Source organism: Arthrobacter sp. TJ-58 (genome assembly GCF_058269295.1).
The window spans coordinates 1-115,343 of record NZ_JBZCNM010000003.1; the positions used below are offsets into that span (position 1 = coordinate 1).

At 64.4% G+C, this 115,343-nt stretch carries 102 protein-coding genes and 1 rRNA gene (1 of these 103 running past the window's edge); 64 read left to right on the plus strand and 39 right to left on the minus strand.

Annotated elements, in window-relative coordinates; all coding sequences use genetic code 11:
• Window positions 1-115: ribosomal RNA gene (gene rrf / locus AC4D2W_RS10415) — 5S ribosomal RNA — on the plus strand; the annotation flags it as partial.
• Between the two features lie 45 nt (window positions 116-160).
• Here rrf and AC4D2W_RS10420 read toward each other — a convergent pair.
• Together AC4D2W_RS10420 and AC4D2W_RS10425 are read right to left on the minus strand one after the other, a co-directional pair.
• Complete coding sequence (locus AC4D2W_RS10420) at window positions 161-1,231, minus strand: acetylxylan esterase (protein WP_490926834.1); 1,071 nt, start codon at window positions 1,229-1,231, stop codon at window positions 161-163.
• The gene (locus AC4D2W_RS10425) at window positions 1,218-2,291 is read right to left on the minus strand and encodes a LacI family DNA-binding transcriptional regulator (protein WP_490926835.1); all 1,074 of its coding nucleotides are present in this window, start codon (window positions 2,289-2,291) and stop codon (window positions 1,218-1,220) included. Before AC4D2W_RS10425 ends, AC4D2W_RS10420 begins: the two co-directional genes overlap by 14 nt.
• 297 nt (window positions 2,292-2,588) lie before the next feature.
• Between AC4D2W_RS10425 and AC4D2W_RS10430 the strand changes: the two genes are divergently transcribed.
• From AC4D2W_RS10430 to AC4D2W_RS10455, 6 genes are all read left to right on the plus strand, one after another.
• Window positions 2,589-4,949 (plus strand): beta-glucosidase, encoded by a 2,361-nt coding sequence (locus AC4D2W_RS10430; RefSeq protein ID WP_490926836.1) that lies wholly within the window; start codon window positions 2,589-2,591, stop codon window positions 4,947-4,949.
• Window positions 4,946-5,980 (plus strand): ABC transporter permease, encoded by a 1,035-nt coding sequence (locus tag AC4D2W_RS10435; protein WP_490926837.1) that lies wholly within the window; start codon window positions 4,946-4,948, stop codon window positions 5,978-5,980. Before AC4D2W_RS10430 ends, AC4D2W_RS10435 begins: the two co-directional genes overlap by 4 nt.
• Before the next feature lie 23 nt (window positions 5,981-6,003).
• Window positions 6,004-6,900 (plus strand): carbohydrate ABC transporter permease, encoded by an 897-nt coding sequence (locus AC4D2W_RS10440; protein WP_490926838.1) that lies wholly within the window; start codon window positions 6,004-6,006, stop codon window positions 6,898-6,900.
• A 66-nt stretch (window positions 6,901-6,966) separates the two neighbouring features.
• On the plus strand, window positions 6,967-8,592 hold the full coding sequence (locus tag AC4D2W_RS10445; protein WP_490926839.1) for an ABC transporter substrate-binding protein: 1,626 nt from the start codon (window positions 6,967-6,969) through the stop codon (window positions 8,590-8,592).
• An 82-nt stretch (window positions 8,593-8,674) separates the two neighbouring features.
• Entirely contained in the window at window positions 8,675-9,364 is a 690-nt protein-coding gene (locus tag AC4D2W_RS10450; protein ID WP_490926840.1) for a YesL family protein, read from the plus strand.
• Window positions 9,361-11,406 (plus strand): beta-galactosidase, encoded by a 2,046-nt coding sequence (locus AC4D2W_RS10455; protein WP_490926841.1) that lies wholly within the window; start codon window positions 9,361-9,363, stop codon window positions 11,404-11,406. The genes AC4D2W_RS10450 and AC4D2W_RS10455 overlap by 4 nt, the downstream gene beginning before the upstream one ends.
• Here AC4D2W_RS10455 and AC4D2W_RS10460 read toward each other — a convergent pair.
• Genes AC4D2W_RS10460 through AC4D2W_RS10470 form a run of 3 tightly spaced genes read right to left on the minus strand, consistent with a single transcriptional unit; the run spans window position 11,403 to window position 14,097 of the window.
• Entirely contained in the window at window positions 11,403-12,638 is a 1,236-nt protein-coding gene (locus AC4D2W_RS10460) for an N-acetylglucosamine-6-phosphate deacetylase (protein WP_490926842.1), read from the minus strand. The two genes, AC4D2W_RS10455 and AC4D2W_RS10460, sit on opposite strands and share 4 nt — an antisense overlap.
• Window positions 12,635-13,354 (minus strand): glucosamine-6-phosphate deaminase, encoded by a 720-nt coding sequence (locus tag AC4D2W_RS10465; RefSeq protein ID WP_490926843.1) that lies wholly within the window; start codon window positions 13,352-13,354, stop codon window positions 12,635-12,637. The genes AC4D2W_RS10460 and AC4D2W_RS10465 overlap by 4 nt, the downstream gene beginning before the upstream one ends.
• A 20-nt stretch (window positions 13,355-13,374) precedes the next feature.
• A complete protein-coding gene (locus tag AC4D2W_RS10470; protein ID WP_490927423.1) occupies window positions 13,375-14,097 on the minus strand; it encodes a FadR/GntR family transcriptional regulator in 723 nt (240 codons plus the stop codon).
• 238 nt (window positions 14,098-14,335) lie between these two features.
• Between AC4D2W_RS10470 and AC4D2W_RS10475 the strand changes: the two genes are divergently transcribed.
• The 8 genes from AC4D2W_RS10475 (at window position 14,336) to tatA (ending at window position 22,940) form a co-directional block, all read left to right on the plus strand.
• On the plus strand, window positions 14,336-15,940 hold the full coding sequence (locus AC4D2W_RS10475) for an ABC transporter substrate-binding protein (RefSeq protein WP_490926844.1): 1,605 nt from the start codon (window positions 14,336-14,338) through the stop codon (window positions 15,938-15,940).
• 84 nt (window positions 15,941-16,024) lie between these two features.
• Window positions 16,025-16,984: an ABC transporter permease gene (locus AC4D2W_RS10480; protein ID WP_400927640.1), complete on the plus strand. Its 960-nt coding sequence runs from the start codon at window positions 16,025-16,027 to the stop codon at window positions 16,982-16,984.
• Between the two features lie 3 nt (window positions 16,985-16,987).
• Complete coding sequence (locus AC4D2W_RS10485) at window positions 16,988-19,117, plus strand: dipeptide/oligopeptide/nickel ABC transporter permease/ATP-binding protein (RefSeq protein ID WP_490926845.1); 2,130 nt, start codon at window positions 16,988-16,990, stop codon at window positions 19,115-19,117.
• The gene (locus AC4D2W_RS10490; protein WP_400927634.1) at window positions 19,114-19,929 is read left to right on the plus strand and encodes an ATP-binding cassette domain-containing protein; all 816 of its coding nucleotides are present in this window, start codon (window positions 19,114-19,116) and stop codon (window positions 19,927-19,929) included. The genes AC4D2W_RS10485 and AC4D2W_RS10490 overlap by 4 nt, the downstream gene beginning before the upstream one ends.
• Before the next feature lie 68 nt (window positions 19,930-19,997).
• Window positions 19,998-20,930, plus strand: a complete 933-nt coding sequence (locus AC4D2W_RS10495; protein WP_490926846.1) for a dihydrodipicolinate synthase family protein — start codon at window positions 19,998-20,000, stop codon at window positions 20,928-20,930.
• A gap of 2 nt (window positions 20,931-20,932) precedes the next feature.
• Window positions 20,933-21,907, plus strand: a complete 975-nt coding sequence (locus AC4D2W_RS10500; protein WP_490926847.1) for an ROK family protein — start codon at window positions 20,933-20,935, stop codon at window positions 21,905-21,907.
• 19 nt (window positions 21,908-21,926) lie between these two features.
• On the plus strand, window positions 21,927-22,604 hold the full coding sequence (locus tag AC4D2W_RS10505; RefSeq protein ID WP_490926848.1) for an N-acetylmannosamine-6-phosphate 2-epimerase: 678 nt from the start codon (window positions 21,927-21,929) through the stop codon (window positions 22,602-22,604).
• Between the two features lie 51 nt (window positions 22,605-22,655).
• Entirely contained in the window at window positions 22,656-22,940 is a 285-nt protein-coding gene (tatA, locus tag AC4D2W_RS10510) for a Sec-independent protein translocase subunit TatA (protein WP_490926849.1), read from the plus strand.
• Here tatA and AC4D2W_RS10515 read toward each other — a convergent pair.
• The 6 genes from AC4D2W_RS10515 to AC4D2W_RS10540 all read right to left on the minus strand — a co-directional run bounded on the left by AC4D2W_RS10515 (window position 22,913) and on the right by AC4D2W_RS10540 (window position 26,378).
• Window positions 22,913-24,517: an SLC13 family permease gene (locus AC4D2W_RS10515; RefSeq protein ID WP_490926850.1), complete on the minus strand. Its 1,605-nt coding sequence runs from the start codon at window positions 24,515-24,517 to the stop codon at window positions 22,913-22,915. The genes tatA and AC4D2W_RS10515 overlap by 28 nt on opposite strands.
• Window positions 24,518-24,586: 69 nt before the next feature.
• Window positions 24,587-25,006 (minus strand): VOC family protein, encoded by a 420-nt coding sequence (locus AC4D2W_RS10520; RefSeq protein WP_490926851.1) that lies wholly within the window; start codon window positions 25,004-25,006, stop codon window positions 24,587-24,589.
• A gap of 14 nt (window positions 25,007-25,020) precedes the next feature.
• Window positions 25,021-25,236 carry an SRPBCC family protein gene (locus tag AC4D2W_RS10525; RefSeq protein ID WP_490926852.1) on the minus strand — a complete coding sequence of 72 codons (216 nt, stop codon included), beginning with the start codon at window positions 25,234-25,236 and terminating at the stop codon, window positions 25,021-25,023.
• Window positions 25,237-25,246: 10 nt separating this feature from the next.
• A complete protein-coding gene (locus AC4D2W_RS10530) occupies window positions 25,247-25,510 on the minus strand; it encodes an SRPBCC domain-containing protein (protein ID WP_490926853.1) in 264 nt (87 codons plus the stop codon).
• Entirely contained in the window at window positions 25,510-26,016 is a 507-nt protein-coding gene (locus AC4D2W_RS10535) for an SRPBCC family protein (protein WP_490926854.1), read from the minus strand. Before AC4D2W_RS10535 ends, AC4D2W_RS10530 begins: the two co-directional genes overlap by 1 nt.
• Complete coding sequence (locus AC4D2W_RS10540; RefSeq protein ID WP_490926855.1) at window positions 26,013-26,378, minus strand: ArsR/SmtB family transcription factor; 366 nt, start codon at window positions 26,376-26,378, stop codon at window positions 26,013-26,015. The genes AC4D2W_RS10535 and AC4D2W_RS10540 overlap by 4 nt, the downstream gene beginning before the upstream one ends.
• A gap of 327 nt (window positions 26,379-26,705) precedes the next feature.
• Between AC4D2W_RS10540 and AC4D2W_RS10545 the strand changes: the two genes are divergently transcribed.
• A complete protein-coding gene (locus AC4D2W_RS10545; protein ID WP_400927610.1) occupies window positions 26,706-26,999 on the plus strand; it encodes a hypothetical protein in 294 nt (97 codons plus the stop codon).
• Here AC4D2W_RS10545 and gluQRS read toward each other — a convergent pair.
• Together gluQRS and AC4D2W_RS10555 are read right to left on the minus strand one after the other, a co-directional pair.
• Complete coding sequence (gluQRS, locus tag AC4D2W_RS10550) at window positions 26,996-27,919, minus strand: tRNA glutamyl-Q(34) synthetase GluQRS (protein ID WP_490926856.1); 924 nt, start codon at window positions 27,917-27,919, stop codon at window positions 26,996-26,998. The genes AC4D2W_RS10545 and gluQRS overlap by 4 nt on opposite strands.
• Window positions 27,920-27,928: 9 nt before the next feature.
• Complete coding sequence (locus AC4D2W_RS10555) at window positions 27,929-28,522, minus strand: GNAT family N-acetyltransferase (protein WP_490926857.1); 594 nt, start codon at window positions 28,520-28,522, stop codon at window positions 27,929-27,931.
• A 108-nt stretch (window positions 28,523-28,630) separates the two neighbouring features.
• Between AC4D2W_RS10555 and AC4D2W_RS10560 the strand changes: the two genes are divergently transcribed.
• The 3 genes from AC4D2W_RS10560 (at window position 28,631) to AC4D2W_RS10570 (ending at window position 32,094) form a co-directional block, all read left to right on the plus strand.
• Window positions 28,631-30,217 carry an exonuclease domain-containing protein gene (locus AC4D2W_RS10560; RefSeq protein ID WP_490926858.1) on the plus strand — a complete coding sequence of 529 codons (1,587 nt, stop codon included), beginning with the start codon at window positions 28,631-28,633 and terminating at the stop codon, window positions 30,215-30,217.
• Window positions 30,218-30,287: 70 nt separating this feature from the next.
• The gene (locus AC4D2W_RS10565; protein ID WP_490926859.1) at window positions 30,288-31,133 is read left to right on the plus strand and encodes an MBL fold metallo-hydrolase; all 846 of its coding nucleotides are present in this window, start codon (window positions 30,288-30,290) and stop codon (window positions 31,131-31,133) included.
• A 34-nt stretch (window positions 31,134-31,167) separates the two neighbouring features.
• Window positions 31,168-32,094 (plus strand): putative hydro-lyase, encoded by a 927-nt coding sequence (locus AC4D2W_RS10570; RefSeq protein ID WP_490926860.1) that lies wholly within the window; start codon window positions 31,168-31,170, stop codon window positions 32,092-32,094.
• Between the two features lie 85 nt (window positions 32,095-32,179).
• Here AC4D2W_RS10570 and AC4D2W_RS10575 read toward each other — a convergent pair whose 3' ends face one another.
• From AC4D2W_RS10575 to AC4D2W_RS10600, 6 genes are all read right to left on the minus strand, one after another.
• The gene (locus tag AC4D2W_RS10575) at window positions 32,180-33,712 is read right to left on the minus strand and encodes an HNH endonuclease signature motif containing protein (protein WP_490926861.1); all 1,533 of its coding nucleotides are present in this window, start codon (window positions 33,710-33,712) and stop codon (window positions 32,180-32,182) included.
• Window positions 33,713-33,814: 102 nt separating this feature from the next.
• Window positions 33,815-34,486, minus strand: a complete 672-nt coding sequence (locus AC4D2W_RS10580; RefSeq protein WP_490926862.1) for a GntR family transcriptional regulator — start codon at window positions 34,484-34,486, stop codon at window positions 33,815-33,817.
• 83 nt (window positions 34,487-34,569) lie between these two features.
• The gene (locus AC4D2W_RS10585; protein ID WP_490926863.1) at window positions 34,570-36,330 is read right to left on the minus strand and encodes an acetyl/propionyl/methylcrotonyl-CoA carboxylase subunit alpha; all 1,761 of its coding nucleotides are present in this window, start codon (window positions 36,328-36,330) and stop codon (window positions 34,570-34,572) included.
• A complete protein-coding gene (locus AC4D2W_RS10590; protein WP_490926864.1) occupies window positions 36,327-38,111 on the minus strand; it encodes a 5-oxoprolinase subunit B/C family protein in 1,785 nt (594 codons plus the stop codon). The genes AC4D2W_RS10585 and AC4D2W_RS10590 overlap by 4 nt, the downstream gene beginning before the upstream one ends.
• Complete coding sequence (locus AC4D2W_RS10595; protein ID WP_490926865.1) at window positions 38,108-38,866, minus strand: LamB/YcsF family protein; 759 nt, start codon at window positions 38,864-38,866, stop codon at window positions 38,108-38,110. The genes AC4D2W_RS10590 and AC4D2W_RS10595 overlap by 4 nt, the downstream gene beginning before the upstream one ends.
• A gap of 7 nt (window positions 38,867-38,873) precedes the next feature.
• Window positions 38,874-39,314: a nitroreductase family deazaflavin-dependent oxidoreductase gene (locus tag AC4D2W_RS10600; RefSeq protein WP_490926866.1), complete on the minus strand. Its 441-nt coding sequence runs from the start codon at window positions 39,312-39,314 to the stop codon at window positions 38,874-38,876.
• 129 nt (window positions 39,315-39,443) lie between these two features.
• Here AC4D2W_RS10600 and AC4D2W_RS10605 point away from each other — a divergent pair, with 129 nt between their 5' ends.
• A complete protein-coding gene (locus AC4D2W_RS10605; RefSeq protein WP_490926867.1) occupies window positions 39,444-39,833 on the plus strand; it encodes a VOC family protein in 390 nt (129 codons plus the stop codon).
• Between the two features lie 44 nt (window positions 39,834-39,877).
• On the opposite strand, the gene AC4D2W_RS10610 is transcribed toward AC4D2W_RS10605, so the two are convergent.
• Complete coding sequence (locus tag AC4D2W_RS10610; protein WP_490926868.1) at window positions 39,878-41,035, minus strand: Gfo/Idh/MocA family protein; 1,158 nt, start codon at window positions 41,033-41,035, stop codon at window positions 39,878-39,880.
• 122 nt (window positions 41,036-41,157) lie between these two features.
• On the opposite strand from AC4D2W_RS10610, the gene AC4D2W_RS10615 reads away from it, so the two are divergent.
• Window positions 41,158-42,348 (plus strand): ROK family transcriptional regulator, encoded by a 1,191-nt coding sequence (locus AC4D2W_RS10615; RefSeq protein ID WP_490926869.1) that lies wholly within the window; start codon window positions 41,158-41,160, stop codon window positions 42,346-42,348.
• A 53-nt stretch (window positions 42,349-42,401) separates the two neighbouring features.
• Here the strand turns inward: AC4D2W_RS10615 and AC4D2W_RS10620 are convergent, their stop codons facing one another.
• Window positions 42,402-43,547: a thermonuclease family protein gene (locus AC4D2W_RS10620; protein WP_490926870.1), complete on the minus strand. Its 1,146-nt coding sequence runs from the start codon at window positions 43,545-43,547 to the stop codon at window positions 42,402-42,404.
• 368 nt (window positions 43,548-43,915) lie between these two features.
• On the opposite strand from AC4D2W_RS10620, the gene AC4D2W_RS10625 reads away from it, so the two are divergent.
• Complete coding sequence (locus AC4D2W_RS10625) at window positions 43,916-44,308, plus strand: hypothetical protein (RefSeq protein ID WP_490926871.1); 393 nt, start codon at window positions 43,916-43,918, stop codon at window positions 44,306-44,308.
• A gap of 167 nt (window positions 44,309-44,475) precedes the next feature.
• On the opposite strand, the gene AC4D2W_RS10630 is transcribed toward AC4D2W_RS10625, so the two are convergent.
• On the minus strand, window positions 44,476-45,372 hold the full coding sequence (locus tag AC4D2W_RS10630) for a DUF308 domain-containing protein (protein ID WP_490926873.1): 897 nt from the start codon (window positions 45,370-45,372) through the stop codon (window positions 44,476-44,478).
• Between the two features lie 372 nt (window positions 45,373-45,744).
• On the opposite strand from AC4D2W_RS10630, the gene chvE reads away from it, so the two are divergent.
• The 4 genes from chvE to AC4D2W_RS10650 all read left to right on the plus strand — a co-directional run bounded on the left by chvE (window position 45,745) and on the right by AC4D2W_RS10650 (window position 50,282).
• Window positions 45,745-46,869, plus strand: a complete 1,125-nt coding sequence (gene chvE, locus AC4D2W_RS10635) for a multiple monosaccharide ABC transporter substrate-binding protein (RefSeq protein WP_490926874.1) — start codon at window positions 45,745-45,747, stop codon at window positions 46,867-46,869.
• 87 nt (window positions 46,870-46,956) lie between these two features.
• Entirely contained in the window at window positions 46,957-48,504 is a 1,548-nt protein-coding gene (gene mmsA / locus AC4D2W_RS10640) for a multiple monosaccharide ABC transporter ATP-binding protein (RefSeq protein ID WP_490926875.1), read from the plus strand.
• Window positions 48,501-49,697, plus strand: coding sequence for a multiple monosaccharide ABC transporter permease (gene mmsB, locus AC4D2W_RS10645; RefSeq protein ID WP_490926876.1), 1,197 nt, complete (start codon window positions 48,501-48,503; stop codon window positions 49,695-49,697). Before mmsA ends, mmsB begins: the two co-directional genes overlap by 4 nt.
• A gap of 168 nt (window positions 49,698-49,865) precedes the next feature.
• A complete protein-coding gene (locus tag AC4D2W_RS10650) occupies window positions 49,866-50,282 on the plus strand; it encodes a VOC family protein (protein ID WP_490926877.1) in 417 nt (138 codons plus the stop codon).
• Between the two features lie 12 nt (window positions 50,283-50,294).
• On the opposite strand, the gene AC4D2W_RS10655 is transcribed toward AC4D2W_RS10650, so the two are convergent.
• Window positions 50,295-50,882 carry a VOC family protein gene (locus tag AC4D2W_RS10655; RefSeq protein WP_490926878.1) on the minus strand — a complete coding sequence of 196 codons (588 nt, stop codon included), beginning with the start codon at window positions 50,880-50,882 and terminating at the stop codon, window positions 50,295-50,297.
• An 88-nt stretch (window positions 50,883-50,970) separates the two neighbouring features.
• On the opposite strand from AC4D2W_RS10655, the gene AC4D2W_RS10660 reads away from it, so the two are divergent.
• Window positions 50,971-51,795: a helix-turn-helix domain-containing protein gene (locus tag AC4D2W_RS10660; protein ID WP_490926879.1), complete on the plus strand. Its 825-nt coding sequence runs from the start codon at window positions 50,971-50,973 to the stop codon at window positions 51,793-51,795.
• Between the two features lie 116 nt (window positions 51,796-51,911).
• Complete coding sequence (locus tag AC4D2W_RS10665) at window positions 51,912-53,081, plus strand: GDSL-type esterase/lipase family protein (RefSeq protein ID WP_490926881.1); 1,170 nt, start codon at window positions 51,912-51,914, stop codon at window positions 53,079-53,081.
• 70 nt (window positions 53,082-53,151) lie between these two features.
• On the opposite strand, the gene AC4D2W_RS10670 is transcribed toward AC4D2W_RS10665, so the two are convergent.
• The 3 genes from AC4D2W_RS10670 to AC4D2W_RS10680 all read right to left on the minus strand — a co-directional run bounded on the left by AC4D2W_RS10670 (window position 53,152) and on the right by AC4D2W_RS10680 (window position 57,952).
• Window positions 53,152-53,892, minus strand: a complete 741-nt coding sequence (locus AC4D2W_RS10670) for a hypothetical protein (protein WP_490926882.1) — start codon at window positions 53,890-53,892, stop codon at window positions 53,152-53,154.
• Between the two features lie 196 nt (window positions 53,893-54,088).
• A complete protein-coding gene (locus tag AC4D2W_RS10675; protein ID WP_490926883.1) occupies window positions 54,089-56,752 on the minus strand; it encodes a M14 family metallopeptidase in 2,664 nt (887 codons plus the stop codon).
• Window positions 56,753-57,334: 582 nt separating this feature from the next.
• Window positions 57,335-57,952, minus strand: a complete 618-nt coding sequence (locus tag AC4D2W_RS10680) for an HNH endonuclease (protein WP_490926884.1) — start codon at window positions 57,950-57,952, stop codon at window positions 57,335-57,337.
• Window positions 57,953-58,540: 588 nt separating this feature from the next.
• On the opposite strand from AC4D2W_RS10680, the gene AC4D2W_RS10685 reads away from it, so the two are divergent.
• Both AC4D2W_RS10685 and AC4D2W_RS10690 read left to right on the plus strand, forming a co-directional pair.
• Window positions 58,541-58,954 carry a LacI family DNA-binding transcriptional regulator gene (locus tag AC4D2W_RS10685; RefSeq protein ID WP_490926885.1) on the plus strand — a complete coding sequence of 138 codons (414 nt, stop codon included), beginning with the start codon at window positions 58,541-58,543 and terminating at the stop codon, window positions 58,952-58,954.
• Window positions 58,955-59,083: 129 nt separating this feature from the next.
• The gene (locus AC4D2W_RS10690; protein WP_490926886.1) at window positions 59,084-59,593 is read left to right on the plus strand and encodes a substrate-binding domain-containing protein; all 510 of its coding nucleotides are present in this window, start codon (window positions 59,084-59,086) and stop codon (window positions 59,591-59,593) included.
• 548 nt (window positions 59,594-60,141) lie between these two features.
• Here the strand turns inward: AC4D2W_RS10690 and AC4D2W_RS10695 are convergent.
• Together AC4D2W_RS10695 and AC4D2W_RS10700 are read right to left on the minus strand one after the other, a co-directional pair.
• Window positions 60,142-61,215, minus strand: coding sequence for a restriction endonuclease, SacI family (locus tag AC4D2W_RS10695; RefSeq protein ID WP_490926887.1), 1,074 nt, complete (start codon window positions 61,213-61,215; stop codon window positions 60,142-60,144).
• Between the two features lie 220 nt (window positions 61,216-61,435).
• A complete protein-coding gene (locus AC4D2W_RS10700; RefSeq protein WP_490926888.1) occupies window positions 61,436-62,614 on the minus strand; it encodes a DNA cytosine methyltransferase in 1,179 nt (392 codons plus the stop codon).
• 283 nt (window positions 62,615-62,897) lie between these two features.
• Here AC4D2W_RS10700 and AC4D2W_RS10705 point away from each other — a divergent pair, with 283 nt between their 5' ends.
• Window positions 62,898-64,163, plus strand: coding sequence for an arginine deiminase (locus tag AC4D2W_RS10705; RefSeq protein ID WP_490926889.1), 1,266 nt, complete (start codon window positions 62,898-62,900; stop codon window positions 64,161-64,163).
• A gap of 263 nt (window positions 64,164-64,426) precedes the next feature.
• Here AC4D2W_RS10705 and AC4D2W_RS10710 read toward each other — a convergent pair whose 3' ends face one another.
• On the minus strand, window positions 64,427-66,220 hold the full coding sequence (locus AC4D2W_RS10710; RefSeq protein ID WP_490926890.1) for a DUF262 domain-containing protein: 1,794 nt from the start codon (window positions 66,218-66,220) through the stop codon (window positions 64,427-64,429).
• A gap of 408 nt (window positions 66,221-66,628) precedes the next feature.
• Window positions 66,629-67,741 carry an alpha/beta fold hydrolase gene (locus tag AC4D2W_RS10715; protein WP_490926891.1) on the minus strand — a complete coding sequence of 371 codons (1,113 nt, stop codon included), beginning with the start codon at window positions 67,739-67,741 and terminating at the stop codon, window positions 66,629-66,631.
• A gap of 236 nt (window positions 67,742-67,977) precedes the next feature.
• Between AC4D2W_RS10715 and AC4D2W_RS10720 the strand changes: the two genes are divergently transcribed.
• Window positions 67,978-69,426, plus strand: a complete 1,449-nt coding sequence (locus AC4D2W_RS10720) for a basic amino acid/polyamine antiporter (RefSeq protein ID WP_490926892.1) — start codon at window positions 67,978-67,980, stop codon at window positions 69,424-69,426.
• Between the two features lie 900 nt (window positions 69,427-70,326).
• Here AC4D2W_RS10720 and AC4D2W_RS10725 read toward each other — a convergent pair.
• Window positions 70,327-70,539, minus strand: coding sequence for a hypothetical protein (locus AC4D2W_RS10725; RefSeq protein ID WP_490926893.1), 213 nt, complete (start codon window positions 70,537-70,539; stop codon window positions 70,327-70,329).
• A gap of 549 nt (window positions 70,540-71,088) precedes the next feature.
• On the opposite strand from AC4D2W_RS10725, the gene AC4D2W_RS10730 reads away from it, so the two are divergent.
• The 13 genes from AC4D2W_RS10730 to AC4D2W_RS10790 all read left to right on the plus strand — a co-directional run bounded on the left by AC4D2W_RS10730 (window position 71,089) and on the right by AC4D2W_RS10790 (window position 86,321).
• Complete coding sequence (locus AC4D2W_RS10730) at window positions 71,089-72,138, plus strand: alpha-hydroxy acid oxidase (protein ID WP_490926894.1); 1,050 nt, start codon at window positions 71,089-71,091, stop codon at window positions 72,136-72,138.
• 383 nt (window positions 72,139-72,521) lie between these two features.
• Complete coding sequence (locus AC4D2W_RS10735) at window positions 72,522-75,791, plus strand: glycoside hydrolase family 3 C-terminal domain-containing protein (protein ID WP_490926895.1); 3,270 nt, start codon at window positions 72,522-72,524, stop codon at window positions 75,789-75,791.
• A 282-nt stretch (window positions 75,792-76,073) separates the two neighbouring features.
• Entirely contained in the window at window positions 76,074-77,093 is a 1,020-nt protein-coding gene (locus AC4D2W_RS10740) for an iron-siderophore ABC transporter substrate-binding protein (protein ID WP_490926896.1), read from the plus strand.
• On the plus strand, window positions 77,090-78,133 hold the full coding sequence (locus AC4D2W_RS10745; RefSeq protein ID WP_490926897.1) for a FecCD family ABC transporter permease: 1,044 nt from the start codon (window positions 77,090-77,092) through the stop codon (window positions 78,131-78,133). Before AC4D2W_RS10740 ends, AC4D2W_RS10745 begins: the two co-directional genes overlap by 4 nt.
• The gene (locus tag AC4D2W_RS10750) at window positions 78,130-79,194 is read left to right on the plus strand and encodes a FecCD family ABC transporter permease (RefSeq protein ID WP_490926898.1); all 1,065 of its coding nucleotides are present in this window, start codon (window positions 78,130-78,132) and stop codon (window positions 79,192-79,194) included. Before AC4D2W_RS10745 ends, AC4D2W_RS10750 begins: the two co-directional genes overlap by 4 nt.
• Window positions 79,191-80,027 (plus strand): ABC transporter ATP-binding protein, encoded by an 837-nt coding sequence (locus tag AC4D2W_RS10755; protein WP_490926899.1) that lies wholly within the window; start codon window positions 79,191-79,193, stop codon window positions 80,025-80,027. Before AC4D2W_RS10750 ends, AC4D2W_RS10755 begins: the two co-directional genes overlap by 4 nt.
• A gap of 503 nt (window positions 80,028-80,530) precedes the next feature.
• Window positions 80,531-80,929, plus strand: coding sequence for a hypothetical protein (locus AC4D2W_RS10760; protein WP_490926900.1), 399 nt, complete (start codon window positions 80,531-80,533; stop codon window positions 80,927-80,929).
• Entirely contained in the window at window positions 80,922-81,830 is a 909-nt protein-coding gene (locus AC4D2W_RS10765) for a hypothetical protein (RefSeq protein ID WP_490926901.1), read from the plus strand. Before AC4D2W_RS10760 ends, AC4D2W_RS10765 begins: the two co-directional genes overlap by 8 nt.
• Window positions 81,831-81,833: 3 nt before the next feature.
• Window positions 81,834-83,108: a peptidoglycan-binding protein gene (locus AC4D2W_RS10770; RefSeq protein WP_490926902.1), complete on the plus strand. Its 1,275-nt coding sequence runs from the start codon at window positions 81,834-81,836 to the stop codon at window positions 83,106-83,108.
• Window positions 83,080-83,784, plus strand: a complete 705-nt coding sequence (locus tag AC4D2W_RS10775) for an ABC transporter ATP-binding protein (RefSeq protein ID WP_490926903.1) — start codon at window positions 83,080-83,082, stop codon at window positions 83,782-83,784. Before AC4D2W_RS10770 ends, AC4D2W_RS10775 begins: the two co-directional genes overlap by 29 nt.
• Window positions 83,781-84,980, plus strand: coding sequence for an ABC transporter permease (locus AC4D2W_RS10780; RefSeq protein ID WP_490926904.1), 1,200 nt, complete (start codon window positions 83,781-83,783; stop codon window positions 84,978-84,980). Before AC4D2W_RS10775 ends, AC4D2W_RS10780 begins: the two co-directional genes overlap by 4 nt.
• 203 nt (window positions 84,981-85,183) lie before the next feature.
• Window positions 85,184-86,149 (plus strand): alpha-hydroxy acid oxidase, encoded by a 966-nt coding sequence (locus AC4D2W_RS10785; protein ID WP_490926905.1) that lies wholly within the window; start codon window positions 85,184-85,186, stop codon window positions 86,147-86,149.
• Window positions 86,150-86,177: 28 nt separating this feature from the next.
• Window positions 86,178-86,321 carry a hypothetical protein gene (locus AC4D2W_RS10790; protein ID WP_490926906.1) on the plus strand — a complete coding sequence of 48 codons (144 nt, stop codon included), beginning with the start codon at window positions 86,178-86,180 and terminating at the stop codon, window positions 86,319-86,321.
• An 88-nt stretch (window positions 86,322-86,409) separates the two neighbouring features.
• On the opposite strand, the gene AC4D2W_RS10795 is transcribed toward AC4D2W_RS10790, so the two are convergent.
• Together AC4D2W_RS10795 and AC4D2W_RS10800 are read right to left on the minus strand one after the other, a co-directional pair.
• A complete protein-coding gene (locus tag AC4D2W_RS10795) occupies window positions 86,410-87,870 on the minus strand; it encodes a GH1 family beta-glucosidase (protein ID WP_490926907.1) in 1,461 nt (486 codons plus the stop codon).
• Window positions 87,867-90,338, minus strand: coding sequence for a glycosyl hydrolase family 95 catalytic domain-containing protein (locus AC4D2W_RS10800; protein WP_490926908.1), 2,472 nt, complete (start codon window positions 90,336-90,338; stop codon window positions 87,867-87,869). Before AC4D2W_RS10800 ends, AC4D2W_RS10795 begins: the two co-directional genes overlap by 4 nt.
• Window positions 90,339-90,466: 128 nt before the next feature.
• Here AC4D2W_RS10800 and AC4D2W_RS10805 point away from each other — a divergent pair, with 128 nt between their 5' ends.
• From AC4D2W_RS10805 to AC4D2W_RS10835, 7 genes are all read left to right on the plus strand, one after another.
• Window positions 90,467-91,066 carry a phosphatase PAP2 family protein gene (locus AC4D2W_RS10805; RefSeq protein WP_490926909.1) on the plus strand — a complete coding sequence of 200 codons (600 nt, stop codon included), beginning with the start codon at window positions 90,467-90,469 and terminating at the stop codon, window positions 91,064-91,066.
• Between the two features lie 104 nt (window positions 91,067-91,170).
• Complete coding sequence (locus AC4D2W_RS10810; RefSeq protein ID WP_490926910.1) at window positions 91,171-91,668, plus strand: hypothetical protein; 498 nt, start codon at window positions 91,171-91,173, stop codon at window positions 91,666-91,668.
• Complete coding sequence (locus AC4D2W_RS10815) at window positions 91,665-92,660, plus strand: hypothetical protein (protein WP_490926911.1); 996 nt, start codon at window positions 91,665-91,667, stop codon at window positions 92,658-92,660. Before AC4D2W_RS10810 ends, AC4D2W_RS10815 begins: the two co-directional genes overlap by 4 nt.
• Window positions 92,611-93,192, plus strand: coding sequence for a hypothetical protein (locus tag AC4D2W_RS10820; RefSeq protein WP_490926912.1), 582 nt, complete (start codon window positions 92,611-92,613; stop codon window positions 93,190-93,192). The genes AC4D2W_RS10815 and AC4D2W_RS10820 overlap by 50 nt, the downstream gene beginning before the upstream one ends.
• A gap of 5 nt (window positions 93,193-93,197) precedes the next feature.
• On the plus strand, window positions 93,198-93,626 hold the full coding sequence (locus tag AC4D2W_RS10825) for a hypothetical protein (protein WP_490926913.1): 429 nt from the start codon (window positions 93,198-93,200) through the stop codon (window positions 93,624-93,626).
• A 400-nt stretch (window positions 93,627-94,026) separates the two neighbouring features.
• Complete coding sequence (locus AC4D2W_RS10830) at window positions 94,027-96,144, plus strand: FAD-dependent oxidoreductase (RefSeq protein ID WP_490926914.1); 2,118 nt, start codon at window positions 94,027-94,029, stop codon at window positions 96,142-96,144.
• 232 nt (window positions 96,145-96,376) lie between these two features.
• Window positions 96,377-97,300: a DUF4352 domain-containing protein gene (locus tag AC4D2W_RS10835; protein WP_490926915.1), complete on the plus strand. Its 924-nt coding sequence runs from the start codon at window positions 96,377-96,379 to the stop codon at window positions 97,298-97,300.
• A gap of 43 nt (window positions 97,301-97,343) precedes the next feature.
• Here AC4D2W_RS10835 and AC4D2W_RS10840 read toward each other — a convergent pair whose 3' ends face one another.
• A complete protein-coding gene (locus tag AC4D2W_RS10840; protein ID WP_490926916.1) occupies window positions 97,344-97,838 on the minus strand; it encodes a hypothetical protein in 495 nt (164 codons plus the stop codon).
• Window positions 97,839-98,280: 442 nt separating this feature from the next.
• A complete protein-coding gene (locus AC4D2W_RS10845) occupies window positions 98,281-98,934 on the minus strand; it encodes a hypothetical protein (protein ID WP_490926917.1) in 654 nt (217 codons plus the stop codon).
• A gap of 217 nt (window positions 98,935-99,151) precedes the next feature.
• Here AC4D2W_RS10845 and AC4D2W_RS10850 point away from each other — a divergent pair, with 217 nt between their 5' ends.
• The 5 genes from AC4D2W_RS10850 (at window position 99,152) to AC4D2W_RS10870 (ending at window position 104,933) form a co-directional block, all read left to right on the plus strand.
• Complete coding sequence (locus tag AC4D2W_RS10850) at window positions 99,152-100,117, plus strand: D-2-hydroxyacid dehydrogenase (RefSeq protein WP_490926918.1); 966 nt, start codon at window positions 99,152-99,154, stop codon at window positions 100,115-100,117.
• Between the two features lie 349 nt (window positions 100,118-100,466).
• On the plus strand, window positions 100,467-101,504 hold the full coding sequence (locus AC4D2W_RS10855) for an NAD(P)-dependent alcohol dehydrogenase (protein WP_490926919.1): 1,038 nt from the start codon (window positions 100,467-100,469) through the stop codon (window positions 101,502-101,504).
• Window positions 101,501-102,148, plus strand: a complete 648-nt coding sequence (locus AC4D2W_RS10860; RefSeq protein ID WP_490926920.1) for a hypothetical protein — start codon at window positions 101,501-101,503, stop codon at window positions 102,146-102,148. Before AC4D2W_RS10855 ends, AC4D2W_RS10860 begins: the two co-directional genes overlap by 4 nt.
• Window positions 102,145-103,770 (plus strand): GMC family oxidoreductase, encoded by a 1,626-nt coding sequence (locus tag AC4D2W_RS10865; RefSeq protein WP_490926921.1) that lies wholly within the window; start codon window positions 102,145-102,147, stop codon window positions 103,768-103,770. Before AC4D2W_RS10860 ends, AC4D2W_RS10865 begins: the two co-directional genes overlap by 4 nt.
• A gap of 8 nt (window positions 103,771-103,778) precedes the next feature.
• Window positions 103,779-104,933 carry an NAD(P)/FAD-dependent oxidoreductase gene (locus AC4D2W_RS10870; RefSeq protein WP_490926922.1) on the plus strand — a complete coding sequence of 385 codons (1,155 nt, stop codon included), beginning with the start codon at window positions 103,779-103,781 and terminating at the stop codon, window positions 104,931-104,933.
• Here the strand turns inward: AC4D2W_RS10870 and AC4D2W_RS10875 are convergent.
• From AC4D2W_RS10875 to AC4D2W_RS10885, 3 genes are all read right to left on the minus strand, one after another.
• Window positions 104,930-105,499, minus strand: a complete 570-nt coding sequence (locus tag AC4D2W_RS10875) for a Clp protease N-terminal domain-containing protein (RefSeq protein WP_490926923.1) — start codon at window positions 105,497-105,499, stop codon at window positions 104,930-104,932. The genes AC4D2W_RS10870 and AC4D2W_RS10875 overlap by 4 nt on opposite strands.
• 4 nt (window positions 105,500-105,503) lie before the next feature.
• Window positions 105,504-105,719: a helix-turn-helix domain-containing protein gene (locus AC4D2W_RS10880; RefSeq protein WP_400927323.1), complete on the minus strand. Its 216-nt coding sequence runs from the start codon at window positions 105,717-105,719 to the stop codon at window positions 105,504-105,506.
• 160 nt (window positions 105,720-105,879) lie between these two features.
• Complete coding sequence (locus AC4D2W_RS10885; protein WP_490926925.1) at window positions 105,880-106,227, minus strand: ArsR/SmtB family transcription factor; 348 nt, start codon at window positions 106,225-106,227, stop codon at window positions 105,880-105,882.
• Window positions 106,228-106,337: 110 nt separating this feature from the next.
• On the opposite strand from AC4D2W_RS10885, the gene arsB reads away from it, so the two are divergent.
• The 5 genes from arsB to AC4D2W_RS10910 all read left to right on the plus strand — a co-directional run bounded on the left by arsB (window position 106,338) and on the right by AC4D2W_RS10910 (window position 111,084).
• On the plus strand, window positions 106,338-107,453 hold the full coding sequence (arsB, locus tag AC4D2W_RS10890) for an ACR3 family arsenite efflux transporter (RefSeq protein WP_490926926.1): 1,116 nt from the start codon (window positions 106,338-106,340) through the stop codon (window positions 107,451-107,453).
• A complete protein-coding gene (locus AC4D2W_RS10895; RefSeq protein WP_490926927.1) occupies window positions 107,450-107,902 on the plus strand; it encodes an arsenate reductase ArsC in 453 nt (150 codons plus the stop codon). The genes arsB and AC4D2W_RS10895 overlap by 4 nt, the downstream gene beginning before the upstream one ends.
• Window positions 107,903-107,912: 10 nt before the next feature.
• Window positions 107,913-109,370, plus strand: a complete 1,458-nt coding sequence (locus AC4D2W_RS10900; RefSeq protein ID WP_490926928.1) for an FAD-dependent oxidoreductase — start codon at window positions 107,913-107,915, stop codon at window positions 109,368-109,370.
• Entirely contained in the window at window positions 109,371-110,483 is a 1,113-nt protein-coding gene (locus tag AC4D2W_RS10905) for an ArsO family NAD(P)H-dependent flavin-containing monooxygenase (protein ID WP_490926929.1), read from the plus strand. It begins immediately after the preceding gene.
• Between the two features lie 70 nt (window positions 110,484-110,553).
• Window positions 110,554-111,084 (plus strand): hypothetical protein, encoded by a 531-nt coding sequence (locus AC4D2W_RS10910; protein WP_490926930.1) that lies wholly within the window; start codon window positions 110,554-110,556, stop codon window positions 111,082-111,084.
• Window positions 111,085-111,263: 179 nt separating this feature from the next.
• Here AC4D2W_RS10910 and AC4D2W_RS10915 read toward each other — a convergent pair whose 3' ends face one another.
• Window positions 111,264-112,460 (minus strand): ROK family transcriptional regulator, encoded by a 1,197-nt coding sequence (locus AC4D2W_RS10915; RefSeq protein WP_490926931.1) that lies wholly within the window; start codon window positions 112,458-112,460, stop codon window positions 111,264-111,266.
• Between the two features lie 238 nt (window positions 112,461-112,698).
• Between AC4D2W_RS10915 and xylA the strand changes: the two genes are divergently transcribed.
• Together xylA and AC4D2W_RS10925 are read left to right on the plus strand one after the other, a co-directional pair.
• Window positions 112,699-113,886: a xylose isomerase gene (xylA, locus tag AC4D2W_RS10920; protein ID WP_490926932.1), complete on the plus strand. Its 1,188-nt coding sequence runs from the start codon at window positions 112,699-112,701 to the stop codon at window positions 113,884-113,886.
• A gap of 92 nt (window positions 113,887-113,978) precedes the next feature.
• Window positions 113,979-115,343 carry the 5' portion of a xylulokinase gene (locus AC4D2W_RS10925; protein WP_490927424.1) on the plus strand. Its footprint extends 42 nt past the window's final position, so the window shows 1,365 of its 1,407 coding nt (coding positions 1-1,365); the start codon lies at window positions 113,979-113,981; the stop codon falls past the right edge of the window.

Here is a 115,343-nt window from a genome sequence, read left to right on the forward strand (position 1 = left end):
CGGCGGTCATAGCGTGGGGGAAACGCCCGGTCCCATTCCGAACCCGGAAGCTAAGACCCACAGCGCCGATGGTACTGCATCCGGGAGGGTGTGGGAGAGTAGGTCACCGCCGGACAATATTTGAGAGTAGGGCCCCGCATTGATGCGGGGCCCTGCTTGTTTAACCGGTTACTGTCCCGGCACCGACGCCCGACTCCTCGCCGTGGATGACCTGCGCAGCGGAAAGCCCAAGGGTCTTAAGCCACTCCAGCTGCCGGCGGGTATTCACGGCGTCGCCGCCCTCATGATGGTTGAACGGATAGACCTCCATCCGGCGCTCGGCAGTTATATCCCTGGCGGGACCAATATCACTGGCAGAGCCGTACGCGTTATAGGCAGCAAACACGGTGGACGGGGGACATACGGTATCGCGGAGACCGGTGGCAAAGTGCACCGGAGCCAGCGCACGGCGTGAAAACGCCACACCGTCCACGTAGGAAAGGGTGCGCATCACCGCGGCTTCGGCCTCCCGGTACACGGACAGATACTGCACAAGCTCGTCCCACGGCGCGGCCTCGGTGATGCGCAGGGCGCGTTCGGGGTGGCAGAGGAACGGAGCGCTCGTCAGGCAGGCTGCGACATCGGGTACAAGTCCGGCTGCGGCGAGCGAGAGCAGTCCGCCCTGGCTGTTGCCGGCCACAATGACAGCGCCAGCATGGGTTCCGGGCAGTGCGCGTGCCGCGTCCACCGCCCGTGCGGCATCTGTAATGAGGCGACGGTAGTAGTGCTGGTCGTGATCAAGGATGCCCCGGGTCACTACTCCGGGAGCCGACGGCGGCACCGGCCAGGGGTCAGGGGTGTCACCGCCGGATCCGTACTGGCCGCCCTGTCCTCGGCTGTCCACGAGGAGGTGCGCATACCCGGCCGACACCCACAGCAGCCGCTCGTGGGGAAGGCCTCTTCCGCGCCCGTAACCGAGGTACTCCACGACCACCGGCAGCCGGGTTTCTGCCGCCACGCCCGCCGGCCGCGAGAACCAGGCGGCCACCGGATCCCCGTGGAAACCGGCAAACCTCACATCCCGGCAGTCCACCCCGGCGAGCCCGTTGTCATAGTCCTGAACTGAGACGAGCACCGGGTGCCGGCGGGAGGCAGCCAGCGTTGCGTCCCACCGCTCGTCGAAATCCTCGGGTTCTCCCTCATCGGAGCGGTAGTGGCGGAGTTGCTCAAGGGGTAGGTCAAAGTGCGCCATGTGGTTCTCCTGGATAGCTGTCCGGGACCTGACTCGTGCTCCCGCGGACAACGAGTTCGGTTGCGAGCTCAATGCTCCGGGGTTTCGGATCAGTGCCGCGGGCGATGCCCAGGACCATGCTGGCGGCGGCATCGGCCATGGCCAGCAGGGGCTGGTTCACCGTGGTGAGGGGCGGATCCACCCACGCGGCAAGCGGCAGATCGTCGTAACCCACCACGGACAGTTGCCCGGGCACATCGATGCCCTGTTCCCGGGCTGCCCGCAGCACACCCAGTGCCTGCATATCCGAGCCGGCGAAAATGGCGGTGGGGCGGTCCGGACGGGCGAGGAGCTCTCGCCCGTGTTCATAGCCGCCGACGACGGTGAAGTTGCCCCAGCGGACCGGGTCCTCCATGGGAACAACGCCTGCTTCGGAGTGGGCTGCGCGGTAGCCGTCCACCCGGGCGCGCGAGCAGAGGACGTCTTCGGGTCCGGATACCACGGCGATCCTGCGGTGGCCCAGTGAGAGCAGGTGCCTGGTGGCGGAGAGACCGCCGTACCAGTTGTTCGAGCCGACGGCGGGTGCCCCAAGTTTGGTTTCGCCGTCGGTGTCCAGCACCACATACGGGATGGACCGTGTTTCCAGCTGCCGCTTTTGATCAGCCGTAAGAGTGGAAAGCACCAGGATGATGCCCTGCGGGCGGCGGGCAATAACCTCACGCACCCACCGCTGGTCCGGAGTATGCCGCCCGCCAAGGTCCGACAGAACCACCCCAAGCCCGTACCTCCGTGCTGCCTGCTCCACGCCGCGGATGATCTCAATTGACCAGGCGGAATCAAGCTCATGGAAGACCAGCTCGATGAGCCGGGCCGAACCGCTGCCCGCCTGCCGGGGGCTGCGTTGATAGTTGTGCTCCTGGAGAGCCTTTTCAATTTTGAGCCGGGTGGCCGGCGCCACGTCTGACCTGCCGTTGAGCACCTTTGAGACTGACGGAACGGAGACTCCGATTGAGGCAGCGATCGCTGAGATGGTCATGCTGCGGGATCCGGTGCTGCTCACGGCCGGGGGGTCGATGGACATGAAATTCCTTGTTGGTATTTCGAAACTCGTTGGATCACCGTAGCACCTGATTTAACGCGCAGAGCATCGTTTTTTGGCTGGAATTACCCGTCCCTTAGAGCCAATACAGGAACGTCTCAGAGAATCTCTTGACACCCGGTTGGAAACAGCTAGTGTTCAGGCAAGCTTTTCGTAAGAGTTTTCGAAACATTTGTAGGTTTTACCGTTCTTGAACGTACTACGCCGATGTGGTGCACGAGCGATCTCCGTCGTCTTCGGGCCAACAACTGGCAACCGATTGATCGACAAAGGAGTTCCATGCCGCGCACCGCCGATCCGGGGACAGCCGAGTTGTGGCGTGATGAATCCGCCTCGCCGGCAGCCCGTGCCGCTGATCTTGTCTCCCGGATGACGCTTGAAGAAAAGGCAGCCCAGCTGGTGGGTGTGTGGGTGGGCGCCGATGCTTCCGGCGGCGGCGTTGCCCCGCTGCAGGAGGACATGGCCGCTAATCCCATCGACTGGGAAGCGGTCACCGCCAACGGGCTCGGCCAGCTCACCCGGCCTTTCGGCACGGCTCCGGTGGAGCCTGCCGCTGCTGCCCGGTCTCTCGCAGTCTCGCAGGAGCACATTGTGGCCCGGAGCCGGTTCGGCATCCCGGCCCTGGTCCATGAAGAGTGCCTCGCCGGCTTTGCCGCGTGGCGCGCCACCGCCTATCCGGTTCCCCTGGCATGGGGCGCCACCTTCGACCCTGCACTCATCGAACGCATGGCCAACACCATCGGCCGGTCGATGCGGGCCGCCGGAATCCACCAGGGCCTGGCTCCGGTCCTTGATGTGGCGCGCGACTACCGCTGGGGCCGCACGGAAGAAACCATTTCCGAGGATCCCCACCTCGTCTCCGCCGTCGGCGCTGCCTACGTTCGGGGGCTGGAAGGTTCGGGCATCATCTCGACCCTGAAACACTTTGCCGGCTACTCGGCCAGCCGCGCCGGGCGCAACCTCGCGCCGGTTTCGATGGGCTCCAGGGAGCTTGCCGACGTTATCCTTCCTCCGTTCGAGGCCGCACTCCGGCTGGGCGGCGCCCGTTCGGTGATGCACTCTTACACAGAGATCGACGGCGTACCCTCCGCTGCTGACAGGCACCTTCTGACCGGGGTCCTCCGCGAGCGTCTTGGCTTCGAGGGCACCGTGGTGGCGGACTACTTTGGCATCCGATTCCTTGAGCGGCTGCACCGCGTGGCCGGGGACGGGACCGCTGCGGCCGGGCTGGCACTGAGCGCGGGAGTCGACGTCGAACTTCCCACCGTTGACACCTTCGGTGCCCCGCTGCTGGAGGGCGTAGCGGACGGCCGCATCGACGAGGCCCTGGTCGACCGGGCAGTCCTGCGGGTCCTCACACAGAAAATCTCGATCGGCCTGCTCAACGAGGACTGGTCCGCGCTGCCGGCCGACGTCGATTCGCTGGCACTGGACAGCGGGGATGGACAGGACCTGGCGGAGCAGATAGCGCGGGAATCGCTCGTCCTGCTCGCCAACCCCGACCGGACGCTGCCGCTGAGGTCCGGAACGAAGGTTGCCCTGGTTGGCCCGCTGGCCCATGATCCGATGGCGATGCTGGGCTGCTATTCCTTCCCCGTGCACGTGGGCGGCAAGCATCCGGAGGTTGCCCTCGGCATCGACCTTCCCACGGTGTTTGAAGAGATGAGCATCAGCTTCCCGGACATCACCCATGTGCAGGGCTGCACTGTTGACGGTCCCGACGGCGCCGGCATCCCCGGTGCGGTGGCAGCAGCCCAAGAGGCCGAGGTGTGCGTGGTGGTCCTCGGTGACCGGGCGGGTCTCTTTGGCCGCGGTACCTCCGGCGAAGGCTGCGACGCGAGTGACCTGAAACTGCCCGGGCTGCAGGCGGAACTGCTCACGGCACTCCTGGATACGGGAACGCCCGTCGTCGTGGTGCTCCTGGCCGGACGCCCCTATGCGCTGGGTGACTCCGCTTCCCGGGCCGCCGCCGTCGTCCAGGGTTTCTTCCCCGGCCAGCGCGGCGCCCGCGCCGTCACCGACCTGCTGGCCGGTGCGTTCTCGCCGTCCGGACGCCTGCCGGTCAGCATTCCCCGGGAACCGGGTTCACAGCCGGGCACCTACCTGACAGCGCCCCTGGGAGCAAAGTCCGGAGTCTCCGACCTTGACCCCTCGCCGGCCTTCGCCTTTGGCCACGGAATCGGCTATTCCAGTTTCGAATGGACCGGTGCCCGCGAGCTTTACGGCCGCACCAGCTGGGAGACCAACGGCGACATCACCGTTGAGCTGACCGTCACGAACACGGGGGCCATGCGTGCGGCGGACGTAGTCCAGCTGTACCTGCATGATCCCGTTGCCCAGGTTACCCGCCCGGTCCAGCGGCTCCTCGGGTTCGCCCGCGTTGAGCTGGATCCGGGCGAATCGGCCCGCGTAGCGATTACAGCGTCCGCCGACCTCACCGCGTTTACGGGCATCGCGGGCTCCCTGATCGTCGAACCGGGGGCGGTTGAGCTGCGGATGGCCCGCTCAAGCACTGACATCTCCGCTGTGATCGGGCTCCAGCTCGTGGGTGCTCTTCGCGAGGTGGGTGCAGACAGGGAGCTGACCAGCATCAGCACCGTCACTGCCGTATCCCGGCCGGAACTCGAAGGAGCGCTATGAGCCTAAACCAAACCGGGGTCTCGACCACGGGCGCCGGTGCAACGGGGCCGGAAGCTGCGGCCGCCGTCGGACTCGCAACGGAGATTTCGCCGCCGCCCAAACGCAGGCTGTTTCAGCCCAAGCCCGGCCAGATGTCCTGGCGCAAGACCCTGCGCCGCGACTGGCAGCTCTATGTGCTCGTGATCGTGCCGCTGCTGTTCTTCGCCGTCTTCCGGTACATCCCGATGCTCGGCAACGTGATTGCGTTCCGCCGGTTCCGGCCGGGCGGCAATATTTTCGGTGAAGACTGGGTCGGTCTGCGCTACGTCGAGATGTTCCTGAACGACCCGACGTTCTGGGCGGTGTTCGCCAACACCTTCGCCATCGGCGGGCTCACCCTGCTCTTCTGCTTTCCGCTGCCCATCATCCTCGCGCTGCTGCTCAATGAGGTGCGGTCACGGTATTTCAAGCGGTTCGTACAGACGATCTCCTACCTCCCGCACTTCCTGTCGATCGTCATCATCGCCGGAATGCTCATGCAGCTGCTCTCGCTGGAGGGCACGGTCAACCAGATTGTCCGTGCCGTCGGCGGGGACGCCGTTCCCTTCCTGCAGGCGCCCGAATGGTTCCGCACCATCTATGTCTCCTCGGAGGTGTGGCAGACGGTTGGCTGGGGCACCATCCTGTACCTCGCCGCCCTGACCGGCGTCGACACCGAGCTCTACGAAGCCGCGCGCATCGACGGAGCCAACCGCTGGCAGCAGACCTGGCACGTGACCCTGCCGGGTATCCGGCCCACGATGGTCACCCTGCTGGTCCTGAACATCGGCACGTTCCTCTCGGTCGGGTTCGAGAAGATCCTGCTCCTGTACAACCCGCTTACTTATCCGACCGCAGACGTGATCTCCACCTACCTCTACCGGGTGGGGCTCGAGGCCAACAACTTCAGCTATGCCGCGGCCATTGGCATGTTTGAGGCGATCATCGGTCTCACCCTCATCCTTTCCGCCAACGCCATTTCCCGCCGCACAGTAGGGACGAGCCTGTGGTAACCACCGCCCAAGCACCCACCAGATTGAAAAAGCAGGAGCCGGCGCCCCGCCGGATCCGCACCAGCCGCGGCGAGAAGACCTTCCAGGTCATCAACACGATCGTGCTGCTCGGCGTTGTCGCCGTGACGCTGTACCCGTTCGTGAATATCCTGGCGCAGTCCTTCAGCGGCGAGTCTGAAATCCGGTCCGGCCAGGTGAACCTGTTCCCCAAGGGCTTCAACACCACGACCTACCACCTGGTGATGAATGACTCGATGTTTTGGACGAACTACAAGAACACCGTGGTCTACACCCTCGTTGCCACGGCCATCGCCATGGTGCTGACCACCTGCTACGCCTATGTGTTGTCCAAGAAACGGCTGCGCGGACGCAAGTTCTTCATTGGCATCGCCGTTTTCACCATGTTCTTCAACGGCGGACTCATTCCCAACTACGTGCTGATTTCCAGTCTGGGCATGACGAATTCCATCTGGGCCATTGTGCTGCCCAATGCCATCTCGGTTTTCAACCTGCTGGTGATGAAATCGTTCTTCGAGAACCTGCCGGAGGAACTCGAGGAAGCCGCCCAAATTGACGGCCTGTCCACCTTCGGCATTTTGTTCCGCATTGTCCTGCCGCTGTCCAAAGCGGTTATGGCCACCATGGTGCTGTTCTACGCCGTCGCTTTCTGGAACTCCTGGTTCCAGGCCTTCCTGTACATGGACCGTGCGGAACTGTTTCCCGTCACCGTCTACCTTCGAAACCTCATCGCCGGAGCGTCCACTGCGGCATCTTCGGCGGGAGGCGCGGACCTGGCCCAGGTCGCGTCCAACATCCAGTCGGTCACCATGGTGCTCACCGTGCTGCCCATCCTCTGCGTCTACCCCTTTGTCCAGCGCTATTTCGTCTCGGGAGTCATGCTCGGTTCCGTCAAAGGCTGACGGGCCGGTCCGGGGTTCCTGTTCTCCATCACTCCACGCCGGATAGTCGGCACAGAAAGGAAAAGCATGTTGTCTCTACCCAAGAAGGTCCTGGCCGCCGGGGCGCTCGTCGCCCTCGTGGCCGGTCTGACGTCCTGTTCTTCGGACAGTGAGTCCGAAGCCGCTGAACTGTCCGGCAAAGATGTCGGAGCGATGGCGGATTTCAAGGCCGGCGACCAGTTCAAGGCCACTGAAGCACTGGACTTCTCCATCCTGTTCAGCGACCACCCCAACTATCCGCTCAAGGACGACTGGCTGTTCTGGTCGGAGCTGACCAACCGCACCAACGTCACCCTGGAGCCCACGGTGGTGCCGATGAGCGATTATGCCCAGAAACGCAGCCTGATCGTGGGCGCCGGTGACGCACCCCTGATCATTCCCAAGACGTATCCGGGCCAGGAGGAGGCTTTCGTCTCCTCCGGGGCGATCCTTCCCGTCTCCAAATACCTCGACCTGATGCCGAACCTCTCGGAAAAGATCGAAAAGTGGGAGCTCGAACCGGACTTCGAGGGCCTGCGCCAAGCTGACGGCGAGTTCTACGTGCTGCCCGGAGTCCATGAAGACGTCTGGCAGGACTACACCGTGGCGTTCCGCACGGACGTCCTGGAAGACCTCGGGCTTGAAGCCCCGAAGGACTGGGACGAGTTCCGCGATGTCCTGGTTGCCATCAAAGCCGAATACCCGGACTCCTACCCGCTGTCAGACCGGTTCCAGGGCGACAACCTCCTTGGCCTCATCGCGATGACCTACGGTGTTTCGGCCGGCTGGGGCTGGGACGCAGCAACCTGGAACGAAGACGAGGAGAAATTCGAGTTCACCGGAGCTACCGACGAATACCGCGACTTTGTCGAGTTTGTCGCCGGCCTCGTCAAAGACGGGCTGCTCGACCCCGAGAGCTTTACCCAGGACGATGACTCCGCCATCCAGAAGTTTGTGAGCGGCAAGTCCTTTGCCATCAGCACCAACGCGCAAAGCATCGTCAACGACTACCGGCAGCCGCTCGCCGACACCGTACCGGGCGCCACGGTTGCCAAGATCCCGCTGCCGGCCGGCCCTGAAGGCAACGTGATCTCGGGAGGCAGCCGCATCGAGAACGGCATCATGATCAACGCAGATGCGGCTGAAAGCGAGAACTTCACCGCCATGATGCAGTTCATCGACTGGCTCTGGTATTCGGACGAAGGGGCCGAGTTCGCCAAATGGGGTGTTGAAGGCACCACTTTCAACAAGGACGCAGACGGTAAGCGCACCCTTGCCGCCGACGTCGACTACGTCGCGCTGAACCCGGGTGCACCCAAGCACCTGCAAAAGGACTTCGGGTTCGGCGGCGGCGTCTTTGCCTACGGCGGCGCAACCGAACTGCTCGAGTCGACCTTCTCGGAGGAGGAACTCACTTTCCAGGACGCCATGAAGCAGAAGGACGTGCTGCCGCTGGCTCCGCCGTATCCGCTGGAAGAAGCTGAGCGCGAGCAGGCCACGCTGATGGTGACGCCGCTTTCCGATACGGCAAAGCAGTCAACACTCCAGTTCATCCTCGGCAACCGCGACCTTTCCGAATGGGACGCGTACGTCAAGGAACTCGAAGGCAAGGGCATGGGCACGTACATGGACCTGGTCAACGAGGCCTACCAGCGCTACGCCGACAGCAAGTAACAGCCAGTAACAGCCAGTAACAGCCAGCACCGGGGCCCGGATCGGGCCCCGGTGCTCCGGCATTTTCGTACGAGGAGCAGGAATGACCGCATCGACAGACACCATGACGTCCGGCACGCTCGGACGGATGACTGCCGCGGTCTATCGGGTCCTCGTCCTGGAAATCCTCTTTGTCGCGGCGTCCTCACCCGGGATTATCCTCCTCCTGACGCTGTCCCCGGATCCCTCCAACGCACCCCTGATTGCGTTGAGCCTCCTGCCGGTTGGGCCCGCGTTCTCCGCCATGATCTTCGCGTGGCGGGTCAGCCCCGCCGAAGAACATCTTGCACCCGCGCAGTCCTTCCGGCGCGGCTACCGGCTCAACGCTCTGGGCACGCTCCGGTGGTGGTGGCTGCTGCTGGTCATCGTCGGCATCCTGGGTATAAATGTCGCGTTCCTTGACGCCGTGGTCCTGCCCGGGCTTCCGCTGATTCTTGCCGGCGCAGCCCAGGCAGCCGTCTTCCTGCTCACCGCCGTCACCGCGCTGCACGCACTGGTGATCGGCTCGCTGTACAACTTCCGGACCCGTGACATCCTTCGGCTGGCACTTCGGCTGATCCGTTCCTCGCCGCGGGCCACTGTTGGTGCCGCCGCCATCGTGATCACCGGTGCCGGCGTCGTCGCCGTCGGCTCCGAAATTGCCCTGTTTGCACTCGGCTCCATCATGGCCGCGCTGGTGCTGCAAAACGCCCACACCCTGACCATCGACATCGAGGAGAAGTACATCGCGTGACGGCTCCCCGCCCCGCCCGGCCCCATCAGAACAAAGTGCTTTACGGCGGTGACTACAACCCGGAGCAGTGGCCGCGCGAGGTGTGGGAGCTGGACCATGCGGCCTTCGACCTGGCCGGAATCGACACGGTGACCCTTGGCGTCTTCGACTGGGCGCTGATTTCGAAAAGCGAAGACGACTACGACTTCGAGCTGCTGGATGACGTCGTCGCGCGGGTCGCCGAGTCGGGCCGTACATTCGTCATGGCCACCGCAACGGGAGCACTCCCGCCCTGGTTGGCGCATGCGTATCCCGAGGTCAACCGTACGGACTTCGAGGGGCGCCGGCACGTCTACGGCCAGCGGCACAACGCCTGCCCCAACTCCCCGGTGTTCCGCAGGCTCTCTGCCCGTCTGGCCGGAAAGATCGCCGAACGCTACGCCGGGCATCCGGGTTTGGTGGCCTGGCACATCGGCAACGAATACGGCGGTGCCTGCTACTGCGAGAACTGCGCCGCGGCCTTCCGGGTGTGGCTCCGGGAACGGTACCGGACCCTGGAGCGGCTCAACCAGGCGTGGAACGTAGTCTTTTGGTCGCACACCTTCACGGACTGGGCCGAGATTGTGCCGCCCAACGCCCTCAGCGAGCACTGGCGCGGGCCCAACCACACGGCGTTTCAGGGGATCACCCTCGATTACCTGCGGTTCACCTCGGATGCCATGCTGCAGAACTTCGTGGATGAGAAGGCTGCGATCCGCGAGCACGATGCGTCCACCCCGGCAACCACCAATTTCATGGGCATGTACCGCCCCATCGACTACCACCGCTGGGCCCGGCACCTCGACTTCGCGTCGTGGGACAACTATCCGCCCACTGACCGGTCTGAAGCTCGAATGGCGCTGACCCACGACCTGATGCGCGGGCTCAAGGACGGGGATCCGTTCTGGGTCATGGAGCAGACGCCCACCATCACGGCCAGCCGCGACATTAACCCGGTCAAACGCCCGGGCGTCCTGCGGCTATGGTCCTGGCAGTCCGTGGCGCACGGCGCGGATGCCGTCCTGTACTTCCAGATGCGCCAGTCGCGCGGGGCCTGCGAAAAGTATCACGGAGCGGTCCTGGACCATTCCGGCCGCACGGATACCCGGGCCTTCCGGGAAGTTGCGGAGCTCGGCGCGGACTTCGCACGTGTAGGAAAAGCTGTCCTGGGGGCGCGCACCCCCGCCCGAGTGGCGCTGCTGTTTGATTGGGACAGCTGGTGGGCTGCGGAAATTACGGACGGCCTGAACCGTACGGTGACCTACCTCCAGGTTGTGCAGGGCTACCACCGCGCGCTCTGGGAAGCCGGCGTCCAGCTCGACGTCGTGCCCGTGGACGCAGCACTGAACGATTACGACGTCGTCGTTGCGCCCCTCCTGCACCTGGTCAAGGGGAATCTGGCGGAGCGCCTGGATGCCGTGGTGCACAGAGGCGGATCGATTGTCTCAACCTTCCTCTCCGGCAGGGTGGATGAAGACACCAACGCATTTCCCGGCGACGTGCCGGGGCCGTTCGCCTCCCTGTTCGGCGTGCGGGTGGAGGAAACCGATTCACTGCCTGCCGACGCCGTGAACCGGATTGCGCTGACCGGTGCCGGTTTGAGCGGATCGGCGGATTCCCGCAGCGTATTCGAGATCCTTGTTCCGGAAGGTGCGGAGGTGGCGGGCACCTACGGCGATGACTTCTACGCCGGAAGGCCGGCCGTGACCCGGCGGTCCGCCACCTCCGGTGGTTCAGCCTGGTACGTGGGCACGCTGTTGGACCAGGACGGCATTTCCGTGATCCTCCGCGCCGTCATTGCCGAGCACGGTCTCCTGGGACCGTACGCCGATGAACCGGAACTGGAATTCGCAGTGCGCACGGGGGAGGCAGGCCGCATCTCGTTCCTGCTGAATCATGCGGATACCCCGGTGACCGTTGCAGCGCACGCCGCGGGCACCGATCTGCTCACCGGCGCCGTGTTCACTGCCGGGGCCCCGCTGACTCTCGCGCCGAAGGACGTGGTGGTGCTTCGGGAGGACTAGGGGAGCTGTTGCGCAGCCGTCATCCAGGCGCCGCGGCGCAGGACCCCGTTCAGGGTTAGGTCCCGATCCAGGACCAGGACATCCGCCTGGGCTCCGGCGGACAAAGTTCCCACCTGTCCGGACATTCCCAGCACCCGGGCCGGAACTTCGGTGGCGGAATGCAGGGCATCCTCCACCGGAACGCCTGCTGCAACAGCATTGCGTACCAGGTCCAGCATGCTGGCCGTACCGCCGGCAATTGCTCCGGACTCCAGCCGGGCCACCCCGTTGCGGACCTCAACATTGGCCGGTCCCAGCCGGTACTGCCCGTCCGAGAGACCCGCAGCAGCCATGGCGTCTGTGACCAGGGCGATGTTGTCCGCGCCGAGCAGCTCGAACATGGACGCCACCAGATAGGGATCCAGGTGCGTGTTGTCCGCGATGAGTTCGACGACGGCGGCACCGGCCCGGGCTGCCCGCAGTGCTGCGGTGACGGCCCCGGGGGAGCGGTGGTGGATGGGGTCCATGCCGTTAAACAGGTGCGTAACCGTTGGAACCCGGCCCGCCAGACCGGCGGCGGCCCGCGCGAGGGAAGCGGCGGCGTCGTCCGCGGCAGCGGCCGTGTGCCCCATGGACGGGACCACGGAATGCGCGGCCAGCAGGTCCACGAGGTCATCGGCGCCGGGCAGCTCCGGCGCGTAGGTCATGGTGCGCAGGTGTCCGCGGCCGGCCGTGATGAGCGCTGCAGCGAAGCCGGGATCCGGTGCCAGCAGCCAGCGCGGATCCTGGGCGCCGCAGCGGGAAGCGGACAGGAAGGGCCCCTCCAGATGGATGCCGGCAATGTCACCGGTTGCAGCCAGCCCGGCGAACACCTCCATCCCCGCGAGCAGATCGGCAGGAGCAGCAGTGACCAGGCTGGCCAGCAGCGTGGTGGTGCCGGCAGCATGCATCCGGTGCACAGCTTTCCGGGCGGAGGCAGCATCAGCGGAGGGAAAATCCGTTCCGTATCCACCGTGGGTGTGCACGTCCACCAGGCCGGGGACGGCGATCTGTCCGGGGGCAAGATCCAGTAAAGCTACGCCGTCGACGTCGATTCCCCGGTCCGCGAGCACCCGGGCCAGCCCGGCCTGCGGCCCTGCGTAGATAATCTCGCTTCCGGCAACCGCGACGGCGCTGTCCGCAGCCAGCCGCGAGTCCAGCAGTGCCGTGCCCCTCAGAACCGTCACCGGCTGGGGGAGACTGCCCGGCATCATTGCTTGAGCCCGGCGGCGGCAGCCTCGTCCAGGACTACGGTGACACGGCCGTGCAGCTGCAGCGCCGAGGCCGGGCAGTCCGGGGTGACGGGACCCTGCAGGGCGCGGGCGACGATGTCAGCCTTGCCGGCGCCGTGCGCAATGAGGAGCAGATGGCGCGCCTCAAGAATTGTTCCGATGCCCTGGGTCAGGCAGAGCGTGGGTACCTCGTCCGGGGAATCGAAGAACCGGGCATTGGCGCTGCGGGTGCGCTCCGTCAGGGTTTCCACCCGCGTCCGCGAATCGAAGGGGGCGCCGGGTTCGTTGAAGGCCAGATGGCCGTTGTGGCCGATGCCCAGAATCTGCAGGTCGACACCGCCGGCAGACTGGATGGCCTGTTCGTAGTCTTTGGCCGAGGCGTCGAGGTCCGGCCCCGACACCTCGGGGACGTGGACGGCGTCGGGCCGCAGCCCGAGCCGACGGGTGACCTCATCGTCAATGACTGCCGCGTAGCTGCGCGGATCCCCGGGCGGAAGACCCACGTACTCGTCCAGTGCGAAGCCGCTGACGCGGGAGAAATCCGCGTCGGAGTCTGCCAGCGCATCATAAAGCGGCAGCGGCGAAGAACCGGTGGCAAAACCCAGGACAGCGTCCGGCCGGGCGCGCACGCATTCGCGCACGGCGTCGGCGGCAGCTGCTCCGGCTTCTTCCGGGCTTTTGAGGATGAGGAGTTCCATGGGTCCTTTCCCGTGGTTGTTCATCGCTTGACCAGCGTCGCAATGGCTTCGCGGATGCCGTCAAAATGGCTGTTGAGGCGGTCGGAAGCCAGCGCTTTGTCTCCGCTGCGGACGGCTTCGTAGATCTCCCGGTGCCGCAGGGCGGTGGAGTGAAGATTGGCGGCTTTCATGCCGGCGGCAGCATGTATCTGGCTGTACACGTCCCAGAACACGGACATGAGGTGGGTCAGCAGCTCATTGTCCAGTGGTGCAAAAAGCTGACGGTGGAATTCCGAGTCCACTCCTGCCAGCGGGAGGCCCGCATCCGCCAGGGCCTCCATCTCCCGCACAGTGTCTGAAATGCGGGCCAAATGTTCCTCGGTCATCAGGCTCATGGCCTGGCCGATCAGGCCGGACTCGAGGGTTTGCCGGACATCCACCAGCTCCAGCGCTTCCTTGCCCTGCTGCCGCAGGGAAAGCCGGCCCCGGAAGGTCAGCCCCGTGGTCAGCGCATCCAAGTTGGTTGGTGCCACAAACATGCCGTAGCCGTGCCGGATCTCCACCACGCCCAGGGCCTGCAGGACCTTCAGCGATTCCCGCAGGGTATTTCGTCCGACACCCAGCGTGCTGCAGAGCTCAGCTTCGGTGGGCAGCGGGCTTCCGGCTTCAAGGTTGCTTTCCAAAATCAGGTCCATGATGTCCTTCTGCAGGGCAGCAAGGCGTGCCTGGGCGCTGAACCGCGGCGCGCGGCCGGAAGCAGCCACTGCGGGGGAGTCGCGGGACAGCGGGGCGGGGTCGTTCGCCAAAATCGAAACTCCTTCGGAAACGGGTGGTGCCGGGGATTCGGTGCGCAGGCAGGCAGCCCGCCGTCCTGCGCCGTGGAACCGAGGAGTCACAGTGTGACGTGCTTGACCCGGTTGTGTGATTCAGCTTACAGTCTACTCAACCCGCATGGGATGTCCTACGTCCGATGTCCGCTCCCACCCCGATTGGTGAGACACCATGAGCAAAACCACTGAAAGCACCGGATTCCTCCGGAACGCCAGCCGCCGCGACTTCCTCCGTATTGCCGGGGTCCTGGGCACTGCGTCCGCCTTTGCCGGCTCGCTGGCCGCCTGCAGCCCCGGAGGCTCCACAGCAGCCACCGGCGGCGGCAAAGCAGCAGCCGACTCCATCGAGGCGGGGATCTCCTACTCCCTGTCCACGGGATTCGATCCGATGACCGCTACCGGTGCAACCCCGGTGGCCGCCAACCTCCACATCTTCGAAGGCCTGACCGAGCTGCACCCGGCCACCCGCGAGCCGTACCTGGCGCTGGCGGCCGCAGAGCCCGAGAAAGTCGACGAGACCACCTACCGCGTGACGCTCCGCGAAGGAGCCACGTTCCACAACGGCGAACCCGTCACTGCCGACGACGTCGTCTACTCCTTTGAGCGGGTCCTCGACCCGGCCAACAAGTCCCTCTTTGCCGGCTTTGTTCCCTTCATCGCCTCCGTCACCGCCGACGGCGACGCAGTGGAGTTCAAGCTGAAGTACCCCTTCGCCGAATTCGGCCCCCGCATCTCCGTGGTCAAGATTGTTCCCAAGGCACTGGCCTCGAACCAGGCCGCGTTTGACCTGGCGCCGGTGGGCAGCGGCCCGTATAAGTTTGTGTCCGCGGTCAAGGAAGACCGGATTGTCTTCAAGAAGTTCGAGGAATACAACGGCTCCTACCCGGCCAAGGTCACGGACATGACCTGGCTGCTGCTGGCAGACCCCGCAGCACGCGTGGCCGCGGTCCCGTCCCGCGTTCAGGCGATCGAAGACATTCCCTACCTGGATGTTGACCAGCTGAAGGCCAAGCTCGACGTCGACTCCGTGCAGTCCTTCGGCCTGCTGTTCCTGATGTTCAACTGCGCGTCGGAGAAGTTCGCCGACAAGCGGGTGCGGCAGGCACTGCACTACGCCACGAACACCGAGGACATCATCTCCAAGGCGCTGCTGGGCAACGCGGCGGCGGCCACCTCCTACTTCCAGAAGGGCCACCCGTCCTATACGGAAGCCTCCACGGTTTACGGCTATGACCCGGAGAAGGCCAAGGCGCTGCTGAAGGAAGCCGGGATGGAGAACATGACCATCACGCTGACCTCCACCGACGCCGGCTGGGTCACCCGCGTGACTCCGCTGATCAAGGAGAACTGGGACGCCATCGGCATCACCACCACCTTGGAGCCCCTGCAGTCCGCCGCCGTCTATGCACCGGAAAAGGTGGGCGGCCAGAACTTCGACGTCCTGGTGGCCCCGGGCGATCCCTCCGTTTTCGGCAACGACGGCGACCTGCTCCTGAGCTGGTTCTACCGCGGCGACACCTGGGCGAAGAACCGCATGGCCTGGTCCGGAACCCCGGAATTCGCCGATGTCCAGGCAAAGCTGGACAAGGCAGTGCAGCTGGACCCGGCCGAAGCGAAGAAGGTGCACGCCGCCGTCGTCGACATTGTTGCCGAAGAAGCGCCGCTGTACCCGCTGTTCCACCGCCAGCTGCCCACCGCCTGGGACAGCGCCACCCTCGACGGCTTTGCGCCGCTGCCAACAACCGGCCTCTCCTTCGTAGGGGTCGGCCGGAAGTAACACCCCGCACTGCCGGCACGGGGACATCCCCCCAACGAATCCCGCGCCGGTGGTGCGGCCCGCACCACTTGGAGAAACAAAAACATGGCTACACTATTGCGACTGCTTGGCCGCAGGCTGGCAGCCCTGCCGTTCATGCTGCTGGGCGTGACCATCATGGTCTTCATCGTCCTGTCCGTGATCCCGGCAGACCGCGCCACCGCCGTCCTGGGTGAAAACGCCAGCGAAGAGGCCAAAGACGCCTTCCGTGAAGCCCGCGGCCTGAACGATTCACTGCTCATCCAGTTCCTGCGCTACCTCGGCGGCGTTATCCGGCTGGACTTCGGCTACACCAACCCGCCCGAAGAATCGGTGGCTTCCAAAATTGCCACCGCCTTTCCGGTGACCCTGCAACTGACCCTGCTGGGCATCCTGCTCGCCGTTGTCCTGTCACTGGTCCTGGGCGTGACGAGCGCCCTGTACCGGGACCGCTGGCCGGACCAGCTCATCCGCGTCTTCTCCATCGCGGCCATTGCCACCCCGTCCTTCTGGCTGGCCATCCTGCTTATCCAGTGGCTGGCCCTGCCCGCCGGCTCCATTTTCCCCACCGGCGGAATGGCCTGGGCCGAACAGTACGGCTTTGTGGGCTGGATGTACTCCATGGCCCTGCCCGCCCTGGCCCTGGGCATCCCGGTGTCCGCGTCGCTGATCCGCGTGGTGCGCACCTCCATGGTCGAAGAACTGGACCGTGACTACGTGCGCACGGCCATCGGCAACGGCGTTCCCTACCGCACCGTCGTGGCCAAGAACGTGCTGCGCAACGCCTTGGTCACTCCGGTGACCGTGCTGGGCCTGCGGGTGGGCTACCTGCTGGGCGGCGCCGTCGTGATTGAAAAGATCTTCAGCCTCAACGGCATGGGGGACCTGATCATCGTGGGCCTGAACACCTCGGACACCAACCTGGTCCAGGGCGCCGTGCTGACCATCGCCGTCGCCTTCGTGGTCGTCAACATCCTGGTGGATGTCCTCTACGTACTCATCAATCCCCGGATCCGGACGGTATAAAGCATGCGCAACGGACTCGCTGAACGGCTCGCCAACTCAGGCGCCCGCTTCAAATCCCTGAACTTCAGCTCCAAACTGGCCCTGGCCTTCCTGATCATCGTGGCCTTCATTGCCATTGCCGGCCCGTCGCTGGCGCCCTTCGGGGAAAATGAATCCAGCGCCCCGGTGCTGGCTCCGGGCGGCGACCACCTGATGGGAACCGACGGCTCCAGCTACGACGTCTTCTCCCGCCTGCTCTACGGCGCCCGCGTCTCGGCCGCCATCGGCCTGGGGTCGGTGGCCGTGGCCGTGATCCTGGGATCCATCCTCGGCGCACTGGCTGCGACCTCACGCAAGTGGGTCAATGAAGGCATCATGCGCGTCCTGGACATCATGATGGCCTTCCCCGGCATCGCCCTGGCCGCTGCCCTGCTCTTTGCCCTCAAGGAATACTCGCTCACCCTCTTCGGCTCCACCGTGCCGGTGATCATCTTTGCCATCGCCATTGTCTACACCCCGCAGCTAGCCCGCGTGGTCCGCGCCAATGTGCTCGCCCAGTACGGCGAAGACTACGTCCGCGCTGAACGGGTGATCGGCGCCGGCCGGCTGTTCATCCTGACCAAGCACGTCATCCGCAACACCGCAGCTCCCGTGCTGGTGTTCGCCACGGTCATGGTCGCCGACGCGATCATCCTTGAAGCATCCCTGTCCTTCCTCGGCGCCGGCGTCCAGCCGCCGTCGGCCTCCTGGGGCAACGTGATGGCGGACGGGCGCAACGTGGTCTTCAGCGGTGCCTGGTGGCCGACGACGTTTGGCGGCATCAGCATCCTGCTCACCGTCCTGGCGCTGAACATCCTGGCCGAAGGGCTCACCGACGCAATGGTGAATCCGCGGATGCGCCGTGCCGCTCCCGTCAAGGAAGCCACGGTCAAGCTGGCAGCCGCCACCGCCGTGCCGTCGGCTCCGCCGGCCGCGGACGCCGTCGTCGATCCGGAGACAGTGCCCGCCGATCCCCAACGCCCCGCCGACCCCGCAGCCGCCCGGATCAACCTGCCCGGCTCCCTGGCCGCACTGGCCGAGGAACTGCAGCTGCTGGCGGCAGTGGAAGCGCAGCGCACCGACCGGCTGCCCGCTGTGTCCGCCGACGCACCGGTGATCCTTGAGGTTCGGGACCTGTCCATCCGGTTCCCCGGCCGTTACGGAGACACCGCCATTGTGGACCGGGTCAGCTTCACCGTCCGCGAAGGCGAAACCATGGGCCTGGTGGGAGAGTCCGGCTGCGGAAAATCGATCACCTCGCTGGCCATCATGGGCCTGCTGCCGCCCACCGCGGTGCTCAGCGGTTCCATCACCTTCCAGGGCAAGGAACTGCTCACCAACGATCCGCGGGAACGGGACCGCCTTTACCGCGGCCTGCGCGGCGAGCAGATCGCCATGGTCTATCAGGACGCACTGAGCTCGCTCAACCCGTCCATGCTGATCAAGGACCAGCTCCTGCAGCTGACCCGCCGCAACGGCCGCAAAACACCGCGCGAACTGCTGGAAATGGTGAAGCTGGATCCGGACCGGACGCTCAAGAGCTACCCGCACGAGCTCTCCGGCGGACAGCGCCAGCGCGTCCTGGTGGCCATGGCGCTCTCCCGCTCGCCGAAGATCATTGTGGCGGACGAACCCACCACCGCCCTGGACGTCACCGTTCAGAAACAGGTGGTGGACCTGCTCAACGAACTGCGCGAGGAGCTGGGCTTTGCCATGGTGTTCGTCAGCCATGACCTCGCCCTGGTTGCCTCGCTGGCACACCGGATCACTGTCATGTACGCCGGACAGGTGGTGGAATCCGCCGGAGCCTCCGAACTCATGCGGAACCCGCAGCATGAGTACACCCGGGGCCTGCTCGGCGCCGTACTCTCCATCGAATCCGACGCCGACCGGCTCCACCAGATCCAGGGCACCGTTCCGTCGCCGCGCGAATTTGCCGCCGGCGACCGGTTTGCCGAACGGTCGCTGCGCCCGGACGCCGATCCGGACCAGATCCTGTCCTTTGTCCGCGTGGGCGAGGGCGACCATTTCTGGGCCAGCCACCTGGCCGACAGCCACAACGACGACGGCGCCGCCCTGGCCGCCGCCGGCACCAGCGCCGAAGGACAGTCATGAGCACCGAAACGACTATGGGGAACGTGCCGGTCCTGGAGCTGAAGGGCCTTAAGGTCCATCACCGCAGCCGCACCGGTTCCATCTTCCGGCCCAACATCGTCAAGGCCGTGGACGGCGTGGACTTCACGGTCCGCCGCGGCGAAACCGTGGGGGTGGTGGGGGAGTCCGGCTGCGGCAAGTCCACCCTGGCATCAGTGCTGGTGGGGCTGCAGGAACCCACCGCGGGGCAGGTGCTGTTCCACGGCAAGCCGGTCAGCATCCGCCGCGCCGCGGACCGCAAGCACTTTGGCCAGGACGTCGCCGTCGTCTTCCAGGACCCATCCACCGCGCTGAACCCGCGGATGACCATCCAGGACATCCTCACCGATCCGCTGCAGGTCCACGGCATCGGCGATGCTCGCTCCCGGGCGGCCAAGGTCAAGGATCTGCTGGCGCTGGTGGGACTGCCGTATTCCGCCGCGGAAGTCACGCCGCACCAGGTCTCCGGCGGACAGCGCCAGCGCGTGGCCATTGCCCGGGCGCTGGCCCTGGATCCGGCGGTCATCGTGGCCGACGAACCCACCTCCGCCCTGGACGTGTCCGTCCGGGCGCAGGTGCTGAACCTGCTCGCCGACCTGAAGCGCGAGCTGAACCTGGGCATGGTCTTCATCTCGCATGACATCCAGACCGTCCGCTACGTTTCCGACCGGATCTGCGTCATGTACTACGGGCGGATCGTCGAGGAAGGGCCGGCAGAACAGGTCTTCACCCATCCCGAAGACGAGTACACCCGCAAGCTCCTGGGCGCCGCGCCCAGCCTGCTGCATCCCTGATTTTCATCCTGTTCCACCGCACTGATCTGTTGTACCGCACCAACCATTACCAGCACTTGGAGATATCTGTGGCCTCTCAGCCCAACCACCAGTTCCACGGCGTCATCCCGCCCGTCGTCACTCCCCGCAGCGCGGACGGCAGCATTGACACCCACTCCCTGACCCGGGTCACCAAGCACCTGCTGGAAGGCGGCGTCCACGGACTGTTCGTCCTGGGCTCCTCCGGCGAGGTCCCGTACCTGACCAACAGCGAGCGCGACCTGGTGCTCACCACCATCGCGGGGGTCAACGCCGGGCAGGTTCCCCTGATCGTGGGCGCCAGCGAGCAGAGCACCAGCCGCGTCATCGAAGAAGGCCGGAGGATGATCGGTCTTGGAGCCGACGCTCTGGTGGTCACCTCCCAGTTCTACGCACTGTCCGATGCACTGGAAACCGACACCCACTTCCGCGGCATCCACGCCGCCCTTGACGTGCCGATCTTCGCCTACGACGTTCCGGTCCGCACCAACTACAAGCTGCCCCTGAACCTGCTGATCCAGCTGGGCCTGGACCAGGTCATTGCCGGCGTCAAGGACTCCTCCGGCGATGACGTCTCCTTCCGCCAGCTCTGCCTGGCCGCCCGCAGCATTGACAACTTCTCGGTCTTCACGGGCCACGAGGTCGTGGTGGACGGAGCCCTGCTGGGCGGCGCCGACGGCGTGGTGCCCGGGCTTGGCAACGTGGATCCGGCCGGTTACCGCCGCATGTACGACGCCGCTTCCAGCGGGGACTTTGCCACCGCCGCGAGCGAACAGGACCGCCTCGCTGACGTCTTCAACATCGTTTACGCACCCACACCGGGCCGCGTCTCCGGCGGTGCGGCCGGCCTCGGCGCCTTCAAGACTGCACTGATGCTGATGGGCGTCATTGACACCAACATCATGTCCGCGCCCATGGTGTCCCTGAACGAGCCCGAAACGGCCGCCATCGCCACCATCCTTGAGCGCAACGGCCTGATCTAGGGATGCAGCCGGTTCAACACTGCGTCATCGGGGTGGACATCGGCGGCACCAAAACCGCCGCCGGAATTGTGGATGCCGCCGGCATGCTGCACGCATCCGGGTCCCGGCCCACCCCGGCAACCGCCGGCCCGGCAGCGATCCTGGCCACCGCCGTCGGGCTGGTGGAATCCCTGCTGGCGCAGGCCCGGACCGCCGGACTGCTGCCGGTGGCCGTGGGCATCGGCTCCGCCGGGGTGATTGACGCGCGGAACGGATCGGTGGTGTCAGCCACCGATTCCCTCACCGGCTGGGCCGGCACCCCGCTGGCCGCACACCTGAGCCGGGAGGCCGGGCTGCCCGCCTATGCCGTCAACGACGTGCACGCCCACAACCTGGGCGAGCACTGGCAGGGTGCTTCCGCCGGCGCGCCGTCCACTCTGCTGGTGGCCGTGGGCACCGGCGTCGGAGGTTCCCTGATCCTGGACGGCGCCGCGCACACGGGGGAGCGCGCAGTGGCCGGGCACGTGGGGCATCTCGCCTCTCCCTACGCCTACGACGACGCCGGCCGCGCGCTGCCGTGCAGCTGCGGGCGCGCCGGGCATCTGGAAGCCATCGCCTCCGGCCCGTCCATCAGCAATCTGTATCGGCGGCTGGGCGGGGACGGTGCTGCCGCAACGGCCCGGGAAATTTCGATGCGTGCCGCCGCCGGAGAGCCGGTGGCCCTGCGCGCCCTGACCCTTGGGGCTGAAGCTGCCGGACAGGCAGTGGGCGGACTGGCCAACGTGCTGGATCCGGCCATCGTGGTGATCGGCGGCGGCGTGTCCGCAGCCGGGAAACAGTGGTGGAACCCGTTCCTCACCGCGCTGCGTGCCGAGCTGATGGATCCGCTGGCCGGCCTGCCCGTGGTGCCGGCTGTCCTGGGCGCCGACGCCGCAGTGGTGGGCGCCGCCAAACTTGCCTTTGACCGCGTAAATGTTCCGGAGGAAACCCGTGTCTGAACCCCAAGCAACACGTCACATGAGCGTTGATCTCTCAGCCCTGGAATCGAAGCTGGTTGTCTCCTGCCAGGCCTATCCGGGCGAACCCCTGCGGGACCCCCGGACCATGGCCCAGATGGCGCAGGCTGCGGTGATCGGCGGTGCTGCCGCAGTGCGGATCCAGGGCATCTCGGATCTGGAACAGACCCGTGCCGCGGTGGACGTTCCGATGATCGGCCTGTGGAAGGACGGGGCGGACGGCGTCTTCATCACCCCCACCCTGAAGCATGCCCTGGCCTGTGTTGCTGCTGGCTCGGACATCGTGGCGATTGACGGCACCCGCCGGCCGCGCCCGGACGGGCTTACGCTCGCCGACACCATCTCTGCTCTACATGAGCAGACCGGGGCGCTGGTAATGGCTGACTGCGGCTCCGCCCTGGACGCCAAGGCCGCAGCCGATGCGGGAGCGGACCTGATCGGCACCACCCTGGCCGGCTACACGGGGGAGCGGCCGAAAACCGACGGACCGGACCTGGAACTGATCGCCGAGATCTCCGCACTGGACCTGGGCCGGCCGCTGATCGCCGAGGGCCGGATCCATACCCCGACGCAGGCCCGGGCATGCCTGGACGCCGGCGCGTTCGCCGTCGTCGTGGGTACCGCGATCACCCACCCGACCACCATCACCGGGTGGTTCGCGGGCGCACTCGACCATTGATCTGTTCCTCATTCACCCGAAGTTCAAAGCTGCGGCCGATAGGATGTGCCCATGAAAATTGAAGGTTGGCATTTTGTCATTGTGATCGCCCTCGCGCTGCTGCTTTTCGGCGCACCGCGGCTTCCCGGTCTGGCCCGCAGCGCCGGCCAGTCGCTGCGTATTTTCCGGTCGGAGGTACGGCAGATGAAGGACGAAAACCCGGCGCCTGCGCCTGAGGCTCCCGCCCCGGCGGCCTATGCCGCTCCGCCCGCACCGGCGGCCTATGCCGCTCCGCCTGCCCCGGCGGCCCCTGCCGCTCCGGATTCGGTTCAGAAGGGCCAAATCAGCGGCACGTAAAGCACCCCGGCCGCAAGGAAGATGAGGGCCAGGGGCAGGCCGAGGCGCCAGTAGTCGCCAAATCGGTATCCGCCCGGCTGCATCACCATGAGGTTCGCCGGTGTGGCAATAGGGGTGAGAAAAGCTGCGGCGCCCACTACGGTCAGCGCCATCATGAACGGCTGCACGCTGACGTCCAGTGACTGGGCAAAGGAAACTGCCACGGGCGCCATCACCAGCACCGTTGCCACGTTCGAGATGACCTGGCTGAGGATGAGGGTGAGCACGCAGATCACCAGGAGGGCGAAGCGGGGGGACCCTCCGCCGGTGAGCCGGTCAACAAATGAAGCAATCTGGTCAGCGGCCCCCGAGGAGACGAAAGCGTTGGAGAGCGGGATGAGTCCTGCGATCAGGACCACGGTGTCCCATGAGATTGCGCGGAAACCCTGGGGGACGCTGACCACCCGCAGGACCACCAGGGCACCAGCCGCGAGCAGTCCCACGATGGCCGGAGGAACAACGCCGCTTGCCAGTAGGACGATAGCGACGATGAGCACGGCAAGGCAGCGGCGCCAGCCCCGTCCGAGCGGTATGCTCCGCTGGAGGTTCCGGGTCGGCTCGACGGCGATCACGTCGGACGAGTCGGTGTAGCGGTGCAGGGCATCCCACGGACCGTGGATCAGCACGCCGTCGCCTGTGTGGAGGGTCAGCTCACCAGTTGGTGCGGGCACCCCGGGGCCGGTTGACGGGGTGCCGCCGCGGCGAAGTGCCACCACCACGAGGTCCCCGTCCCCGATGACCTCTCCGGGGAAAACGGTGCGCCCGATCAGCCTCGAGTGCGGTGCGACGATAACCTCGGACACCCCCTCACCGCCGGTGAACAGCCGCCCGGCGTCAAGGTCGGCCGCGTATCGTTCCTGCCAGGACCGCACCCGTTCGCGCGGGTCGGCCGTGTTTCCCGGAACCCGCTCGGGGATACGCTCAGGCAGGAGACGTCCGCCGAAGGCCACCACGAGGAGCGCGGTGAGGATGAAGAGCGGCAGTCCCACCAGCGCAAACTCAAAGTACCCGAACTCCCGCCCGCCTGATTCAGCAGCGACTTCGGAGACGATGATGTTCACCGGCGTTCCCGTCAGGGTCAGCAGGGAACCCGCGCCGGCCGCGAAGGCCAGCGGAATCAGCATGCGTGAGGGAACGACGCCGGACCGTCCCGCTGCAACGATGCCCACGGGCAGCAGCGCCGCCACGGCACCGTTGATGCTGATCACGGCAGAGAGCGCTGCCGCGGCAGCCATGATCGCCAGGAGAAGCCCGGCTCCGCGCAGTGTGGAGCGCCTCTCGAGCTGCTGTCCGATCCAGGCCGTAATGCCGGTGGCGTCCAGTGCGTCGCTGAGGACGAAAAGCGAGGCAATAAACAGGACAACGGGATCGCTGAAGCCCTGCAGAGCTTCGTCCAGGGGAAGCACCCCCGTGGCCCATAACGCCAGGGGGACGAACAGTGCGACGATGACGAGCGGAACCCGGTTTGTCATGAAGCCCAGCACGGCCAGCGCCAGCACCGCGTATGTTGCCCACATCGGATCCAGAGCCGCCTGCATGAAACCCAGTCAAGTGGGTTAAAGCCGGCATGTCGATGGATCAGCGTCCCCGGCGGCCTGACATGGGGGTCACAGCGTCCGGCTGCTGTGCGGAATCAGGGGGTGCTCGGCCCGCACCTTCATTTCCTGGACCGTCCAAGTGTTGCCGTCCGGGTCCGAGAACCAGAAGAAGGTGCCGCCGTCGCGCTCGTCGAAGACCGTAATTTCACCCGCCTCCACTCCGCGGCCGAGCAGTTCTTCGCGCGCAGCCCGGGCATCTGAGACCACGAGCTGCATCCCGTTCATCGATCCGGGTTCCATTGGCTGCGGAGACGGCAGGTTTCCGATCACGATGGAACACCCCGATCCCGGCGGCGTCAGCTGAGCAAAGTCCATGTCCCCGTTGACGGTGCGGTGATCCAGGGCGAATCCCGCCTGGTCCCGGTAGAACGCGATGGAGCGGTCCAGGCCGCTGACCGGGACCACCACCACTTCCAATGTCCAATCCATGATGCACCTGCTTTCTATGGTGTGGATCCGGCCCGGACGAGCAGCTCGTCCAGCTGGTTGTAGCCGTCGGACATGCCGGCTTCCATGCCGTTGGACAGGAATTCGTCGCGGGATTCCACCGAGGGGTACAGGGAGCGGCCGGTCAGCAGGCTCCGGCCGCCGGGCAGCGGCGTGAACGCCGTGTATTCAAGGGTCACCACTTCCGGAGTGCCCTCAAATTCGAAGGTCATCAGCACGAACTCATCCTGGCGCACCGTGTGGAATACCCCCCCGGAAGGCATACTCCTCGCCGTCGCCCCTGGAATGCACGAATCGATAGGCGCCGCCGGTGCGTGCCTCGAACTGATCGATGCGCGTTGCCACATCGAGCGGTCCGATCCACTGGGCAAAAATCTCCGGATCCATGTGGGCGCGGAAAACGTCATGGACCGGGAAATCGAACTCCCGCGAATACTCCATCAGGGGCTCACCCTCGGGGGTAGTCAGTGTCAGGGGATTGCTCATCACGCACCCCGTCCCTGCACTGCTCCCGGCTGAAGCTGGGCCAGCAGCTCGTCCATCCGGTCGAAGCCTTCGGCGACGCCGGCTTCCATGCCCGAGGCAGCCATGCCGTCCCGGGCCTCCATGGAGGGATAGACGGCATGCGCGCTGATCCGCGTGCGGTCGCCGTCGAGCGCTTCGAGCGTCATGAACTCCAGACTGGCCACATCCGGATACCCGGAGAACTCGAAGGTTTGAATGGCGGACTCGTTCTCGCGCACCGTGTGGAAGATGCCGCGGAATTCGTACGGCACTCCGTCCGGACCGGTGTGGATGTAGCTGTAGGAACCGCCGGTGCGGAAGTCGTAGTGGTTGATCTCCATTTTCATGCCGCGCGGGCCAAGCCACTGCAGGATCAGGTCCGGTTCGGCGTAGGCGCGGAAGACGGAGGCCACGGGATAGTCGACCTCGCGGGAGAAGTTGATGAACGGAAGTCCGTCCGGGACGTTGAGCTCCAGTGCATTGGTCATGATGGATCCTTTGACTGCCGGCCGCCTTTCGCAGCGGCCTGTGCATTGAGCACGGCATCAAGGCTGCGGAACTGCTCCTCGCGGATCAACCGGTACTGGTCAATCCAGGCGGTGAGTGCCTCCAACCGTGCGGGGTTCAGGTGGACGGGCCGGCGCTGGGCGTCACGGCTGCGCGTGACGAGCTGTGCCTGTTCGAGGACCTGAATGTGCTTCGAGACGGCCTGCTTGGAGATCTCGAAGGGTTCCGCCAGTTCGTTGACCGTTGCCGGGCCCCGGGACAGCCGGGCGATGATGCGGCGCCGTGCAGGATCAGCCAGGGCCAGGAAGGCCCGGTCCAGATCCGCATCCTCCGCAGTGTTCATGGCGTGGGTCAGCTTCTGTGTCTCTCTTCAGCGGTGTCACTGTTCAACGGTGTCTTTGTCCAACAGTGTCTTTGTATAGCGGTAATCAAGGTGCTGATTGTTCAACCTCTCGGTTGATTACGAAGCTACGCCTGCCGGGAAACACCGTCAACGGTTCGGGCAAAGTCCATGTTCGGACCAAGGAATGCTTCGGCCTCCGCGCGGGGTGCTGCCGGCGGTATTCACACGCACGGACTGCCGCCGGACAATGGAAAGGGCAACCTGCGGACTGTGTATCGCCGCATATATCCGCCGCGTTTCGGCCGGCGGCTCAAGGATGGGAAGACCATGACTAGCTCGGTTTCACGATCTCATGCCCCCGGTGAGCCGGCCTTTCACTGGGGGAGTTTCATCTTCGGACTGGTCATGCTGCTTCTGGTCATCGCCCAGGGTGTTGCCTCCGGAGCAGCCGGATATGTGGGCATGGCGGGGCTGATACTTTTGCTGACCGGTCTCTACGCCTTCTTTAGCGGGCGACCCTCCTGGCTGTGGCTGCACCACCGGCGGGACGCAGCCGTCGTGGGAATCATCGGACTCGTGGCCTTCGTGGTCGCCATAGGGATTCGCCTGGGCGGCAACTAGGACGCCGCCCGAAAAATCCAGGGCCCGCGCGGAAGCGACGCCGGTGCGAACATCTCCAGCGCTTCGTCCAGCGTTCCCGGCGGGAGGTTCAGGGAGGCCAGAATGAGGTCCCTCACTGCGGGGGCATCCAGGCCGTTGCGGGCCATTGCCGCCAAGGTGATGGCGCCGTCGCGCTTCGCCAGCCGCCTCCCCGCCGGGTTCACCACCAGCGGCACATGCGCATACTGCACTTCCGGCAGGCCCAGGAGCGAGGCGAGATACGCCTGCCGGGGAGCGGAAGTGAGCAAATCTCCGCCGCGGACCACCTGATCAATTCCGGAGGCGGCGTCGTCGATCACCACCGCCAGATTGTAAGGCGGCACCCCGTCGTTGCGCAGCAGCACCAGATCATCCACCGGTCCGGTGTAGGCGCCGTGCAGCAGATCGTTCACGGTGTAGTGATCCACCTCGGCGCGCAGGCGCAGGGCCGCGGGACGTTCCTGCCGCCGTCGGGCGCGTTCAGCCTCGCTGAGGTTGCGGCAGGTTCCCGGGTAGGCGCCCGGAGGGGCGTGCGGTGCCCGGGGTGCGTCGGCGATTTCGCTGCGGGTGCAGAAGCACTCGTACACCCTGCCCGCCTCGGCCAGCCGGGTGACGGCGGCCAGATACAGTGCGGTGCGTTCGGACTGGCGGACCGGGGCGGCATCCCAGGTGAGCCCGACGGCGGCCAGATCCCGCAGCTGCCCCGTTTCAGTCCGGGACCGCTCCGGGTCAAGGTCCTCCACCCGCAGCAGGAAAGCGCGTCCGGTGGACCGCGCAAAAAGCCACGCCAGAACCGCGGTGCGCAGGTTTCCCACGTGCAGATCCCCGGTGGGGCTGGGAGCGAAGCGGCCGGCTCCCGCAGCTGTCGAGGTCCTGGCGGCGGAGGAGGAAGGCGCGGTCACCGTCCCACCTTACAAGTCCTGCCTTTTCTTGGAGGGGCGGTCTTCTGCACTGGTAACTTCTGCCGCGTGCTGCAGGTCCAGCACCATCAGCACCTCGTCACAGTCTCCGGCCGGCAGGCGGAGGGCTCCGGGCCAGCGTCCGATTTCCCGCCAGCCGCAGGAACGGTAAAAGCCCTCCAGGCCCAGGCCGGAGCGCAGTTCCAGATGCAGCTGCTCAAGGGCAAAGTCTTCGGCCGCTGCCCGGGCAGCTTCGGTCATGAGCGCGCGTCCGACGCCGAGTCCGCGGGAAGCTAAAGCCGTTTGCACCCGGAGGACCCGCGCCCAGTGGGCGGTGAGCTTGCCGGAGTTGCCCGCCAGCAACAACCACCCGGCCAGCCGACCGTTGCTGCCGGCCGTCAGGATGCGGTTCTCCGGCAGATCCAGCGAGCCGATCATGTCCGCCACGGCGGAGGCGACGTCCGAGTCGGAGACCGGTGGAAAGGGGAACCCCACGGCGCCTCCGCTGTTGGCTACTTCCTGCCAGCAGCCGGCAAGCTGCTGCCGAAGCACCGGTGTTACCTCGCCGGGGGAGGTCCGCCAGGCCAGGTCCAGGGGATCTGTCATCGGTCGAGTCTGCCAGAGAGTCTTTGCAGGTAAGGTGGAGGGCCGCCATTTGCGGTTATCGCTGCCGGGCTGAGTTCGGTCAGAAATTCCAAGGAACCTGCACACAACATGACACTGAACTTCACCGCGATCGACTTTGAAACAGCCAACGGATCGCGGGCCTCGGCCTGCGCCCTGGGCATGGTGAAGGTCCGGAACGGCCGGATTGTCGACCGGGGACAGTGGCTCCTGCGGCCCACCGACGGCGGAGGCTTCCAACCGCGCAACATCGCCATTCACGGCATCACCGAAGCCATGGTGGCTACGGCTCCCACCTGGGCCGCGGTGCATGCGGAGATTGCCGCGTTCATTGCCGACGACGCCGTGATCGCCCACAACGCCGCCTTCGACCTGGACGTTTTCCGCAAAACCAGCTCAGCTGCCGGAATTGCCTCCAAGGCCTTCCGGTACGGCTGCTCGGTGAAAATGGCGCAGATGCTGCTGCCGCTGGAAAACCACAAACTGCCCACCGTCCACGCAGCCCTGGGTTTCGGCGGCTTCCAGCATCACGATGGACTCGCCGACGCTGAGGCCTGCGCCAACATCACCATCAGCCTGGCACTGCGGGAAGGGCTGGCGGACATTGACGCCGTACTGCAACTCTGCGGATCCACGTCTCCGGCAGGTCTTGCCGGAACTCCGATCGCAGCGGTTCCGGCAGCTACCCGGGGGCAGCGCTACGCTCCTCGCCCTGCCCTGGACCGCACCAAGCCGGTGGCAGCGATCTCGGCCAAACTGGGCGGGCACACGGTCTCCTTCACCGGAGACTTTTCCGTGGAACGCCCGGCCCTGCAGCAGCTGGTCCTGCAACACGGCGGAGCGCTGAACAACCATGCCCCGACGCGTGCCACCACGCTGCTGGTGGTGGGGAACTGGGACGCGGAGATGCTGCGGACCGGCGCCGTCGTCAGCCGCTCCGTCCAGAAGGCCCAGGACCTGCGGGCCAAGGGACAGAGCCTGCACATCATGGGAGAAGCGGCGTTCCGGCAGCTTCTGGACGCTGAGCCCGCCGCCGCTGTGGAGATCGGCGCTGCTGTGCAGGCAGCCGCGGGTGCGGCACTGCTGCCCTCCGCCGTCGAGCCGCTGTCCCTGGCGGAGACCCTGCCAGCCCTGCCCAAGCGCCGCGACGTCAAAGGCATGGGCGGCGTCCTGGACATGATGTGCCCCGCCGATCTTGCCGCTGCAACCTTTAAGAGCGACCACTACGGGGTGTTCCGGGTGGCCGGAACCACCTTCAAATCCCCGGTGCTCGGGGTGCGGATGCTCGGCCACCGCAGCATAGAAAACAACGGCAAGCCCGAGCGGGACATCCACTCCCTGGCACTGTTGCAGGACGAGGATGCGGCTTTTGTGACCGCCCTGACCGCACACACCCCGGACAACGAATTCATGGATGTCCTGCTTGGCAGCGTTCAGCACGGAGATCTGGTGACGGCGGTGTTTGATGCTCTGGGCGGCCCGTTCGTGGTCCAGGGCGTTGCGGTCCGCGCCCCTGTTGCAGACATGTTTATGCTCGGCTCCATGGTCCTGGCCCACCGCGGCCGTCCCGGATCCAAGCTCAGCTGGCTGCAGTCGGTCATCCCCGCCGGTGAGCATGCGCTGGCGGTTCCCGAGCAGGTCACCGCTTGGAACTTCTACGAATCCTCAGCCGAGTAGCGAGCACCGTAGCAAACGCCGTTGCGGCTCGCCCGAAGCCGGGATATACCTCTTTAGAGGAGGTGGCGGAATGCGCAGTGGACATGGGCGCCGGGGGTATTTGCTGACGGAACCGGCTCAGGATGTGGGGTTCGCGGAGGGTCCGGCGTCCAACTGGATCATCCTGCGCCAAGGGAAAGCCTTCACGCTCATTGACGGCGGATATCCAGGGAACCTGCCCCTGGTGTTGGCGTCTCTGCAGGACGCGGGTCTGGACCCTGCCGACGCTGCTGCCGTTCTGATCACCCACGCTCATGTGGACCATGCCGGAACGGCCGGCTATTTGGCCGCCGCTTACGGCATTCCCGTTCTGTGCAGTGCTGCTGAGCTTCCCTATCTGCGGGGAGAGGACAAGGACCAGGTATCCGTGGGACGGATCCTGAGCAGGTCATGGCAGCCGGCTGTGGCGCAGTGGGCCTGGTACGTCCTGACATCCGGCGGCGCCGCCCGGGTAGTGGTGCCCAGCGCCACGGCGTGGAACGACGACGTCGAACTGGCCGCGCTGCCGGGGTCGCCGGTGGCTGTTCCCACTCCCGGTCACACCCCGGGCCACACGGCCTTTTATCTGCCGGCCGCCCGCGCCGTTGTTACCGGCGATGCGCTGGTCACGGGCCACGCGATCAGCCGGCGGAAGGGTCCGCAGATGCTCGATTCCATGTTTCAGGGCGACGACGACGGCGCTCGCCGCTCCCTGGCGCAGCTTGGCAGGCTGGATGCTTCGCTGCTGCTGCCTGGTCATGGTCCCGCCGTCCGGATTGGGGTGCGGCAGGCGGTGGGAGCTGTCCGCTCCAGTGCCGCAGTGCCCAAGCGGCGAATCGTGGCGACCGGTCCGGCGGGAGGCCTGGCCGAGCCCACCTACGGACGGACCGTGCGGTAACACCACTAAGCAGCTCCGCCGAAAGGATGTCATCGTGAAATCCAAAGCAGGCGCCCTAAAGTCCGAAGCACCCCTTCTTGGTTCCGTCCAGGAATCGATGAAATTCGTCCACGAGGCGGTGAACCCCGTCCGCGAGTCTTCGACCTCCGTCCGCGAGTCGAGGCATCCGCTTGCGGATGCAGTATCCACTGAGGCGCTGTCCCCGGCGGAAGCACGCCTGCTCTTCCGCAGCGGGCTGGCCACGCCGACCGCGGGCTGGTCGGCCGGCTATGTGCAGGCAGACCTGATTATCGTTCCGAAGGAACAGGCTTTTGATGTCCTGCTCTTTGCCCAGCGCAACCCTAAGCCCTGCCCGATTCTGGGTGTCCTGAATGCCGGTGAAACGTCCGGACCGCTGTTGGCCGGCGGAGACATCAGGACCGACCTCCCGCGCTACACCGTGTATGTGGACGGAGAGCAGGTTGCAGACCCCACGGACATTACGCAGTACTGGCGCGATGATCTGGTGACCTTCATTGTGGGCTGCAGTTTCACCTTCGAAGCGGCCCTGCAGGAAGCCGGCATCCACATTGCGCACATCGATCAGGGCACCAACGCGCCCATGTACCGCACGTCCATTCGGTGCCAGCCGGCGGGGAGAATCAGCGGCCCGCTGGTGGTTTCCATGCGTCCGATTCCGGCTGCCCAGGTGGCCGATGCCGTGCGCATCACCTCGCACTATCCTTCGCTCCACGGCGCTCCCGTGCACGTGGGCAATCCGGGGGAGCTCGGCATCACCGATCTGGGCCACCCGGACTTTGGCGAGCCGGTGGAAATCGAGGAAGGCTACGTGCCGGTGTTCTGGGCCTGCGGTGTGACGCCGCAGGCTGCCGTCATGGAATCGAAGCCTTCGCTGGCCATAGGCCACGCTTCGGGGCACATGCTCATTACGGATGCCCGGGACAGCTCGTATTTGGTTTAGTCGCATGCCTCTATGCGAGACGCCTATCCGGGACGCTGTGTCTCATACCGGGAACGGCGGTGCCTCCGAGAATAGTGCTGCACAGTTAGAACGGCGGGGCCTCCGAGACAACTGCGCACGCGTCGGGACCAGGCTCCGGGCAGGATTCCTCGGTGAGAACAAGCTGGCCCGGAACACGCTTGTCGCGGACAACTTCGTCCTGAGGGGGTTGGTCCGGAACAGGACGGCCAGGAACAGGACGGGCAGGCACAAGACGGGTGGATGGGAAGTATGCCCGGGTCCGATACGTTCTGCCGGCGGGCGAGGTCCATTCCAGAACACCGGGCTCGGGTTGCTGAGCTTTCCAGAAGCCGTTGGTCTTGAACCAATGGTGTTTTCGGCAGAGGCATTCGAGGTTCTGATGCGAAGTGGGTCCGCCGCGCGCCCACGGTATGGTGTGGTCAATCTCGGAGGTAAGGGCGTTGGCCACACAACCTGGAAAGCGGCAGGTGGAGTCCCGTGCCTGCAGCCAGCGCCGCAGCCCCGCGGGTATCCGCCGCTGCCGGCCAACACTGAGGATTTCACCGCTTTGCGGGTCCTGCAGCAGCCCTGTCCAATTCCGCATGTGCCGTAACAACTCCCGGGCGGATGCTGCGCTGATGGGGCCGTACCCGTGCAGTTCCGCGGGATGATCGTCCAGGCCCAGGATTGTTTCTGCGTTGATCAGCACCATCACTTCGGGCTTGATCCGCTGCCTTGCCTTCTTTTTCGCGGAGGGTTTCGGGACGGTGCCGGATTTCGGTGAAGAGTTATCAGCAGCTAATGAGGGATTACCGGCGACTCCAACCTGCTGGGGAGTGTCAGGTGCGCCGAGAAGCAGCGAGGTCAAAATGTCCGTTCGCAGCTGATCCGTTCTACGGGGATCACCGGCGCTTTGCTCGGCCCGGGCGCAAGCGGTCAACCCATTGAAGATTGCCTGCCCTTCAGCCGCTGACAGGCAAGCAGAGAGAAAGCACATTCCGTCCCGGTCCGGTTCCAGCCACACCCTCCGGCCTTCCCTCGCGCGGCGATGACGGACCGTCAGCTCCGCGTCCGGCACCAAACCTTCATAGAGCCGGCGCGCCACCCGGTCCAGCTGGCTGGCGGTTCGACCGCCGGCCTCCTCCAGCAGCCGGGCTTCGAGCCGGCCGCGGTCAGGGTCCTGCAGCGACGCGACCGTTGAGCAAATAATCTGGGCCTTGCGGTAACTCAGTTTCCCCGCCTCGACGGCGGCCAGGGTCGCCGGACAGGTGTCGCACAGCAGAGTGGATTCACCGACCAGACGCTGTGCGGCCAGCGGAGGAAGGGAGAGAAGTGCGCCCACCTCCGACGCCACGAGCCGGAAGACAGTTTGGGAATCACAGTCCTTATCTGGAGCCATCTCCTGAACGACGAGCGCTTCGAGCCGGGCAACGCCCCGAGCCTGCTGCGCCTGAGCCCATCCGAGGAGTGCGTCCAGCCGTTCAAGGGTGACGAGGAGTTCTTCCTGGCCCAGGTGCTGAACATTCTGCAGGTGCAGGGCGCCGGTCAGTCCAGTCTGACTTTCGGGCCTCCCCGGCCTCGGCCCGTCGGGAACTGCGTTGAACTCGAAGCGCTGCATTCCTCAATTTCATCAAGTCAAAACTGCCGCGTCTCAAACGCTTCGACCCATGGGGATAAGAAGCGAAGGGAATACGGAAGGACCGTTCTGTGGAGGAGAAATCTAAAACTCCAGATGCTCAAGAGACTCCAAATGCCCCAGCAGCTCAGCCTCGGCGGCATCCAAATACCCGCGCAGTGCCTCTGCGGCCTCCGGACGGCGGCCGGCCCGCAGCAGCTCAACAAGTGCCGCATTTTCGTCGGCGTAGCGGGTATGAAAGTCCGGCTTTGTGGAGATGGTGTGGAAAACCAGGCGCATCTCCGCCAGAAGGCAGCTCATCGCCTGCTGCAGCTGCGGACTGCCGGACATTGACACCACCGTCTGGTGGAAGTTTTGATTGGCCGTGGCCATGTCGGCAATGCTTCCGCGGGACTTCGCCTCCGCTCCCTCGCTGATCACCGCATCGAACCGTGCGAGATCCAGTTCAGGACCCCAGAGAACTGCGGCCGGCTCCAATACCCGACGCGTTCGGTAAATTTCCCGCACGGCACCGGAGCCGGGCGAGGCAACGAAAACTCCCCGGTTGGGGTAGCGCGTCACGATGGATTCGCTGGCGAGTATGGTGAAGGCTTCCCGGAGGGTGTTCCGGGAGACTTGAAGTGACGCCGCGAGCTGCTGCTCGGACAGCTTTGTTCCCGGCAGCAGATCTCCGACAGCTATGCGGCTGCGCAGCACGTCGGCCACCCAGGCAGTGGTGTTTACGTGTCCAGCGCGGTCAGCGCTAATATCCCCCATATTAGTAAGCACGCTCCTAATGTAGCGGCATGGACGAAGGATCCGGAGGACCACCACAGGGGGACAGAAGGGACTTCCGAAGGTTAGGAGCCGATTCTGCCCAGAACATCCCCGCGGACGACGGCGCTACCCGGTGTGAGCGGGGCACGGGAGAACACTCCGGTGCGGTGGGCACGGACTGTGGTCTCCATTTTCATGGCTTCCAGCACGGCCACCGGATCACCCCCGGCCAGCTCCGCACCGTCGTCGGCCATCCATTTCACCAACTTTCCGGACATCGGAGAAACCAGATCTGCGTCCTCCGCGGTGACCCCGCCGCTGACTCCAGCGCCCGCAGCGCCCGCAGCGCCCGCAGCGCCAGCGCCTCCGCCGGAGCGCAGAGCATTCAGCAGTGCCGACGGAACGCCCACCGTAACCGCCCGCCCGTCGACGTCGATGGTCAGGGTCTCGCGTTCGGCTCCGGGCTGGGACGCGGCTATCTCGGGTGATGCGGCCAGCGGTTCGGCAAACTCGGACTCAATCCACGTGGTGTAAACCCCCAGTTCCCCGGCACGGGTAAAGGCCTCTGAGCGAACCACGGCCCGGTGGAACGGCAGCACCGTGGGCACGCCGCGGATCACCAATTCATCCAGGGCGGCCCGCGCACGGCGCAGGGCCTGCGGCCGATCCTCGCCCCAGACAATCAGTTTGGCCATCAGGGAGTCGTATTCGCCGGGCACTGCGGAGCCGGAACGGATGCCGGAATCCACGCGGATCCCGGCGCCGGTGGGCGGTTCAAATGTCTCCACGCGTCCCGGCCCGGGCAGGAATCCCCGGGCGGGATCCTCGGCGTTGAGCCGGAACTCAAAGGCATGCCCGTGGGGCGCCGGATCCTCGGTCAGGGACAGCGGCAGTCCGTCGGCAATGCGGAACTGCTCGCGGACCAGATCCACGCCTGTGGTTTCCTCTGTCACCGGATGCTCCACCTGCAGCCGGGTGTTGACCTCCAGGAAGCTGATCAGCCCGTCGGGGGAGACCAGATATTCCACGGTTCCGGCGCCGGTGTAGCCGGCCTCGCGGCAGATGGCCTTGGCCGACGCAGAGATGGTTGCATGCTGCTCCTCGCTCAGGAACGGCGCCGGAGCTTCCTCCACAAGCTTTTGGTTCCGGCGCTGCAGCGAACAGTCACGGGTGCCGACGACGACGACGTTGCCGTGCGTGTCGGCCAGTACCTGCGCCTCGACGTGCCGGGGCCGGTCCAGGAAACGTTCGGCGAAACACTCGCCGCGGCCAAACGCGGATACCGCTTCGCGGGCCGCCGATTCGAACGCGTCCTCCACATCTTCCATGCGGCGCGCAATCTTCATGCCGCGTCCACCGCCGCCAAAGGCGGCCTTGATGACCACGGGCAAGCCGTGTTCTTCTGCAAAAGCGCGGACCTCTTCGGAGCTCGCTGCCGGCCCGTCGGTTCCGGGCACCAGGGGTGCTCCGGCGCGGACGGCAATTTCGCGCGCGGTCACCTTGTTGCCCAAGGCGCGAATGGCCTGCGGCGAGGGGCCGATCCAGGTGAGGCCGGCGTCGAGCACCGCCTGCGCAAAATCAGCGTTCTCAGAAAGGAAACCGTAGCCGGGGTGGACGGCATCAGCTCCGGCCCGCCGGGCGGCGGCGATCAGCTTGGGGATGTTCAGATATGTATCCGCACCGGCGGAACCGTGCAGCGCAAAGGCCTCATCGGCCAGGCGCACATGGAGAGCATCGGCGTCGGGATCCGAATACACGGCGGCGGAGGCGATGCCGGCATCAGCACAGGCACGCGCCACTCGCACGGCGATTTCGCCGCGGTTGGCGATCAGGACCTTCTTCACTGGGTTCCTTCCGTAAACATCCCGGCTGCGTCCTCGGGGGAGAGCGGCGCCAGGCTGTCGGGGTTCACAAAAACAAAGCGGACCGGATGGCCCGGCGGCAGCTGGGCGGCAACCGGCACATCCTGCGGCACGACGACGGCGATCACCGGGTAGCCGCCGGTCACCGGGTGGTCGGCAAGGAAGAGGACGGGAAGGCCCGACGGCGGGACCTGCAGCGCGCCTTCCACCACGCCTTCGCTGGGCAGTTCGCCGCCGCGGACGCGTACCAGCGGGCGGGCCTCCGGGTCCTTCGGATCGGTCGCCAGACGTACGCCGATCCGGTTGGATTCGCTCGTCGCCAGCCAAAGGTGCCCGGTGAGGGACTCGACGGCGTCGGCGCCGAACCAGTCCTGCCGCGGACCGGCCGTGATCCGCAGCAGTGCCGGCTCGGTTGCGGAAAAGGTGTCAGGGAGCGCGGAGGGTTCCGGAGCTCCCACCGGGACGAGGCGGGAAACTTCCCCCACCGGCAGCCGGACCCCCGCAACCAAGGGCGGCGGGCCGATACCGCTCAGCGTGTCGGTGCTGCGGCTGCCCAGGACCGGGGCAACGTCAACTCCTCCGCGGACGGCAAGGTAGCAGCGCACTCCGCGGTACGGAGCACCCAGCGACAGGGTTTCACCGCTGAGCAGCGCAAACGGAGTGTTCAGCGGTGCGGGGCGGTTGTGGTCGCCGGCCGGTGAGCGGATGGCGGCGGGCAGCTCTGCGCCGGACAGGGCCAGCACCACGTCGCCGTGGGCGGTCAGCTCCAGGCCGCCGAACGGGCTCACGATCACTGCCGCCTCGGGCGGGTTGCCGACCAGCCGGTTGGCCTGGCGCGAGGAACGGGTGTCAGTGGCGCCGGCGGCGGATACGCCGAGATCGGCATAGCCGGGGCGGCCCAAATCCTGAATCGAAGACTGCAGGCCGGGGGTGGCTACTTCCAGCCATGTCTGGTTGCGTTGGGTGGGCAGGGCGGCCTCATCGTCCCTTAGACACCTCGCTCGTTCCTCGCTCGGCGATGCGGGACTCACGAGGCCACCCAGCCCCTCGGAACCTGACGTTGCGGTGAGGTCAGAGTCCGCGGCCTGGTCGGTGGCTTGAGGTGATTTGGCGCCGGTGGAGGGGGTGATGAGTTCGCGGACAGAGTGAAAGATGACGTGGTCGCCAGGGCGGATCAGGGCAGGATTGGGGCGGGAAAGGTCCCACATCGGGGCGTTGGTGCGGCCGATCAGCTGCCAGCCGCCCGGGGATTCCCGGGGATAGACCGCTGAATAGTCGCCGGCCAGGGCAACGGAGCCGGCAGGGACAACAGTGCGGGGACTGTCGCGGCGGGGGACGCTCAGGGTCGGATCGCCGCCGGTGAGGTAGGTGAAGCCGGGGGCGAAGCCGCCAAAGGCGCCAAGCCAGGGGGTGCCCGTGTGGGCTGTGATGACGGCGTCCGGGGACAGGCCGGTGAGGCGGGACACCTCGGCGAGGTCGGCGCCGTCGTACACCGCGTCGATGGTGACCGTGCGGGCGTCCGGGATTACGGCGTCGTGCTTCAGGTCCAGGGTCTCGAGGAGCCCGGCAGCGGCAACCGTCTCGCGCCGGCCCGCGAACCGGACCAGGACGGTGCCGGCGGCCGCGAGGACATCAACCTGCCCGGGGAACGGGCGGGCCTTCAGCTCCGCATGAAGCGCCGTGACATCGGCCAGCGAATCCAGCTCCACCAGCAGCGCCCGGGTGCCCGCGGGGCGGATGCCGGTGATCGGGGATGACCTCACACGAAGCTCTGGATGGTGATGCCGGCGTTCTCCAGGCCGGAGCGCACGGCACGGGCCATGGCGACAGCACCCGGAGTGTCGCCGTGGACGCAGATGGAGGCGGCATTCATCGGCAGCACTGTGCCGTCGACGGCGGTGACGGTGCCGTCGGTGGCAAGACGGACCATATTGGCGGTGACCTGGCCGGCGTCGTGAATGACGGCGTCGGCTTCGCGGCGCGGAACCAGGGTGCCGTCCGCGTTGTAGTTGCGGTCCGCGAATGCTTCGGCAACTCCCCGAAGTCCGGCGTCGCCTGCCAAATCCAGTGCGACGGCGCCGGGCAGCAGGAGCAGGGGAAGGCTCTTGTCGAAGACGGCGACGGCGTCCACCACGGCCTGGGCATGTGTTTTGTGGCGGACGATCGTGTTGTACAGGGCGCCGTGGGGCTTCACGTAGCGGACCTCGGTGCCGGCGGCCCGTGCCAGGGATTGCAGTGCACCGAGCTGGTACAGCACGTCGTCGAACAGCTCGGTATAGGAGCAGTCCAGGAAGCGGCGGCCGAAGCCGGCCAGATCCCGGTACGCGACGTGGGCGCCGATCGTGACTCCGGCGGCCGCGGCGTCGCGGCAGGTCCGCGCAATGGTGGAGGGGTCGCCGGCATGGAAGCCGCACGCCACATTGGCGCTGGAGACGGACTCAAAGATGGCGGCGTCGTCGCCCATCTGCCAGTGGCCGAAGGATTCGCCGACGTCGCTGTTCAGGTCAATGACCGGCATGGCAGTTTTACTGCTCCATCCGTTCCAAGACAAACACCGGAATCTCCCGGTCCGTATTGGCCTGGTAGTCCGCGTACGGGGGATAGGCAGCCACTGCCCGCTCCCACCAGGCGGCCTTCTCCGCGCCGGTGATTTCCCGGGCCCGCATGTCCCATTTCTGCGGACCGTCCTGCAGCTCCACATGCGGGTTGGCCAGGATGTTGAAGTACCAGACGGGGTGTTTGGGCGCGCCGCCGAGGGAAGCGACGACGGCGTAGTCGCCGTCGTGCTCCACCCGCATCAGCGGCGTCTTGCGCAGCTTTCCGGACTTGGCGCCGACTGTCGTCAGCAGGATGACGGGGCGGCCGTTGAGGGTGGTGCCCTCGGTTCCGCCGGAGCTTTCGATCAGTTCCGCCTGGTCGCGGGCGAACTTGCTGGCACTGGGGGCGTATTCACCGGTAAGAGGCATAGGCACAGTCAACCGCTTTACCGGGGCAAGGTCCAGCGAGCCTTGCTGTGCCATGATGATTGCGACCGCGGCCTTATCCGCCGCGGCACACGCCAAAGCACTTCAGAAAGCACGAATCCCGGGGGAACAATGCGGCTACATCATGTTCAGGTCTCGATCCCGAAAGACGGAGAGGATCAGGCGCGCAGCTTTTACGCCGAAGCGCTGGGTCTGACCGAGGTTCCCAAACCGCCGTCGCTGGCCGGCCGGGGCGGCTGCTGGTTCCGGGCCTTTGAGGGTGACAGCGTCGTGGCTGAAATCCATTTGGGCGTTGACTCGCCCTTTGTGCCGGCTCAGAAAGCCCACCCGGCGCTGGTGGTAGCGTCCGCTGAAGAACTCGAAGAGCTGGGCGCACGAATCGAATCCCGCGGGTTCGAGGTGTCCTGGCAGGAACGGCACACCTTTGAGGGCTATGAGCGGTTCCACTGCCGTGACCCCTTCAACAACCGGGTGGAAGTCCTCTCGCCGCTGGCCGAGTAATTCCGGCCCCGCAGCGTCCGCGGGCATCGTTTAGCCGCCAGCGGTTAGCGGACGGGCGTCCAGCTGCCCGCCTCGTCCGCACTTCGCGACACAGCTCCCAGCACTTCCTGAACCTGCAACCCGTCAGCGAACGACGGCGCGGGCTGGGTGCCGGCGGCAATTGCCTCCACCAGGTCCTTGGCCTGGTGGACAAAGCCGTGCTCGTAGCCCAGTGAATGGCCGGCGGGCCACCAGGCCGAAACGTAGGGATGCTCCGGTTCGGTCACCATGATCCGGGTGAAGCCCTGGCGGTCCGGGGCGGCCGCAGTGTCATAGAAGTCCAGGTAATTCAGGTTTTCCAGGTCAAAGCGGAGGGCGCCGAGGCTGCCGGAAATCTCGAGCTGCAGGGCGTTCTTGCTGCCGGTGGCCATGCGGCTGGCCTCGAAGGTGCCCAGCACGCCGTCGTCAAAGCGGCCGGTGAACAGGGCGGCATCATCCACCGTCACAGGCGCCCTGCCGGCGGAACCGCCGTCGTCCGCCGGAAGGGGACGGGTGGGAACCAGGGTCTGCAGCGTGCCGCTGACCTCGGTCAGATGATGGCCGGTGACGTACTGGGCCAGGTCCACGATGTGCGCGCCCAGGTCGCCGAGCGCACCGGATCCGGCGTGCTCCTGCTGCAGCCGCCAGGACATGGGAGCATCGGCATCCACCAGCCAGTCCTGCAGGTAGCGGGCGCGGACCTGGCGCACCGTGCCGATGGCGCCGTCGGCCACCAGATTCTTCGCGTGGGTGGTGGCCGGCAGCCGCCGGTAGGTGAAGCCGGTCATCGCGCGGACGCCGCGGGCGGCAGCGCGCTCGGCGGCGTCGGCCATGGCGCGGGCTTCCTCCACGGTGTTTGCCAGCGGCTTCTCGCAGAGCACGTGCTTGCCGGCGTCGAGTGCGGCAACGGCGATCTCCGCGTGGGAGGCACCCGGAGTGACAATGTCGACGACGTCGATATCGTCCCGGCTGACGGCTTCCCGCCAGTCGGCGGAAACTTCGGCCCAGCCCCATTTCTGGGCGGAAGCCTCTGTGCGGGAGGCATCGCGGCCTACCAACAACGCCATCTCCGGATGCAGCGGCAGGTCAAAGAACCGGGGTGCCACCCGCCAGCCCTGCGAGTGCGCAGCCCCCATGAATCCGTGGCCCACCATGGCTATCCGCAGCGGTTTTTGAGTGGTCATGGTTTCTCCTTGGGCTGGGCAGCGGGCATGGTTGCGGTCACAGTAACAGTATCCGCCGATGGAATGCCGGGATTCGGCCGCCGGTCGACATAAGGCACCCGCAGTCGTGTTTGAATGGCACGGTGATCGATATTCGGAAGCCCCTGCCCGCCGTCTCCGGGACCAGCGAGCTGTTCCAGCTGCTGCGCGACGGCAGGCCGCGCACCCGCACCGAACTCGCGGATGTGCTCGGTGTTGCCCGCTCCACCATCGCCCTGCGGGTCGAAGCGCTGATGGCGCTGGGGCTGGTGGCACCGGTGGACGACGCCGTCTCCACGGGCGGACGGCCGTCGTCGCGCTTTGCGCTGCGCACCGAAACCAAAGTGGTGCTGGGCGTGGATATCGGTGCCTCGCACCTGCGCGTGGGGCTCACCGATCTGGGCGGCATCCGCCTGCAGGACGGCTCCCGGAACGTGCGGGTCACCGACGGTCCGGAAGCCGTGCTCGACGCCGTGGCGGAACTGGGGGACGAGCTGCTGAAGCAGGCCGGCCGGTCGGCGGCGGACCTGCTGGCGATCGGCGTCGGCGTTCCGGGCCCGGTGGAACAAGTCACCGGCCGGCCGATCAACCCGCCGATCATGCCCGGCTGGAACGGTTTTGATGTCCCCGGCTATCTGCAGGGGCACTTTGAGGTACCGGTGCTGGTGGACAACGACGTCAACGTGATGTCCGTGGGGGAGCGCGAGCTGGCCTGGTCCGGCGTCCAGGACCTGATCTTCGTGAAGGTGGCCACGGGCATCGGCGCCGGCATCATCTCCAACGGAACGCTGCTGCGCGGCGCGGACGGAGTGGCCGGAGACATCGGGCACATCCGGGTGCCCCGCGGGGAGGACCTGCCCTGCCGCTGCGGAAACCACGGGTGCCTGGAAGCGGTGGCATCGGGTCCGGCGGTGGCCCTGAAGCTGCAAGCGCTGGGACGGGCCGCCGAGGACAGTCTCGACGTGGTGGATTTGGTGCAGCAGGGCAACCCGGAAGCCGTCCGGGTGGTCCGGCAGGCCGGGCGGGACGTGGGCGATGTCCTCTCCGCCTGCCTGAGCATGATGAACCCGGCGGTGATCGTCATCGGCGGATCCATGGCCCTGACCGGGGAACACTTCATTGCCGGGGTGCGCGAGGTCATCTATTCACGCAGCATGCCGCTGGCAACGCAGCACCTGCAGATTGTGCAGTCGGCCTCGGGGCTCGACGCCGGAATGGTGGGGGCGGGCATGCTGGCAATCCAGCATGCCCTGTCACCGGAGAGCATTGACGCCATGCTGGCGGCGGGGGTTTAGCTTTCCGCTTCACCCGCGCCGCCAGCAGTTACCCGGTCAGGGGTGTTGCCGGTTTAGCAGGGACGCCAGGTTTTGCCGCCGGGCGCATAGCAGCGCGGACCGGTGTAACCGGGTGGATTGCTGTTCTGTGCCGGGGGAACGTACTGCTGCGCCGGCGGAACGTATGCGGCCTGCCGGTCAGCCTCTGCCTGGGCAGCGGCGATCCGCCGGGCCTCGGCTTCAGCTGCGACGCGCGCCGCTTCCGCCTGTACTGCGGCAACCCGGTCCGCTTCGGCCTGCGCGGCTTCGGCTGCCCTGCGGGCTTCCTCGGCAGCCTGCCGCTCGGCTTCGGCCTTCGCCTCGGCCGCCTGCCGCTCAGCCGCGGCCTTTGCCTCGGCCGCCTGCCGAATCACTTCATCCTCGGCACCCTGACGTTCCTGCTGCAGGGTGGCCAGCTCGCCGTGGCGTGAATGCACCGTGCTCCGAGCAGTGGAGACCCGGGCCTGCAGATCGGTCCGCTGCGCTGCTGAGAGCGCGGTCCAAACCATGGATTTGCCTTCCCTGGCACCGGCCTCGAAGGCGTCATACCCGTCATCGACGGTTTTGACCAGCGCATACACGGCGGTGGCAGCGGCCGCGGCGGATGCAGCCGTGGACCCTGTTCCCTCTGCGGCAGCCTGGGCGGCTGTGTCTTCCAGAGCGGTGACCATGGCCGGAACCGTGCACTCAACGTCTTCAGCGAAGAGCCCGACACCCTGTTCCTGCGCTTCCTGATACGCCTCGTCCACGGGAGGGCGGAACTTGGCATTCGGCTCGTACGTGACGGGAACCCCGAGCCCGCGGCGGGCAATCTCGGCGTTGATGAGAAGATCGTCGTCGTCATACACGGCCGCGAGGGTGCGGCCGTAACGGTCCTCGCGTTCGACGTCGAACGCCAGCGTCACCGTGCTGCCGGCAGGCAGGGCCTGGGTCAGGAAATCAGAGGCCTCGGGACCCATGCATTCCACGGGCTTGTTGGGGTCCTTGGTCTCGGGAGTGTTGACGTTCAGCAGGCGGACGGTCAGTTCCTGATCGTCGTAATCCACCACGAGGGTGTCGCCGTCGATGACCCGGATGACTTCGGCCTCATCGGCATTGCCCGTGGAAACGATGGCCAGAGTAGTTCCGCCGGCTATAACGACGGCGGCGGCTGCGATGGCCGCTTTGGCTCCGCCGATCATGGGAGGTTCTTTACGGGAGGCGCGGATCGGTCCATGACGGACGGTTTGCACGCCGCTGGAAGGTGCTTATGTCGAAAAGCAGAGCAGTGAACTCCGCCGATACTGTGGTGCAAGATTTTCCCCAACTATTGAATTGTCTCCCCGAGATTACTAGCTGTCGGTGACAATGAGGTAAACCGCAGAATGAGGGGCGGAAGCAAGCCCGGTTACCCTTTCCGCAAGGTTCAGCTCCGAAGCGGTGCTGATGATGCTCCGGTGCGTATTTGCGGGTTCGGCAAACCTGAAAGAATGGAGTATCCGGTGGTTCGGTAAGCGCCGGACACCTTGTACCAACGCAGTCTCACGCCCTTGGAATGGAGCTCCGCCACATGTCATCCGACTCATCTGCCGCCCGAATCTTCGGAATTTCACCGGAAAACCGTGTCACGGTCTACGGCGCGCAGGATCGTCCGGAAGTTGCCGAGCTTCTGCCGGCCCAGGCGAACTTGGCGGCGTCGGGCTCGCTGATGCCGGCCGACGTCGTGCTGCTGTTTGCCGGTTCGGCCGCGGATCTGGCACACGACCTGTCCTCTGCCGCAGACGCAGTGGAGCCCGGCGGAGTGCTGTGGGTCTGCTATCCCTCCGGAATCGAAGGCCAGGAACGCGACCTCAACCGGGACACTGTGGCCTCGCTGCTGACGGACAACGGCTGGGAACCGCTGGCGGACGCGCCGGTGAATGCTGAGTGGTCCGCAGTCCGCGGGCAGCCGAAGGGGCAGTAGCCAGCCACAGGCGACAGCGGCCCCGGACTGGAGTACCGCGCCAGCGGCCTCGGCTCGGACCATAGCCTCGTCCGCGTTGGAGCACTCCCGATATAACCTCGTTAATCTATAAAATGAAGCCCCCGGCAAATCACCGGGGGCTTCATTTCAATCGAGAGGGTTATTACTTACTGGACTGCGACGAAAACCTTGTCGTCAAACATTCCCGGCCGCACAGCGAGGACGCCTTGTCCGGCTGTAGCCGCCGGTACGGTGAAGGTGACATTTCCTGTCGCGGTTCCATCCGTGTAAAGCGAGCTCGTGGTATCGATGGGTTCCGGCGCGATGGCAATGCTGTCGAAGCCGTTTACCGTTGTTCCGTCCGCCGTTACGTACTCAACGGACAGCATGGCAGGCATCTGCCCGTTGGGATCATCACCGAGGTACGTTGCGGAGTAATTCACCAGAATGTACTCCGAGCCTTCGGCGGGCGGCTCATTGAACTGGTTGGCAGCAAGGACGGCATCCGTAGCGGCCAGATCTACAGAATTGACGACGACGCGCCACTCCTCGTTCTCGATGACCGAACCGAGTGAGTACGGATTTGCGCGCGTCCCGGCCTCTGCGCCTTCCTCCTCAGCCGCCCCTTCCTGGGCTGCGGTGCCATCTGACGGCTGGACGACGGTGGTGTCGCCGCTGCCAACAGCTTCCTCGAAGGAATCCGAGACAACCGAGAAGAATACGATGAATCCGACGATCGTTCCCACGATCGAAAGGACTAGCGCTGTAATACCCATCCACTTGGACTTGTTCTTGAGGAAGAGGGACACAAGGCCCAGGATGAAAGCGATCGGCAAAAGAATCCAGCCGATGATAAGGGCGCCCGGTACGCAGGCGAAAATGAAACCAAGTACTCCTGCGATGAGGGCGATGAGCCCAACAATATTTGATTGTTTCTTTGGCTTAGTTGTTTCAGGTGAAAGTGTGGGCAGTGACGCCCCGTTGCCGTGGTTTTCGGGCATCGGCTGTTGCGGCTGGGGCGAAGCTATATGCGAGCTGCCCCCAGGAAGCTCTGATTTTGTCATTTCTCAATAGTGACATATAAATAATAGATTTTTTTACACTCTAATTCTCGTTATACGGACCTCTTTGACCCGTGGGCTGCCCTGCCGTTCCGGCCCTCGGGGGGCCGGGCAACTGCTAGGGGCCGGTCCGCATCCCGCACTAATCCGGGCGGGCCGCGTTGCGATTGGATAACTACTCTTGTCCGACGGTTGTCCGGACGGATAAGTTTTCTCAGCCTGCAAATGGGTGGCGGTTCTTCCGCCACCGGGGTGTTACAGCGCTGTATCCGTCCGATCCAGTACCACGGCAATCCGCTGTGGCCTTCCGCCGTCCGCCGGCGCTAAGCCGAAAGCCCGCCGCACCAGCCGGATCCTTTTCCAAAAGGCCCAATCATGACCCGAATCAAGCATGTTTCTTCGCTCTTCCTAGCCCTCGGACTCGCAGCAGGCATGTCTGCCTGCGCCCCCGCCGGCTCCAACGATGCTTCCGATGATGCGAGCGACGGCGGCGTCGAATGCAACGTGGGAATCTCCATGCCCACCCGCAGCCTGGAGCGCTGGATCAACGACGGCGAGGGGCTGAAGGAAAAGCTCGAAGCCAAGGACTGCGCCGTTGACCTGCAGTACGCGGACAACAAGACCGACCAGCAGATCAGCCAGATCCAGAACTCGGTGGCCGGCGGTGCCAAGATCCTCGTGGTCGCCGCCATCGACGGCAAGACCCTCGGTCCGACGCTGGAAAGCGCCAAGGACCAGGGCGTGGAGGTCATTGCCTATGACCGCCTGATCAACGGCACCGATGCTGTGGACTACTACGCCACCTTCGACAACTACCAGGTGGGGCAGCTCCAGGGCGAGTTCATCGAGGAGCAGCTGGGCCTGGCCGACGGCAAGGGCCCGTACAACTTGGAGCCCTTCGCCGGCAGCCCGGATGACAACAACGCCGCATTCTTCTTCTCCGGTGCCTGGGACGTGCTCCTGCCGTACGTTCAGAGCGGCCAGCTGGTGGTTCCCTCCGGCAAGTCCCCGGCGGACAACGCCGGCTGGACCTCCATCGGCATCCTGGGCTGGGAGTCTGCGGACGCCCAGTCGGAAATGGACAACCGCCTGCAGTCCTTCTACACCGGCGGTGACAAGGTCGACGTCGTGCTCTCGCCCAATGACAGCCTGGCGCTGGGCATCGAAGCCTCGCTGCAGTCCGCCGGTTACCAGCCCGGCACCGACTGGCCGCTGATCACCGGCCAGGACGCCGACGTCGCCAACATCAAGGCGCTGCTCTCCGACCAGCAGGCCATGACCGTTTGGAAGGACACCCGCCAGCTGGGTGACCAGGTGGACACCATGATCGCCTCGATCGTGGCCGGAGAGGACCCGGAGGTGAATGACACCGAGACCTACAACAATGAGGTCAAGGTGGTTCCCACCTACATCCTCGAGCCGCAGGTTGTGGTCAAGGATGACGTGCAGAGCACCCTGGTGGACTCCGGCTTCGTTTCCGCATCGGACATCGGGCTCTAACCCGTTCCGGCTATTGCCCGGCAGCGGGGCGCGGTTCCGCCGCGCCCCGCCGTCGGGCTTCCACTTCTGCAGCGAAACGAGAACGGCATGAATGACGTCATCCTCTCCATGGACGGCATTGTGAAGGAGTTCAACGGCATTAAAGCGCTCGACGGCGTTTCGGTGGACATTGAGCGCGGCGGAGTACACGCCATCTGCGGCGAAAACGGCGCCGGTAAATCCACGCTCATGAAGGTGCTCAGCGGCGTGTATCCGCACGGCAGTTTCGACGGCACCATCTCGCTGGAGGGCAAGCAGGTCTCCTACGGGACGATCAATGACAGTGAGCGGGACGGGATCGTGATCATCCACCAGGAACTCGCGCTCAGCCCGTACCTGTCCATTGCCGAGAACATCTTCCTGGGCAACGAGGTTTCCCGCGGCGGCGTGATCGACTGGAACCAGACCAATCTGCAGGCCGCGGCCCTGCTGGAGCGCGTGGGCCTGGACGAAAGCCCCGCCACCAAAATCCTGGAACTCGGCGTGGGCAAGCAGCAGCTGGTGGAAATCGCCAAGGCCCTGTCCAAGGAAGTGAAAATCCTCATCCTGGACGAGCCCACGGCGGCCCTGAACGACGGCGATTCAGCGCACCTGCTCGGGCTGATCGATCAGCTGCGCGAGCAGGGCATCACCTCCATCATCATTTCCCACAAGCTCAAGGAAATCCGCGCCATCGCGGACATCGTCACCGTCATCCGCGACGGCCAGACCATCGACACGTTTCCGGTGGAGAACACGGACGACATTGAAACCCGGATCATCCGGGCCATGGTGGGCCGGCCGCTGGACAGCCAGTTTCCGGACCGGGAGCCGGACATCGGTGCGGAGAAATTCCGGGTGGAGGACTGGACGGTGCACCATCCCGTGGACACCGACCGGGTGGTGGTGGACAACGCCTCCTTCAACGTCCACGCCGGTGAGATTGTGGGCTTTGCCGGGCTGATGGGGGCCGGCCGCACGGAGCTGGCGATGAGCATCTTCGGACGCTCCTACGGATCCGGGATTTCCGGACGCGTCTACAAGGACGGCACGGAGATCACCACGCGCACGGTGGGGCAGGCCATCCGCAACGGCCTGGCGTATGTCAGCGAGGACCGGAAACGGTATGGGCTGAACCTCATCGGCAGCGTCACCGTCAATGTCTCCGCCGCGGCGCTGCGCAAGCTCGCGAAGATCGGCATCATCGACCGCAACCGCGAATACGGCGTGGCCGACGAGTACCGGCAGCAGATGAACATCAAGACGCCCACGGTGTCCTCCATTGTGGGAAACCTGTCCGGCGGTAACCAGCAGAAAGTCGTGCTCAGCAAGTGGATCTATTCCGGTCCGGACGTGCTGATCCTCGACGAACCGACGCGCGGCATCGACGTCGGCGCCAAGTTTGAAATCTACGGCATCATCAACGAGATGGCGGCCCAGGGCAAAGCCGTCATTGTCATTTCCAGCGAACTGCCGGAGCTGATCGGCCTTGCCGACCGCATCTACACCATTGCCGAAGGCAAGCTCACCGCCGAAGTGCCCCGCGCCGACGCCACGCAGGAAGAACTGATGCGCCACATGACCGCCGCCCGACCCCAAGGAGCACAAGCCTCGTGACCACCACCGCCCCGGAGAAGGCTCCGGTACCGAGCCCCAAACCGGCACAGAAGCGCCGGCCGCGCGTTGACCTTCGGCAATACGGCATCCTTGCCGCGCTCGTCGTCATCATTGTGCTGTTCCAGATCCTCACCGGGGGACGCCTGCTCTATCCCGGCAACGTATCCAACCTCATCCAGCAGAACGCCTATGTGCTGATCCTCGCCATCGGCATGGTCATGGTGATTATCGCCGGGCACATCGACCTGTCCGTGGGTTCCGTGGTCGCGGTGGTCGGTGCGGTGGCGGCGCTGTCCATGAATGACTGGGGATTGCCCTGGTGGGGAGCCGTTGTCCTGGCGCTCGCCGTCGGCGCCCTGATTGGTGCCTGGCAGGGATTCTGGGTGGCGTTTGTGGGGATACCTGCCTTCATAGTCACGCTGGCCGGGATGCTGATTTTCCGCGGCCTGGCCCTGGTGCTGCTCACCGGCGGCACGGTCAGCGGCCTGCCCCGCCCGTTCGTGGCGATCGGCAACGGAACCCTGCCCTCCACCGGCACCCCGGACCTGGTCACCCTGGGCATCGGAGCGGTGGCCTCCATCGGGCTGATTGTCCAGCAGGTCAAGGGACGCGCTGACCTGGCGCGTCTGGGGCTGCCGCGCGAGCGGGCCCTGTCCTTCTGGTTCAAGATTGCCCTGGCCATCGTGGCGATCATGTACCTGTGCTATCTGCTGGCCTACAACCGCGGCACGCCGATCATCCTGATCATCCTGGCCGTGCTGGTGCTGGCGTATTCCTTCCTGCTGACCCGCACCGTGTTTGGCCGGCACATCTACGCCATGGGCGGGAACCTCAACGCGGCTATGATGTCCGGCGTGAAAACGCAGTGGGTGAACTTCTTTATCTTTGTGAACATGGGCTTTTTGGCCGGGCTGGCCGGCGTGGTCAGCACGGCGCGGGCCGGGGGAGCGGTGGCCTCGGCCGGCAGCGGCTTTGAGCTGGATGCGATTGCCGCCGTGTTCATCGGCGGGGCCTCGGTGCAGGGTGGTGTGGGCACCGTGATTGGTGCCGTGATCGGCGGCCTGGTGATGGGCGTGCTGAACCAGGGCCTGTCCATCCTGTCCGTGGATGCCGCCTGGCAGCAGGTCATCAAGGGTCTCGTGCTGCTGGCAGCGGTGGCGTTCGGCTTCAGCCGGCGGAAGAGTGCGCGCTAAGTCTCTTTACTGAACGACGACGGCGGCCGGTTCCTTGGGAGCCGGCCGCCGCCTCTTTGGGGGTTTCGCGTGGTTGGTTTTCCGGGTTTGCGGACACCCTTCCGGGCCGGGCGTGCCGCGCCTAATCTGGCTGGGTATCCGACCGCAACGAGTTAGAAGGAGATCACCATGTCCAGCACCATGAATCCCTATCTCAGCTTCCGCGACAATGCCCGGGAGGCGATGGAGTTCTACCAGAGCGTGTTCGGCGGAACCCTGGAAAGCAGCACCTTCGGCGACATGAACATGGCCGAAGACCCCGCCGAGGCCAACAAGATCATGCACTCGTCCCTGAAGACGGACAAGGGGTTTGTCCTGATGGGCTCGGACACTCCGGCCAGCATGGCGCTGGATGAGGGCAGCAGCTACTCCATTTCCCTGAGCGGCGACGACGGCGAGGAGCTGCGCGGCTACTGGGACAAGCTGCTCGACGGCGGCCAGATGACACTGCCCCTGGAAAAGGCACCCTGGGGCGACATGTTCGGCATGCTGAATGACAAGTTCGGCACCAGCTGGATGATCAGCATCGAAGGGCAGGATTCCTAACCCGACCGGTTCCTACCCGGATTGCTCGGCCGCCCATTCGGCAACGCGACGTGCGCTCTCCTCCTCGGACAGGTCCTCGACCCGGCTCATGATCGACCAGCGCACGCCGAACGGGTCACGGATACTCGCGAACCGGTCCCCGGAAACAAACGTGCTCAGCGGTTCACGGATGGTTGCACCGGCAGCCTCGGCCCTGGCCACCGTTTCATCGACGTTGGCGCAGTAGAGTCCCATCGAATAGCAGTCTTCGTCTCCGGCCGGCATCGGAACCAGCCCGTACTGGGGGTTCGGTTCCCCCAGCTGCAACCGGCCGCTGCCGAAGTCCAGATCGGCGTGCACCACCACACCTCCCATCTCGGTGACGTCCACCGTCCGGGCGCCAAAGACATCGCTGTAGAAGTCGATGGCGGCACGGGCATCCGGGACGGCCAGGAACGGGGTCAGTGCGGTGACGCCGTGAGGAATGCCGCCGGTGGTGTGGTCACCGGTGACGCCGGCCGTGGGAGAGGCGGGAGAGGCCGGGGTGGAAGCCGCGGTGTTGGATGTTTCTGTGGTTGAAGGGGAGCTTGGGCTTGAATTGGGGCTGTTTGTTGTAGTCATGGTGTCAGCGTAGGCAGCGTCCCCGGGGCCGGGCTTGAAGATTCGCGACAGGTACAAATCGGGCAGTAACAGGAACGGAAGGGGAGCGGTGGAGGAGCAGTGGCGGGGCACGCTGTATCCGGCGCGGCTGCCTGTTTTCCACCGTATTCTGCCGGCGGAGGAGCTCGCGGACCGGGTGCGCTGGTTCTGGATTCCGGAGTGGAACCTCGCACCGGGCCGGGTGTCCCGGCAGGAAGTCCTTCCTTTTCCGGCGCTGAACCTCGTGGTCCAGCCCGACGGCGTCACGCTGTCCGGCCCGGCGACCCGGCGTTCCTTCCGTGATTTGTCCGGGCGGGGCTGGGCGGTGGGGATGCTGCTGCGTCCGGCGGCGGTTCCGGTGTTCGTCCAGGACCCGGGGAGTCTGCGCGACATCGAAATCCCCGGGGAGGCTCCGGAGCTGCTGGCGGCTGTCTCAGCTGCCATGTCGGAGGACGACGACCCCGACAGCAAAGCCCGCGACGACGGCGGCGCCGCGTCCCGCCGTCGTGCTGCCGCGGTGGCGGCGGCAGCACGCTGGCTCGAAGACAACGTCCCTGTCCCCGGCACCGACGCACTGCTGGCCAACCGGCTGGAGGACGTTATCCAGGCGGACACATCCCTGCTCCGGGTGGATCAGGCCGCCGAGCAACTTGGAGTCTCCGCCCGGACGGTGCAGAGACTGGCCCGGCGGCATGTGGGATTGCCTCCGCTGGCCATGATCCGCCGGTACCGGTTGCAGGAGGCCGCGGAACGGGTGCGGCTGAATCCGGAAACTCCGATTGCGGACATCGCCGCGGAACTGGGCTACGCCGATCATGCGCATCTGGCGGCGGCGTTCCGTGAGGTCCTTGGCTTCACGGCCAGCAGTTACCGGCGGTCCGCAGGCGGGTCATAATTCTCCCGCCAGTTCTGCTGCCAGGTTCCCTGCTCTGTTCCCTGCCGGAAAGGCCGCGCGGCCGGATGCACTAACATTGCCTGTCTGCAATCCCCTGACCCCTCATGAAAGGCACCATGATTTCCACTGTCATTGCTCCCGAACTCGTTCACGGGGCCGCGGAACTCGAAACAACTCCGCGGGGAGTCCGGCCGCACCGCCTGCCCGCCCCGGTGCGCACGCGTTTCCCGGACCCGCAGCTGCTGATGGCCGAGTCACAGCCTTCCGGCGTCCGGCTGGTCTTCTCCACGACGGCGGAGCAGCTGGAACTGGTCATCCATCCCACCCGGGTGGTCTACCTCGGGACCGACCGGCCGCGCGGCCACGTAGACCTGACGGCCGACGGCGAGCTGGTGCACAGTGACGAACTCACCGGAGGCTCGTACACCGAAGTGAACATGTCCACCGGGGCAACCCGGCAGGTGGAGGGACCCTCGCACACCAGCGTCTTTCCCCGGCTGCCGGCCGGGTCCAAGCTGGTGGAAATCTGGCTGCCCCACAACGAGTCGGTGGAGCTGGTGGAACTGCGCAGCGATGCGCCGGTGGAGCCACACCGCTCTAATCGGTCGGTCTGGCTGCACCACGGCAGTTCCATCAGCCACGGATCCAACGCGGCAACGCCGTCGGGCATCTGGCCCGCCGTGGCGGCGCAGCTGGGCGGCGTGGAACTGCACAATCTGGGCCTGGGCGGAAGCGCCGTCGTCGACCCCTTCACCGCACAGGTGATGCGCGATACCCCCGCCGACATCATCAGCGTGAAGCTGGGCATCAACGTGGTGAACCTGGACGCGATGCGGCTGCGTGCGTTTGTGCCCGCGGTGCACGGGTTCCTGGACACCATCCGCGAAGGGCATCCGGAGACGCCGCTGCTGCTCGTGGCGCCGATTTTTTGCGGGATCCATGAGGACACTCCGGGGCCCGGCGCCTTTGATCCGGCGTCGTTCGCGACGGACCAGGTGAAGTTCATTGCGACCGGGTCGCCGGAGGGTGTGGCTGCCGGTCAGCTGACGCTGCGGGTGATCCGCGAGGCGCTGGCGTCCCTGGTGGAGCGCCGGTCCGAGGACGCGAACCTGTACTACCTGGACGGGACTGAACTGTACAGTGCGGCCGATGCCGACGAGCATCCGCTGCCCGATGCGCTCCATCCGGACAGCGCCACACACCGGCTGATCGGGGAGCGGTTTGCGAAGTATGCGTTTGCGGGTGAGGGGCCGTTTAGACAGGCCGCCAAACGGGTTGTGGGGTAAGCGGAGTCAGACAAGAAAGGAGGGGTGCCGGCTGCGGACAGCCGGCACCCCTCCCTGCAACTGATCTGAACTACGCCGAGTAGTTGCCGAACTTCTTGGCCTGACGGTAGGCCTTCTTCTTGGTGAAATATTCGCCGGACGGCTTCATCCACAGCAGCACGACAGCGGCAATGGTCGCCAGGGTGGCCAGCAGCGTGAGGATCCCGGAGAGCGTCCCGGTAGAGAACAGGCCGATGAGTCCAAGGAGCGAGAAAACGGCGAAGATCGTGATGACGATGCGTGCCCAGTTGTATCCGGCGCGCACCAGCAAGGCCAGCGCCACCCGAACTGCCAGGCCCAGGATGCCGGAGAACACGGCTGTTACGGTGCCGGCGGCAACACCGTTGGCCAGGGACTCGGAATCGACATCCAGTCCGGCGTTCCGCAGCGTTTCTTCCATGGTGTCGAGATATTCGGGGGAGTTCACGTACACCAGGGCAAGCGGCAGGGCGATGAGCCCCAGGACTGCGCTCGCGATCAGCAGCCAGAACGCCTGATTGACCTGCTTGGGTCGGGCGGGGTCTTCGGCCGGTGACGTCTGCCCGAAGGGGTTGCCCTGGTAGGCGTAGTTGCCCTGTGCCGGGGAGCCGGATCCGGGGTAGTTGTAGTTGCCCGGGGTGCCGGGGTAGGGCTGTCCGCCCTGGTTCTGTCCGGGCTGGCCCTGCTGTCCGGGCTGGCCCGGCTGTCCGCCCTGACCGGGCGCCGGCTGGCCGGGATTCCACGGTCCGGGGTTGTTCCCGGATTGGTTGTTGGGCTGCGTCGGTTCACTCATGTTGTTCCCCCTAGAGACATGTCGCCGTGACGGCGCTCGCGGTGTGCCCGCCCGCTGCGGGCGGATGCATGTTTCAGCGCCAGCCTAGCCGTGACCAGCGCGGGAAGGGGGGATTGGAACTACGACGGCGGTGCGGACGGGGGAATTCCCGGGCCGAGGATGCGTCCCCGGCCCGGGAACCCTTTCCGGCTGCTGGCTAGCGGCCGCCTTTTCCGAACACTCCTGCCATTTCCTCGGCGGTCAGTTCGGTGCCCGCGCCGTTGTAGATGGCGTTGGTGACCACTGTCCAGGAAGCCCGCGGCCAGGTGCGGAAGGTGATGTGCCCGCCGGCGATGGTCACGTCACCCTCGCCGACGTCGAACGAGGCAATGTTCGTTGCCCCGTTGATCGCTTCTGCGCCCAGTGCATAGCCGCTGACCAGCGGGTTGCCTTCGGCCGGGTACTGCGAAACCGAGGTTCCCTCCCCGGTGAGGCGGAAGGCGGCGTCGTTGTTGAACCAGGTGGGCCATGAGGCCGGCATACCCCAGGCCGCGGGAGCGGAGGTGTCGTAGTTCTGGGCCAGCAGTGCGCCGGGAACCATGAACGACGCGCGGTCCGTCGGCGTGATGTTCTCCACCGGCAGGCTCATGGCTGAGGCCGCGGTGAGGGACGAGGAGCCCAGCGCCAGGATGCTGCCGCCCTGTGCGGCGAACTCGGCGAGTTTCTGGGGTGCATCCGGCACCCCTGCAGCCCACGCGAATTCCTCCGGGTACTTGGTGGTGTCCAGCCCGGTGGTCAGCCGTTCGGTCGAGATTCCCGGGGCGAGCACAATGGAATCAAACTTGTCGGACAGATTGGCGTAGTCCGCAGCTTCGACCACTTCGTAGTTCGTGCCGAACTGGTCCATCATCCACATCAACCAGCCGCCGGGCATGTTGTTGGCGCCCCGGACCAGGCCGATCCGGGTATTTTCCGCGAGCTTGACCGCGTCGGTTGCCGGCATCTGCGCCGTGGCGTAGACCGGCAGGCTGGTCTCGCGGATGGCACGGGTGAGCGTACCGCGGGCACCGCGCTCGCCGGCGGGAACCATCAGCGCACCGGGAGCGAATTCCCGTCCGTCCACGGTGATCGGACCGGCAGCACGGTACGCATCCACGCCTGCGTCCTGCAGCTCGTCGATAATCCGGCCCAGGCCGTAGGACTCGGCACTGAGAATGTAGGCACCGTCTCGACCCGGCGGACGGGGCATCTGAACCCGCTCCTGCCGGATCTCGCGCACCTGCCGGGTCGCGGCTTCAAAGGGCTCCTGAACTGCGGCAACATTCACGCCCATGAACAGGCCGATGTTGTCGGTGGTTTCGCTGTACGGCATGATCAGCGGGCAGTCGTCGCATTTGCGGGCGCTGTCCGGATACTCGTCGATGCGCAGCAGCTGGTCCACCCAGCGGCCGAGCGGCTGCTGGGTCCGCAGGATGTAGGAACCGGCGGCGAATTCCTGGCCCTCGGCGGTGAAGGGAGCCTTGGCCTGCTCGATTTCGACGTCGCCGATGTCGAAGATCCGCATCATGTCATACACGGCGTAGGGGTCGCGCTGACCGCTGGGCACCACATAGGCGTACGGGCCGCCCTCCCAGTCAACACTGTTCCTGTTCACCCGGTAGAGGTTGTTCAGCAGCCAGGACTGGGGATCCGAAGCGACCGTGTTCATTCCGGAGAAGGCCGCCGCAGTGGCGTACTGGACAATCTGCTTCAGCGTCCAGATGTCGGAATCGTACGGCAGGGGAGAGCGCATGGTTTTGTCGACCGGTTCCAGCACGCCGTCCCCGGTGAAGGGATAGGCCAGCTCGCTAACGGAAGCAATCTCGGTCAGGAAGGTGGAGGTGCCCAGGAACGTGCCGTAGCCGGCGACGTCGGCGTTCCAGAGAATGCCGTACGCGTCGTCGGACTTCACGCCCTTCAGGCCTTGGGCCACGAGGTCACGCTGGGTGAACTGGCCCAGCGCGTTCGAGGAGGAGATGGCGATGGGATCCACGGCCGTGGACAGCGGCTCGTCATACGGCGGGGTCCAGATCCGGGGACTGTTGGTCCCGGCCTGGTGCATATAGTGCTGGACCACGGGACGGTATTTTTGCTCCAGCATCACCCGGGTCCGGGATTCCTTCTGCGTGAACATGAACCAGTCACGGTTGTTATCGTGCCCCGCATAGGTGTGGTAAAGATCCGGATACACCCGGTTGTAGGCCGTGCCAGCGGTCTCGTTGAAGTAGTCCACCACCATCTGCTGGCCGTCGGGGTTGGCGGAGGGGACGATCAGCACCACCATCTCGTCCAGAATCTTGTTCATGGCGGCGGAGTCTTCGGTGGCCAGGCGGTGGACGACGTCGACCAGCGCCTGCGTGTTTCCAACTTCCGTTGCGTGGATGGACGCCTCAATGTAATAGACCGGGACGGTCCCCGCGGCGACCTTGCGCGCGTAGTCCTCTTCTTCCATTCCGGCGGCGGCGGCCTCGGCGGCCATCGCGTCGGGATCGGCGAGCCTTTCATTGGTGGCAAGGATTTCATCCAGCCGCTGCAGGTTCTCCTCGCTGCTCAGCCGAAGGATGGGATATTCGTTGTTGTCAGTGGTGCGGTCCACCACTTCGTAGTCGACTTCCGGGGACTGCGCGGCAATCGTCTCGAAATAGTCGCTGATGTCCGCAAATGATGCGAGCCTCCCTTCGTCGCCCATTTCGAAGCCAAAGTACTCGGCAGGGGCAGGGAGGTTTGGCAGTTTGCTGCCCGGGGGCGCGTCACCGCGGTATCCGGTGGCCGGTGAGATGGCCACGCCCAGCAGGGCTATGGAGGCGAGAAGGGTTGTGGCGGTTTTGTTCCTTATCTGCATGGATGATCCCTCATACGGGCCGCGGCCACCTCTGGCCGCGGCGGGGTGCTGCTCGTAATCAGCGCATCGGAAACATGCGGTGTTGCAGCTGGTGGTGCCCGGTCGTCATCGAGCCGGGCACTCAGCCGTGTCTGTGCCGCACCTAGTGGTGATGCGGCGGCGCGAGTGTAGAAGGGACGCTAAGGGGATGCCTGGCAATGATCAACCGTTATGGACGGATTTCGGTCGGGTCGGCGGAACTGCTGTTGTTTCTGCGCCGAAAGTGTGACTAGGGACGGTGCCAATGGAGCCGCGGAAATCGGCACAACAAACCGGCAGGGCAGGGTTTCGCCCAGGTTCACGCTCGGGGGCAGGGCGCGTCACGCCGTGATTCAGCTGCCAATCGGCCGTGAGCGGGAAGCCGGCGACCCAGCCCCCGCGGCTTCTTCTAGTCCCGCGCAGATGCTCCGGGCCAGTGACGGCCGGGCTTCGGATTATCAGGCCTGATCCCACGTGGTCGACCGGAGTTGGTAAAACTATGCCGAATCGAGCACCTAGCAGTGGATATCAGTGATGATGACCGGGTTCCATTGGCGTCGCCGTTCAACGGCGGGTGGTAAGCCCCGCGGCCTTTGACCGGTTGCATGGCCCGCATAATATCTGGAGGTTCTCGACGTTGTTGCTTCCGCCCTTAGATACCGGGAATATGTGGTCAAACTGGAGCTCGGCGACCGATCCACAGCTCTGACACTGTCCCGCATCGCGTGTCCAAATGTACTGTTTTACGTCGTCTGGAATGCGTTTTCGAGCGGTGGACACTCGCGGTTGGGAACCCATGGCTACGGTTGCTTGCGCCCGCTCAATCTGAAGGTTCTTCCGTTGTTCACTCGTAGTTATCAGAGCATGAACTTCCTCGGACCGTAACACGTCAGTTTCCCAGTAGAACCTGTTTTTGTAATGCCAATATCTTTTGCCGTTCACTGTTGCCACAAGACGAGGACGTCTGAGCTGAACATCCAAACGGCGCTGAAAGTCGGCCTTCGACATTTTGCGTAGAAGATAAGTACGTTTTCCGATGGTCAGTGCAGCAGGCCCCTTCCCTGTCCAGAAGCCAGGTTGATGAGTGAATCGTACGTTTTCAGCCCTGCGAAGCATCCCCAAATGTCCGTTTCTAAAATCGGCGTATACGAACACCGGCACATCCATCGGTGCGGTTTTCATGAGTTTACTCGCTGCTGAGTCCAAAAATATCCGGCTCTTTCCAGCGATCTGGTGTACATCGAGTCGCAGCCCGTATTTGGGAGTTGAGTCATGTTTGTTCGACGCAGAAACAGCCTTTGAGTTTACGGGCCTTGCTAAACGTCCATGGGGGAGAGCCGAAATTTCTGGCGGGAGGCCTCCACCGGGCAACGACGAGTTGGTAGGACTGCTCGCTACCAATCAGGAGCTGGAGACGGCCTTCGAGAGCATCACGCATGATGTGTCGCTACCCCTGAAGACATGTCGCGTCGTGACGGCGACTGCGGTGATCTGCTCGCCTGGGCGATGCAGGCTTAAGTGCCAGTCCAACCGCATCTTTAGTCAGAACCTGAAGTATTTTCCGCCCTGTCGCCCTGTCGCCCCTGGGAGGTGATGGCGAACGGGTAGAAAGTGGTCTGCCGCCGCTGGGTGAGGTACAAGATTGTACCGGATCGCTAGACCGGGGTTGGTTGAGGCGTCAAGAGTCTTAGACGATGTTTTTTGTGCGGCTAGGATTTGAACACGCTCGAGCCGGACAGGCCGCAGGGCAGGAAAGGTTGTCTTCTGGACATGAATCCCACGCTTCACGATGTTGCCCGCGCCGCCGGTGTTTCCATCAAGACGGTCTCGAACGTCCTTAACGACAATCCCAAGGTGGAACCGGAAACGCAGGCCCGTGTGAGTCGGATTATTGAGGAGCTGGGATACCGGCCCAACCTGTCAGAGCGCGGATTGCGGTCCGGTAAAACCGGAGTCATGGGGCTGACCGTTCCCTCAATCCGGGAGAATTACTTTGCAGAGCTGGCGGATTCCATTATTCGGGCGGCTGCGACAAAGGGTCTCTGGGTTTTGATTGAACAGATCAACGGTGAGCGCGCAAACTTGAGCTTGAAGCTCTGTCCGGCGGGTGGCTGCGCTTTGTGGACGGCATCCTGTTCAGCCCTGCGGCGCTGGGGCAGGACGACGCCGGCACCCTCGCGGTGAATGAGCCCCTGGTACTGCTGGGGAAGCGGATTTTCGGTGGCCCGACCGACCACGTCACCATGCACAATATGTCCTCGGCGCGGCCGCCGTCGAGCACCTGCTGGATCTTGGTCGAACCCGGATCCCCTGGTGGGTGCTCCCGAGGTCTCGGAGGACGCTGCCAGTTCGGCGAGCCTGCGCGAGCGCGGCTACCGCGAGGCGCTTGCGGCGGCGGGCATTGCCTTTAATTCGGAGCGGGTGGCCCGCTGGGGGCGGGAAACCAAATTCGCTGCTATTAGGGACCTGTGCCGCCGCGGTGTCCGGTTTGATGCCGTCTTTGCGCTGAATGATTCGCTGGCTCTGGTCGCCCTGCGCCGACTGGTGCAGGAGGGCCTGAGCGTGCCCGAAGGATGTGGCTGTGATCGGCTGCTTCGAAAATATCGACGAGGGGCGTTTCTCCTTACCCTCGCTCACGACGGTGGATCCGGTCGGGATGAGATCGCCAAGACTGCGGTGCAGATTTTGGTGGAGCGGATCGGGGAGAAGAGGGAGCCTGCGGCGCCGCGGACGGTGAAGGCGGGGTTTCGGATTGTCCGGAGGGAGTCCACTGGGCTCCGGGACGAGGAGGGACTTCAACCGGGGAATGAACTCGCCCGGTAGACGTCCCCCGACCCCGGTAGGAGTCTTTGCAAGGCTTATGCACAGCAGGACTGCGGCTCTAGATGCCTGGGCCGACAGCAGTGACACCACTCCTGGAGCCGGTATGAACTTCTCAGACGCTGACAACGATCGCCTTTGCCATGTGAGATGGAAATCGAAAACAATCCGCACTCATTCCTCGCCATCCAAGGGCGGTTGGCGCTTGGGTCTGGATCCGCATGGCGGAGTCCCTCGGCCCCTGCCCGTCGGCCTGCGGCGTCCAGTGCCGCTGGGATGGCCATGGAGATGTCTCGGCCGGATCGAACCCGAATGGTCCGCCGCCCTTCACTGTGGCCTCCGCGCTGCCGGGCAGGGCGCCGCGCCGAACTTGTAGCCGACACCGAGGGCGTCGCCTGCGGCCAGGCTACGGGGCCAACGGCGGCGCGGTCGTTATGCTGGGGCGCGACAATGTTGTCGGCACCTATAGATAATCGCGCTGGCAGTCCTCAGGGAAGCGCTTGGGGAGGCGCAGGGTGACCGGGAAAGCCTTCTACAAGTCGGTTCTGGTGTTACGTATTTGAAGGCGCAGTGAGGTCAGACCACTCTGCCAACGAACTCACATCGACTTCTACCTCACGAAGTCGCACCTCTGCCGCTGTCAAAAAGCTATCAATCGCGGACGCGTGGGACATGGATGTCATATTTACAATGTATACGAAAAACTCAACTAAATTTTCAAAAAGTGTTAACGAGACACCGTCCGTATGAGCAGATGACTCAATTAGACTAGATTTATCTAAGTTCGCGTGATCAAAAGCATCGATCACGACGCAGGACTTATGGATTCCATGCATCCGGCACGCCTGCACAAACGCCATTATCTCGACTGCCGTAACCGGTTTTCCGCGTACCTCTACCGACAGTTGCGGAATGCCATCAGCGAGTAGCTGAATATCACCAGGAAAGTCCCGTGAGGGGTCATTCAATCTTCTCGTCAGAATACTGTCATACGCCATGTCTAATATCGCGGCTACTAGAGCCTGAAGGCGCTTAGGCCGTTCAAGGGCGGCACGTGAGGTAAAAACACGGATAACTGAGAGGGCGTGATTGAAGGAAACACCATTAGATGGGGCGAAATAAGCACGGTAATTTTCTCGGTGTACCATGAAGGCAAAGCGCAAAAAAGACGCCAGAGCTTCAACAGATGAACTAGCATTTTCAGTGGACAGATTCCTGAGGTTCTTGAGAAATTGCTGATGTTCAGGAAGATTGCGAACACGATCTATTAAATCCATGTGGTCGTACCGAAAAAAAGGCTGATTGTTGATCGGTTCACGACCAGTAACTCGAAGTGAGAAATTCATCTCTATGGCGCTGGGTACCAGTACGGTGTGGGCAAGATTCCTTAAGCTATACGACGAATCCGAATAACTCGACTTGATCGAGAGAGGGTCGATCCTGTCGTCGACTGATCGAGCAAGAAGAGCTGTACCCAAGGCGGTGGCGTAGGTTTTGGACTGCATCCCGAACGCATATTCGGTGGCGTCATACCAAAAAGCGCTGACGGGCAGGTCTGAATTGGCCCAATCGGCCGCTTCCTGCAGACGAAGCTTAGCATTCACGTTATCAATCCGTATCCCCATTCTGGACAATATACCAGAGCCTGGCCACCGACAACATGATGCGGTATCAAGAAGAACAGCAACGCGCATTCGCATTGCCCCGAGTTGCATTGAGGACACTTCATTACTGCGGTCATTGCTCACCACAGCAAGGAAGTGACCTGTTGTCCCTTCACGTTCGAAATGAACATCGGACCTCTAGCTGCTGCATGACAGTAATCGTGCCCATGCCTCTGGTGAATCATAAAAGGGACGGTTGGTATGCGCTCGTAAGGGGTGTGCTTTCGAACGGTTCTAAGTAGCCGAGCTGCTCGAGTACAGCGCGGGCAACGACCTTTCCCAGTTCAACTGGGACCGCGTTACCAAGCTGCCTTTGGGCTTCTATTCTTGATCCCGGTATCACGAAATCCGGGGGGAACGTCATCAGTTTTAGGATCTCTGGAATTCGAAGCCTCCGTGCTCGTAGGTCGCCAGCTTCATTATGGATATTTTCCCAATGGAACGGCCCGACCCAAGGTCCGGGTTGCGCTTGAATCGTCGAGGAGGGGCGTTCAGGATCAAGGCGGAGCAAGAAAGTCCAGTAGCGACTCCGCCACTTGAAGATATCCCGCCCTCCATACCGATCCGTATGCCAGAGGTAGTTCTGGCCCGGGGGAATTTCAGCCGCTAGTTCCCCATATTCCCCTTCTACAATTTCACCGGGCTCGGGTGGGTTGTATGATAAGTCCTTCAGGGCTTGTCCAGCAGTGAAGTACGGAAGCTTACCGGCCTCCACGAATTTATCTCGTTCGCTCCAGCCGGAATGCGTTGACTTGGGAAACTCGAAAGCTTTTCCATCACGCCTACCAACGATAAATACGCGTCTCCGCAATTGAGGAAGTCCGTAGTCGGCTGCCAGGAGAACTTTCCATTGCGGGTTGTATCCAAGGTCACGCAGGCTCGAAAGTAGCCGGTCCAGCTGAATTTTGTGGGTCTTGTAGGTTAAACCTTGAACATTTTCAAGAATAAATGCTTCAGGCCTGCTTTCTCGAACTACCCGAACATATTCATCCAAGAGTGATGCATTGGGATCACGGCTTTCACGCTTTTCGGCTATCCAAAAACCAGACTTGCTAAAGGGTGTACATGGGGGACCGCCAATAACCAGTACCGGATCTCCTGCACTCATATCGCCAATTCTAAGAAGGTCAGCAGTGGCTGTAGTGCGAATATCACCGTGTAGAGTCGGAGTCTCTGGCATATTCTTACTAAGTGTTGATAAAGCTGACTCTTCGTAATCCGTGGCTACGGCTATCTTCACTGGCTGGATAGAGGGGTCATGGCCTCCGAATGGCCTGTCTGCGGCGCGTTCGACAGCTAAGTCCAATCCGCCTGCCCCGGAAAAGAGACTAACTACGGGAAGCCTGCGGTCGCTGTTCATTGAGTGTTTCCTTGATTGTCTTTCTACCTGACGCGAGTGCACCGACGACTAGTCAGGACAGTTATCCTAAAGGTCTGCGGTGCACTCGTGGTACTGCGAGTCTACCTTGGAGCGGGTGTCTGCCGTATCGCGCCTTGCCCTCGAGAAAGTGTCTGCAAATCGGACTGAGCAGAGCGTGCAGATCTCTTCACGCGACGGTCCAGGAGGAGCTAGCCATCCGGATTCGGCACCAGCCCCTCGGTCTGGAAGGATGCTGGTAAGCCTGCTGATAAAAGGAGCCACCATGCCGTCGCCAGCCGTCACCCCGAACCCTGCCTCCATCTACGGGGTCCACTCGGAAGTGGGCAAGCTGCGCAAGGTCCTGGTCTGCGCCCCGGGCCTGGCCCACGAACGGCTCACCCCCACCAACCGCGAAGACCTGCTGTTCGACGACGTGATGTGGGTGGAAAACGCCCAGCGCGACCACGCCGACTTCGTCGCCCAGATGACGAGCCGCGGCGTCGACGTCGTCGAACTCCACGACCTGCTCGGGCAGACCATGGACATCCCGGAGGCCCGGACCTGGCTGCTCGACCGCAAAATCATCGCCAACCGCGTCGGACTGGGACTGGTATCCGGCACCCGCGCCTACCTCGACTCACTGACCGGCGCGGAACTCGCGCGGATCCTCATCGGCGGGCTCACGACGTCGGACCTTCCCACCGACTACCTCTCCGGCTACGTGGCCCTGGTTCGGGAATCCACCGGCCGGCCGGAGTACCTGCTGCCGCCGCTGCCGAACACCCTCTACACCCGGGACACCACCTGCTGGATCGGCTCCGGACTGACCCTGAACCCGCTGTACTGGCCGGCCCGGCACGACGAGACCCTGCTCATGCAGGCCATCTACCGGTTCCATCCGGACTACACCGGCTCGAAGATCTGGTGGGGCGACGCGGAAAAGGACTGGAGCCAGGCCTACCTGGAGGGCGGCGACGTGATGCCCGTGGGTAACGGCACCGTGCTGCTCGGCATGGGGGAGCGGACCTCCCGGCAGGCCATCACCCAGCTCGCGCAGGCGCTGTTCGCGGACGGGGCCGCGGAGCGGATCGTCGTTGCCGGCATGCCCAAGCTGCGCGCCGCGATGCACCTGGACACCGTGTTCACCTTCGCGGACCGGGACCTGGCCACCATCCACCCGGCGATCGTGGACGGCATCCACCCCTTCACGATTCATCCCTCGGACAAGCCCCTGGGCCTGGAAGTGCGCGACGAGCGCGACCGGCGCTTTGTCGACGTCGTCGCCGAAGCCATGGGCTACAAGCAGCTGCGCCTGGTGGAGACCGCCGGGGACTACCACGCCACCGAACGCCAGCAGTGGGACAGCGCGAACAACGCCGTCGCGCTCGAGCCCGGCGTGGTGTTCACCTACGACCGCAACACCCAGACCAACGCAGCGCTGCGGAACGCCGGCGTCGAGGTCATACCCATCGTGGGGGCCGAGTTGGGCCGCGGCCGCGGCGGCGGGCACTGCATGACCTGCCCGATCATCCGGGATGGGATCGACTAAGCGGGGTTCCAGATTCATGTGATTTATAAGGACTGCATACGAGTTCGCCGTTCTTTTGAGAATACCCCCCCGCACGAAAGAGAAAGCACAAAGGAACTCGAAAGAATCACGTCGAGTTGGACCTGGTAGAAAGCGAAAAAGATTAACTGAGGTTTGTCAGGAAGTTATCAGGTGAGTAAATTCATCCACAAATGAAGAGCACATAAACAGGTAGGGCGGGACTTGCCAGCCTCGCCCTACCTGTTTAGAGATCAGCTAAGTGGTTATCCTTCTTTTAAATAATCGCCAAAGAAGGGCCATCGCTCGACCGCCCATGAAGCAATCGCCCTTGACCTCGCCTCTATCGTCTCAGCATTCCATACCTCTTGACTCATATAGACTTTTTTGGTGCTGGAGAACACAGTTTCCGACTGCAGTAACTCACGAGCCTCAGCCCAGCTTTTTGCATTTTTAGCTGAGTTCGCAGGTCCTGAGAGCGGAACTAGATTTCCCCAAGTATCAACAAGTCGCTCGAAATCACTATCACTCATGACCTCAGCCCAGGCACCCTTTCGGGACTGAGGCATAAGGTGATCAACGGTGATATCAGGCAACAACTTCATGACATCGACGGATGACAGCTCCCTCTCATACTCGGCCATCGCGTAAGGAAGGACTTTGCGCGAATACATCGGCCATTCCATGATTGCTTCCCGAACCTGATCGTCACTCGGGTAAACGATAGTTTTCGACACAATAGCTCTACGCACTGCAGCCGGGTCAGCTCCAGCGACTTCCCACATTCCCTTGAATATTGCATGCAAACCCGTAGGTTCTATGCCTCGGAAAGCCCTCCGCACGAGGAACGACTCAATAATCCTCAAACACTCTTCAACTTGGGGGGTTTCAACCTTCCCCAACGAGTGATCCGTGAGCAACTGCATAACGTACGGGTATACGGAACTCGGCCGATTCAGGTCGTTTAATCTTTGGACATATTTAACAACGTCCGCGTCCAGTTGACTCGTTTCCCCACGCGCTATCGCGTTGTAAGAAACGACGTGGCTCTTGAGTCCCTCCATGATCTTCTTTAATTGCTGTTCTGGAGTTAATTCAGCATCTTTGAACTGTGTGTTCCACCGCTTCGATAGCATGGCGAAAACTTTTGCCTTTGTTATCTTGCTGTCTACAGTAAGCGCGTACGGATAGAAGTAAGCGTCGAGGCCCGCGGTCGAGTCGCCAAATGCCTTCTCAAAGGGCAACCACTCTTGCGAGTGTAGTTGCAACGCTTGCTTGGGATCGTCGCTCAGTCTCTTCAGGACTTCGTTCCGGACAAGATCCACTATTCCGAGCCGCACGCCTTCTTTGTTCAGTCGGTCAAAGACCTCATTCGGGTCATGCTCTTCACCGAGAAGGATCTCCACAAATTCGAGTCGATCGAGCACCGTATCCATCAGACCTAAGATGCGCTCACGGACGGAAGCCTCCTCATCCTCGGCATCTGGATCTGGTTGAGTTCTGTCTCGGACCTTCTTTTGTAACAAACCATAGGCCTTAGTCATCGTTCCCTGTGCAGGGCCAACTTCCTTAGACTCATTAATATCCAAAGTGAAGCGTTCATTGAAGACAGCCCTGAGGATCTCGTTGAATTGCCGCGTGTCGATGAGCGTAGGCGCCAACTTCGGCTGATTCTTAGTATTGGACTTTCGACTGACGATGTACTGCTCGTAGAGGTCCCTTGCTAGTTCCAGCCCTTTATCGCCTTGCGTCGCAGCCCTCTCCGCGAGAGCGATCACAGACAGTACAAGAGTGGTCATCCTCTGTTGTCCATCGATAACTAGGTACTTGCCGGCACTCGTCGATGAGGAGTTCTGCTGGTCTGCGAACACGAGGGCTCCAAGAAATCGGCGCTCAGCTGTGCCATCGAGGACCGAGTCGATGTCCTCCCAAAGCTGATCAATCTCTTTGGCTGTCCAGACGTACTTCCTCTGAAACAGCGGGCACTGAAGTTGGACATCATCCTTGAGCCGCTCTTGCAGTGTTACTGGGTCTGCAGAAAGACTACGTTCTTTCGCCAAGGTCACCTTCCAGGTTGAACTAACAATCAACAACGATGGGATACCGTTGCCTCGGACTAGGTGCGCCACTCCTGCGATTGTAGCCCTGCAACGAAGAGCAACTTCATAAGGGCTGAAACCTTGGCCTGCAAAGGACCCAGGACTCCAAATCGTTTCTTCATTTGATTTCTCGCCAGCTAAGGTCCTAGCCGGCTGCAGCTACCGGTCGTCCTGGAAGTCCCAAGGAAACTGACCGGATCCAGGTCCTGCTAGACAAAGTGGCTGGGATCCCAGATTATGCCGAACACCAGCCAATGCCCGATGGTTTCCATGGGGCGCTACGGAGTGCACCCGGAAGTGGGCAAGCTGCACTAGGTCTTGGGTCTGTGCGCCGACGGGTTACCCGTCGGTGGAGACGCCGCACTTCCGCTAGGACCAGCCCGCCTCCACGGCGGCACGAATGCCCTGCAGGTATTCCTCCGGACGCTCCCAGGCAGCGAAATGGCCGCCCTTGGCATACTCAAGCCACTGCACCACGTTGAAGAAGCGTTCCGCGAACTGCCGCGGGGCGTTGGCCAGGTCCTTCGGGAACAGGGTGAACACCGTCGGCGCCTCGATCCGCGGCCAGCCGGTGGGCCGGCCCGCAGCATAGGGAGCGAACGATGTCCCAATGGAACCGGTCAGCCAGTAGGAACTGATCCATGTCAGGGCCTCCTCATAGCTGAACGCATTCGTCAGGGTCCCCTCCGAATCGGTCCAGCGGATCAGCTTTTCCCCGATCCATGCCGCCAGCCCGGCAGGGGAGTCGCCCAGCCCGGCAGCCAGCGTGTGCGGGCGGGTCGCCTGCTCGTGCGCGTACCCGCCCTCGGCCGACTGCCAGCGGGCCGTGCGCTCAGCGTAGGCACGCTCCTCCCCGTCCAGGTCAGCGGGCGGATCGAGGTTGATGTGGTACTGGGACACATCGGTCAAATGCAGGGCGGCAACGGCACCGGGATGCCGCGCAGCCAGGGCCTCGGCCACGTCCGAACCCACATCACCGGCAGACACCACATACCGGGCGAACCCAAACTCGGACATGGCCTCAGCAATCGCATCGGCCATGGCCACACTCGACAGCCCTCCGCCGGTCACCGGAGCAGCGAAGGGAAAACCGGGAAGTGCCGGAGCAACATAGGTCAGGTCCGTGAGCAGCGGAAACAGGCGCTGGAACCGCAGGACCGAATCGGGCCAGCCATGCAGCAGCAAAACCACGGGGGACGACGGCGACTGCCGGGCAGCGGCTGCCCGGGACACGATCGCGCGGATTGGCACCTGCGCCAGCTCCGTCTCCGCCCACGGGCAGGCCGAAATCCAGGCTTCCTGGGCGGGCCAGCTGAACTCCGTGCGCCAGTAGCCCAGCAGCTCCGTCAGCAGGTCCCCTCCCACACCCAGGAAACCGGCGTCGGGCAATTGGACCTGCGGCACAGGGCGGAAGCGGGAGAGCCGGTCAGCGGGGTCCCCGACGGCGCCGGGGTGGATAGGGACGTAGGCGTTCTCTTTCACGGCTGCTCCTCATCACGGCCACGAATGACTGCGAAAACACTATGGGGTCTCCGGGTGGAACGGAATACTATCCGCGCCCGCGTGCGGGCCGCCGATTCGGACCCGGTCGGCTCCTTCTGAGACGATAGTGCAGAGGCTATTGACAAAAGGAAGATCCCAGGGGAAGCGGTCCGCCCCTCCACTGTTGTCTGACCCGTGCTGCCTCAACGGCCGCCACACCCGATTGGAAGAGAACTATGTCTAATCCGCCTGTCTCGGGGGAGAAGGCTCCAGCGGCCAAACTCTCCCTGCTGACCCTCACCACTGTGGTGATCGGGTCCATGGTCGGGGCCGGGGTGTTTTCCCTGCCCCAGCGCTTCGCCGAGGAAACCGGGGTGTGGGGTGCGCTGGTCGCCTGGCTCATTGCGGGTTCCGGCATGCTGATGCTGGCCTTTGTGTTCCAGCGGCTGTCCATGCGCAAGCCGGCGCTTGATGCGGGGATCTTTGCCTATGCCAAGGCCGGCTTCGGAAATTACGTGGGGTTCTTCTCCGCCGCGGGATACTGGGCCAGTGCCTGCGTTGGAAACGTCACCTACTGGGTGCTCACCATGTCCACGCTGGGAGTCCTGTTTCCGCAGCTGGGCGCAGGGGACACCCTCCTCGCCGTCGTGCTCTCCTCCGCCGGGCTGTGGGGATTCTTCTTCCTGATCAGGCGCGGCATCAAGGAAGCCACGGCCATTAACCGGATCGTCACGATCGCCAAGGTTGTCCCCATCCTGGTCTTCGTGCTGTTTGCCGTCTTCCTGTTCGACCCCGCCGTCTTCGCCGGAAACCTCACCGGGGCGGCCTACACGGGGCCGCTGTTCGAGCAGGTCAGCAACACGATGCTGGTGACGGTCTTCGTGTTCCTCGGGGTTGAAGGTGCCAGCGTGTATTCGCGCCATGCCCGACGGCGGGAGGACGTTGGCCGGGCCACCATCCTCGGCTTTCTGAGTGTTTTTGCCATTTTTGCCTCGGTCACGATCGTTTCCTACGGGGTCCTGCCGATGGAGCAGCTCGCCGAGCTGCGCCAGCCCTCCATGGCGGGTGTCCTGGAAGCGGGAGTGGGGACCTGGGGGCTGGTGTTCGTCAGCGCTGGCCTGATCATTTCGGTGATGGGGGCCTATCTGGCCTGGAGCCTGATGGCGGCGGAGGTCCTGTACGTGGCCGCCACAGAGAAGGACATGCCGCGGTTCCTGTCCCGGGTCAGTGACAACGATGTCCCGGTCAACGCCCTGCTGCTGAGCACCCTGCTCAGCCAGCTGGTCATGGTCGTCACCTACTTCTCCGAGGACGCCTTCGACTTCGCACTGGACATGACCGCGGTCCTGACGTTGTTTTCCCTTCTTTTCGCGGCCCTCTACGCCCTCAAGCTCGGCTGGAGCGGCGAAACGTATGAAGGAGCCCCGAGCCGCATCCGGCGGGGTGACCTGACCATTGCCGTCATCGCCACCGTTTACTCGGTGTTCCTGGTCTATGCCGCCGGTCTGCCTCTGGTGCTGCTGTCGATGATCTTCTACGCCCCCGCCACCGTCCTGTTTGTGATTGCGCGCCGTGAACAGGGGCAGCGGGTCTTCCGTGGAGGGGAGCTGCTCCTTTTCCTCATTGCGCTGGCAGGAGCCGTTGCAGCTGTGCTTGCCCTGACCCGGGGCTGGATAGCGCTCTGAGCTAGAGGGTAGGGCCGCCACAAGGCAGAACCGCGTGCTTTCACCCAACTTCCTCCAGGTGTAGCAAGGCTGCATAAGGAATGCTGCGGGTTAACCGTCGCTATATGCCGGGCATCGGGGGTTGAATTACTTCCTAGCCCTGGGCGGTTAAAGCAGGTGAATAGGTAGGCATTTGGTGCTTATTTTGTCTGCTATCGTGACTGTCGATGCACTTGCATCTATCTCACATTCTTTGTCCTCGGGGGACCCATGGTATTTCAGCGACCAGTCGCTAGCCCAAAGAAAAAATCCGTTCGCTCCACTTGGGTGATGGGGATTATTGCTGCACTTTTCCTCATTTCGGCTATCCAGTCCGGCGGTGGTTTGGGCTCTTGGCTGGTTGTTATGGGACTCATACTGCTGGTCACGGCCGTCTATAGCCTCGTATTTCGCCGTGTCTCCTGGGCTCGATTTAGTTCGGCAAAGGCATCCAAAATTGGTTTGGTTGTCGGTGTAGGTGCCCTGGTAATCGGCGTTATCGCTACGCCAGGCGAGGCAGAGCCTGCCGTGGCTAAAGCCGGAGCAACCGTCTCTCCGTCGCCTACGGCCACCTCGACCCCCACCTCGACCCCCACCTCGACCCCCACCCCGACGCCTACGCCTACGCGCACCGTGGTAGCAGGAGCAGCATGCCCGGTAGCGGGCAAAGTTGAGACAGTATTGGAAGCCTCCAATGCGACGCCCACCTCAACTCCGAGCGCGACCGCAAGTCCGACTCCCAGTGCGACCGCAACTGCGACAGGTGCTTCATCCTCCGCTACTCCTACTCCCAGTCCCACGAAAGCAACTTCCGTTTCGGGGGCGGTTTTTACCTGTACTGAGGATGATGACCAGAAGCTCGTCTGGATGGATAAAGACACTTCAGACAGGATGCTCGCAGACCGCAAGTCCGTGGAAGAGAAAAAAGAAGCGGATCGGGTCGCAGCAGAAGAAGCAGAAAGCAAGCGGAAGGCGGACGAAGCTGCTGCGGTTGAGGCCCAACGTGTAGCTGACGAGCAGGTAGCTGCGGCTGAGACCCAGCGTGTGGCTGATGAGCAGGCGGCAGCGGAGGCCCAGCGTCTGGCTGATGAGCAAGCAAGGCTGCAGCCCGTGATTCCTGCTCCGCTTCCTGCCGCCCCGGCCCCCGCGCCTGCACCAATTCCTGAGCCCGCGCCGGCCCCTGTCCCTGCACCATCAGTTGTGCATCCGGGCTCCTTCTGCAGCACTGCCGGAGCTGTAGGGGTGACCAACAAGGGCACCCCTATGGTATGTGCGACTGCTTCGGACGGGCGTCTCCGGTGGCGTTCCGCGTAACGAGCACGCGTTGATGCCAACGAAGGATCAGCGGACGATTCTCCCTCCGGAAACATAGGCAGATCCCGGTTGACGCGTCGGTTCAAAGGAGCCCGCAACAAAACCAACTTATTGGCCGCCCACTGCAGTACCGTGCAACTCTGGCCTTCCCGGACATGAGGAGCAGCAGCCATGAAACGCAGGATCCCGTAGTACAAAGACCTCCGCGATCTGATCCAGTTTCAGCCCTTTGACCTGGACCGCCGCCGGGCACGGCTGGCCAAGGCCACCAACGTCTGGGAACTGCGGGACATCGCCAAGCGCCGGATCCCCGCGGCGGCCTTCGACTACGTGGACGGCGGCTCCTTCGGCGAGCAGGCCCTGCAGCGCAACCGGGCCGCGTTCAACGACGTCGAATTTGTGCCGAATGTGCTGCGCGACGTCACGAGCGTGGACCTGAGCACGAAGATCGCCGGCACCGAATCCGCGATGCCGGTGGGCATCGGACCCACCGGCCTGACCCGGCTGATGCACTCCGAGGGCGAAATTGGGGGAGCGCAGGCCGCCGCCGCGTTCGGCATTCCGTTTTCACTTTCCACCATGGGTACCGCATCCATCGAGGAACTGACCGAGGCGGTGCCCGACGCCGCCACATGGTTCCAGCTATACCTCTGGAAGGATCGGGCCCGGTCCAAGGAACTGGTGGACCGTGCCGCTGCCGCCGGCTACGGAGCGCTGATCGTCACCGTGGACACTCCGGTGGCCGGAGCCCGGCTGCGGGACACCCGCAACGGCATGACCATGCCGCCCACCCTGACACCCAAAACCATCCTGGACGCCTCCTACCGGCCGGAGTGGTGGTTCAACTTCCTCACCACCAAACCGCTGGGATTCGCCAACTTCGAGGGGGAGCGGGTGTCCCTGGCGGAAACCGTGAACACCATGTTTGAACCCTCGCTGAACATGGCGGACCTGGACTGGCTGCGGGAGACCTGGCCGGGCAAGCTGATCGTCAAGGGCATCCAGAACCCGGCCGACGCCGTCGAAGTCATGGCCCGCGGCGCGGATGCGATTGTGGTCTCCAACCACGGCGGCCGCCAGCTGGACCGGGCCCCGGTGCCGCTGCGGATCGTTCCCTCCGTCCGCGCCGCCGTCGGGCCCGATGCGGAAATCATCCTGGACTCGGGCATCATGTCCGGCGGCGACATCGTGGCCGCGATTGCCGCCGGCGCTGACTTCACGCTGATCGGCCGCGCCTACCTGTACGGGCTGATGGCCGGCGGGCGGCAGGGCGTCGAGCGGACGCTGGAGATGCTGCGCGCCGAGATGACCGTGGTGATGCAGCTGCTCGGCGTTACTCACCTCGCGGAGCTGACCCCGGAACACGTACGCAGCGTATAGGAAAACTGCCCCAATCACGCCCGCGTCAAGGCGGCCTCGCACGGGTAGGCCGCCCGTAGCAGCGGCACCGCCTGATCACCGGATTCGCGGCAGGCCGGTTCTAAACGACCGAATTCGCACCAAGTAGTAGCGGAAGTACGCAATTAAGCGGGTGTTTTTTGCCATTCCCAGCCCCGTGAACCCCCTTCTAGACTCCGGTTACGCACATTCACACTCGCAACTGTTGGGCAATCACTGTAAACCTCAGCACAGGTGGCTTAGGGCTATTGCGGCGGTTGCACTTCCCTCGTTTCGGCATGGCACCACTGAGGCCGGCGCGCACTAACCCTGCAAACGGTGATGCCTTAATTCACTCGGCACCGCCGCAAAATTGAGGAGCTTGTATGTTCAGATTAAAACGCCGCACGGCGCGCCGGTACGGTTTGGTGGCCTTTTTGGGGCTATTTGCCGTGACCGGTTTTCTCCCCTCGGCGGTGGGTGCAGACGACGTCACACCGTTGCAGGCTGATCCGGCCTATACGGTCCAGCCGCCGCCTTTTACGGATATCGCCGGGGATCCTTTTGAAGCGGACATCCTGTTTATTGCCGCTAACGGAATCACCACCGGATTCCCGGACGGCACCTACCGGCCGCTGGCGCCCGTTGCCCGCGATGCGATGGCCGCTTTCATTTACCGGCTGGCGGGGCAACCATATTTCGAGGCACCGGCCACCTCGCCGTTTACCGACATCACGCCGCAAACACAGTTCTACAAGGAAATTACGTGGCTTGCCTCCACCGGCATCACCACCGGCTACCCGGACGGCACTTTCCGACCGCTGACCCCGGTTGCCAGGGACGCGATGGCGGCATTCATGAACCGCTACAGCGGCACCTACTGCAGCATTGAGGCAGCCCGGGACTTCCCGGCGCCCACTACGCCGCCGTTTACCGATGTGCCGGTAAATCTGCAGTTCGCCACGGACATTGCCTGGATGAAGGAGACGGGGATTTCCACCGGCTGGCCGGACGGGACCTACCGGCCATTACTTCCGGTGGAACGAAATGCAATGGCTGCCTTCATGGAACGGCTGGACAGGTACAACGGCAGCCAGGGGGGCTGTAATCCGCCGGTCCCGGCGGGCAATCCGTGGCTGGGCAGTGACGAGGATGCCCTCACCCGGGCCTCCTGGGCCACCGCCGCGATGAACCTGAACCAGAAGGTCGGATACCTGGTCCAGTCGGGCGGCACCGGGGTCCCCGAATTCGGTCTGCCACCGATCCGGGGCAAGGACGGCTGCTGCGGCCTGGCACTGGAAACCGGTCCGTCCACCGCATTGCCGGTTGGCGTGGGCCTGGCCTCCACCTTCGATTCCACTCTGGCCCGCGCTTACGGCGCGGTGGGCGGAGAGGAAGCCCGCGCCGTCGGCTTCAATTCCATTGCCGGGCCCACCATGGACCTGGTCAACACCCCCTTCAACGGACGGATGTGGGAGGACCTGGGCGAAGACCCCATGCTGAGCGGAGACGCGGCAGCAGCCCAGGTGATCGGCGAACAGGGCCCGGACATCATAGCCCTGCCCAAGCACTACAACCTGAACAACTTTGAATCCCGCCGCGGCGACGTCAACGCCATTATTGAGGAACGGCCGCTGCTGGAGACTTACAGCCGCAACTGGGAAAACGTTGTGGTGAACGGAAACGCCGGATCCGTCATGTGCGCGTTCAACCAAGTGAACTCCGAGTACTCGTGCGGCAACGACCTGCTGCTGAACCAGATCCTGAAGGGCCGGCTGGGGTTCCAGGGTTTTGTCAGCTCGGACTTCAACGCGTCCCATGCGTTCTCCGACTACGCGAACGGGCTGGACGTTTCAGGACCCGGAACCGAGTTCTCGGGGCCCGCCCTGACCGCAGCCGTGGAGGCCGGCGAGGTTTCCGAACTGCGGATCACCGATGCCGCGCGCCGTGTGGCCTACGCCATGTTCGAGAACGGCATTATCGACAACCCGCCGGTGAACTCCTTCGTGAATCCGCAGCCAACGGACGTGGCAATTCCGGACAACATGCTGACCGCCCATGACGCGATCGCTGAGGAGGTAGCCGAAAATGCCATCGTCCTGCTGAAGAACGGCGGTGATGCTCTTCCGCTGGTCAACGCCGATACCTCCTCGGTGGCTGTCATTGGATCCGATGCAGATTGGTATATCGACGGCGGCGGCTCGGGCGCGGTCCAGAATCCGGCGCAGCTGACCACCATTCTGGACGGCATCACCGCCCGGGCCACGGGCGCCACAGTCACCCAGTCCGCCGGAACAGACCCGGTGTCACTGGCGGACACGGTTCCCGGACCGTTCCCGATGCCGAGCGATGTGCTCACGAACGTCAATGCCGAGTACCGGCTGGGCGTGGACAATTTCACCGGAGAGACCACACTGGCCCGCGCTGAGCGTCAGGTGAACCTGCGGACCGGCATTTCGGCGGACGTCATTAACACGTCGCAGGTCCCCGGGATCGGCGGCGAGCTGGCTACGCAGCCAATGTCGGCGGTCTGGACCGGAACGATTGTGCCGCCGTCGACGGGAACGTACACGCTTACCCTTACCCACCTGGGAACCGCACGGCTGTACGTCAACGGAACAGAGGTCATCAACGAACCCGCGGACACCTTGTTGACGGATGAGGTAACGGTGGACCTCACGGCCGGAACCACTGTCCCGGTGCGGGTGGAATACACCACCGACGCGCCGAACCAGTTCAACGGCGGGCTCAATGACCAGCCGGGCGCCATCGCCCGGCTGGGCTGGACTCCGCCCGAGGGCGTGGTGGCACCGAGCATCACCGCCGCTGCGCAGGCGGCCGCGGCGGCCGACGTTGCCGTTGTGGTGGCCCGGGACTACACCGGAGAGGGAGCGGACCGCGGTTCACTCGTGCTGCCGCAAAACCAGGACGCCCTGATCAGCGCGGTAGTTGCAGCCAACCCGAACACCGTCGTCGTGCTGGCCACCAGCGGACCGGTGACCATGCCCTGGATCGACGACGTGCCTGCGGTCCTGGAAGCCTGGTACGCCGGGCAGGCCCAGGGGCGGGCCGTCGCCTCGGTGCTCTACGGAGATGTGAATCCGTCCGGGAAGCTTCCGGTCACGTTCCCGGTCAGCGATGAGCAGGCCACCACCGTTGGGCCGCCGAACCCGTTCGACATCTTTGACGTGGTGAGCCCAACGGTGGATTACACCGACGGAGTGTTCGTTGGTTACAAGAACTACGTGACGCAGGGTGCGGTTCCGCTGTTCCCCTTTGGCCACGGGCTCTCCTACACATCCTTCGGCTACTCGAACCTGTCCACACCCGCAGTGGTGGATGCAGCTGATCCAACCGGCAACGTGTCGGTGCGGGTGTCCAACCTTGGGACCCGCACCGGTGAGGAAACCGTGCAGGTCTACGTCGGCACCCTCCCGGGTGATGTTCCGACGCCGGCACGGCAGCTGGCCGGATACGGCAGCATCACTCTTGCACCGGGCGGGGTGGGAACGGTAAACGTCGATCTGGATCCGCGGTCGCTCCAGTACTGGGACGACGAAGCGGATGATTTTGTCACCCCCACCGGGCCCGTCTCGATCTATGTGGGAAGTTCCGTCTCGGACACCCGCCTCGTGGGGCAGGTGACCGTGCAGTAGCGGGCGCAGGCAGTAGCCGGCACTGTGCAGTAACCGGCAGCGAATTCGGTGGAGCCCGGGATATCTCCCGGGCTCCACCCATGTCCGCTGACGTCTCCTTCACCCATCAGGGACGCCCGCGGAGATGCATATGCCTCTCATCACACCCGTAACAAGTGTCACAACTTTGGTTAGGCATGCCTTAGTCTTATTTTGTTAGGCAATCCTAAAACCAGTGCGATGCCCCCGGTGCGCGCCTGTGGCCGCCGGGTTGCTCCCCACTGTTGACGAAGGAATACCACCTTGCGCCTTTCACGACTCACTGCCGTCACCGCGGCAGTGCTGCTGACCGTTGGACTCTCCGCCTGCGCCACCTCCGAGGCCAGCACCGACGAAGCCACCGGCTCCTCCTGGGAACCAGTCACCATCGAACACGCCCTGGGCACCACCACCATCGAGACCAAGCCCGAGCGCGTGGCCACGGTCAACTGGGCGAACCACGAGGTGCCGCTGGCCCTGGGCATCGTCCCCGTGGGCATGGCGGCAGCGAACTACGGCGACGACGACGGCGACGGCCTGCTTCCGTGGGTCAGCGAAAAGCTCGAGGAACTCGGCGGCGAAACCCCGGTGCTCTTCGACGAAAACGACGGCATCGACTTCGAAGCCGTGGCCGACACCAACCCGGACGTCATCCTCGCGGCCTACTCCGGCCTGAGCCAGGAGGACTACGACACGCTGAGCGAAATCGCCCCCGTGGTCGCCTATCCGGAAACCGCCTGGGGCACCCCCTGGCGCGAAATGATCGAGATGAACTCCGAGGCGCTGGGGATGAAAGAGGAAGGCGAAGAGCTCATCGCGGACCTCGAGTCCGAAATGTCCGACGCCGCCGCCGAGCACCCGGACCTCGAAGGCAAGAACGCCATGTTCCTGACCCACGTGGACACCACCGACCTCAGCCAAGTCAGCTTCTACACCACGAAGGACACCCGCACCATGTTCTTCGAGGACATGGGCATGGCCGTCGCCGACAGCGTGAAGACCGCCTCGGACGCCACCGACCAGTTCTCCCTGACGCAGAGCGCCGAACAGGCCGACGCCTTCAATGACGTGGACGTGATCGTCAGCTACGGTGGCCAGGAACTCGTCACCGCACTGGAATCCGATCCTCTGCTCTCGCAGATCCCCGCCGTCGCCAACGGCTCCATTGTCCTGCTGCCCGACACCCCGCTGGGCACCGCGGCCAACCCGACCCCGCTGGCCATCTCCTGGGTCCTGAATGATTACCTGGATCTGCTTTCCGACGCCGCAGCCAAGGCGAAGTGACACCACACAACACGGTGACGGCGCCGGTCGTCTTCCGGCGCCGTCGCCCGGCCCGGCTGCGTGCGCTCTGGTTCCTGGTGGCGTGTGCCGTGCTCGCCGCCCTGATGCTCGCCAGCATCACGGTGGGAGCGCGCGACGTCGGCTGGAACGACATTCTTGCCGCACTGGGCGGGTCGGCCGACGGCTTTGACGAAGCCGCCGTCGCCAAGCGGATTCCGCGCACGCTGCTCGCCGTCGCGGCCGGCGCCGCCCTGGGCCTCTCGGGCGCCGTCATGCAGGGCGTGACCCGCAATCCGCTGGCCGATCCGGGCATCCTCGGCATCAACATGGGAGCCTCGCTGGCAATTGTGGCCGGCATGGCGTTCTTCGGCCTGGCCGCCGCCTCCAGCTATGTCTGGCTGGCGATCGCCGGTGCCGGCATCACCGCCGTCTTTGTCTACCTGATCGGTTCGCTGGGCCGGGGCGCCGCCACACCGCTGAAACTCGCCCTGGCCGGCGCCGCAACGTCCGCCGCACTGGCCTCCTTTGTCAGCGCCATTGTGCTGCCGCGCAACGACCTGGCGCAGGGTGTGCGCTCCTGGCAGATCGGCGGCGTGGGCGGCGGCTCCTATGACAGCCTGGGCCAGATCCTGCCTTTCCTGCTGGCCGGCTTTGCCATTTGCCTGCTCTCGGCCCGCGGGCTGAATTCGCTGGCCCTGGGCGATGAGCTTGCGGCCGGCCTGGGCGAACGCGTGGCCCTGGCCCGCGGAGGCGCAGCCCTGGGCGCCGTCATCCTCTGCGGAGCCTCCACCGCGGTGACCGGCCCCATCGCCTTCGTGGGACTGGTGGTCCCGCACGCCTGCCGGCTGCTCGCCGGTGTGGACCACCGCTGGCTGCTGCCCTTCACCGCTGTCGCCGGCGCCGCCCTGGTGACCGCCGCCGACGTCGTCGGCCGCATCATCGCCCGCCCCGCCGAGATCGACGTCGGCATCATCACCGCGCTGATCGGCGCCCCGTTCTTCATCTACATTGTCCGCCGGCAGAAGGTGCGTGCCCTGTGAGCACTGAAGTCTCCGCCGTGGAAACCGCCGGCGAAACCACGGCCGACGCCGTCGCCCGGGTCCGCCACGGCGCCGCCTCCCGCTACCGGCTGGTGGTCACCCTCCTTGCCGTGGCAATCCTGGCCGTCTTCGCGCTGAGCCTGATGGCCGGGCGCACGTTCTACGCCCCGGGCGACGTGCTCAATGTGATCCTCGGGCACGACGTCCCCGGCGCCTCGTTCGCCGTCGGGCGGCTGCGCCTGCCGCGCGCAGTGCTGGCCGTGCTGACCGGCGCCTGCTTCGGCCTGGCCGGCGTCGCGTTCCAGACCATGCTCCGCAATCCGCTGGCCAGCCCGGACATTATCGGCATCAGCTCCGGCGCCGGCGCGGGAGCCGCGTTTGCCATTGTCGGGCTCGGCCTGGGCGGCACCGCGGTGTCCGCCTTCGCCATCGTCTCCGGACTGGCCGTGGCGGTAGCCGTCTACGCGCTGTCCTATAAGCGGGGAGTGGCGGACACCCGGCTGATCCTGGTGGGCATCGGCATTGCCGCGATGCTGGACTCGGTCACCGCGTATGTGCTGAACCAGGCCCCGGACTGGAAACTGCAGGAGGCCATGCGCTGGCTGACCGGCAGCCTCAACGGTGCCTCCTGGAACCAGGTCCTGCCGGTGCTCGCCGCCCTGGCGGTGCTGGCACCGCTGCTGCTGAGCCAGTCAAAGAACCTGGCCGTCACCCGGCTCGGCGACGACGCCGCCTCCGCCCTGGGCGTGCGCGTGAACCTCACCCGGATTGTGGTGATCGTGACCGCCGTCGGGCTCATTTCCTTTGCCACCGCGGCCGCCGGACCCATCGCCTTCGTCGCGTTCCTCTCCGGACCGATCGCGGCCCGGCTGGTGGGCCCGGGCCCGTCGCTCCTGATTCCCGCCGGACTGGTGGGCGCGCTGCTGGTGCTCGTGGCGGATTTCTGCGGCCAGTACGCCTTCGGCACCCGGATGCCGGTGGGCGTCATCACCGGGGTGCTCGGCGCTCCGTTCCTTGTTTACCTCATTGTCCGCGTCAACCGCGCAGGAGCCTCGCTGTGACCGCAACACACACCCTGAACGTCGAAAACCTCACGCTGGGCTACGGCGACCGCACGGTCATCGACTCCCTGGATCTGGTGGTTCCGGCCGGGAAGGTCACCGCGATCATCGGGGCCAACGCCTGCGGCAAGTCCACGCTGCTGCGCTCGATGTCGCGGCTGCTGGCCCCGCGCTCCGGGCATGTGCTGCTGGACGGCAAGGCGGTGCATTCGATTCCGGCCAAGCAGCTGGCCCGCACGCTGGGGCTGCTGCCGCAGTCGCCGATCGCACCCGAGGGCATTACGGTTGCCGATCTGGTGGGCCGCGGCCGGCATCCGCACCAGGGGATCTTTGCACGCTGGAGCAAGGACGACGACGCCGCCGTCGCCGCCGCGCTGGACGCCACCGAAACCGCCGCGCTGGCGGACCGGGCAGTGGATGAACTTTCCGGCGGGCAGCGCCAGCGGGTCTGGATCGCGATGGCGCTGGCGCAGCAGACTGACCTGCTCCTGCTGGACGAACCGACCACGTTCCTGGACGTCTCCCATCAGATCGAGGTGCTGGATCTGCTCACCGATCTGAACCGTTCCCGCGGCACCACCATTGTGATGGTGCTGCACGACCTGAACCTGGCCGCCCGCTACGCCGACCACCTCGTGGCTGTAGCGGACGGGAAACTGCACGCCGCCGGCCGGCCGGAGGACGTGCTCACCGAGGCAACCGTGCGGACCGTCTTCGGGATGGACAACATGGTGATCACCGATCCGTCGTCGGGCAAGCCGCTGATGCTGCCCCTGGGCCGGCACCATGTGGTGGAAGGCCATAACTCAGAGGGTGCCGTTCCCCGGGACTGAGCGGCCGAATAAACAATGGACGGTCCAGTTCAAAACCTTTGATCCGGACAAGAGCTAGACACCGTTGACCAAGGGCACCAGCGTCTGGGCAACTGGGAACTGACCTAAAGCCGCAAAGTAATGCCAGGTGCCGAAGGAGGGTGGCTCGCTCATATCCTGTCGTCACCGCAGTATTCCACGAGCAAATGGCGTAATTGACTGGACATTTCCAAAGTAACCTCTGTTGCCAGGGTTCATGCGTTGGCATTTAATTCATATGGTCATGCACCGATACAAGGCAGGGAAGCATGAGAAGCGCGTAGATACCAGTCCTAGATAAGCCTCGTTGCAGTATTTGCAGCAAGGTGAACGTTATCGTTTTGAGACCTAAGAAACCTCGGAACTCCATAGACAGGGTCGAGTCGTCCACTCACAATGAGATGTGCACTCGAGGGTCCCGGTGGCCAACGGTCCGTAATTCGATTGCATAGTCGCCTATAACATCACAAAAACAGGAGAACAAAATGGGGATTGTTCAGACCCTTAAGCGAGCAGCTGCAACAAGCGCCGTGCTTACAGCCGGTGCCGCAGCTTTCGCAGCGCCAGGTGCTTTTGCAGCGGATTATGGAGACGGGACGCTCTCGTGTGTGCAGTACGAGATTTGTCTTGGGCGCGATAACCCAGTGAATAGCGTTCAAAAGCACTTTTACAATGGTGCAACTCATGGGAATTATGTGTGGTCCGGAACGACGCAGAAGGTTCAGGATTCGGCCAGTACGATCATGAATCGCGATACGTCAGGCACGGTTTACACATACAACTATGTAAACGGCATTCAGCGAACGGAATACATTCCCCGTACGACTTACTGGTTGTACCTTGAAAGTACTTTCGACAAGAATGATGGACACAAGATTGTCTAGTGATGCACAGGAGCGGGTAAAGGCTTCAGCCTTTACCCGCTCCACCCTCACAATTTCTCTGTTGGCACTAGCGTTGGTGGGCTGTTCTGGCAAAGCCGATTCGGCAACGGTCCAGCCATCGTCGGATCCATACGACGCATATAGGGTGGACGACCTTCAAACGATTGATGCTGCTCAAAAGCTTGGCCTGTACCAGTGTCTGGCAGCTGAAGGGTTTCCCCAGTTGTTGGAAATGGACCCCGATCCGGAGGGGGCTGACGCCAGCGAAGGTCTAGAGTCTCCTGACGGGCTTTGGTTCGCTTCGGAAGAACAGGCGCGAAAAAACGGGTTCGGTCATCCAGAGCCTGGGCGGGATTCGACCTTCCGGCTGGAGGATCCCGCTTATGTCAGCCTGATAGAAACATGTATGACATCAGCTTGGGAGTCCCTCGGGTCCGAAGCCGAGCAGACCATGGCTGATTATGCGCAACTTGGCAATAAACTGCGGGCTGAAGCTTTCACCAGCATCGACGAGCAAATGCCTGAATTTCGGGAACGCATTTTTAAATGTCTCCAGGAAAATGATGCTCCAGTTTCGAGGCAGGAAGGGACTGAGTGGGGCCTGGGATTTAATTTTCCCACAGGCAGTGTGGAAGGTCCTGAGAGGGAGAGTGCTGATTCTCCGCAATGGGGTTTCAGCGAAGCAGTTCCCGAGAGAAAATATGTTCCCACTCTTGAGGAAGCTGAGGTTGCAGTGCAGGTACATAATTGTGCTGTGGATACCGGGGTCAAGAGCGAAGTCAAAGAGTTAGCTTACCAAGATCGCCAAGCTGCCATCGCCGATGTTGAAGTGGAATTGGATGAACTGAACTCTAAAATTTCTGAAATGGCAAAAAAATCTGCGGCATTGAGGGGTCAATAAGTCTTGGATACCGACGCTCCTGTTGAAGTACCAGTGAAGCGCAATCGCGCTCTCGCTTGGGGTGCATCTTCTGCCGTCCTGGTTGCCCTACTTGTGGGCGGGGGGCTGGTCCTTACCCCATTGATCAAAACACCTGCGCAAGCGGCGGCGGAAGCTGAACCCCCGCCTGCCTCACAAATACTTATTGAAGTGGAGCGTAAGGTACTTTCAAGTGACATTGTTATGCGGGGTGTCGTTCAACCAGGCCCCAATTTATCTTTAGACGCTTCTCAGGGGATTCTGGGCGTCGCCCCTGTGGTAACTGACATCCCGATGTCTTCAGGTGCGCTATTGACGTCAGGGTCTGTACTTTTAGAGGCAAATGGTGAACCTATTTTTGCCATGGACTGGGATTTTGCACCTTATCGCGATATTACGGCGGGTGATATCGGTCCTGATGTTCGCCAATTACAAGATACTCTAGCAAACTTGGGCTACACAGTAAGTCCAACATCGGTAATGGATTGGCAGACCCAGAATGCCCTCACTCAGTTCTATTTAGATCGCGGCTATAGTGTTCCAGTCCAAGAGGAAGTCCCTGTGCCTGCTGAGCCGTCTTCTGCGTCCGACGTGGGCTCTGGGTCTGTAGATAACGCAGCGGCCGAGGCTGTTAAAAGTGGTGAGCAAGCACAGGAGGAGCTTGCGGCAAAGGTGACTGCAATCCCATTCCTACCTATGGAAAGCATCGTTACTATTTCCGAGCCCAAACACATATTATCCGCAATGAAACTCAAGGTGGGTCAGATCTTATCTGTGGACAGTCCTACCATTGCAATTCTTGATGCGTCAGCTCCCACAGTGATTGCGGCTCTTCAGCCTGAAGCTGTGCAAAGTCTGAAAGTCGGGGATAAGGCCGCCCTGACTGATGATCGCAATGGCCGGACCTATGACCTCACAGTACAAAGCATTGGTTCTACGCCAGAAGACGTCCCAGCCATTGGAAATGGATTATTAGTTAAGTTGTCATTCACAGGAGAGGCGGCTGATTTAACTCCAGATGGAACTACTCTTCGTCTCACCACGTCCGTCGGACAAGCGACGGGACCTTTGTTAGCCGTACCCATCACGGCGATCTACACGAATTCAGATGGGAGCAGCTTCGTTACGTGTGCTGACGGGTCAAATGTAGCCGTCACGGTTGGGGATAACGTCAACGGGTGGGTCGAGATTTCGGCTGACCCAGAAGATTCCATCTCGGAAGGTGACCAGGTTGTTGTTGGATACCAAGCCGGTAACTGATTCGCCGCTGCTGGGGCTAACAGCGGTGTCCAAAACCTACGGCGGAGCAGTGCCTGTCACGGCTCTGCATGAAACTGACCTTACAATTCACCGTGGAGATTATGTCGGAATTGTTGGCCCTTCGGGTTCAGGAAAATCCACACTATTAAATGTACTGGGGCTCTTGGATAGGCCAACGGGAGGCCGCTATGAGGTGGAGGGCGTAGATGTTGCTTTTGCGTCTGATCAAACAATCCTTGGTCTCCGAGGGCATAAGTTTGGTTTCGTTTTTCAAGCCTTTCACCTTCTATCTGGGCGCTCTGCACTCGATAACGTCGAAATGGGGATGCTTTACACAGGTGTCGCTCGCAGAGAAAGAAGGCAGATGGCAGCTGACGCCCTTGAAAGATTTGGTCTGGCTCACCGCATGTACTCCGACCCGCGACACCTTTCCGGTGGGGAGAAACAGCGCGTGGCGATCGCTAGAGCGCTGGCGGGCGCGCCGGATGTCATTTTTTGCGATGAACCAACCGGTAACTTGGACAGCAAGAATACCGAGATGGTAACCCAGCTACTCCAAGACCTTAATGAGGAAGGGCTCACTATCGTTGTCGTAACCCACGATGATGATCTGGCCGCCCGCTGCAAACGCTCAATCACTGTTCGAGATGGTGTCGTTGCTGAGGTTTGTCGGTGAAGGATCTAAAGACCGGCATTTTTCCTAGGGACCTTATTCGAGAGGCTTGGCTTTCTGTAAGCAACAGCCCCGGCAGATCCTTACTGACGACTTTAGGGACTCTCCTAGGTTCGTTCGCATTCGTGGCGACTCTAGGAATAACTGGCACGATTAGCCAGCAAGTGTCTGAGAGCTTTGATGTTAGGAGGGCGACAGAGGTTATTGCTGAAGTGGCAGTTGACCCTTCTACTGCACAGATTGCGCTGCCTCCTTTTATGGAAGAGGCGGCGATCGACCGCGTGGTGAAACTCAACGGGGTTATTGCCGCAGGTTCAAAAAGCGACTACTTTGCGACTTCGGTTCATCGGGGCGTTGGCAATCAAGCTCTCGTAGTCGACGTTCCTCTGTCTGCGGTTTCTGCAAGCGCTCTGGACGTTATAGAGCCTCAGATCATGTCGGGGCGATCCTTTGACTATGGGCACTACTCTCGCAACGACCAGGTAATACTGCTGTCAAAAAGTGCTGCTAACCAGCTACATATAGGGCGGCCGGGAACAGCAGTTTTCATCCAAGACCGGCCCTTTACCGTGATCGGAATCTACGACGATGTTAATCGTCAGCCTGACACGCTAGGCGGCGCGCTTATTCCCCAAGGCACGACAGAGCTGATGAATCTAAGTCTGCAGCATCGACGCGTATTGATTGAAACCGTCCCAGGGGCAGCACAGCAGATCGGAGGCCAAGCAGCGCTGGCACTTCAGCCGAACAGGCCGACTGATGTGAGCGTAACCGCCCCGCCCGATCCTCAGACGTTGCGACAAGAAGTGGAGGGAAGTGTCACACAAATGTCTCTTCTTGCAAGCCTTGTTGCGCTCATTGCGGGTTCCATTTCCATCGGGAACTCGGCCACCGCAAACATGGTCCAAAGGATCCCTGAGATCGGCCTTCGACGGGCGCTTGGCGCAAGGAGGCGAAGCATATTCACTCAAATGTTGGGTGAAACGACCTTCTTAGGCATGTGCGGAGGTATCGTTGGGGCACTTTTTGGTGTGATTACAACCGTCGTTGTGTCCTTGACGCAGGGCTGGGTTCCGTTGATCGAGGTCATGGTGATCGGTGTGGCCATAGGCGCCGGATCCTTTTCAGGATCCATTGCAGGCATATTTCCGGCAATCAGGGCAACGCAGATATCACCGACGGAAGCGCTATCGAGATAGTGCACCTGGCGGAGGTCCGAAGCGAACTGATGTTCAGGATTCCAACACGGTTGCCAGTGCACTTAGCACAGTATCCGCTTTTTGGCGCACCCAGCCGGCCTGGACTGCAAGTTGGTACAAGAAAAAGTTTCAGCTAGGCGTGCACCTGGCCCGCCTGAGGCTGGTCGGAGGTGAATGACGCCATCGAATACGGCTGAGCAGCCATGAAACGCAGGATCCCGCAGTACAAAGACCTCCGCGATCTGATTCAGTTTCAGCCCTTTGACCTGGACCGCCGCCGGGCACGGCTGGCGAAGGCCACCAATGTGTGGGAACTGCGGGACATCGCCAAGCGGCGGATCCCCGCGGCGGCCTTCGACTACGTGGACGGCGGTTCCTTCGGCGAGCAGGCCCTGCAGCGCAACCGGGCCGCGTTCAACGACGTCGAATTTGTGCCGAATGTGCTGCGAGATGTCACGAGCGTGGACCTGAGCACGAAGATCGCCGGCACCGAATCCGCGATGCCGCTGGGCATCGGACCCACCGGCCTGACCCGGCTGATGCACTCCGAGGGCGAAATTGGGGGAGCGCAGGCCGCTGCCGCGTTCGGCATTCCGTTTTCACTGTCCACCATGGGTACCGCATCCATCGAGGAACTCACCGAGGCGGTGCCCGACGCCGCCACATGGTTCCAGCTATACCTCTGGAAGGATCGGGCCCGGTCCAAGGAACTGGTGGACCGTGCCGCTGCCGCCGGCTACGGAGCGCTGATCGTCACCGTGGACACTCCGGTGGCCGGCGCCAGGCTGCGGGACACCCGCAACGGCATGACCATGCCGCCCACACTGACACCCAAAACCATCCTGGACGCCTCCTACCGGCCGGAGTGGTGGTTCAACTTCCTCACCACAAAACCGCTGGGATTCGCCAACTTCGAGGGGGAGCGGGTGTCCCTGGCGGACACCGTGAACACCATGTTTGAACCCTCACTGAACATGGCGGACCTGGACTGGCTGCGGGAGACCTGGCCGGGCAAGCTGATCGTCAAGGGCATCCAGAACCCGGCCGACGCCGTCGAAGTCATGGCCCGCGGCGCGGATGCGATTGTGGTCTCCAACCACGGCGGCCGCCAGCTGGACCGGGCCCCGGTGCCGCTGCGGATACTTCCCGCTGTTCCTGGCCAGCGATGAATCCAGCTTCTCCACCGGCGCCGAGTTTGTGGCCGACGGCGGCGAAACCGCCGGGCTTGCCCACAACGAGGCGGTGGAACTGAGCTCGGAGCCGACTCAGGCGCCGTCGTCGGCCGCCGGCTTCTCCGCTCCCGCGGAACCGTCCGCCGTTCCGGCCCCGCCCGCCATGTAAGGCCAGGATTCGGCAGAAACAGGTGAGGGCCCCGGAAAAATTCCGGCGCCCTCACCCGTTTAATGCCGCCCAAACAAGCGGCAAAGCGTCAGTCCGCGCGGAGTACCCGTTCGGTGATCAGCCGCGAGTACCAGAGGGCGCTGTCCTTCGGGGTGCGCTCCAGAGTGTCGTAATCCACGCGCACAATGCCGAAGCGCTTGGAGTAGCCGTAGCCCCACTCGAAGTTATCCATCAGCGACCACACCTGGTAGCCGCGCAGGTCCACGCCGCGCTGCATGGCGCGGTGCGCGGCAGCGAAGTGGCGGTGGAGGTAATCGGTGCGTTCGACGTCGTGCACGGCAGGCGCGCCGTCCTCCCCGGTCACCAGCTCATCCGCAAACGCGGCGCCGTTTTCGGTCACCATCAGCGGCAAATCCGGCCAGCGCCCATGCACCGCGACCAGCAAATCTTCCAGCCCGGCCGGGTCAATGTTCCAGCCCATCTCCGTGTACGGGCCGGGCTGGGCGACGAATTCGACGACGCCGGCGCCGGGCCAGGCGGTGCCTTCGGCGGGCTTGTGTCCGTCGGCGTTGATGCGGTCGCCCCTGCCGTCCCAGATCCGCACCCGGTTGGTGGAGTAGTAGTTGATGCCCAGGAAATCCAGCGGCTGGCAGATCAGCTGGGTGTCACCGTCCTGGATGAAGGACCAGTCCGTGATGGAGGCGGTGTCCGCGAGGACGTCCTCCGGGTAGGTGCCGTTGAGCATCGGATCCAGGAACAGGCGGTTGGCCAGTCCGTCCACCCGGCGCACGGCTTCGGGGCCGGTCTCGCCCTCGGGCCGGAACACGTGCAGGTTCAGGGTCACGGCAATGTCCGCGTCCGCGGAAACCACTCCGCGCAGTTCCTTCACGGCCAGGCCGTGGGCCAGGTTCAGGTGGTGGACGGCGGTGAGGGCTTCGACGTCGCTGGTCCGTCCCGGAGCGTGCGCGCCGGAGCCGTAGCCGAGGTAGGCGGAGCACCAGGGCTCGTTCAGCGTGATCCAGCCGGTGATCCGGTCACCGAGCCGTTCGCCCACCAGTCGGGCGTAGTCGGCAAAAGCGTAGGCGGTCTCCCGGTTGGTCCACCCGCCCTCATCCTCCAGGGCCTGCGGCAGGTCCCAGTGATAGAGGGTGGCCAGCGGCTTGATGCCGCGGGCAATCAGTCCGTCGACGAGCCGTTCGTAGAAGGCCATGCCGGTTTCATTGACGGGGCCGCGGCCGGTGGGCTGGATGCGGGGCCAGGAAATGGAGAACCGGTAGGCCTCGAGACCCAGTTTCTGCATCAGATCCAGGTCCTCTTCCAGCCGGTGGTAGTGGTCGCACGCCACGTCCCCGGTGTCCCCGTTCCAGACCTTGCCGGGGGTTTTGCTGAAGGTGTCCCAGATGGATGGGCCGCGGCCGTCAGCGTTGAAGGCCCCCTCAATCTGGTACGACGCCGTGGCGGAGCCGAAGATGAAGTCCGGTCCGAAGACCAGGCCCTCATCCCGGTAGTCCGGATGAAGTTCCTGTGAAGCGGTGGGAGACGATGTCACTGGAGTACTGCCTTTCCTTGGTTTGAAGCGTTTTCACTTGGAGTGTCATGGTTTGAAAGCCGGAGCGTGAAGCTGTCGCCCGGTTCGAGGTGAACGGTGTACCGGATGCCGTGGACCTCGACGTCGTGCGGCCCGGCGGCAGCCGCCGTGCGCGGCGTCAGCGTGGCAGAGGTGAGCTGCCCCTTGCTCCAGTCCAGGTCCACGGTGATGCCCGGCCGGGCAACCAGTCCGCGGACCCGCCCGGAAGCAAACTCTGCCGGCAGGGCGGGCAGGAGCCGGATCACCCCGGCGTGGCTTTGCAGCAGTGCTTCGGAGATCGCCGCGATGTAACCGAGGTTGGCGTCCAGCTGGAACGGCGGATGCGCGGTGAAGAGGTTGGGATACAGGCCGCCGGCGTGTACCCCGGCGCTCGCGGTTCCGGCTTCGCGAAAGAGTAGACGGAGCAGGTCGCTGACCTTGTCCGACTGTCCCAGCCGGGCGCGGAGGCAGATTTTCCAGACCAGGGACCAGCCGGTGGAGTCATCGCCGCGGCCGTCCAGGCTTCGCCGGACCGCGGTTTCTAGCTGCGGAGTCGAGGTGTTGCTGTCTTGAGGGATGCCGTTGCCAGGATAGACAAAGGCCAGGTGGGAGAGGTGGCGGTGCAGCGGATCGACGGCGGTTTCCGCCGGACCCCATTCCAGAATGTCACCGGTGGCGCTAATTGCCGGGGGCTCGATCCGGGGCCGGGCACGGCGAACCTCGGCGACCACCGGATGGCCCTCCTGACCGACCAGTGGAGCCAGAGCCAGAACGACGTCGAACACTTCCGCGATGAGGGTTCGGTCCATCGCGGAGGAGGTCGCCAGGGCCGCGGGTCCCTGCGCGCTTTGGTAACAGTTCTCCGGTGAGGTGGAGGGCCTCGTCTGCAGCCAGGGACCGCCGTCGTCGAGCAGCCAGTCGCAGAGGAACTCCGCGCAGCCCACCGCCAGCTTCCAGATCCGGAACAGATCAGCGGGTCCGGCGGTGCCGAAGCGCCGGCCTTCATCCAGCTGGCGCACCAGCCACGGCCCGGCCATCGGCCAGTGCGCCCAGCTCGCGTTTCCGGCGGTGGGGGAGGTGAAGGCCCAGGCATCGGTGTTGTGGTGGGCGACCCAGCCGCGCGCGCCGTAAAGCGTGGCGGCGGTGTTCCGGCCGCGGTCCGCGAGGGCCTCCACCAGTTCCAGCAGAGGCTCGGTGCACGCGGGCAGATCGGCTACATGAGCGCCCCAGTAATTCATCTGCAGATTGATGTTCAGCGTGTAGTTCGAGGACCAGGGCGGCTGCATCTCCTCGTTCCAGATGCCCTGCAGATTGGCCGGCAGGGAACCGGGACGGGAGCTGCCGATCAGCAGGTAGCGTCCGTAGGCGAACAGCAGGGCGGCGAGTTCCGGATCCGCGGCCAAGGGTCCGGCTGGGGAGCGGTTGGCCTCCCGGATCCGGACGTCGGTGGGAACCTCGGACCGGTCCGGCAGGGTCTGAGGGCCGGGATGGAGCGTGAGTTCGGTCCGGTTGAACAGGAGCCGGTGGGCGTGGATGGAATCGCGGAGCAGCGCGTCGAATCCATTGTCCAGCGCTCCGGCGGCCTGCCGGGAGGCATCACGGCGGCAGTCCTCGGCAGTACCGGAAGGATGCCGTCCGGGCGCGGTGAAGGTGGTGGCGGTGGCCAGGACGAGCAGCAGCTCGGTTACGCCGGTAAGGACAAGATCTTCCGGATCCGAGGCGGAGTTCCCGGAAGGTGGCGGCGGGCTGCTGTCCGCTTCTCCGTTGTGCCGCAGCGCGAGGTGAACCGCACCCTCCAGCGGCCTAACGCCGTCGGCCTCCCAGCGCAGCGGCGGCTCCTCCGGAGCATGGCCGGGAGCAACGTCGGCAGGCAGCCGCAATTCCAGGCCGACGGCGTCTGCGCCGGCATGGCGGGAGAGTTCCCGCAGGGGAGTGGTGAGGCGGACGCGCACCTTCACCGGAACCGTGGCCGTCAGCCGGTGCACCAGCACGCCGTCGGCCGCACTGATGAAGGTGTCCGAGCGAATCTCACCGCTCGGGAACTCTTCCGTGGCGGTGTGCACGGCGTCGTTCAGGCGAAGCTCCCGGCGAATCAGGCCGCCGTCGGCCTGGCCACCCACCGACGTGGAGACGAGGACATCGGCGAAGGGAAGGTACGCCTGCGAGTAGCGGGACTGAAGCGGTTCCAGCAACTGTTCCGCATCCACCGGCCGTCCGTCCGCTAGAGCTGCACGGGCCGCAGCCAGTGCCTGCGCGGCGTCACCCGCGGAGACCTGTCCTCTCCGGTGCTCGCTGTCCGGGCTGCCGGACCAGGCGGTGCTGTCATTGATCTGCAGGCGCAGACCATCACGCCCGGGCAGCACCATGGCCCCGAGCCTGCCGTTGCCCAGGGGCAGCGCGTCCAGCCACTGCTGCGCAGGACGGTTGTAGAACAGCACGTTGGGGGTCATACGTATATCTCTAATCGAATCGCTTCGATTTAGCGAACATATATCAACTCTGCGGCGCGGCGTGAGCAGAGTATATCCGTGATCCGGACGGCATCATTTGTCCGAGGCGTACCACGTAGAATCATCTAATGCCGGCAACCATTGAAGTCCCCGCCAAACGCGTTTCCACCGTGGCGCGAATCATCACAGAAACGTCTTCCCCCGCCGTCCTCGTGGGGATTCTCCTGCTGCTGCAGCCCCTGCTCAGTCCCGGTGTTTCCTGGCTGCAGGGCATTGTGGCGGCGGGTTTCACCGTGGGTCTGCCGTTTCTCGGGATTCTCTGGCTGAAGCGGCGGGGCAGGGTCACGGACCACCATGTGGGCGTCCGCGAACAACGGGCACCGATCCTGCTTGCCTCCGCGCTCTCCATTGGCGTCGGCGCCCTGATCCTGGTCCTGCTCGACGCACCGGCTGTCCTGTTCGGCGAAATCGGCGGCGTCTTCATTGGCCTGATTCTCTGCCTGGCGGCGAACCTGGTATGGAAGCTGTCGGTCCATTCGGCAGTGGCCGCATACGTTGGCCTGGCGCTGCTGGCTCCTGTTCCGGTCTTCGGTCCGGCGCTGGCCCTGATGCTGGCCTCGGCGACGGGCTGGTCCCGGGTGAAGCTCGGTGACCACACTCCCACGCAGGTGCTGGCGGGCCATCTGGCCGGTTGCGTGGCCTATGCTGCTGCACTGCTGCTGCCCTAACGGAGCAAAGGCATTCTGGAAAGCGAAGCCTTGGGATAAAGTCCTAGGGTTCGGTCTCTTTACACGCGTCATTGAAAGCGTGTGAAAACAAGATGGGGAAATTGATGGCAGTGCGTTTTCGGAAGTCCGACGGTGGAAAACGGGCGGCCGCGGAAGACTCGGTCCGTGCCCTGGAATTGGGCGGACATGTAACGTTCGATGAACTGCTGGCCGCGGTAGAGGAAGCCCACGGAAAACCTATTGAACTGCGCGACATCGACCATTCAGTGATTCCTGCCGTCACCGGGCTTTGGATCGAGAAGGACAAAAAATCGATCATCCTGTTGCCTGCCGGTGACAACCAGCTCCACCGGACCCATGCTGCATGCCACGAATTCGGGCACATCCTCCTGCGCCACCAAGGATGCGGCGGCGTGGAAACACAAATGCCGTCCGTTTTTCAGCATGTCGGCAGCCGCCGGGGCATCAAGCGGATGCTGGCACGGTCCCTGGACTGGAACGAGACCGAGCGGGCCGCAGAGCACGTCGCCTATCTGCTCACGCTGGCGCTGCTGCCGGGGAATCCTGAAAGCACCAGCGACTTTGAGCGGACCTTTATATGACGCTGTTGCAGATCCTTCCCGTTTTGATTCTCTGGGCAGTGGTCGCCATCCGGCTCCTGGGCATGTGTTTTGGCTGGAAGGCCGGCATTATGCCCGCGGTTCTCCTGATAGCTCTGGGCGCCACTTTGAATATCGACTCGGTGTACGTGGCCGTTGACCGGCACTTGGGCGGCTGGAACCTGTTGAACCTGATTGTTCACCTGCTTATGGGCATGGGCATGACCGAGTTGAGTCGGCTGCTGCTGCGGGTCACCGGAAGGTCCAACCACGTCAGGACGCTGATCAGCATCGGAACGGTCCTGGCCGTAATGCAGATTGTGCTCCTGGTCGTTTCAGACACGGACGGATCGGCCGCCAGTTTCACTGACACCTTTGGCGACATCCCGACCATAGCCCTGTACCAAGCCAGTTTCTTTGCCTGGTTTGGACTCATCACCGGTTATACGGGCATGAAAACTCTGCGGCGAAACCGGCGCGGTGAGTCACGTCCCTTCCGTATCGGTTTCGACCTGCTCAGTGCCGGGTGCATGGGCGGCGTCATGGCGGCGGCCATCAAAATGGTCCAGATCGGCTTGGAAATTGGGGGATCCGATGCCGGGCACAGCGATAGTCTGGTCACCGGATACCGTATTCTGCTCGCCCTGATGATCGTCGGATTTGCGGTGGGCTTCATCCTTCCGTCCTACGGACGGATGAAGGAAACCTTGCGGTCACGAACTGTCTGCGCCGCGGACCTGTCCGCTTTGAGGCCCATCGTCCGGCGTCTCATGCAAACACCTGAAGGCCGCCGGTCCATGGGTGCCGCCCGCATTTCCCTCGAGGCGCGGGCATCCAAAGCGCAGCTTTACCGCTGGTTCATTTTTATCGGCGACATCCGGGTTCTGGATCCGGCGCTCTTGTCGCCGCAGGAAAGCACCATCATTGATGAGATAGGCAAACGAATTGAGCACAACGGTCCACCGGCGCGGCGCACGGCAATACCTCGCCTTTAGCTGCTCAAAAATTCTGCCGCCTGCACTGGTCCTGACAATCCTGGTGCTCCTTGCCGGAATCAGGGCAGGACTGGGATGGGCCGGGGTGCTCCTGCTGGTGGCTTGCATTGTCGGCATACCCGGTGCCGTCTACAAGGGCACCAAACCCGTCTTTCGGCGCCGGGGCATTCCGGACAGTTGGCGGACCAACTTGGTTGCCCTCCTGATGCTGGTAGGCACTGCGATCTGCTGGGCAATTCCGCTGCCGGCGCCGATTCCCCTCACCGTGACAGGGCTGTTCCTGGGCAATGCAGGGCTGGTGTTCTTCCGCCGCTGGCTCGACGTTTCCGCCCATGTGTCCGTTATTACCTTCGCAGCCCTGTGGGTTACGGCAATATTCGGGGGAGCCTGGGCATGGCTGTTGATACTATCGCCGTTAATGATGTTCAGCCGGGTGTCCCTGCGCGAACACACTCCACGGGAGGCACTGTCCGGTGCAGCGCTCGGAGTGGGAACGTTCTGCTGTTTTCTTGTAGCAATGACTTGGAGCTGACCTTAGTGAGCGAATTTGATCTTTCCGCGGAACGAGCAGCCGGCATTCGCCGTGCCGAAACGCTCGCCCGAAAGATTAATCTCCTGTTGGATGTCATCATGTCCGACTCCGGAAAGCCCTATGACTATCCGGCCATCAGGGACGGCGCCCAAAAGGCCGGCTATTACCTTTCCCGCACCCGCTGGTCACTGCTGAAATCCGGCCGGGAACAGGTTGTTCCGGACGAAGCGCTGCGTGCAATCGCAGCCGTCTTTGACGTGAACCCCGAATATCTGCTGCAAGAGGGCGGCAAGCTGCCCGAACGGGTGGAAGCCGAACTGGAACTTCTCCGCAGCATGCGCCGTGCCGAGGTGCGCAACTTTGCCGCCCGCGCACTGGGGCCCGTTGACCCCGAGGCGCTGCGGGCCATTGCAAGAATCCTGGACGAGGAATAACGTTCGTTTCGTTCGGAGCATCCGGACAAAAAACTTTGATTTCACCTCTTTCCACTGCTATGGTTCAAACATGTTTCACACATGTGTGAAGCGTGTTTGAACCATAGAGCTGCAAGTGGGGATTGTGATCGACTGGGGGGTCGGTTCTGTCCCCGGTTGCGCTTATGGGAGGTCTATTCGAACCTATTGGTTTGATGGGCCACCCTTAGTGGGACATCCGCTGACTGGGGGGTCAGCGGAACGTTGCTAGCGAAGCCAGCGGAATTCTTTCCGCTGGCTTCGCTGCGTTTCGGGTCGAATGAAGGCTGTTCCAGGGAGCTCGGTCAGCACCGGGAACCCGCCCGCCGCGCCCGGCCCCGGCGTCGTCGTCGTGCCCTGAAGATGGCGTAACATTCACAAAGTGAAACTCAATTCCTTTTCCCATCTGATGGCCGCCGGAAATATCGGCCCGATGGAGACCCACAACCGCATCGTTCTGCCAGCTATGGACATGAACGTCTCCGAGCACGGTGAGATCGAACAGACCGAAATCGATCACTATGTGGCCCGCGCGGCCGGCGGTGCCGGGCTGATCATCACCGGCGCCTGCGCCATCGCGTTCCCCTACGGGGCGGCTTCGATGAAGGAACCGGGTCTTTCGGATGACAAGTACATTCCGGGTTTGAGGGCGCTGGCAGACGCCGTGCATGCAGCCGGAAGCAAGCTGTGCATCCAGTCCACGCACCACGGCAAAGTTGCCCGCGTGGACGTTGCCAATGACCGTCCGGTGCTTGCACCGAACAAGCAGGACTACAGCTATGACATGTCAGCGCTGGCCGACAGCACCCCTGAAGAGCTGGGCAAGATGGGTGCCGCCACTGCCGGCAAGCCCGTTGTCTTCCGCGACATGACGGACGAGGACATCTCCTGGCTGATTTCCACCTGGGCCGATGCCGCCGAGCGCATTGCCAAGGCGGGCGCCGACGCCATCGAGATCCACGCAGCCCACGGCTACATCCTGGGTGTCTTCCTCAACCAGCGGGACAACAACCGCACCGACGAGTACGGCGGCTCCCTGGCTAACCGTGCGCGTCTGGCCTGCGACGTCATCGCGGCCGTCAAGGAACGGGTGGGCGACCGCCTGGCGATCCTGGTCCGGGTTTCCGGTGAGGAATACGGACAGGAAGGCGGACTGACGCTGGACGAGGCCATCGAAGCCTCCCAGCTGTTTGAAAAAGCCGGCGCCGATGCCATCCACGTGACCGGATGGGGACGCAACCCGTTCAACAACTTCACCGACGGTCCGCTGCCCAGCAAGGTTGGTGCGTACCTGGACAACGCCGCCGCGGTTAAGAAGCACGTAAACATCCCCGTCATCGCCGTCGGCCGCATGCTCCCGGAAATCGCCGAAAAGGCACTGGCCGCCGGACAGATCGACTTCGCAGCCATGGGCCGCCAGCTGCTGGCCGACCCCGAACTGCCCAACAAGATCCGCGACGGCAAGTTCGACCAGGTCCGCCCCTGCATCAACTGCTACCTTTGCGTCGCGGAAAACTTCTTCGACGACACTCCCTTCTGCGCGGTGAACCCGGCCCTCGGCAACGAGGCGCTGCTGCCGCTGAAGCCGGCGTCCGCCACCAAGCACGTGGTCGTCGTCGGCGCCGGCCCGGCGGGCCTGGAAAGTGCACGCGTCCTGACCGAACGCGGCCACCGCGTCACCGTCGTGGACAAGTCCGACCGCCTCGGCGGCACCATGTGGTTCTCCACCATGACGACGCCGGACAATGAACGGCTGCTGCGCTGGTTTAAGGCCGAAATCAAGCGGCTGAACATCGCGGTCAAGCTGAACACTCCCGCCACGGTGGAGTCGATTCAGGCACTGCACCCGGACCACGTCATTGTGGCCACCGGTGCTGTCCGGCCCAAGCCTGATTTCCCCGGCGGCGACCTGCCGATCGTGCAGACCGGCGACACGCTGCGGGCCATGATGCTCGGCACGGCAACCGCTGAGGAAGCCGGCGCCGTCCTGAGCACCCTCGGCAAGATGGGACGCCTCTCGGGCCTGACCAAGAGCCCCGAGTTTGTCCGCCAGTTCACCAAGTTCTGGCTGCCCATGGGCAAGGATGTGGTGGTCATCGGCGGTTCGCTGGTGGGCCTGGAACTGGCGGAATTCCTCGCCGAGCGCGGACGCCGGGTCACGCTGCTGCACGAAAAGCAGCAGCTCGGCCTGCCGCTGGCCATGCCGCGCCGCTGGACCGCGGTCAAGGATTCCGAGGCGCACGGCGTGAAGATCCACCGCAACGCCACGATCACGCGCATCACCGAGAAGAGCGTCGAGTGGACCGAAGGCGGGGAAAGCTTCTCCGCACCGGCCGCCATGGTCGTCTACGCGGACGGCACGACGTCGGCATCACCGCTGGCGGATGAGCTGCGGGCCGCGAACCTCGGCATTGACGTTGACGTGGTGGGCGACGCCGGTGCGGTCAACTACATCCACGGTGCCATCCACTCCTCGTGGAAGGTGAGCACCGAGCTCTAGGGTTCGATCGCGCATAAGTCTGGGCGGCCCGGTTCTTTTGAACCGGGCCGCCCAGTTATTTGTTTTTAGTGTCGGGGGCAGGCGGCGGAGGAGCAAGGAACCTTGTCCGTCTCCTTGAGCCCCCCTAGCGTTGAATGACCGGATAAACGACCCCGCAGGTGGGCAGGGACAGCTGGGCAGGTACCAAGGTCTGCCCCTCCTTCTACGGCGTCCGAGCCCCTGTGAGGCGATTATGGGAACGCAGCCGAACGAGCCGATGCCCAATTACGGTGACGGATACATACCGCCGCCACCGGAACCGCAATCCAACGACGGCAGGACCCTCGGGCTGGCAGGCCTGATCCTCGGAATCATTGCGCTGGCGCTGTTCTGGATTCCGCTCCTGAACTACGTGTCACTGGTCCTGGCCCTCGTTGGCTTGGGGCTTTCCATTGCTTCGCTGGTTATCGTCCGCCGAAGGGCGTCAGCCCAGGGGTTGTCCATTGCCGCGGTGATTGTCTCCGCGGTGGCCCTGGTCGCCGCTATTCTGGCCACCGTTTTCTGGAGCTCCCTGTTCAATTCGGTGGATGAAGTAATCGAGGATCCTTTGCCTACCGTCACGGTTACGCCCCCGGCAGTTCCCACCGTGACACCGTCAACCATTCCGCCGGCCGTTCCCACGGTTACTCCCACGACCATCCCGCCGGTTAGTCCCACGCCAACAAATGGTACGACGCCGAGATCTTCTGCCGCTGCACCCAACCCCACCATCCTTCCGCTGGGTGACGATGCCGAGGTGGGGGACTACACGGTGTCAGTCTCAAGTGTCCAGCTCGACGCCACGGAGGCAATTCTCGGCTATAGCCAGGCCAACCAACCGCCGGACGGCCAATATGTGCTCGTGACGCTCGACGTCGTCTACAACGGCACCGACGAAGGCGATCCCTGGCTGGATCTCAACCCCAAGTTCGTCGGATCGGACAATCGGCAGTACGACCAAGCGGTATGTGTGCTTGACCTCCAAGGCTCCTCCCTGCCAACGCTGGAGAACGGTGGGGCTGCACAGTATGAAGTGTGCATGGATGTTCCTGCGGCGGCACTCCCCGGGAAGCGGATACTGATCGAGAATTCCGTGGATTTCACCGGTACCGATGAGGCGAGCTGGGAGACAGAGTAATCAACGGCCGTGTTAGCCCGTCGGCGTGAACAGCGGTGCGCGGTTACCGGCGCGCGGGACGGCGCGACGGCGGCTGCCCGGGTTTCGCCGTCGACCGCTCGCCGGGAGGCAGATACCGGACGCGCCGCCGGCCGTCACTGATCAGGCGGACGCCGTCGAGCATTGTTTCCCGCAGCTCCATGAGGGCGAATTGATAGCGTTCCGGTGCCAACGCGGCATCGCGCAGGTACAGGCCGCACGCCGCCGACATGCGGAGCAGGACAGAGGTGTCCGGGGAACTGCTGCGCAGGTGGGTAAGGGTTTCCAGGATCCTGTCACGGGCGTCCAGCACTGTGGGGCGAAGGAGGGCCTCGGCCTCGGCTCCCTGGACCACCCGGGGTTCAATGGCTGCCAGCGGGCGCTTGAGATGCAGATCCATGACCAGCGCGTTCAGGGCTGCGGACTCATCGCGGCGGTCCATGCCTGCACGGGTGCCCCAGCCGGCGCCGATCCCCACAATGAGGCTGAGGACGGGTGCGCTGACTGCCAACCATTCCATGGGAGCCCTCCGGAAGAAGCGTCCTTCGACGGTACGCGGCGGGCCAAACCCAGGCCAGTCTCCGGAGGATTTGGCGGGCTCCGGGGTGCAAACCGGAATCGCTGCAGCTTGAGGACCAAACCTGTCCGCGGGACCCTGCATTCCGCTTCTCCGCGCTCCTAGCGTGAGGTGAAGCAAGGAGGGCAGAACAGTGGGACTCATGGAAATCGAAATGGCCAAGATGCTGCAGAAGGAGCGGATGGCAGAAGCGGAAAGACTGCGGCGGAGAAGGGACCTCAAACGCCAGGCGAGGCAGGAACGGGACGCCTGCCGCAACGCGGCCGGAACAGGCGAGCCGAAGCCGAAGGTTGACTGGCCGGTGTTCTCATTCCGGATTGGCAGCTTCCAGATCGCATTATTCCGGACCATGCGGATCCGGTCAGGGAACCCGGTATCCGGTTAATTAGCGGTTGTTGATCCAGGCACCGCGCGTGGCAGGTTTGTCGTAATCGAGTTGGTAATCGGGGGTGTACAGGACAACAAATGCGCCCTTCTCGGTGGTGTTGTCCGGGAAGCAAATGTCTCCGGTGATGGTGCCGCCTGCTGCTAATTTTCCGTTTGCAGGAGCAAAGTTGTCGCTTCCGTCCGGGGAGTTGGAGCCAATGAAACCCGAGGGGTTCTGCAGGTTCCAGTTGTACGAACTGAATATGACAACTTCATTCGAAATGTTCTTCATGGTGATGGTGGTGCAGATAGTGGGGGCGTCGTTATAGGAGGGCTTGCCGGTGAACAGAGCGGTGGCGGTGATGTCGACCCCTTCCACCTCCAGGGTGTCCCCGGGTTGGCCCACGGTGTCGTTCTCCTGTTCGCCCAGGAAGGCAGGGTCTTTGGCGGGTGCGGCTTCCTCGGACAACTGCTCGGCAGATTCGCTCGCCGCGGGCTCAGAAGTGGAGTTGCCGCTGCCCATTCCGCTGGCAATGAGAACAACGACAAGGAGAACGAGTGCCACTTCCACCACCAGGCGCAGCACTTTGGGCCAGGACCGGGCCGGTTTTGCATCAACCTTTTCTTCTGAGGACCACCCGTACGGGTTGTCCTCTGTGTCAGGCTTTTTCATGTAGTCAAACATCGACATTGCTTTACCGCCCCCATTTTCCGGCACCACGTTTTCGGGGCACCTTCCGGCAGGCAGCCGCCACCGCATGGACGGATCTGCCGCAAATACGTTCCGGTCGGTAATTCCCCCACCGGAATATATCGCACTTTCCTATCCGCCTTTGAACGGCGGAAATGGGTAGCTTTTACTCAGACGCTGCCCGCGTAGGCTGGGACGCATGCAGCCTCAACCCGTGATCGCCGTCCTTGCCGAAAACAAGCCCGTAGTGGGTCTTGACGAGCTCCGAAAGGAAGCCGAAGTCCGCGTCACCGACGCAGCCGGGCTGCCCGACGCGCTGGCCGGAGCGGACATCCTCTACCTCTGGGACTTCTTCGCCGACGGTGTCCGTGAGGCCTGGTCCGCCGCGGACTCCCTGCAGTGGCTCCATGTTCCCGCGGCCGGGGTGGAAAAGCTGATGTTCCCTGAACTGGTGGAATCCGACGTCGTTCTGACCAACGCCCGGGGCGTGTTCGACCGGCCCATGGCAGAGCACGTGCTGGGGGCAATGCTTTACTTCGCCAAGGACTTCGGCCGGGCGTCCGCCCAGCAGCAGCGGAAGCAGTGGAGCCGCTACGCCACCGCCGACCTGGCCGGAGCCTCGGTGCTCGTGGCCGGAACCGGAAGCATCGGCCGGTGCACCGCACGCCTGCTCAACGCCGTAGGAATGCAGGTGCAGGGGATGGGACGCACCGCGCGCACCGGCGATCCGGACTTCGGCACCATCCACGCGAGCGCGGACTTCGCCGCCGTGGCCGGACACTTCGACTACATAGTCCTGGCCGCGCCGCTGACCCCGGACACGCAAGGCATGCTCGGCCGCGAGGTCCTGGCCGCCCTGAAGCCGACGGCGGTGCTCGTCAACGTGGGCCGCGGCGGCCTCGCGGATGAGGCGGCGCTGGAGGAGGCGCTGCGCACCGGGCAGCTCGCCGGTGCGGCGCTGGACGTCTTCGAGACCGAACCGCTGCCGGAGCGCAGCGGGCTCTGGGCATTGGACAACGTGCTCATCACTCCGCACCTGTCCGGGGACGCCAGTAATCAGCTGCCGGTCCTGGCCCGGCAATTCGCGGACAACCTCGTCGCCTGGAAGGCCGGGCAGCCGCTGATGAACGTTGTGGACAAGAAGCTGGGTTTCGTCACCTCGTAAACCGGGCGCCGCCCGCCGCCGTCGAGCTCCACGCCCGCCGCCCGCCTCCGCCCGCCGCCCGCCTCCGCCCGGCGCCGTCGTCGGGCTCCACCGATTGTCGCGATGGTGCCGTTTTCCCTCATCGAGTGATGCGACGATGCGGATTACGCGCCGTGAAAGCGACGTTTTCTCGACACCCGGAGCGGAAAAGGGGTATCTTCCCGACTCTCGACGCAACAGGCGAGGGCTGCCCCAGACGCCGCGCTCCCATCCTCCTACCCGTTGACCCTGCGCCTGCCCCGGACAAGACTGGGGGAGCGACTGCTGAGCGAGTTCAGCTGACCGAATTCAATGGAGAAGGAAGTGCGGCGTGAAAGCTGTCCGGGTACACCGCTACGGCGAGGATCCACAGATTGACGAGGTGCCGGAGCCGGAAATCACCGGCCCCTGGGACGTGATCGTGGACGTGGGGGCTGCCGGGCTGTGCCGCACGGACCTGCACGTCATCGAGGGTCAGTGGGACGCCATCCAGCATCCGCAGCTGCCGTACATCCTGGGCCACGAAAACGCCGGCTGGGTCCGCGAGGTGGGCTCCGCCGTTTCCAACGTGGCCCCCGGTGACACCGTGATCATGCATCCGCTGGTCACCTGCGGACTCTGCGCCCCGTGCCGGGCAGGTGAGGATTCGCACTGCGAAAACTCGCTGTTCCCGGGCCTGAATACCGACGGCGGCATGGCCGAGCAGCTCAAAACCAACGCCCGTGCCGTCGTGAAACTGGACCCCTCCCTGCAGCCGGCGGACATCGCCGCGCTGGCCGACGCCGGCCTGACCGCCTACCACGCGGTCCGCAAGGCAGCCCCGCTGCTGTATCCGGGCACGCAGGCCGTCGTAATCGGCGCCGGCGGGCTGGGGCACATCGGCGTGCAGTCACTGAAATCGCTCACCGCCGCCAACATCACCGTCATCGACACCTCCGAAGCGGCGCTGGAACTGGCCTCCGGCCTGGGCGCAGACACCGTGCTGCGCAGCCCGGACACTGCCGCCGTCCTCGACGCCACCGACGGCGGAGCACACGTGGTCTTCGACTTTGTGGGCGAGCACGGCACCGAAGCCCAGGGACTGGAGATGCTCCGCAACCGGGGCAGCTACTACGCGATCGGCTACGGCGGCGAGGTCCGGATCCCCACCATCGAGCTGATCTCCCGGGAAATCTCCGTGGTGGGCAACCTCGTGGGCACCTATCAGGACCTGGTGGAACTCATGACGCTCACCGCCTCCGGCGACATCACCCTGCACACCACCGCCTATGACCTCGACGACGCGGTCCAGGCCATGCATGACCTCGACGCCGGAAAACTCACCGGCCGCGGCATCCTCATCCCGCCAGCAGGAGGAAAGAAACCATGACCTACCCGGCCAAATACCCCACGCTGAACGAAACCACCCTCACCCCCGAAGCCCGCGCCATCCTGAAGCGGATCATCCGCACCGCTTTTCCGCATCCGGGCTTTCCCGATGAGGCCTACGAGCGGATGACCAACAGGATTGTCACCGAAGCGGACGCCTCCACCTGGTTCCGGGTGGTCCTCACCCAGGGGCTTATCGCCCTGGGCGCCCAGTCGGACCAACCCTTCCTGGAACTCTCCGACGAGCGGGCCCTGGCCGTCCTCCGCCGGGTGTCGGACCTGGAATTCTTTGGCTTCATCCGCCGCACTACAGTGCTGAATCTCTACGACGATCCGCAGGTCTGGGAGGCACTGGGCTACGAAGGCCCGTCCTTCGACAAGGGCGGGTACGTGAACCGCGGATTCGATGATTTGGACTGGCTGCCCACGCCGCGGATCGAAGCGCCTGTTGACAGCAGCGTTCCGGACACCGGCCCGCTGCCGTATCCAGTGGCCCAGCCAGGACAGCACGGACAGCCGGCCCAATCCGCCCGGCCCCAGCCGGATGCCTCGGCCGGCTCGCCGGCGGCAGCCGCCGCCGGACCCGCACCGGAATCCGGAACCGGAGCCCAGGCACCCCAACAGCGCGGAGGAGGAAGCAAATGAGCGAGAGCATCAGCAGTTTCTCTCCCACCGGGTCCGCGGACCCGCTGGCCGGGTCGGCGCACTTTGAGCTCGACGACGATTCCGTCGTCGTCGTGATCGGTTCCGGAGCCGGCGGCGGCACCCTGGCCCACGAACTGGTGGAAAAGGGCGTGAAGGTGGTGCTGCTGGAGGCCGGGCCGTTCCTGACCAACTCGGACTACGTGAACAACGAGTGGGAAGCGTTCAACCAGATGGCCTGGCTGGACCCGCGCACCACCTCCGGGACCTGGCGCATCGCGCGCGATTTCCCGAATCTTCCGGCGTGGATCGTCAAGGCGGTGGGCGGCACCACCACGCACTGGTCCGGCGCCACCCCGCGGTTCAAGGCGCACGAGTTCGTTTCCCGCACCGTGTACGGACGGATCGACGGCGCCAACCTCCTGGACTGGCCGCTCACCCTGGCGGACCTCGAGCCCTACTATGACGTTGCGGAACGCAAGATGGGCTCCACCCACGTCCACGGCAGGCCGCCGCTGCCGGCGAATAACAACTACAAGGTGTTTGCCAACGGCGCCGAAAAACTGGGGTACCGGCACTTCGCCACCGGCCCCTACGCCACCAACGCCGAACCCTATGACGGGCGGCCGGCGTCGGTCCAGGACGGCTTCAACTTCCAGGGCGACAAGTCCGGCGCCAAATGGTCCACACTGGTTTCGGAAATCCCCAAGTCCCTGAAAACCGGCCGGCTGGACCTGCGCCCGGACAGTCAGGCTGTGCAGATCACCCATACCCCCGAGGGCCGCGTGGACGGGGTGGTGTATGCCGACGGCGACGGCCAACTACATCATCAAAAGGCACGGGTGGTGGCGGTGGCGGGCAACGCGATCGAAACGCCCCGGCTGCTGCTGCTCTCCGCCTCGCCGCTGTTTCCGGACGGGCTGGCGAATTCCTCCGGCCAGGTGGGACGGAACTACATGCGCCACACCACCGGCTCCGTGTACGCCCAGTTTGAGGAGCCGGTGCACATGTACCGCGGCGAAACCATGGCCGGGCTCATCGCGGATGAATCCCGGCATGATCCGGACCGCGGGTTCGCCGGCGGCTATTACATGGAGACCATTTCGCTCGGTCCGGCCTTCCTGGCTTCCTTCGTGGATCCCGGCGCGTGGGGGCCGGGCTTCGCGGCCATCCTGGACGGTTACCGGCGCACGGCCGGCATGTGGATCGTGGGGGAGGACATGCCGCAGGAAACCAACCGCGTCACGCTGAACACCACGGTCATGGATCCGCTGGGGCTGCCGGTGCCGAACGTGCACTTTGACGACCACCCCAACGACGTTGCCATGCGCGAACACGGATACGGGCAGGGCACGGCGCTGTATGAGGCGGTGGGCTCGACGTCGGCGGTGCGGACGCCGCCGTATCCCTCCACCCACAACATGGGCACCGCCCGGATGAGCCTGCGCCCGGAGGACGGGGTGTGCAACGGATTCGGGCAGACCCATGACGTGCCGAACCTGTTCATCTCCGACGGTTCGCAGTTCACCACGGGAGCTGCGGCCAACCCCACGCTGACCATCGTGGCGCTGGCCATCCGGCAGGCGGAGTATCTGGCCGCGCAGATGGCGCTGGGCGAGATCTGAGGCCGGGGGTGAATTTCGCCGCGGCAGGGAGTGCCGGCACCGGAACGGGTCCGCAGATTGCCGTGCTCGGCGCCGGGATTTTGGGGGTGTCGACGGCGGTGCAGCTGCTGCGCGGCGGCGCGTCCGTGACGCTGGTGACGGAAGCGCACCCCGGCAGCGGCGCCTCGGGGCGCTCGCTGTCCTGGCTGAACTCCGGCGGCACCTACGCGCCGGAGTACCACCAGCTGCGGCTGGCCGGAATGGACCGCTACCGGACGCTGCTGGCCGAGAACCCGGACCTCGATTGGCTCCGGTTCGACGGCGGGGTGTACTGGGACGGCGGGGCGCTGGCGGACCGGTGCGAGGAGCAGCGGGACCGCGGATACGACGCACGGCTGGTTCCCGCGCGTGACGTTGCCGGGGTGGTTCCCGGCCTGGATCCGGCGGCGCTGCCGGAAGAGGTGCTGTTCAACCCCGGTGAAGGCTGGGTGAGCCTGCCGCATTTGATCCGGCACTTGCTGGGCGAGTTTGCCCGGCTCGGCGGAACCCTGATCACCGCTGCGGGGCGGGTCTGCGTGGCGACGGACGGAGGCGCCGCCGTCGGGCTCCGCAGCGCGGCCGGAGAACTGTACCGGGCCGACGTCGTCCTGGTGGCTGCCGGCGCCGGAACTCCCGCGGTGCTGGAGGGGCTGGGGGTGCCGCTGCAGGACGGATCGGACCTGGCCATGCTGGTGGTGACCGAACCCAAGGCGCACAACCTCAGGGCCGTGCTGAACACGCCGCGCGTGTCCCTGCGGCCCCATCCGGGTTCCCGGCTGGCGATGGATTCCACCTGGTATCTGGATTCGATCACGCCCAACGGTGACGGCGGCTGGTCGGTGGATCCGCAGGTGGTGCTGGATCTGGTGGACGAGGCCTCGGCGCTGCTGGCCGGACATCCGCGGCTGGTGGCACAGAGCTGGCGGATCGGGCTGAAACCGGTGCCCGGAGACGGCCGGCCCGTGCTGGGGGAACTGACCGGGCTCCCCGGCTGCTACGTGGCGTTTACCCATTCCGGAGCAACGCTGGGACTGATTGCCGGCGAGCTGCTGGCCCGCGAAATGCTCACCGGGCGCCGTCATCCGATGCTCGCCCCGTTCCGGCCGGAACGGATGGCATCGGACGCTTCGGCGGCCGCCCGCTAAGCCGCGGCGTCCATCAGGCCGAGGATCCCGGCCCGGAGCTCCTCCGGCTCCACATGCCGGCCGATGAGCGCCGTGGCCGTCGGGTCGGCACCCCGCAGCAGTCCCAGAAGCAGGTGCTCCACCCCGATGTAACCGTCCCAGTGCGCCTTGGACTCGCGCAGGCTGTTTGTCAGGACGTCCCTCGCGCCGGCGCTGAACGGGATCTCTCCGGCCGCGCGGAACAGGCTGCGCCGGGGTTTGCGGGCGGGAGCGGCACCCTCCAGGGTGCCCTCGCCGAACTGCGCGTCGACGGCGCGGCGCACCTCCGCCACATCAATGCCCAGGGACCCGAGTGCTGCGGCGTCGTCCAGCCCCTCGCCCAGTTCCTGCAGCTCCGAGTGCAGCCGTACTGAGGTGAGTCCGTACCCGCCCAGCAATGCGGCCAGGGACGGGGAGGACTTCTCCGCCGCTGCGACGATCCCCACCAGCAGATGCGCCGGAAGGACCTGGGGTGCATTCAGGGAGCGGACTTCCTCCTGCGTACCGATGACACTCTGCCGGGCCTGGTCAGTAAACCGTTCAAACATGACGCTACTTCGCTTTCCGGTTGTATTTCTGGTGGACGGCCTGCTTGCTGATGCCCAGCTGGTCCGCGATCGCCTGCCAGGACCAGCCCTGCGCCCGGGCGTTGGCCACCTGGACGGCTTCGAGCTGGTCGCGCAGCCGTCCGAGGGCGACGACGGCGCGCAGCCCGGTAGCGGGATCGGGACTGGCTGCCGCGGCGGCCTTCTGTGAAGGGTCTTCCATGCGTCAATGCTGATTGACGGCATGAGTCGCGTCAAGAGTAATTGACAGGTTTTCTGGATCACGGCTGTTTCTCGGGCTGCCGGTTCCGTGCTGTCCTACCGGGGGCTGTCCTGCCGGTTCCGTGCTGTCCTACCGGGGGGCGGTCCTGCCGGGGGCTGTCCTACCGGGGAGCGAGAACCGCTGCGGCGCGCTCCAGTGCACCCGGCACGATGGAGTAGTAGGCCCAGACGCCGCGCTTGTCCCGGTGCAGGATGCCGGCGTCCACCAGGATCTTCAGGTGGTGCGAAATAGTCGGCTGGCCCAGACCGATCGGTTCCGTGAGATCACAGACGCAGGCTTCCTTGTTCTCCTGCGCGGCAATCAGGGAAACCAGACGCAGCCGCGTCGGTTCGGCCACGGCCTTGAGGAGCTGGGCGAACCGCTGGGCATCCTCGGCGCTCAGTACTTCCGTTACCAGGGGAGTGCAGCAGGCCTCGGCAACAGGATCGGGAGCGGTCTGAGTGTTCATCGTTCCATTATGCACTTGGATTGACATCCGTCGATGGCTGAAGGAATACTCGGAATCGAAGGATATCGATATTTCTCGATGCCTGCTGCCGCAATCATCAGAGGAGTTACGTGAGCACCCCCGCCGTTCCGCGCCAAACCGACCAGGTTACTGCCCGGCTCTCGACTCTGGACCGGTTCCTGCCCGTGTGGATCCTTGCCGCCATGGCACTGGGACTGCTGCTGGGACGGCTGGTTCCCGGCATCGCGCCGGCACTGGATTCCGTGAAGGTGTCCAACGTGTCCCTGCCCATCGCCGTCGGCCTGCTGGTGATGATGTATCCGGTGCTGGCCAAGGTCCGCTACAACGAAACGCATAAGGTAGTGGCCGACCGGAAGCTGATGATCAGCTCGCTGATCCTGAACTGGGTGGTCTCGCCGGTGTTCATGTTTGCGCTGGCCTGGATCTTCCTGCCGGATCTGCCCGAGTACCGGACCGGGCTGATCATTGTGGGCCTGGCCCGCTGCATTGCCATGGTGATGATCTGGAACGAACTGGCCTGCGGTGACCGCGAAGCCGCCGCCGTGCTGGTGGCCATCAACTCCGTGTTCCAGGTCCTGGCGTTCGGCGCCCTGGGCTGGTTCTATCTGCAGGTGCTGCCCGGTTGGCTGGGTCTGGAAACCACCAGCATGGACTTCTCCTTCTGGGCCATTACCGCCAGCGTCCTGATCTTCCTGGGTATCCCGCTGCTGGCCGGCTTCCTCACCCGCACCTTCGGCGAAAAGGCGAAGGGCCGGGACTGGTACGAGGGCACGTTCCTGCCGAAGCTTGGCCCCTGGGCCCTCTACGGACTGCTGTTCACCATCGTGCTGCTGTTCGCGCTGCAGGGGGACGAGATCACCTCGAATCCGCTGGATGTCGCGCGGATTGCGCTTCCGCTGCTGGTCTATTTCGTTGTGGTGTTCGGTGCGGGCATGGTCCTGGGCAAGCTTCTGAACCTGGGCTATCCCCGCACCACCACGCTGGCGTTCACCGCCGCCGGCAACAACTTTGAACTGGCCATTGCCGTAGCCATCGGCACCTACGGGGTGACCTCCGGGCAGGCCCTCGCCGGCGTCGTCGGGCCCCTGATTGAGGTTCCCGTCCTGGTCGCGCTGGTCTATGTTGCCCTCTGGGCCCGGAAGAAATACTGGCCCGCCGCCGACTCCGCCCTCACCGCCGCACCGGCAGAAAAGACAAACCGATGAGCACTCCCGCCAACTCCAGCCCCAACTCCACCACCGAAGCTGCGGCCAAGCCGTCCGTCCTGTTCGTCTGCGTGCACAACGCCGGCCGGTCCCAGATGGCAGCCGCCTACCTGCGCGCCTTGGGACAGGGGCGGATCGAGGTCCGTTCCGCAGGCTCCGCACCTGCGGACTCCGTGAACCCCGCCGCCGTGGCAGCCATGGCCGAGGACGGCATCGACATGTCCGCCGAGCTGCCCAAGGTGCTGACCACCGAGGCCGTGAAGGAGTCCGACGTCGTGATCACCATGGGCTGCGGCGACGCCTGCCCGATCTTCCCCGGCAAACGCTATGAAGACTGGAAACTCGAGGACCCCGCCGGACAGGGCGTGGAGGCCGTCCGGCCCATCCGTGACGACATCAAGGTCCGGATCCAGGACTTGATCGCCGACCTGCTGCCCACCCAGCTGTAAGGACAGAACCATGAACACCGAAACCGAATTGTCCGAACTTCCCGTAGCCGTGATCGGCGCCGGACCCGTGGGCCTGGCGGCCGCTGCAGAACTCCTCGAGCGCGGCCTGACCCCGATCATTTTTGAAGCCGGCGCAACACCTGCGGCCGCCGTCGCCTCCTGGGGCCACATCCGGCTGTTCTCGCCGTGGCAGTACGACGTCGACGCCGCCGCCCGCCGCCTGCTCGCGGCTACCGGCTGGCAGGAACCGGATGCCGACACCCTGCCCACCGGCGCCGAACTCCATGAGCAGTACCTGTCACCGCTGGCAGCGGTCCCGGAGATCGCTGCGGCGCTGCACACCTCCACCCGGGTCCTGTCTGTTAGCCGGGAAGGCCTGGACAAGACCCGTACCGGCGGCCGGACCAGCACCCCGTTCCTGATCCGGGTTGAAGATGCCGAGGGCACCATCACCGACTACCGGGCGCGCGCCGTCATCGATGCCTCCGGCACCTGGCACACTCCGAACCCGTTGGGACAGGCCGGACTGCCGGCCGTTGGGGAAGCCGACGCTTTCGCCGCCGGATTGATCACCGGGCCGCTGCCCGACGTCGTCGGCCGCGACCGTGCCCGCTTCGCCGGCAAACATGTCCTGGTGGTCGGCGCCGGCCACTCGGCCGCGAACACCCTGCTGGCCCTGGGCGAACTCGCCGAACAGGAACCCGGCACCCGGATCAGCTGGGCCATCCGCAGCGCCTCCGCGAACGGCGTCTACGGCGGCGGAGACCTTGACGGACTGCCCGCCCGCGGTGCGCTGGGCAGCCGACTGCGCACCCTGGTGGCAGACGGCCGGATCGAGCTGCACACCTCCTTCACCATCACCGGTTTCAAGACCGCCGACACCCTGGCGGTCATCGGCAGCACGCCGTCCGGCGAGAAGCAGCTGGACGTGGATCTGCTGGTTCCGGCGACCGGTTTCCGCCCGGACCTGGATCTGCTCCGTGAAATCCGGCTGGACCTTGACCCCGTGGTGGAGGCACCGCGGGAACTCGGGCCGCTGATCGATCCCGAGTTTCACAGCTGCGGCACCGTGGCACCGCACGGCGCCAAGATGCTGTCCCACCCGGAGAAGGACTTCTACATTGTCGGCATGAAGTCCTACGGACGTGCCCCCACGTTCCTGATGGCCACCGGCTATGAGCAGGTCCGCTCCATCGCCGCAGCCCTGGCCGGAGATCAGCAGGCCGCCGACGACGTGCAGCTGGTCCTGCCCGAAACCGGCGTCTGTTCCACCGATCTGGGCGGCAGCTGCGATACACCGGCAGCTGACGGAGTCGCCGAAGCCGCTTCCTGCTGCAGCGCACCCGAACCGGCGGCGGAACCCGAAGCCGCCCCGGCGTCGTCGTCCTGCTGCAGCGCGCCCGAACCGGCGTTCCTGGGCATCCCCACCGGCCTGGAACACGGCCGTTCCGCAGAGCGGGAGAGCTGATTGCCAACCTCACCGATCCGGGACGTTGACGTTCTGGTCATCGGCGGAGGCCAGGCCGGTCTCGCCGCCGGGTACTACCTGAACCGGTTGCGGCGGGACGAGGCCTCCGGCCGGTCCGGCCCGGCGCCGACCTTCGCCATCCTGGACGCCAACCGGGAGCCCGGCGGCGCGTGGCAGCACTACTGGCCGAGCCTGGAACTGTTTTCCCCGGCGGCTTACAGCTCCCTGCCCGGGTACCAGATGCCGGCCTGGGACGGCGACGGCAACCCCTCCGCGGACCACGTTGCCCAGTATCTGCGCACTTATGAGGCGCGGTACGAGCTTCCGGTGCACCGGCCGGTTCGGGTGGAGGCGGTGCGGGTGGCCGACGGCGGATTCATCACCGATACCGGCGTCGGGCAGTGGACCAGCCGCGTTGTCATCAGTGCCACCGGAAGCTGGAAGGCGCCGGAAATTCCGCAGCTGCCCGGCAGCGGTGAGTTCGCCGGACAGCAGCTGCACACCGCCGACTACCGCGGACCGCAGCCGTATGCGGGACTGAACGTGGTGGTGGTGGGCGGCGGAAACTCCGGAGCGCAGATCGCCGCGGACCTTGCTTCGACCGCAAACCTCACGTGGGTGACCCGGAAGCCGCCGCGCTACCTGCCCGACGACGTCGACGGCCGGGCACTGTTCGACATCGCCACCCGCCGCGTTAAGGCTCTCGCCGCCGGAGAAACAGGAGCCGGCAGAGTCGCCGATCTGGGTGACATTGTTGCCGTGCCTCCCGTGCGGAAGGCCCGCGACGCCGGACTGCTGGACGCCCGGCCAATGTTCGCCCGGCTGCTTCCCGGGGGAATGCAGTGGGAGGACGGAGCGCAGCTGGACGCCGATGTTCTCATCTGGTGCACCGGGTTCCGGCCCGATCTGCACCACCTCCAGCCACTCGGCCTGACCGGCCGGAACGGCGTACCGGCCACGGACGCCAAGCTGCCCACGAAGTCCGTGGATCACCCGGGACTGTTTTTCCTGGGGTACGGGGACTGGTGCGGACCGGCGTCGGCCACCCTCATCGGCGTGGGGGCAACCGCCCGCGACACCGTCGCCGCCGCTGCCCGTTCCCTGATTCCCTAACGTCAGCAGGCGTCACAGAATACTCGCGTGTTGGGGCCGGCCGCTGAATGCTGTGGGCTAGGCTCCCCGCATGGGGAATCAACAGCGCACACCGGAAGAGGATTACCGCCGCTATGCCCGGCCGGAACCAGGACGCGCCGGGGACTGGGTGGAAGTGATTGACGACGGCCGCGGCCGTCAGATCGACGCCGACCAGCCGCCGGTTCCGCCTTACGGGGCCGTCGAGAATCCGGACGGGGCTGTCGAGAGTCCGGACTCCGCCGGCGCAGTGAACGACGGCGTTCTGGTTGCGATGTCTCGGGGACTTCCGGGGCAGCGCCGCCGCAACCGGAGCCTCTGGGCAGCCTGGACCCTGGTGGCGCTGATGCTGGCTGTGGGGACGGGATGGCTCTTCGGACTCTTCGAGCCGGCGTGGAACAATTATCCGGCGGTGGAGGCCTCCAATCCGAACGGAGCCTCAGGCACCTCGGCGCTGAGCCAGGAACTGCAGGCCAACCTCTATTCACTCGGACCGTTCGTGATGGTCTTCGGACTGCTCGGCGCCGTCATCCTGCTGGCAATGCAGGCGACCCTGTTCAACCGGGGACACCGGGCGGATTAACCTGAGGTTCCCCTGAAATTACTGCGGGATTGAGCGGCGTCCGTTGTACAGATAATGGGCCTATCCGGGGGCCAGAACCCCGTTATCTGTACAACCGATGAGCCTTAAGTGCGTTATCTGTACAACCGTTGAGCCTTAACTGCGTTATCTGTACAACCGATGCCCGGACGGACTGAAAATCAGTTGGAGACGGGCTCCGGGAGTACCCCCACCGATGCCGGATCGGCCAGCAGCTCGGCAAAGACCAGTTCCGCCGCGCCCACCAGGAGCAGCTCGGAGCCCAGGGCGGCGCGACGGATGGATACCTCGCTGCCCAGACCGCCGATGCCCCCTGCACCTACGGCTGCCTCGAGCCGGCCGGGGGCAAATGAGTGCAGGACACCCAGGAACCCGCCGAGCACAATGATGCCCGGATTGAAGATGTTCACGAAGTTGGTCAGCGCCACCGCGAGCAGATCCAGCTGGCGGTGCGTTTCGGCGAGGAGGTCGGGGGAGTTGTCCGAGGCCATGGCGGCTTCGAGCTGGTCCTGATCTGCGTGGTCCATTCCCAGGATGGCCAGCAGCCTGCCCAGACTGACCTCCGTTTCCAGGCATCCGTTGCGCCCGCAGTGGCAGGGTGTACCTCCTGGAGTCACCACCGTGTGGCCGAGTTCCCCGGCATAGCCGCTGGCTCCCCGGAGCGGTGCGCCGCCTACCACGGCGCCCCCGCCGATCCCACTGGCGCTGCCGTTGAGGTAAACGACGTCGGATGCTCCCACGGCCGCCCCGAACAGGCTTTCGGCCAGCGAGCCCAGGTTGGCGTCATTCGCGGCGCGGGCCGGCAGTCCCAGCCCGGCCCGGAGCTCCGCGGCGAGCGGTTCGTCGGACCATTTGAGGTGCGGTGCCAGCAGGACGGTACCGTCGCTGCTGTTGACCAGTCCCGGCACTGCTGCACCCACACCGGCCACGCGGGTCATCCCTGCCAGTTCAGTCTGCATGCCCTCCACCACGGCCCGGGCAATGTTGACCGTATCGGAGACTGTGGGCAGGGAGCCGGCGTCGTACCGGATCCTGCGGTGGACCGTGCCGCCGAGCCCGACCAGGCCCACGGTGACGGCATCCACGTCCGGATGCACGGCAATGGCGGCCACCCTTTCATTGGCATGGACCAGCGGGCTGGGCCGGCCCACGCGCTTCAGGGCGGGCGGCTCCGTCTCATAGGCCAGTCCCAGCTCGGCCAGCTCGGCCACGAGAGCCCCGACGGTGGATCGGTTGAAGCCGCAAAGACGGGTCAGCTCGGCGCGGGAAAGCGGTCCGCGGCGGTGCAGCAGAGTCAGGATCCGCGAAAGGTTCTGGGCGCGGATACTCTCCGTGCCGGAGGAAGTGCCGGTGCTCATGCTGCTGCCGTTTCTGCTGGAGGTGATGTCCGGGGCCCGGCTGCGCTGTGCTCGCAGCCAAGCGGACCGCTTCTCACCCTAACCCCGGCCGGCGTCGTTTGGAGCGGTTTTGTTGCCGCGGAGCAGAAATCCTCTTCCAGAATGCGGATCCCGGCCGGAAGTTTGGAGAAACCATTGACACAGCTCACTTTGCGCCATAAGTTGTTGCTCCCAACTAATCTTGCTTTTGGAGTGAATTGTGACAACGACGCCATCACCATCCGACCGCTTTACCTTTGGCCTCTGGACCGTGGGCTGGACCGGCAACGACCCGTTCGGCGTTCCCACCCGCTCCGATCTGGACCCGGTGGAAGCCGTGCACCGGCTGGCCGATCTGGGTGCGTACGGCATCACGTTCCACGACAATGACCTGGTTCCGTTCGACGCCTCTGCGTCCGAGCGCGGGCAGATCCTCAAGAGCTTCCAGGGCGCCCTGACCGAAACCGGTCTGAAGGTTCCCATGGTGACCACCAACCTGTTCAGCCACCCGGTGTTCAAGGACGGCGGCTTCACCTCCAATGACCGCTCCATCCGCCGCTTTGCGCTGCGCAAGGTCATGGCCAACATGGACCTGGCCGCCGAACTCGGCGCCGAAACCTTCGTCATGTGGGGCGGGCGCGAAGGCGCCGAATACGACGGGTCCAAGGACTTCGCCGCTGCCTATGACCGCATGAAGGAAGGCGTGGACACGGTCGCCGCCTACGTCAAGGAGAAGGGCTACAACCTGCGCCTGGCGCTGGAGCCCAAGCCGAACGAACCCCGCGGCGACATCTTCCTGCCCACGATCGGCCACGCGCTGGCCTTCATCAATGAACTGGAACACGGCGACATCGTGGGCCTGAACCCGGAGACCGGCCACGAGCAGATGGCCGGGCTGAACTTCAACCACGGCATCGCCCAGGCACTGTGGGCCGGCAAGCTCTTCCACATTGACCTCAACGGCCAGAAGTCCATCAAGTTCGACCAGGACCTGGTGTTCGGCCACGGCGACCTGACCAGCGCGTTCTTCACGGTGGACCTGCTGGAGAACGGCTTCCCCAACGGCGGCCCGACCTATGACGGTCCGCGCCACTTCGACTACAAGCCCTCGCGCACCGAAGGCTACGACGGCGTCTGGGAATCCGCGAAGGCCAACATGGCCATGTACCTGCTGCTCAAGGAACGCGCCGTGGCCTTCCGTGCGGACCCCGAGGTCCAGGAAGCGCTGGCCACCTCCGGCGTCTTCGAGCTGGCCCAGCCCACAGTGGATGCCGGCGAAAGCCTGTCGGACTTCCTGGCGGACACCTCCTCCTTCGAGGATTTCGACGCCGAGAAGGCCGCCGAGCGCTCCTTCGGCTTTGTCCGCTTGAACCAGCTGGCGCTGGAACACCTCATGGGCGCCCGCTAAAAAGCATTGCCCCACTGCCGCCGGGTCCGTTGCTACGGGCCCGGCGCTGCGGTGTTTGACGAACAAAATTCAGAACGATGAAAGGTAACGCCATGGCACTGGTTGCCGGAGTGGACAGCTCCACCCAATCCTGCAAGGTGGTCATCAGGGACTCCGAGACCGGTGCCCTGGTCCGCTCCGGAACGGCACGGCACGCGGACGGCACCGAAATCGATCCCGAGATCTGGTGGCGCGCGCTGCAGGAGGCCCTGGACGCTGCCGGCGGGCTCGACGACGTCGACGCCGTGGCGGTTTCCGGCCAGCAACACGGCATGGTGTGCCTGGATGAGGACGGTGCCGTGGTTCGCCCCGCCCTGCTGTGGAACGACGTGCGCTCGGCCGCGGCCGCCGAAAAGATGGTCTCCGAGGCCGGGCCCGACGGCGCCGCCTACTGGGCGGGGCAGACCGGCACCGTTCCGGTGGCCTCCATTACAGCGGCCAAGCTTCGCTGGCTGGCCGAAAACGAACCCGAGAAGGCGGCCCGGACCGCCGCCGTCTGCCTCCCGCATGACTGGCTGAGCTGGCGGCTGGCCGGCTACGGCCCGGGCAGCGGCCGCGCCGGACTCGACGCCCTGCGCACCGACCGCTCGGACGCCTCCGGGACCGGCTACTGGTCACCCGCGACCGGCGAATACCTCCCCGCCGTCCTGGAACAAACCCTCGGCCACGTCCCGCTGCTGCCGCGGGTCTTGGGACCGCTGGAAGCGGACCAGCAGACGCCGTCGGGCGCGGTCATTGCGCCGGGCACCGGGGACAACGCCGGCGCCGCCCTGGGCGTGGGAGCCGGGGTGGGCGACGTCGTCGTCTCCGTGGGCACCTCCGGCACCGTTTTTGCCGTGACTGACGATCCCTCCGCGGACGACACCGGCTTGGTGGCCGGATTTGCCGACGCCACCGGCCACTACCTGCCGCTGGCCTGCACGCTCAACGCGTCGCGGGTCCTGGACGCCACCGCAGCCCTGCTCTCCGTGGACCTTCCGGAACTGACCCGGCTGGCACTGGCCGCCTCCGACGGCGCGGGCGGGCTGAGCCTTGTTCCCTACTTTGAGGGTGAACGGACCCCTAACCTGCCCGATGCAACCGGATCGCTGCACGGAATGACGCTGGCGAACTTCACTCCGGAGAACCTGGCCCGTGCCGCCGTCGAAGGCATCGCCTGCTCCCTGGCGGACGGACTGCAGGCCCTGCGGGACCTCGGAATTGAGGCCCGCCGGGTCATTCTGGTGGGCGGCGCGGCCCGGTCGGAAGCGCTACAGCAGGCTGTCTCGGCGGTCTTCGGCCTGCCCGTGACGGTTCCGGATCCGGGGGAGTACGTGGCCGACGGCGCCGCCCGGCAGGCCGCGGCCGTCCTGGCCGGTGCGTGGCCGGGCTGGACCGCCGCGAGCGAATCAGTGGTGGAGGCTGCCGCCGCCCCGCAG

Bases quoted from the DNA above. Each gene is read 5' to 3' on its own strand.
- AC4D2W_RS10435 (WP_490926837.1), top strand. From the start codon at position 4,946: ATGAGCCTAAACCAAACCGGGGTCTCGACCACGGGCGCCGGTGCAACG.
- AC4D2W_RS10910 (WP_490926930.1), top strand. From the start codon at position 110,554: ATGGGGAATCAACAGCGCACACCGGAAGAGGATTACCGCCGCTATGCC.
- AC4D2W_RS10680 (WP_490926884.1), bottom strand. From the start codon at position 57,952: ATGAAAACCGCACCGATGGATGTGCCGGTGTTCGTATACGCCGATTTT.
- AC4D2W_RS10785 (WP_490926905.1), top strand. From the start codon at position 85,184: ATGAAACGCAGGATCCCGCAGTACAAAGACCTCCGCGATCTGATTCAG.
- AC4D2W_RS10685 (WP_490926885.1), top strand. From the start codon at position 58,541: ATGAATCCCACGCTTCACGATGTTGCCCGCGCCGCCGGTGTTTCCATC.
- AC4D2W_RS10810 (WP_490926910.1), top strand. From the start codon at position 91,171: ATGGCAGTGCGTTTTCGGAAGTCCGACGGTGGAAAACGGGCGGCCGCG.
- AC4D2W_RS10560 (WP_490926858.1), top strand. From the start codon at position 28,631: ATGACACTGAACTTCACCGCGATCGACTTTGAAACAGCCAACGGATCG.
- AC4D2W_RS10500 (WP_490926847.1), top strand. From the start codon at position 20,933: ATGCAGCCGGTTCAACACTGCGTCATCGGGGTGGACATCGGCGGCACC.
- AC4D2W_RS10595 (WP_490926865.1), bottom strand. From the start codon at position 38,866: ATGCCGGTCATTGACCTGAACAGCGACGTCGGCGAATCCTTCGGCCAC.
- AC4D2W_RS10535 (WP_490926854.1), bottom strand. From the start codon at position 26,016: ATGACCAATGCACTGGAGCTCAACGTCCCGGACGGACTTCCGTTCATC.
- AC4D2W_RS10430 (WP_490926836.1), top strand. From the start codon at position 2,589: ATGCCGCGCACCGCCGATCCGGGGACAGCCGAGTTGTGGCGTGATGAA.
- chvE (WP_490926874.1), top strand. From the start codon at position 45,745: ATGACCCGAATCAAGCATGTTTCTTCGCTCTTCCTAGCCCTCGGACTC.
- AC4D2W_RS10480 (WP_400927640.1), top strand. From the start codon at position 16,025: ATGGCTACACTATTGCGACTGCTTGGCCGCAGGCTGGCAGCCCTGCCG.
- AC4D2W_RS10460 (WP_490926842.1), bottom strand. From the start codon at position 12,638: ATGATGCCGGGCAGTCTCCCCCAGCCGGTGACGGTTCTGAGGGGCACG.
- AC4D2W_RS10670 (WP_490926882.1), bottom strand. From the start codon at position 53,892: ATGAGTGAACCGACGCAGCCCAACAACCAATCCGGGAACAACCCCGGA.
- AC4D2W_RS10625 (WP_490926871.1), top strand. From the start codon at position 43,916: ATGTCATCCGACTCATCTGCCGCCCGAATCTTCGGAATTTCACCGGAA.
- tatA (WP_490926849.1), top strand. From the start codon at position 22,656: ATGAAAATTGAAGGTTGGCATTTTGTCATTGTGATCGCCCTCGCGCTG.
- AC4D2W_RS10865 (WP_490926921.1), top strand. From the start codon at position 102,145: ATGAGCGAGAGCATCAGCAGTTTCTCTCCCACCGGGTCCGCGGACCCG.
- AC4D2W_RS10540 (WP_490926855.1), bottom strand. From the start codon at position 26,378: ATGAACACTGCGGAGGATGCGGATCTGGACCGGGCCTTCCTGGCCCTG.
- AC4D2W_RS10875 (WP_490926923.1), bottom strand. From the start codon at position 105,499: ATGTTTGAACGGTTTACTGACCAGGCCCGGCAGAGTGTCATCGGTACG.
- AC4D2W_RS10760 (WP_490926900.1), top strand. From the start codon at position 80,531: ATGGGGATTGTTCAGACCCTTAAGCGAGCAGCTGCAACAAGCGCCGTG.
- AC4D2W_RS10620 (WP_490926870.1), bottom strand. From the start codon at position 43,547: ATGATCGGCGGAGCCAAAGCGGCCATCGCAGCCGCCGCCGTCGTTATA.
- AC4D2W_RS10450 (WP_490926840.1), top strand. From the start codon at position 8,675: ATGACCGCATCGACAGACACCATGACGTCCGGCACGCTCGGACGGATG.
- AC4D2W_RS10700 (WP_490926888.1), bottom strand. From the start codon at position 62,614: ATGAACAGCGACCGCAGGCTTCCCGTAGTTAGTCTCTTTTCCGGGGCA.
- AC4D2W_RS10420 (WP_490926834.1), bottom strand. From the start codon at position 1,231: ATGGCGCACTTTGACCTACCCCTTGAGCAACTCCGCCACTACCGCTCC.
- AC4D2W_RS10525 (WP_490926852.1), bottom strand. From the start codon at position 25,236: ATGACCTTCGAATTTGAGGGCACTCCGGAAGTGGTGACCCTTGAATAC.
- AC4D2W_RS10505 (WP_490926848.1), top strand. From the start codon at position 21,927: ATGAGCGTTGATCTCTCAGCCCTGGAATCGAAGCTGGTTGTCTCCTGC.
- AC4D2W_RS10840 (WP_490926916.1), bottom strand. From the start codon at position 97,838: ATGGAATGGTTGGCAGTCAGCGCACCCGTCCTCAGCCTCATTGTGGGG.
- AC4D2W_RS10695 (WP_490926887.1), bottom strand. From the start codon at position 61,215: ATGGGGATACGGATTGATAACGTGAATGCTAAGCTTCGTCTGCAGGAA.
- AC4D2W_RS10600 (WP_490926866.1), bottom strand. From the start codon at position 39,314: ATGCCTCTTACCGGTGAATACGCCCCCAGTGCCAGCAAGTTCGCCCGC.
- AC4D2W_RS10665 (WP_490926881.1), top strand. From the start codon at position 51,912: ATGATTTCCACTGTCATTGCTCCCGAACTCGTTCACGGGGCCGCGGAA.
- AC4D2W_RS10720 (WP_490926892.1), top strand. From the start codon at position 67,978: ATGTCTAATCCGCCTGTCTCGGGGGAGAAGGCTCCAGCGGCCAAACTC.
- AC4D2W_RS10515 (WP_490926850.1), bottom strand. From the start codon at position 24,517: ATGCAGGCGGCTCTGGATCCGATGTGGGCAACATACGCGGTGCTGGCG.
- AC4D2W_RS10490 (WP_400927634.1), top strand. From the start codon at position 19,114: ATGAGCACCGAAACGACTATGGGGAACGTGCCGGTCCTGGAGCTGAAG.
- AC4D2W_RS10885 (WP_490926925.1), bottom strand. From the start codon at position 106,227: ATGAACACTCAGACCGCTCCCGATCCTGTTGCCGAGGCCTGCTGCACT.
- AC4D2W_RS10605 (WP_490926867.1), top strand. From the start codon at position 39,444: ATGCGGCTACATCATGTTCAGGTCTCGATCCCGAAAGACGGAGAGGAT.
- AC4D2W_RS10845 (WP_490926917.1), bottom strand. From the start codon at position 98,934: ATGAAAAAGCCTGACACAGAGGACAACCCGTACGGGTGGTCCTCAGAA.
- AC4D2W_RS10520 (WP_490926851.1), bottom strand. From the start codon at position 25,006: ATGGATTGGACATTGGAAGTGGTGGTGGTCCCGGTCAGCGGCCTGGAC.
- AC4D2W_RS10655 (WP_490926878.1), bottom strand. From the start codon at position 50,882: ATGACTACAACAAACAGCCCCAATTCAAGCCCAAGCTCCCCTTCAACC.
- AC4D2W_RS10705 (WP_490926889.1), top strand. From the start codon at position 62,898: ATGCCGTCGCCAGCCGTCACCCCGAACCCTGCCTCCATCTACGGGGTC.
- AC4D2W_RS10565 (WP_490926859.1), top strand. From the start codon at position 30,288: ATGCGCAGTGGACATGGGCGCCGGGGGTATTTGCTGACGGAACCGGCT.
- AC4D2W_RS10465 (WP_490926843.1), bottom strand. From the start codon at position 13,354: ATGGAACTCCTCATCCTCAAAAGCCCGGAAGAAGCCGGAGCAGCTGCC.
- AC4D2W_RS10475 (WP_490926844.1), top strand. From the start codon at position 14,336: ATGAGCAAAACCACTGAAAGCACCGGATTCCTCCGGAACGCCAGCCGC.
- AC4D2W_RS10650 (WP_490926877.1), top strand. From the start codon at position 49,866: ATGTCCAGCACCATGAATCCCTATCTCAGCTTCCGCGACAATGCCCGG.
- AC4D2W_RS10485 (WP_490926845.1), top strand. From the start codon at position 16,988: ATGCGCAACGGACTCGCTGAACGGCTCGCCAACTCAGGCGCCCGCTTC.
- AC4D2W_RS10530 (WP_490926853.1), bottom strand. From the start codon at position 25,510: ATGAGCAATCCCCTGACACTGACTACCCCCGAGGGTGAGCCCCTGATG.
- AC4D2W_RS10915 (WP_490926931.1), bottom strand. From the start codon at position 112,460: ATGAGCACCGGCACTTCCTCCGGCACGGAGAGTATCCGCGCCCAGAAC.
- AC4D2W_RS10880 (WP_400927323.1), bottom strand. From the start codon at position 105,719: ATGGAAGACCCTTCACAGAAGGCCGCCGCGGCAGCCAGTCCCGATCCC.
- AC4D2W_RS10835 (WP_490926915.1), top strand. From the start codon at position 96,377: ATGGGAACGCAGCCGAACGAGCCGATGCCCAATTACGGTGACGGATAC.
- AC4D2W_RS10900 (WP_490926928.1), top strand. From the start codon at position 107,913: ATGAACACCGAAACCGAATTGTCCGAACTTCCCGTAGCCGTGATCGGC.
- AC4D2W_RS10895 (WP_490926927.1), top strand. From the start codon at position 107,450: ATGAGCACTCCCGCCAACTCCAGCCCCAACTCCACCACCGAAGCTGCG.
- AC4D2W_RS10675 (WP_490926883.1), bottom strand. From the start codon at position 56,752: ATGCAGATAAGGAACAAAACCGCCACAACCCTTCTCGCCTCCATAGCC.
- AC4D2W_RS10630 (WP_490926873.1), bottom strand. From the start codon at position 45,372: ATGACAAAATCAGAGCTTCCTGGGGGCAGCTCGCATATAGCTTCGCCC.
- AC4D2W_RS10445 (WP_490926839.1), top strand. From the start codon at position 6,967: ATGTTGTCTCTACCCAAGAAGGTCCTGGCCGCCGGGGCGCTCGTCGCC.
- AC4D2W_RS10735 (WP_490926895.1), top strand. From the start codon at position 72,522: ATGTTCAGATTAAAACGCCGCACGGCGCGCCGGTACGGTTTGGTGGCC.
- AC4D2W_RS10805 (WP_490926909.1), top strand. From the start codon at position 90,467: ATGCCGGCAACCATTGAAGTCCCCGCCAAACGCGTTTCCACCGTGGCG.
- AC4D2W_RS10545 (WP_400927610.1), top strand. From the start codon at position 26,706: ATGACTAGCTCGGTTTCACGATCTCATGCCCCCGGTGAGCCGGCCTTT.
- AC4D2W_RS10610 (WP_490926868.1), bottom strand. From the start codon at position 41,035: ATGACCACTCAAAAACCGCTGCGGATAGCCATGGTGGGCCACGGATTC.
- mmsA (WP_490926875.1), top strand. From the start codon at position 46,957: ATGAATGACGTCATCCTCTCCATGGACGGCATTGTGAAGGAGTTCAAC.
- AC4D2W_RS10555 (WP_490926857.1), bottom strand. From the start codon at position 28,522: ATGACAGATCCCCTGGACCTGGCCTGGCGGACCTCCCCCGGCGAGGTA.
- AC4D2W_RS10800 (WP_490926908.1), bottom strand. From the start codon at position 90,338: ATGACCCCCAACGTGCTGTTCTACAACCGTCCTGCGCAGCAGTGGCTG.
- AC4D2W_RS10580 (WP_490926862.1), bottom strand. From the start codon at position 34,486: ATGGGGGATATTAGCGCTGACCGCGCTGGACACGTAAACACCACTGCC.
- AC4D2W_RS10575 (WP_490926861.1), bottom strand. From the start codon at position 33,712: ATGCAGCGCTTCGAGTTCAACGCAGTTCCCGACGGGCCGAGGCCGGGG.
- AC4D2W_RS10860 (WP_490926920.1), top strand. From the start codon at position 101,501: ATGACCTACCCGGCCAAATACCCCACGCTGAACGAAACCACCCTCACC.
- AC4D2W_RS10425 (WP_490926835.1), bottom strand. From the start codon at position 2,291: ATGTCCATCGACCCCCCGGCCGTGAGCAGCACCGGATCCCGCAGCATG.
- AC4D2W_RS10850 (WP_490926918.1), top strand. From the start codon at position 99,152: ATGCAGCCTCAACCCGTGATCGCCGTCCTTGCCGAAAACAAGCCCGTA.
- AC4D2W_RS10815 (WP_490926911.1), top strand. From the start codon at position 91,665: ATGACGCTGTTGCAGATCCTTCCCGTTTTGATTCTCTGGGCAGTGGTC.